92 protein-coding genes, 4 tRNA genes and 1 pseudogene are annotated in these 115,343 nt (G+C 42.4%); 53 read left to right on the forward strand and 44 right to left on the reverse strand.

Going from position 1 to position 115,343, the window contains the following annotated elements; translation table 11 throughout:
• The first annotated feature begins 287 nt into the window (after nucleotides 1-287).
• Complete coding sequence (locus V7K49_RS15850) at nucleotides 288-773, forward strand: allophycocyanin subunit alpha-B (protein WP_335206368.1); 486 nt, start codon at nucleotides 288-290, stop codon at nucleotides 771-773.
• Nucleotides 774-1,746: 973 nt separating this feature from the next.
• On the opposite strand, the gene V7K49_RS15855 is transcribed toward V7K49_RS15850, so the two are convergent.
• Nucleotides 1,747-2,028 carry a hypothetical protein gene (locus tag V7K49_RS15855; protein WP_335206369.1) on the reverse strand — a complete coding sequence of 94 codons (282 nt, stop codon included), beginning with the start codon at nucleotides 2,026-2,028 and terminating at the stop codon, nucleotides 1,747-1,749.
• 636 nt (nucleotides 2,029-2,664) lie between these two features.
• Here V7K49_RS15855 and purL point away from each other — a divergent pair.
• The 3 genes from purL to V7K49_RS15870 all read left to right on the forward strand — a co-directional run bounded on the left by purL (nucleotide 2,665) and on the right by V7K49_RS15870 (nucleotide 7,636).
• A complete protein-coding gene (purL, locus tag V7K49_RS15860; protein WP_335206370.1) occupies nucleotides 2,665-5,085 on the forward strand; it encodes a phosphoribosylformylglycinamidine synthase subunit PurL in 2,421 nt (806 codons plus the stop codon).
• 371 nt (nucleotides 5,086-5,456) lie between these two features.
• Nucleotides 5,457-6,956: an amidophosphoribosyltransferase gene (gene purF / locus V7K49_RS15865; RefSeq protein WP_335206372.1), complete on the forward strand. Its 1,500-nt coding sequence runs from the start codon at nucleotides 5,457-5,459 to the stop codon at nucleotides 6,954-6,956.
• A gap of 113 nt (nucleotides 6,957-7,069) precedes the next feature.
• The gene (locus V7K49_RS15870; protein ID WP_335206373.1) at nucleotides 7,070-7,636 is read left to right on the forward strand and encodes a Uma2 family endonuclease; all 567 of its coding nucleotides are present in this window, start codon (nucleotides 7,070-7,072) and stop codon (nucleotides 7,634-7,636) included.
• Nucleotides 7,637-7,696: 60 nt separating this feature from the next.
• On the opposite strand, the gene V7K49_RS15875 is transcribed toward V7K49_RS15870, so the two are convergent.
• From V7K49_RS15875 to V7K49_RS15885, 3 genes are read right to left on the reverse strand one after another with little or no spacing between them, the layout of a single operon-like run.
• On the reverse strand, nucleotides 7,697-7,978 hold the full coding sequence (locus tag V7K49_RS15875; protein ID WP_273767322.1) for a hypothetical protein: 282 nt from the start codon (nucleotides 7,976-7,978) through the stop codon (nucleotides 7,697-7,699).
• A gap of 29 nt (nucleotides 7,979-8,007) precedes the next feature.
• On the reverse strand, nucleotides 8,008-9,054 hold the full coding sequence (locus V7K49_RS15880; protein ID WP_273767324.1) for an ABC transporter permease: 1,047 nt from the start codon (nucleotides 9,052-9,054) through the stop codon (nucleotides 8,008-8,010).
• 32 nt (nucleotides 9,055-9,086) lie between these two features.
• Nucleotides 9,087-9,605 carry an adenine phosphoribosyltransferase gene (locus V7K49_RS15885; protein ID WP_334870220.1) on the reverse strand — a complete coding sequence of 173 codons (519 nt, stop codon included), beginning with the start codon at nucleotides 9,603-9,605 and terminating at the stop codon, nucleotides 9,087-9,089.
• 541 nt (nucleotides 9,606-10,146) lie between these two features.
• Here V7K49_RS15885 and V7K49_RS15890 point away from each other — a divergent pair.
• On the forward strand, nucleotides 10,147-10,773 hold the full coding sequence (locus V7K49_RS15890) for a DUF3038 domain-containing protein (RefSeq protein ID WP_335116193.1): 627 nt from the start codon (nucleotides 10,147-10,149) through the stop codon (nucleotides 10,771-10,773).
• Complete coding sequence (locus tag V7K49_RS15895) at nucleotides 10,770-12,203, forward strand: DUF4335 domain-containing protein (protein WP_335206376.1); 1,434 nt, start codon at nucleotides 10,770-10,772, stop codon at nucleotides 12,201-12,203. Before V7K49_RS15890 ends, V7K49_RS15895 begins: the two co-directional genes overlap by 4 nt.
• Nucleotides 12,204-12,521: 318 nt before the next feature.
• Here the strand turns inward: V7K49_RS15895 and V7K49_RS15900 are convergent, their stop codons facing one another.
• The gene (locus V7K49_RS15900) at nucleotides 12,522-14,792 is read right to left on the reverse strand and encodes a transglycosylase domain-containing protein (RefSeq protein ID WP_335206377.1); all 2,271 of its coding nucleotides are present in this window, start codon (nucleotides 14,790-14,792) and stop codon (nucleotides 12,522-12,524) included.
• Between the two features lie 428 nt (nucleotides 14,793-15,220).
• Between V7K49_RS15900 and V7K49_RS15905 the strand changes: the two genes are divergently transcribed.
• Entirely contained in the window at nucleotides 15,221-15,955 is a 735-nt protein-coding gene (locus V7K49_RS15905; protein WP_334870212.1) for a hypothetical protein, read from the forward strand.
• A 202-nt stretch (nucleotides 15,956-16,157) separates the two neighbouring features.
• On the opposite strand, the gene lspA is transcribed toward V7K49_RS15905, so the two are convergent.
• Together lspA and V7K49_RS15915 are read right to left on the reverse strand one after the other, a co-directional pair.
• Nucleotides 16,158-16,634: a signal peptidase II gene (lspA, locus tag V7K49_RS15910; RefSeq protein WP_334870210.1), complete on the reverse strand. Its 477-nt coding sequence runs from the start codon at nucleotides 16,632-16,634 to the stop codon at nucleotides 16,158-16,160.
• Nucleotides 16,635-16,720: 86 nt separating this feature from the next.
• The gene (locus tag V7K49_RS15915; RefSeq protein ID WP_334870208.1) at nucleotides 16,721-17,308 is read right to left on the reverse strand and encodes a biotin transporter BioY; all 588 of its coding nucleotides are present in this window, start codon (nucleotides 17,306-17,308) and stop codon (nucleotides 16,721-16,723) included.
• 945 nt (nucleotides 17,309-18,253) lie between these two features.
• Between V7K49_RS15915 and pstS the strand changes: the two genes are divergently transcribed.
• The 4 genes from pstS (at nucleotide 18,254) to pstB (ending at nucleotide 22,335) form a co-directional block, all read left to right on the forward strand.
• Entirely contained in the window at nucleotides 18,254-19,435 is a 1,182-nt protein-coding gene (pstS, locus tag V7K49_RS15920; RefSeq protein WP_335206378.1) for a phosphate ABC transporter substrate-binding protein PstS, read from the forward strand.
• Between the two features lie 184 nt (nucleotides 19,436-19,619).
• Nucleotides 19,620-20,570: a phosphate ABC transporter permease subunit PstC gene (pstC, locus tag V7K49_RS15925; RefSeq protein WP_335206379.1), complete on the forward strand. Its 951-nt coding sequence runs from the start codon at nucleotides 19,620-19,622 to the stop codon at nucleotides 20,568-20,570.
• Between the two features lie 19 nt (nucleotides 20,571-20,589).
• Nucleotides 20,590-21,471 (forward strand): phosphate ABC transporter permease PstA, encoded by an 882-nt coding sequence (gene pstA / locus V7K49_RS15930; RefSeq protein WP_334870203.1) that lies wholly within the window; start codon nucleotides 20,590-20,592, stop codon nucleotides 21,469-21,471.
• 57 nt (nucleotides 21,472-21,528) lie between these two features.
• The gene (pstB, locus tag V7K49_RS15935; RefSeq protein ID WP_335206380.1) at nucleotides 21,529-22,335 is read left to right on the forward strand and encodes a phosphate ABC transporter ATP-binding protein PstB; all 807 of its coding nucleotides are present in this window, start codon (nucleotides 21,529-21,531) and stop codon (nucleotides 22,333-22,335) included.
• A 563-nt stretch (nucleotides 22,336-22,898) separates the two neighbouring features.
• Here pstB and V7K49_RS15940 read toward each other — a convergent pair.
• From V7K49_RS15940 to V7K49_RS15950, 3 genes are all read right to left on the reverse strand, one after another.
• A tRNA-Gly gene (locus tag V7K49_RS15940) sits at nucleotides 22,899-22,969 on the reverse strand.
• A 50-nt stretch (nucleotides 22,970-23,019) separates the two neighbouring features.
• Nucleotides 23,020-24,429 carry a hypothetical protein gene (locus V7K49_RS15945; RefSeq protein WP_335206381.1) on the reverse strand — a complete coding sequence of 470 codons (1,410 nt, stop codon included), beginning with the start codon at nucleotides 24,427-24,429 and terminating at the stop codon, nucleotides 23,020-23,022.
• Between the two features lie 68 nt (nucleotides 24,430-24,497).
• Nucleotides 24,498-28,106 carry a response regulator gene (locus tag V7K49_RS15950; RefSeq protein ID WP_335206383.1) on the reverse strand — a complete coding sequence of 1,203 codons (3,609 nt, stop codon included), beginning with the start codon at nucleotides 28,104-28,106 and terminating at the stop codon, nucleotides 24,498-24,500.
• A 1,041-nt stretch (nucleotides 28,107-29,147) separates the two neighbouring features.
• Here V7K49_RS15950 and V7K49_RS15955 point away from each other — a divergent pair.
• Together V7K49_RS15955 and V7K49_RS15960 are read left to right on the forward strand one after the other, a co-directional pair.
• The gene (locus tag V7K49_RS15955; protein WP_335206384.1) at nucleotides 29,148-29,780 is read left to right on the forward strand and encodes a GNAT family N-acetyltransferase; all 633 of its coding nucleotides are present in this window, start codon (nucleotides 29,148-29,150) and stop codon (nucleotides 29,778-29,780) included.
• Nucleotides 29,781-30,413: 633 nt separating this feature from the next.
• Entirely contained in the window at nucleotides 30,414-30,968 is a 555-nt protein-coding gene (locus V7K49_RS15960) for a hypothetical protein (RefSeq protein WP_273767350.1), read from the forward strand.
• An 8-nt stretch (nucleotides 30,969-30,976) separates the two neighbouring features.
• On the opposite strand, the gene V7K49_RS15965 is transcribed toward V7K49_RS15960, so the two are convergent.
• From V7K49_RS15965 to V7K49_RS15980, 4 genes and pseudogenes are all read right to left on the reverse strand, one after another.
• A complete protein-coding gene (locus V7K49_RS15965) occupies nucleotides 30,977-32,122 on the reverse strand; it encodes a histidinol-phosphate transaminase (protein ID WP_335206385.1) in 1,146 nt (381 codons plus the stop codon).
• A 176-nt stretch (nucleotides 32,123-32,298) separates the two neighbouring features.
• Nucleotides 32,299-32,933 (reverse strand): annotated as a pseudogene (locus V7K49_RS15970) (YqiA/YcfP family alpha/beta fold hydrolase).
• A gap of 90 nt (nucleotides 32,934-33,023) precedes the next feature.
• A complete protein-coding gene (gor, locus tag V7K49_RS15975; protein WP_334870190.1) occupies nucleotides 33,024-34,400 on the reverse strand; it encodes a glutathione-disulfide reductase in 1,377 nt (458 codons plus the stop codon).
• 324 nt (nucleotides 34,401-34,724) lie between these two features.
• Nucleotides 34,725-36,029 (reverse strand): FecR family protein, encoded by a 1,305-nt coding sequence (locus V7K49_RS15980; RefSeq protein WP_335206386.1) that lies wholly within the window; start codon nucleotides 36,027-36,029, stop codon nucleotides 34,725-34,727.
• A 734-nt stretch (nucleotides 36,030-36,763) separates the two neighbouring features.
• Here V7K49_RS15980 and V7K49_RS15985 point away from each other — a divergent pair.
• Nucleotides 36,764-38,062, forward strand: a complete 1,299-nt coding sequence (locus tag V7K49_RS15985) for a hypothetical protein (protein WP_335206387.1) — start codon at nucleotides 36,764-36,766, stop codon at nucleotides 38,060-38,062.
• A 289-nt stretch (nucleotides 38,063-38,351) separates the two neighbouring features.
• Here the strand turns inward: V7K49_RS15985 and V7K49_RS15990 are convergent, their stop codons facing one another.
• Nucleotides 38,352-39,173 (reverse strand): sulfurtransferase, encoded by an 822-nt coding sequence (locus tag V7K49_RS15990; RefSeq protein WP_335206563.1) that lies wholly within the window; start codon nucleotides 39,171-39,173, stop codon nucleotides 38,352-38,354.
• A gap of 177 nt (nucleotides 39,174-39,350) precedes the next feature.
• On the opposite strand from V7K49_RS15990, the gene V7K49_RS15995 reads away from it, so the two are divergent.
• The 4 genes from V7K49_RS15995 to V7K49_RS16010 all read left to right on the forward strand — a co-directional run bounded on the left by V7K49_RS15995 (nucleotide 39,351) and on the right by V7K49_RS16010 (nucleotide 45,084).
• A complete protein-coding gene (locus V7K49_RS15995; RefSeq protein ID WP_335206388.1) occupies nucleotides 39,351-40,319 on the forward strand; it encodes a tRNA (5-methylaminomethyl-2-thiouridine)(34)-methyltransferase MnmD in 969 nt (322 codons plus the stop codon).
• Between the two features lie 573 nt (nucleotides 40,320-40,892).
• A complete protein-coding gene (locus tag V7K49_RS16000; RefSeq protein WP_335206389.1) occupies nucleotides 40,893-42,128 on the forward strand; it encodes a two-component system response regulator in 1,236 nt (411 codons plus the stop codon).
• A 165-nt stretch (nucleotides 42,129-42,293) separates the two neighbouring features.
• Complete coding sequence (gene glmU / locus V7K49_RS16005) at nucleotides 42,294-43,646, forward strand: bifunctional UDP-N-acetylglucosamine diphosphorylase/glucosamine-1-phosphate N-acetyltransferase GlmU (RefSeq protein WP_335206390.1); 1,353 nt, start codon at nucleotides 42,294-42,296, stop codon at nucleotides 43,644-43,646.
• Nucleotides 43,647-44,121: 475 nt separating this feature from the next.
• Complete coding sequence (locus tag V7K49_RS16010) at nucleotides 44,122-45,084, forward strand: ABC transporter permease (protein WP_335206391.1); 963 nt, start codon at nucleotides 44,122-44,124, stop codon at nucleotides 45,082-45,084.
• Nucleotides 45,085-45,175: 91 nt separating this feature from the next.
• Here the strand turns inward: V7K49_RS16010 and V7K49_RS16015 are convergent, their stop codons facing one another.
• Together V7K49_RS16015 and V7K49_RS16020 are read right to left on the reverse strand one after the other, a co-directional pair.
• Nucleotides 45,176-45,934: an ABC transporter substrate-binding protein gene (locus V7K49_RS16015; protein WP_335206392.1), complete on the reverse strand. Its 759-nt coding sequence runs from the start codon at nucleotides 45,932-45,934 to the stop codon at nucleotides 45,176-45,178.
• Between the two features lie 94 nt (nucleotides 45,935-46,028).
• Entirely contained in the window at nucleotides 46,029-46,634 is a 606-nt protein-coding gene (locus tag V7K49_RS16020; protein ID WP_335206393.1) for a nitroreductase family protein, read from the reverse strand.
• A 167-nt stretch (nucleotides 46,635-46,801) separates the two neighbouring features.
• Between V7K49_RS16020 and V7K49_RS16025 the strand changes: the two genes are divergently transcribed.
• Nucleotides 46,802-47,068, forward strand: a complete 267-nt coding sequence (locus V7K49_RS16025; protein ID WP_335206394.1) for a hypothetical protein — start codon at nucleotides 46,802-46,804, stop codon at nucleotides 47,066-47,068.
• On the opposite strand, the gene V7K49_RS16030 is transcribed toward V7K49_RS16025, so the two are convergent.
• Together V7K49_RS16030 and V7K49_RS16035 are read right to left on the reverse strand one after the other, a co-directional pair.
• Nucleotides 47,030-47,983 carry an isoaspartyl peptidase/L-asparaginase gene (locus V7K49_RS16030; protein WP_334723157.1) on the reverse strand — a complete coding sequence of 318 codons (954 nt, stop codon included), beginning with the start codon at nucleotides 47,981-47,983 and terminating at the stop codon, nucleotides 47,030-47,032. The genes V7K49_RS16025 and V7K49_RS16030 overlap by 39 nt on opposite strands.
• Complete coding sequence (locus V7K49_RS16035) at nucleotides 47,983-48,177, reverse strand: DUF2256 domain-containing protein (protein WP_094350216.1); 195 nt, start codon at nucleotides 48,175-48,177, stop codon at nucleotides 47,983-47,985. Before V7K49_RS16035 ends, V7K49_RS16030 begins: the two co-directional genes overlap by 1 nt.
• A 1,045-nt stretch (nucleotides 48,178-49,222) precedes the next feature.
• Here V7K49_RS16035 and V7K49_RS16040 point away from each other — a divergent pair.
• The 3 genes from V7K49_RS16040 to V7K49_RS16050 are packed head-to-tail and all read left to right on the forward strand — an operon-like array spanning nucleotide 49,223 to nucleotide 53,415.
• Nucleotides 49,223-50,503 carry a DUF4331 domain-containing protein gene (locus V7K49_RS16040; protein WP_335206395.1) on the forward strand — a complete coding sequence of 427 codons (1,281 nt, stop codon included), beginning with the start codon at nucleotides 49,223-49,225 and terminating at the stop codon, nucleotides 50,501-50,503.
• Between the two features lie 5 nt (nucleotides 50,504-50,508).
• The gene (locus tag V7K49_RS16045; RefSeq protein WP_335206396.1) at nucleotides 50,509-51,909 is read left to right on the forward strand and encodes a tetratricopeptide repeat protein; all 1,401 of its coding nucleotides are present in this window, start codon (nucleotides 50,509-50,511) and stop codon (nucleotides 51,907-51,909) included.
• An 18-nt stretch (nucleotides 51,910-51,927) separates the two neighbouring features.
• Nucleotides 51,928-53,415 carry a nickel/cobalt transporter gene (locus V7K49_RS16050; RefSeq protein ID WP_335206397.1) on the forward strand — a complete coding sequence of 496 codons (1,488 nt, stop codon included), beginning with the start codon at nucleotides 51,928-51,930 and terminating at the stop codon, nucleotides 53,413-53,415.
• 523 nt (nucleotides 53,416-53,938) lie between these two features.
• On the opposite strand, the gene V7K49_RS16055 is transcribed toward V7K49_RS16050, so the two are convergent.
• The 5 genes from V7K49_RS16055 to V7K49_RS16075 all read right to left on the reverse strand — a co-directional run bounded on the left by V7K49_RS16055 (nucleotide 53,939) and on the right by V7K49_RS16075 (nucleotide 65,511).
• The gene (locus V7K49_RS16055) at nucleotides 53,939-56,995 is read right to left on the reverse strand and encodes a hypothetical protein (RefSeq protein WP_335206398.1); all 3,057 of its coding nucleotides are present in this window, start codon (nucleotides 56,993-56,995) and stop codon (nucleotides 53,939-53,941) included.
• A gap of 30 nt (nucleotides 56,996-57,025) precedes the next feature.
• Nucleotides 57,026-59,773 carry a tubulin-like doman-containing protein gene (locus V7K49_RS16060; RefSeq protein ID WP_335206399.1) on the reverse strand — a complete coding sequence of 916 codons (2,748 nt, stop codon included), beginning with the start codon at nucleotides 59,771-59,773 and terminating at the stop codon, nucleotides 57,026-57,028.
• 20 nt (nucleotides 59,774-59,793) lie between these two features.
• A complete protein-coding gene (locus V7K49_RS16065; protein ID WP_335206400.1) occupies nucleotides 59,794-61,626 on the reverse strand; it encodes a vWA domain-containing protein in 1,833 nt (610 codons plus the stop codon).
• A 260-nt stretch (nucleotides 61,627-61,886) separates the two neighbouring features.
• On the reverse strand, nucleotides 61,887-62,024 hold the full coding sequence (locus V7K49_RS16070) for a hypothetical protein (protein WP_335206402.1): 138 nt from the start codon (nucleotides 62,022-62,024) through the stop codon (nucleotides 61,887-61,889).
• A gap of 565 nt (nucleotides 62,025-62,589) precedes the next feature.
• The gene (locus V7K49_RS16075) at nucleotides 62,590-65,511 is read right to left on the reverse strand and encodes a sensor histidine kinase (RefSeq protein WP_335206403.1); all 2,922 of its coding nucleotides are present in this window, start codon (nucleotides 65,509-65,511) and stop codon (nucleotides 62,590-62,592) included.
• A gap of 133 nt (nucleotides 65,512-65,644) precedes the next feature.
• Here V7K49_RS16075 and V7K49_RS16080 point away from each other — a divergent pair, with 133 nt between their 5' ends.
• Both V7K49_RS16080 and V7K49_RS16085 read left to right on the forward strand, forming a co-directional pair.
• Nucleotides 65,645-66,040, forward strand: coding sequence for a hypothetical protein (locus tag V7K49_RS16080; protein ID WP_334870151.1), 396 nt, complete (start codon nucleotides 65,645-65,647; stop codon nucleotides 66,038-66,040).
• A 14-nt stretch (nucleotides 66,041-66,054) separates the two neighbouring features.
• Nucleotides 66,055-67,197, forward strand: a complete 1,143-nt coding sequence (locus V7K49_RS16085; RefSeq protein ID WP_335206404.1) for a quinone-dependent dihydroorotate dehydrogenase — start codon at nucleotides 66,055-66,057, stop codon at nucleotides 67,195-67,197.
• Nucleotides 67,198-67,221: 24 nt separating this feature from the next.
• Here the strand turns inward: V7K49_RS16085 and V7K49_RS16090 are convergent, their stop codons facing one another.
• The gene (locus tag V7K49_RS16090; protein WP_335206405.1) at nucleotides 67,222-67,947 is read right to left on the reverse strand and encodes a hypothetical protein; all 726 of its coding nucleotides are present in this window, start codon (nucleotides 67,945-67,947) and stop codon (nucleotides 67,222-67,224) included.
• A gap of 399 nt (nucleotides 67,948-68,346) precedes the next feature.
• On the opposite strand from V7K49_RS16090, the gene V7K49_RS16095 reads away from it, so the two are divergent.
• From V7K49_RS16095 to V7K49_RS16110, 4 genes are all read left to right on the forward strand, one after another.
• A tRNA-OTHER gene (locus tag V7K49_RS16095) sits at nucleotides 68,347-68,480 on the forward strand.
• 127 nt (nucleotides 68,481-68,607) lie between these two features.
• Nucleotides 68,608-68,734 (forward strand) — tRNA-OTHER (locus tag V7K49_RS16100).
• A 335-nt stretch (nucleotides 68,735-69,069) separates the two neighbouring features.
• A tRNA-OTHER gene (locus V7K49_RS16105) sits at nucleotides 69,070-69,195 on the forward strand.
• Between the two features lie 37 nt (nucleotides 69,196-69,232).
• Entirely contained in the window at nucleotides 69,233-70,834 is a 1,602-nt protein-coding gene (locus V7K49_RS16110) for a TROVE domain-containing protein (protein ID WP_335206407.1), read from the forward strand.
• A gap of 223 nt (nucleotides 70,835-71,057) precedes the next feature.
• Here the strand turns inward: V7K49_RS16110 and V7K49_RS16115 are convergent, their stop codons facing one another.
• Together V7K49_RS16115 and V7K49_RS16120 are read right to left on the reverse strand one after the other, a co-directional pair.
• Entirely contained in the window at nucleotides 71,058-71,900 is an 843-nt protein-coding gene (locus V7K49_RS16115) for an NACHT C-terminal helical domain 2-containing protein (protein ID WP_335206408.1), read from the reverse strand.
• A 31-nt stretch (nucleotides 71,901-71,931) separates the two neighbouring features.
• A complete protein-coding gene (locus tag V7K49_RS16120; protein ID WP_335206410.1) occupies nucleotides 71,932-72,477 on the reverse strand; it encodes a LuxR C-terminal-related transcriptional regulator in 546 nt (181 codons plus the stop codon).
• A 130-nt stretch (nucleotides 72,478-72,607) separates the two neighbouring features.
• On the opposite strand from V7K49_RS16120, the gene V7K49_RS16125 reads away from it, so the two are divergent.
• A complete protein-coding gene (locus tag V7K49_RS16125) occupies nucleotides 72,608-73,267 on the forward strand; it encodes an exonuclease (protein WP_335206412.1) in 660 nt (219 codons plus the stop codon).
• A gap of 282 nt (nucleotides 73,268-73,549) precedes the next feature.
• Nucleotides 73,550-74,896, forward strand: a complete 1,347-nt coding sequence (gene gorA / locus V7K49_RS16130) for a glutathione-disulfide reductase (protein WP_335206413.1) — start codon at nucleotides 73,550-73,552, stop codon at nucleotides 74,894-74,896.
• Nucleotides 74,897-75,105: 209 nt separating this feature from the next.
• Here gorA and V7K49_RS16135 read toward each other — a convergent pair whose 3' ends face one another.
• Nucleotides 75,106-77,457, reverse strand: coding sequence for a CHASE2 domain-containing serine/threonine-protein kinase (locus V7K49_RS16135; RefSeq protein ID WP_335206414.1), 2,352 nt, complete (start codon nucleotides 77,455-77,457; stop codon nucleotides 75,106-75,108).
• Between the two features lie 738 nt (nucleotides 77,458-78,195).
• Here V7K49_RS16135 and V7K49_RS16140 point away from each other — a divergent pair.
• The 7 genes from V7K49_RS16140 (at nucleotide 78,196) to V7K49_RS16170 (ending at nucleotide 85,036) form a co-directional block, all read left to right on the forward strand.
• Nucleotides 78,196-78,717, forward strand: a complete 522-nt coding sequence (locus V7K49_RS16140) for a LabA-like NYN domain-containing protein (RefSeq protein WP_273766051.1) — start codon at nucleotides 78,196-78,198, stop codon at nucleotides 78,715-78,717.
• Between the two features lie 95 nt (nucleotides 78,718-78,812).
• Entirely contained in the window at nucleotides 78,813-80,417 is a 1,605-nt protein-coding gene (locus V7K49_RS16145) for a 2-isopropylmalate synthase (protein WP_335206416.1), read from the forward strand.
• Nucleotides 80,418-81,081: 664 nt separating this feature from the next.
• Nucleotides 81,082-81,978 (forward strand): hypothetical protein, encoded by an 897-nt coding sequence (locus V7K49_RS16150; protein ID WP_335206417.1) that lies wholly within the window; start codon nucleotides 81,082-81,084, stop codon nucleotides 81,976-81,978.
• A 14-nt stretch (nucleotides 81,979-81,992) separates the two neighbouring features.
• On the forward strand, nucleotides 81,993-82,328 hold the full coding sequence (locus V7K49_RS16155) for a hypothetical protein (RefSeq protein ID WP_335206419.1): 336 nt from the start codon (nucleotides 81,993-81,995) through the stop codon (nucleotides 82,326-82,328).
• 289 nt (nucleotides 82,329-82,617) lie between these two features.
• A complete protein-coding gene (locus V7K49_RS16160; protein WP_335206420.1) occupies nucleotides 82,618-84,060 on the forward strand; it encodes a RecQ family ATP-dependent DNA helicase in 1,443 nt (480 codons plus the stop codon).
• A gap of 503 nt (nucleotides 84,061-84,563) precedes the next feature.
• Entirely contained in the window at nucleotides 84,564-84,761 is a 198-nt protein-coding gene (locus V7K49_RS16165) for an alpha/beta hydrolase family protein (RefSeq protein WP_335206422.1), read from the forward strand.
• Between the two features lie 125 nt (nucleotides 84,762-84,886).
• Nucleotides 84,887-85,036: a hypothetical protein gene (locus V7K49_RS16170; protein WP_335206423.1), complete on the forward strand. Its 150-nt coding sequence runs from the start codon at nucleotides 84,887-84,889 to the stop codon at nucleotides 85,034-85,036.
• A 119-nt stretch (nucleotides 85,037-85,155) separates the two neighbouring features.
• Here the strand turns inward: V7K49_RS16170 and V7K49_RS16175 are convergent, their stop codons facing one another.
• Complete coding sequence (locus tag V7K49_RS16175; protein WP_335206424.1) at nucleotides 85,156-86,556, reverse strand: GIY-YIG nuclease family protein; 1,401 nt, start codon at nucleotides 86,554-86,556, stop codon at nucleotides 85,156-85,158.
• Nucleotides 86,557-87,074: 518 nt separating this feature from the next.
• Nucleotides 87,075-88,067, reverse strand: a complete 993-nt coding sequence (pheS, locus tag V7K49_RS16180; protein ID WP_335206426.1) for a phenylalanine--tRNA ligase subunit alpha — start codon at nucleotides 88,065-88,067, stop codon at nucleotides 87,075-87,077.
• Between the two features lie 77 nt (nucleotides 88,068-88,144).
• Here pheS and V7K49_RS16185 point away from each other — a divergent pair, with 77 nt between their 5' ends.
• The 7 genes from V7K49_RS16185 (at nucleotide 88,145) to V7K49_RS16215 (ending at nucleotide 93,528) form a co-directional block, all read left to right on the forward strand.
• Nucleotides 88,145-88,324 (forward strand): hypothetical protein, encoded by a 180-nt coding sequence (locus V7K49_RS16185; RefSeq protein WP_334870113.1) that lies wholly within the window; start codon nucleotides 88,145-88,147, stop codon nucleotides 88,322-88,324.
• Between the two features lie 193 nt (nucleotides 88,325-88,517).
• Entirely contained in the window at nucleotides 88,518-89,315 is a 798-nt protein-coding gene (gene surE, locus V7K49_RS16190; RefSeq protein ID WP_334796928.1) for a 5'/3'-nucleotidase SurE, read from the forward strand.
• A gap of 287 nt (nucleotides 89,316-89,602) precedes the next feature.
• Complete coding sequence (locus tag V7K49_RS16195; RefSeq protein ID WP_335206428.1) at nucleotides 89,603-90,499, forward strand: MBL fold metallo-hydrolase; 897 nt, start codon at nucleotides 89,603-89,605, stop codon at nucleotides 90,497-90,499.
• Nucleotides 90,500-90,907: 408 nt separating this feature from the next.
• On the forward strand, nucleotides 90,908-91,126 hold the full coding sequence (locus V7K49_RS16200; protein WP_334870110.1) for a hypothetical protein: 219 nt from the start codon (nucleotides 90,908-90,910) through the stop codon (nucleotides 91,124-91,126).
• Nucleotides 91,127-91,179: 53 nt separating this feature from the next.
• Nucleotides 91,180-91,323 carry a hypothetical protein gene (locus V7K49_RS16205; protein WP_334870108.1) on the forward strand — a complete coding sequence of 48 codons (144 nt, stop codon included), beginning with the start codon at nucleotides 91,180-91,182 and terminating at the stop codon, nucleotides 91,321-91,323.
• A gap of 49 nt (nucleotides 91,324-91,372) precedes the next feature.
• Entirely contained in the window at nucleotides 91,373-92,473 is a 1,101-nt protein-coding gene (locus V7K49_RS16210; protein ID WP_273766026.1) for a bifunctional riboflavin kinase/FAD synthetase, read from the forward strand.
• A gap of 146 nt (nucleotides 92,474-92,619) precedes the next feature.
• Nucleotides 92,620-93,528, forward strand: coding sequence for an AAA family ATPase (locus V7K49_RS16215; protein ID WP_334870104.1), 909 nt, complete (start codon nucleotides 92,620-92,622; stop codon nucleotides 93,526-93,528).
• Nucleotides 93,529-93,778: 250 nt separating this feature from the next.
• Here the strand turns inward: V7K49_RS16215 and V7K49_RS16220 are convergent, their stop codons facing one another.
• The gene (locus V7K49_RS16220; protein WP_334870102.1) at nucleotides 93,779-93,943 is read right to left on the reverse strand and encodes a hypothetical protein; all 165 of its coding nucleotides are present in this window, start codon (nucleotides 93,941-93,943) and stop codon (nucleotides 93,779-93,781) included.
• Between the two features lie 129 nt (nucleotides 93,944-94,072).
• Here V7K49_RS16220 and V7K49_RS16225 point away from each other — a divergent pair, with 129 nt between their 5' ends.
• Both V7K49_RS16225 and V7K49_RS16230 read left to right on the forward strand, forming a co-directional pair.
• Nucleotides 94,073-94,729 carry a DUF2301 domain-containing membrane protein gene (locus V7K49_RS16225; protein WP_334870099.1) on the forward strand — a complete coding sequence of 219 codons (657 nt, stop codon included), beginning with the start codon at nucleotides 94,073-94,075 and terminating at the stop codon, nucleotides 94,727-94,729.
• Complete coding sequence (locus V7K49_RS16230) at nucleotides 94,729-95,418, forward strand: ElyC/SanA/YdcF family protein (RefSeq protein ID WP_335206429.1); 690 nt, start codon at nucleotides 94,729-94,731, stop codon at nucleotides 95,416-95,418. Before V7K49_RS16225 ends, V7K49_RS16230 begins: the two co-directional genes overlap by 1 nt.
• 345 nt (nucleotides 95,419-95,763) lie before the next feature.
• Here the strand turns inward: V7K49_RS16230 and V7K49_RS16235 are convergent, their stop codons facing one another.
• Nucleotides 95,764-96,948, reverse strand: coding sequence for an alpha/beta hydrolase (locus V7K49_RS16235; RefSeq protein WP_335206430.1), 1,185 nt, complete (start codon nucleotides 96,946-96,948; stop codon nucleotides 95,764-95,766).
• 342 nt (nucleotides 96,949-97,290) lie between these two features.
• On the opposite strand from V7K49_RS16235, the gene dprA reads away from it, so the two are divergent.
• Nucleotides 97,291-98,406, forward strand: a complete 1,116-nt coding sequence (dprA, locus tag V7K49_RS16240; RefSeq protein WP_335206431.1) for a DNA-processing protein DprA — start codon at nucleotides 97,291-97,293, stop codon at nucleotides 98,404-98,406.
• 257 nt (nucleotides 98,407-98,663) lie between these two features.
• Here dprA and V7K49_RS16245 read toward each other — a convergent pair whose 3' ends face one another.
• Both V7K49_RS16245 and V7K49_RS16250 read right to left on the reverse strand, forming a co-directional pair.
• Entirely contained in the window at nucleotides 98,664-100,232 is a 1,569-nt protein-coding gene (locus tag V7K49_RS16245; protein ID WP_335206433.1) for a serine hydrolase, read from the reverse strand.
• 172 nt (nucleotides 100,233-100,404) lie between these two features.
• Nucleotides 100,405-101,145: an RNA methyltransferase gene (locus V7K49_RS16250; RefSeq protein ID WP_335206435.1), complete on the reverse strand. Its 741-nt coding sequence runs from the start codon at nucleotides 101,143-101,145 to the stop codon at nucleotides 100,405-100,407.
• A gap of 155 nt (nucleotides 101,146-101,300) precedes the next feature.
• Here V7K49_RS16250 and V7K49_RS16255 point away from each other — a divergent pair, with 155 nt between their 5' ends.
• Complete coding sequence (locus V7K49_RS16255; RefSeq protein ID WP_335206437.1) at nucleotides 101,301-101,426, forward strand: hypothetical protein; 126 nt, start codon at nucleotides 101,301-101,303, stop codon at nucleotides 101,424-101,426.
• A 38-nt stretch (nucleotides 101,427-101,464) separates the two neighbouring features.
• Here V7K49_RS16255 and V7K49_RS16260 read toward each other — a convergent pair whose 3' ends face one another.
• A complete protein-coding gene (locus V7K49_RS16260) occupies nucleotides 101,465-102,397 on the reverse strand; it encodes an alpha/beta fold hydrolase (protein WP_335206438.1) in 933 nt (310 codons plus the stop codon).
• 83 nt (nucleotides 102,398-102,480) lie between these two features.
• Between V7K49_RS16260 and V7K49_RS16265 the strand changes: the two genes are divergently transcribed.
• Both V7K49_RS16265 and V7K49_RS16270 read left to right on the forward strand, forming a co-directional pair.
• On the forward strand, nucleotides 102,481-103,368 hold the full coding sequence (locus V7K49_RS16265; protein ID WP_335206439.1) for a shikimate dehydrogenase: 888 nt from the start codon (nucleotides 102,481-102,483) through the stop codon (nucleotides 103,366-103,368).
• 264 nt (nucleotides 103,369-103,632) lie between these two features.
• On the forward strand, nucleotides 103,633-104,835 hold the full coding sequence (locus V7K49_RS16270) for an alpha/beta hydrolase (RefSeq protein ID WP_335206440.1): 1,203 nt from the start codon (nucleotides 103,633-103,635) through the stop codon (nucleotides 104,833-104,835).
• A gap of 306 nt (nucleotides 104,836-105,141) precedes the next feature.
• Here V7K49_RS16270 and V7K49_RS16275 read toward each other — a convergent pair whose 3' ends face one another.
• Entirely contained in the window at nucleotides 105,142-105,750 is a 609-nt protein-coding gene (locus V7K49_RS16275; RefSeq protein WP_335206441.1) for a hypothetical protein, read from the reverse strand.
• A gap of 136 nt (nucleotides 105,751-105,886) precedes the next feature.
• On the opposite strand from V7K49_RS16275, the gene V7K49_RS16280 reads away from it, so the two are divergent.
• Nucleotides 105,887-106,318 (forward strand): biotin carboxylase, encoded by a 432-nt coding sequence (locus V7K49_RS16280; protein WP_334870077.1) that lies wholly within the window; start codon nucleotides 105,887-105,889, stop codon nucleotides 106,316-106,318.
• Nucleotides 106,319-106,400: 82 nt separating this feature from the next.
• On the opposite strand, the gene V7K49_RS16285 is transcribed toward V7K49_RS16280, so the two are convergent.
• The 3 genes from V7K49_RS16285 to upp form a co-directional block, all read right to left on the reverse strand.
• Entirely contained in the window at nucleotides 106,401-106,664 is a 264-nt protein-coding gene (locus V7K49_RS16285; RefSeq protein ID WP_334870075.1) for a YggT family protein, read from the reverse strand.
• A 127-nt stretch (nucleotides 106,665-106,791) separates the two neighbouring features.
• On the reverse strand, nucleotides 106,792-107,145 hold the full coding sequence (locus V7K49_RS16290) for a hypothetical protein (RefSeq protein WP_334870432.1): 354 nt from the start codon (nucleotides 107,143-107,145) through the stop codon (nucleotides 106,792-106,794).
• Between the two features lie 75 nt (nucleotides 107,146-107,220).
• A complete protein-coding gene (upp, locus tag V7K49_RS16295; RefSeq protein ID WP_334870073.1) occupies nucleotides 107,221-107,871 on the reverse strand; it encodes a uracil phosphoribosyltransferase in 651 nt (216 codons plus the stop codon).
• 277 nt (nucleotides 107,872-108,148) lie between these two features.
• On the opposite strand from upp, the gene crtH reads away from it, so the two are divergent.
• Nucleotides 108,149-109,642: a carotenoid isomerase gene (crtH, locus tag V7K49_RS16300; protein ID WP_335206442.1), complete on the forward strand. Its 1,494-nt coding sequence runs from the start codon at nucleotides 108,149-108,151 to the stop codon at nucleotides 109,640-109,642.
• A gap of 481 nt (nucleotides 109,643-110,123) precedes the next feature.
• On the opposite strand, the gene V7K49_RS16305 is transcribed toward crtH, so the two are convergent.
• Genes V7K49_RS16305 through V7K49_RS16315 form a run of 3 tightly spaced genes read right to left on the reverse strand, consistent with a single transcriptional unit; the run spans nucleotide 110,124 to nucleotide 111,563 of the window.
• A complete protein-coding gene (locus V7K49_RS16305) occupies nucleotides 110,124-110,513 on the reverse strand; it encodes a hypothetical protein (protein WP_335206443.1) in 390 nt (129 codons plus the stop codon).
• A 56-nt stretch (nucleotides 110,514-110,569) separates the two neighbouring features.
• Entirely contained in the window at nucleotides 110,570-111,412 is an 843-nt protein-coding gene (locus tag V7K49_RS16310) for a hypothetical protein (protein ID WP_335206444.1), read from the reverse strand.
• Nucleotides 111,369-111,563, reverse strand: a complete 195-nt coding sequence (locus V7K49_RS16315; protein WP_334870063.1) for a hypothetical protein — start codon at nucleotides 111,561-111,563, stop codon at nucleotides 111,369-111,371. Before V7K49_RS16315 ends, V7K49_RS16310 begins: the two co-directional genes overlap by 44 nt.
• A gap of 258 nt (nucleotides 111,564-111,821) precedes the next feature.
• On the opposite strand from V7K49_RS16315, the gene V7K49_RS16320 reads away from it, so the two are divergent.
• Complete coding sequence (locus V7K49_RS16320; RefSeq protein WP_335206446.1) at nucleotides 111,822-113,165, forward strand: serine hydrolase; 1,344 nt, start codon at nucleotides 111,822-111,824, stop codon at nucleotides 113,163-113,165.
• A gap of 357 nt (nucleotides 113,166-113,522) precedes the next feature.
• On the opposite strand, the gene purT is transcribed toward V7K49_RS16320, so the two are convergent.
• Together purT and V7K49_RS16330 are read right to left on the reverse strand one after the other, a co-directional pair.
• Nucleotides 113,523-114,686 (reverse strand): formate-dependent phosphoribosylglycinamide formyltransferase, encoded by a 1,164-nt coding sequence (gene purT / locus V7K49_RS16325; RefSeq protein WP_335206448.1) that lies wholly within the window; start codon nucleotides 114,684-114,686, stop codon nucleotides 113,523-113,525.
• 65 nt (nucleotides 114,687-114,751) lie between these two features.
• Nucleotides 114,752-115,234: a pentapeptide repeat-containing protein gene (locus V7K49_RS16330; protein ID WP_335206449.1), complete on the reverse strand. Its 483-nt coding sequence runs from the start codon at nucleotides 115,232-115,234 to the stop codon at nucleotides 114,752-114,754.
• Nucleotides 115,235-115,343 lie beyond the last annotated feature (109 nt).

Raw genomic sequence — 115,343 nt, forward strand, 5'->3', positions numbered from 1 at the left:
GGGGTATGGGGTATGGGGTATGGGGTATGGGGTATGGGGTATGGGGTATGGGGTATGGGGTATGGGGTATGGGGTATGGGGTATGGGGTATGGGGTATGGGGCAAAACAGTTTTGAGTTCAGAGTTATGAGTAAAGAAGTGAGATTCCCCACTCAGCACTGGGCACTTCATTTCTCTTTTATCTTCCCAAACAGATAAATTCAATACATAAGTAGCTCCTATCCCTTCACTTGTGTACCTCCGACTCGCTAAACTAACAGATAATATTTCAGGTGATTTCAATAATCATGACTGTAATTAGCCAAGTTATTCTCAAAGCCGACGACGAACTGCGTTATCCCAGCAGTGGCGAACTTAAAAATATCAAAGACTTTTTGCAAACCGGCATACAACGGACGCGGATTGCGGCTACCTTAGCCGAAAACGAAAAAAAGATAGTTCAGGAAGCAACCAAACAACTTTGGCAGAAGCGTCCTGACTTTATCTCCCCCGGAGGTAATGCTTACGGAGAACGCCAGCGTTCTCTATGTATCCGTGATTTTGGTTGGTACTTGCGTCTAATTACTTATGGTGTGCTTGCCGGCGACAAAGAGCCAATTGAAAAAATTGGTTTGATTGGGGTGCGGGAAATGTACAATTCATTGGGCGTTCCCGTGCCTGGAATGGTAGAAGCGATCAATTCTCTCAAAACAGCCTCCCTTAGCTTACTGAGTGCGGAAGACACTGCCCAAGCAGCACCATACTTTGATTACATCATTCAAGCGATGTCTTAATACAAAGTGTGTGCTGGTTCTAGGAGTATACTTCTGGTCTACTAAAGTGAGTGCAAAATATTAGCACTCGATAGGCATAAGATCCCCAATTTGATCATACCCTCCCCACATTTGGTAGTGGCTCTGGCAAAATATTTGTCAAGTTACCAACCAGTTGTGGGGAAATTTTATTAAGAAAGAATTCAGCAGTCAGAATAAAGCTATGAATTCTGACCGAAAAAGCGGATAGCGCAGCGGTAGCAAGTCCCTTGGCGGATGAATAAATGGGGTTTGAGACCCCCACTAAATCTATGATTTGGTGGTCAACTTTTCTAGTAGTGGGTCTGAATTTCCCACTGATAGCGACACGAAAAAGCGAGTCCCTTGGCGTTTTGATTCTGACCGCAGCTTTCGGAATTTCCGGCTTTACTCCTGTATTCAGAATAGGTGAATTCTTGTTCAATAGGTATATTTATGGGGCATTTATCAAAGGATGAAGGATATACGGACATAAAAAACCGACAGTCTTTGATTAAGGCTGTCGGCAATTAAGTGTGTTCCCTATTAATGACTCGGCTAGAGTTCAGTTGTCATTAATTATGCCTACTTCACGAGCGCAGGGAGACGATCCTAATCATAGATACGTGTGATTTTCGTCACTTTATTGTTACAGCTAAACTGCATATAGCCGAATAATTCCTGAGTTACAGTAAATCTATGCAAGTTTAGAGCTAAGAATATATACGCTGGTAGATGCTTTTTCAGATTAAGAACGCGATGTACAACTTTTTCTTAAAACCCCGCTTCCATTCCTCTTCCCCACAGCGTGAGAGGCTCTGATTCTTGCTCCCCTTCCCTTGCAGGGAAGGGGTTGGGGGTTAGGTTTGAGTAAAAGTTTCACACAGCGTGATTAAGAGCAAACAACACCAATTAGACACTCAGGGGTTAAAACACCAAATACAGGAAGGGATATAAGGACAGATAGTTAACAAACCTATACCTCGTTTGCCAAAGTACTGTAGCAGAAAGAGCTATCTGCAAAGATAAATTTTTCAACCCCAGTGGTAGTAAAGCTAATGGGGTTTCCATTATTGTTGAAACCTGTCCCAGTTCCAGCGTTGCTGATAATACCGCCGCCGCCGTTGCCGCCGTTCCCTGTGCCAGCGATCGCGTCTTCTCCGTTCTCTGTATTCAGACTGCCACTGTTAGCGATGCCAGTCCCATTTCCGCCCTGATTCAAGTTGTCGATGCTGAAGGCGGTTCGCTTCCCGACCATCGCATCCTCTGATTTTTCTGCTTTCTAATGGGTCATTTGACAGACTGATAGCCATTTTCATTATCTGGAAATCACCTATGCACGTTACAAGGAAAGAAAATTTTATTACTTGGTAATTAACAGTACAATTACCAGTATTTTAGGATTTAATACAATCTATCTTTAAACGTATTACAATATTTATCTTTAGGGACTTCCAATTAAAAAAAGACCCAAATTGTAGGGGTATGGCATCCACCATTGGTGTCAACTTAAGCTAAAACTCTTTTAAAACCTCGTTTCCAGCCTCTGGCTGGAAATGCTCTTCAATTGCTGCTCTGCCGCTAGTCTTGAGGCAAAGCCTCTCATTAGGCATTCCCAGTCGGAGACTTCTTTTCGAGGCACCTCTAAAAGCTTGTTCGCTTACTGGCTTTTGCCTTAAGTTGACACGAATGGGCATCCACAGACTTTTGGTGAAACAGATATTTGATCGGTGCTGTACCCTTACTTGTTCGATAAATTATTCTTTGGAAGTCCCTAAGTAGATTTATTTAATCAGCCGATCTGTAGCATCTAGCGATGAACAATCCTATATCTGCATTTAGAGGTCAAGTAAATCGATAGAATAATGCTCTGTACAATTGGTGCATTATTTCCATGACCGCCACATCTCCTGCTCCCTTTTCCCCCCAAGAAATCGCTGCTGAAGGTATAAAACCAGAAGAATACGCAGAAATTGTCCGTCGCTTAGGGCGTCATCCCAACAAAGCTGAACTGGGAATGTTTGGCGTAATGTGGTCAGAGCATTGCTGTTACAAAAATTCTCGACCTTTACTCAAACAGTTTCCTACCGAAGGGTCCCGCATCCTCGTAGGGCCTGGTGAAAATGCTGGGGTTGTAGATTTGGGTGACGGACTGCAACTAGCCTTTAAGATTGAATCCCACAATCACCCTTCAGCTGTCGAACCCTTTCAGGGAGCGGCAACAGGAGTAGGAGGCATTCTCAGAGATATTTTTACAATGGGTGCGCGTCCCATTGCGATATTGAACTCGCTGCGCTTTGGTTCCCTCGAAGATGCCAAAACCCAAAGGTTATTTACTGGTGTAGTCGCAGGAATTGCCCATTATGGTAACTGTGTGGGAGTGCCCACCGTTGGTGGCGAAGTTTACTTTGATCCTGCTTATTCTGGTAATCCTCTGGTGAACGTTATGGCGCTAGGGTTGATGGAAACGCTAGAAATTGTCAAATCTGGGGCATCTGGCTTAGGTAACCCTGTGTTGTATGTCGGTTCCACCACAGGACGCGATGGCATGGGAGGCGCAAGTTTTGCCAGTGCAGAATTGAGCGAACAGTCAATGGATGACCGTCCTGCTGTACAAGTAGGCGACCCCTTTTTGGAAAAGTCGTTAATTGAAGCTTGTCTGGAGGCATTTAAAACAGGTGCAGTTGTCGCCGCCCAGGATATGGGAGCAGCCGGGATCACCTGTTCTACCTCAGAGATGGCGGCAAAAGGCGGTGTGGGAATTGAACTAGATTTAGATAAGATTCCCGCAAGAGAAACGGGGATGGTTCCCTATGAATATCTGCTTTCGGAATCTCAAGAACGGATGCTGTTCGTTGCCCATAAAGGTCGTGAGCAAGAATTAATCGACATTTTCCACCGTTGGGGACTTCATGCTGTTGTTGCAGGTACAGTAATTGCTGAACCCATCGTGCGGATTCTCTTCCAGGGTAAAGTAGCAGCAGAAATTCCTGCTGAAGCTTTGGCAGAAAATACCCCACTTTATCACCGGGATTTGTTGACAGAACCTCCAGAATATGCACGTCAAGCTTGGGCATGGACTCCTGATTCCTTACCTCCTTGCACAACTGCTGGAATAGAACTCCAAGGACGCCTGCAAACTTGGAATGATATTCTTTTAACTTTGCTCGATACACCCACGATCGCTTCTAAAAGCTGGGTATATCGTCAGTATGACCATCAAGTACAAAATAATACAGTAATCCTGCCAGGTGGTGCAGATGCCGCTGTTATCCGTTTGCGCCCCCTAGAAAAAATCCCCAATCTCAAATCTAAAATCGTTCGACTGAGCGTTCGCGCAGCGTCTCGTAGAGAAGCCGAAGTCCCAAATCTAAAATTAGGGGTGGCGGCAACAGTAGATTGCAATCCTCGTTATGTTTATCTTGATCCTTATGAGGGAGCTAAGGCGGTGGTAGCAGAAGCTGCACGCAATCTTAGCTGTGTGGGTGCAGAACCTCTGGCGGTAACGGATAACCTGAATTTTGGCTCTCCAGAAAAACCGATTGGTTACTGGCAATTGGCAGAAGCATGTCGCGGTTTGGCAGAAGCTTGTCGAGAATTGGCAACACCCGTCACAGGCGGAAATGTATCTTTGTACAATGAAACTTTTGATTCTCAAGGCATCCCACAACCCATTTATCCCACCCCAGTAGTGGGTATGGTAGGCTTGATTCCCGATATAACTAAAATTTGTGGTCAAGGCTGGCAAGCATCCGGCGATGTGATTTATCTTCTCGGATTACCTCTGGCATCCAAAATTAGTTTAGGAGCATCCGAGTATTTAGCCACTATCCACAGTACTGTTGCCGGAAAACCGCCACGAGTAGATTTTGACTTGGAACGCCGCGTTCAGAAAGTTTGTCGTGAAGCAATTCGTAATGGTTGGGTCCGTTCAGCCCATGATTCTGCTGAGGGAGGATTGGCGATCGCTCTAGCAGAATGTTGTATTGCTGGCAACCTTGGTGCCGAAATCAATTTAGAAATAGCATCAACCCAGTCACTACCTCGCCTTGATGAGGTGCTGTTTGCCGAAGGCGGTGCCAGGATTTTAGTTTCTGTAGCATCAGAACAACAAAAAATTTGGGAATCATACTTACAGGAACATCTGGGTCAAGAATGGCAAAAACTGGGTATAGTTGGCAATTTTGAGACGGGTTTGGGGGTTTTCACTACTGATAACCAAGCCTTAATCAAAGTTAGGATCGAAGATATGAACGATCGCTATTCCCATGCGATCGCCAGACGTCTCGCCATCCACACTACTACCCACAGTTAAAGATGTTAGGAGTTGAAAGTGAGCAGTTAGGAATAAAAAGCATAACTCCTCACTCCTCACTCCTAACTCTTTTATTAGCATCCGTGAGCATAATTACGGTACTGTTTTAATGGATGGTTAAAGATTTGTTAAGAACTTCGCTACCATCTATATAATCCCAGTGACTTAACTACCGATTTTAGATTTTGAATTTTAGATTTTGGATTGGGGGTGTTTCTTCTGGTTCATGTCTTGCTCCTAGTGAGCGAAACAAATTTAAAAATAGCCACTCTCAAATCCCAAGCCGCATTCCTACTAGGGTGCGGTCAATCCAAAATTGTAAATCTCAAATTCAAAATTGATTGACCCCCCCCACCAGGAGCAAAGCTAGCATGATTTCTATTCATTCTGTCACTTCGGATGAATACCCCGATCAGACCAACAACCCAATCAATAGTCATGAAAATCAGCCTGACAAGCCAGAAGAAGCTTGTGGTGTTTTTGGCATCTACGCACCAGCAGAAGACGTTGCTAAACTGACCTACTTTGGATTGTATGCCCTCCAGCATCGGGGTCAAGAATCAGCCGGTATTGCCACCTTTGAAGGTACACAAGTACATCTTTACAAAGATATGGGCTTGGTGTCTCAAGTTTTCAATGAATCCATCTTGGAGCAATTGCCTGGTAGCCTTGCTGTTGGTCACACGCGTTATTCCACAACAGGTTCTAGCCGCAAAGTTAATGCCCAACCCGCAGTGCTGGAAACCCGTTTAGGGTCATTAGCTTTGGCGCATAACGGTAATTTAGTCAATACAGTGCAATTACGTCAAGAGTTGCTTGAGAAAAAATACAACTTAGTCACAACAACAGACTCAGAAATGATCGCTTTTGCGATCGCCGAAGCGATCAATGCTGGTGCAGATTGGCTAGAAGGTGCAATTCAGGCATTTCACCGTTGCAAAGGAGCCTTTAGTTTAGTCATTGGCACTTCCAGTGGCGTTATGGGTGTCCGTGACCCCAATGGCATTCGCCCCCTAGTAATTGGGACTTTGGCAGGTAATCCAGTCCGTTACGTTTTGGCTTCGGAGACTTGTGGTTTAGACATCATTGGAGCCGAATACCTGCGAGATGTAGAACCAGGTGAATTAGTTTGGATTACTGAAGAAGGTTTGGCTTCCTATCATTGGAGTCAACAGTCCGAGCGGAAATTGTGTATCTTTGAGATGATTTACTTTGCCCGCCCTGATAGCGTCATGCACAACGAGAGTTTGTACAGCTACCGAATGCGGTTAGGACATCAACTAGCTAAAGAATCCTTTGTAGATGCCGATATTGTCTTTGGTGTTCCTGATTCTGGTATCCCTGCTGCTATTGGATTTTCCCAAGCTTCTGGTGTAGCTTACGCTGAAGGACTGATTAAAAATCGCTATGTTGGGCGAACCTTTATTCAGCCAACACAGGCGATGCGCGAATCAGGTATCCGCATGAAACTCAACCCCCTCAAAGATGTGCTGGCGGGTAAACGAGTGATCATCGTAGACGACTCGATTGTCCGGGGTACTACCAGCCGTAAACTAGTCAAAACCTTGCGTGATGCAGGTGCAATAGAGGTACATATGCGAATCTCCTCCCCACCTGTAACTCATCCCTGCTTCTATGGCATCGATACCGATTCTCAGGATCAGCTGATTGCTGCTACCAAGTCAGTAGCAGAAATTGCCAAGCAACTGGAAGTAGACAGCCTCGCCTATCTTAGTTGGAAGGGAATGCTAGAAGCGACACGAGAAGACACCAATAGTTTTTGTTCTGCCTGCTTCACCGGAGATTATCCTGTGGCGATTCCTGAGCAAGTCAAGCGTTCTAAATTGAGTTTAGAAAAGGTAGTGGTGTAAAGGCTCCGACAGACTGAAGTCTGCGGCTAGACAAACCAAGCCCGCCTGTGCGGGCTAAATAAATGCTGTCAATCTCAGGTTAAAATTGGTAAATCCTTCAATAGTCGTGGTTTATGAACCAGCCGATATCTGAGAGAGTGCGCTGGACTACCGCCGATTTAGAGTTGTTTCCAGATAACGGGAACCGCTATGAAATTATTGACGGAGAATTGTTTGTGACCAGAGTGCCCCATTGGAATCATCAAAAAACTTGTGTCAGAATTATTGCTCCATTGGATACCTGGTCACAAGCTACTTCTTTGGGAGAGGTCGTACCTGCTCCAGGCATAATTTTTGGCGATAATGATAATGTGATTCCTGATGTGGTTTGGGCTAGCAATGAGAGATTGCCCCTACTTTTAGATGAAGCGGGGCATTTGACTGGTGCGCCAGAACTGGTATTAGAGGTGCTATCTGCTGGTATTGAGAATGAAAAGCGAGATAGGGAACTTAAACTAAAACTTTACTCAGCAAGAGGTGTCAGAGAATATTGGATTGTCGATTGGCGCAAGCAACAGGTGGAAGTATATCAACGTGAACAAGCGAGTTTAAAGTTAGTTGCTACGTTGTTCAATGGTGATCAATTGAATTCACCTATATTGCCTGATTTTACTTGTGCGATCGCATCCTTATTTACTTAAACAAATTAGCAAGCGATGTCTGACAACAAGCCGAAGAAGCGTCTATGCTAATCCATAAATTTAACTGTGCTGCAAAAACTCAACTTTGGGCAATAACGGGTCAGTCACAATACCCACACCGCTAAAACCCCAGCGTTTGAGCAAGTTTCCCAACTGTGTACGCGCAATAGATTCCACAGCAAAGCGATTTGCCACTTCTGCCGCATGGGTGTTGAGATAGCTAAGGGCATCAAAATTTTCCTGAAACAGCAATAAATAACCTGATGTTTCGGTGTCAGGACGAGCTATGAGATAATTACCGTCAGTTTTTGAGCGCACCAAGTAATAGACTTCGGACAGCATGGAGATGAGATGGGGAGAAATGGGGATGACTAATTGAGATTTTCTAAGCGAATGCGAGGATCGGCGGCTTTTAACATTAAATCGGCGATTAAATTACCAGCAATCAGCAACACTGCGCCCATGACCAAGCTTGCCATTAACAAATATAAATCTTGAGCTTGTAAAGCCTGTAGAGACAATCTCCCTAAACCGGGCCAGTTGAAGAAATATTCAGCAATGAAGGCACCGCTTAATAAATTAGCTAATTCAAAACCCAATAAGGTAATCAAGGGATTTATCGCATTCCGGAGGGCATGAACGTAGATCACACGGTTTTCTGGCAGTCCTTTGGCACGAGCCGTTTGGATATAATCTTGACGCAGAACATCCAATAATTCGCCGCGAGTGATGCGTTGTAAACCAGCAAAACTAGTAATTGAGAGGGCGATCGTAGGTAAAATCATGTGCCAGCCGACATCTAAGATTCTGCCAAACCACGTCAGTTCTGAGTGATTAATGCTAGTCATACTACCCACTGGGAATAAAGGCGAGGTGAGTTGGGCTAAAACCAGTAGCGCTAAGACAGTGATGAAACTGGGAAAGCCTTGTCCAGCGTAGCTAATCACCTGTAAAATTCGGTCTGAGAGCTTATTTTGATTAACAGCAGCAAAAATCCCTAGAGGGATGGCGATCGCCCATGTGACAATTAAAGATGCGATCGCTAATAGCAAAGTTGCTGGTACCCGTTCCCACAACAGCGATGCCACTGAACGTTGATAAATAAAACTCGTGCCAAAGTCCCCTTTTGTCAAGATTCGCCATAGCCATAGCCAAAATTGCTCTGGCCAAGACTTATCCAGACCAAACTGCCGCTTTATTTCCTCAATTCTTTCTGGAGATATCTTCGGGTTTTGCCGCAGCGTATCTACATAATCCCCTGGAGCGAGTTGAATAATGAAAAACGACAACGCTGACGCCAAAAACAAGGTCAGTAGTGCTTGCAATACCCGCTTTGCCACATAAATAAAAGTTTCGCTCGTGACTAGCCTGATTAGCCAATCCCGACCTGTCTCCAAGGAAATTCTCGTAGATGTCATTTGTCCTTTGTCCTTTATCTAATGACCAATGACTAATATTCAATTAGAGAGATAATCGGTACGTCCGGCAAATATTTACGCCCTTCTAAATCCCGTAGCTCGATAATAAACCCAAACCCTACTAGTTCGCAGCCAATCTTCTGCACTAACTTTGCTGTTGCACTCGCAGTTCCACCCGTGGCAATCAAATCGTCCACAATCAAAACTCGGCTACCTTGGTGTAAAGCGTCTTGATGCACTTCCAGGCAGTCTGTACCATACTCTAGTTGATATTCAATTGAGTGAACTGCTGCTGGTAACTTCCCTCTTTTGCGGACAGGAATAAAACCAACTCCTAATTTATAAGCCAAAGGTGAGCCAAAAATGAATCCCCTCGACTCCATACCAATGACATAATCCGTCTTGATCCCAGCTTCATTGCATTTTTGTGTTAAAAAGTCAATAGTATAGCGCAGTCCCTCTGGATCGCGCAGTAGCGTAGTAATATCCCGAAATAAAATTCCGGGCTTGGGGAAATCTGGAATGTCACGAACGAGAGACTTCAAATCCATAAAATAGGGATTGGGGAATGGGACATGGGGGAGCCACTTGCTTTAAGTAAGTGGCGTCATGGGGCATAGGGCATGGAGAGTGGAGGAGTGAGGGAGTTGGCCTTGCAGGGGAAGAAAGAACTATTGATTATTGACAAATATCCAATGACGCCACTTGCTTTTCCTGTCAGAGACGCTCTTGCTAGCAAGCAACCGGGGGAACCCCGGCAACACAGTGGCTTCTCAATGCCCAATTTCAGATACCTGAAAAATCGTACACTATAATGTCATACGCTGGGGGTCGAGGCTGAAGCTTCGCCCTTGATTGACGATAATTAGAATCTGAACCAAGCTAGAAAAGGTATTGCCCTAATAAATGAGGTGAATTAACTTATTTTTTAAAACTTTGATTTCAATATAGGGAAAACTTTGAGTAGAAAGAGTTAAGTAATGTATATATCAGGTAGTCATGCTAGTACTACAAGTCTAATGTTCAAGTCTTGGCTACCGATTTTAAATTTGTTTTATCTAGTCTGTTGGAACCGCACAAGGTATTTATAGAATGAATGTCTCAGCAAGTTTAACGCCGTTCAACAGTTCAACCCAAGAATCACTGCCGATGATTCTGGACACTTTACCAGATCCTGCGATCGCTTCCAAGACGTGTCCTCGGAGAACGCGGTTGCAAATTGACCTAATTCTATTGGCAATTGAAGCTTTAGAGCTTGGTGGTTCTGAAGCAATCCTAACTTTTGCTCAAGAGTTGGATCTTAAAGGAATTGTTAAAGATAGGGTGAATTTATGGCGGATGCGTAGCTCTAACCCGCTACGAAGAGCGCATATGCGCCGTCCTTTAACTATCATGGAAGCAAAAGCTCTGGTGGTTATTGCTTGCTACATAGCGCGGCGTTTAACTGTTGTCATCCGCCAGTTACTAATGATATGTCAACAAATGGAAGAAAAGCAGATTCCATTAGAACAGAATTTGCGCCTATCTAATTACTTAGAACGGTTTAGAACGCATTTTAAGAGCCGGATGAATGCTCGACGTTCTGGTGTACTGGCATTAAGTTCTGATGAAAAATTAGATGAGCTAGCAATAAATTTGTTAGGACAATTACTATTTTGTACTGGTACAGCTGGAATGCAGCGGTTCTGGATTAGTCTTTTTGACGGTGAAGTGGAATGAATATTCAACGTAAGTACAGTCTACCTAATTGTACACTGCTTTTAGAAGGGTTAAGTGATGTCAGTAGGGTTGCACACTTCCAGGAAATGCGCCCGGAATTATCAATATTGGTAAATGCAGAATGCTATTTATCTGGTTATAATCAACCTTTAACGGGAGGGCGGGAATTTTTTGAAAGTTTGGTGAGGGCTGTTAGTGGCTATGCCCAAGAATTTTTAAGTAGTGTACCTAATCCGCAAGCACATAACCAGGAATCGGAGCTAGTTGAGTTTCAGAAAGTTGACAGCAACCGACACAGGTTAATTATACATTCAGAAGGTGCTCTAGAGGGGTTTGAGTCTCACTCTAACAATTCCAAACGTCCGCCTATTGAAATAGATTTGAATACAGTGCAGTTGTTTGATTTAGTGGAAGCAGTGGATCAGTTTTTTGCTGATACTCAAACTTTACCTGAGCTTTCCCTAGAACTACAACCAGTTACCAGACGTTATGGCGGTGCTAGTCAAGCTTTAATCAGGCAGGCTGTTCCTGCTGCTGTGGGTGTGTCAAGTTTAGCAGTAGCAGCGATCGCCTTTAACTTGATTCCACCTCCCCAAATGCGTCCACCGCAGCCTAAACCAAATGAGCAAACTAGCTCTACAATAAACAATATCACTCCTCCAGCATCAGCTGCTGTAACTCCCATAGCTGCTGCAACGCCCACATCAAAGCCTACAGCTAATGCAAAGCCAGCAGTTAAAGATTTAGAAGCACTTTTAAATACAGTTCCAGAAATTACCGATCCATCCCAACTGCGTGCATTGAATCGTCAAGTGTACAACCAAATTCATCCAGCTTGGACTAATCGCTCAGGATTGCAACAGGATTTGATCTATCGTCTGGGTGTAGCCGCAGATGGAGCGATCATTGGTTATAAAGCAGTGAATAAAGAGGCGAATCTAGGAGTAGGTCAAACTCCTCTGCCGAACATACTTTACAATCCAGCTAACCGTGCTCCTATTTCCAATGAACTAATCGCCCAATTCCGAGTAGTATTTAATACACAAGGTGTGCTAGAAGTTAGCCCTTGGCGAGGATATGCGAGGACGCCAGAGGTAGTGGGTGCAAAAATTACTGACTCTAATATAGTCAAAGGTTTAAACCAAAAGCTTTATAGTACAGTTCGCCAAACCTGGAGTGGTACCCCCACCTTTACGCGAGATTTGAAATACCGGGTAGCAGTCAACAAAGATGGTGTAATTGCTGACTATGAACCACTCAACCAAGTCGCCTTTGACTATTTTCGAGAAACACCCCTTCCGAAGATGTTCAACGCTATTTACGGTTCCAATGTAGCAGCTCCCAACAATAAAGAACCTCTCGCCCACTTCCAAGTGATATTCAAGCCTAGCGGCAAACTAGAAGTTATGCCTTGGCAGGGATATCAGTAATTGGGCATAGGGCAATACAGTTCAGTTAAGCATTTATTCCTTCTCTTTCTTCTCTTCCTTTGCGTTCAACTCTTGGAGACGCCACGCGAATGCGCCCTTCTCTGCGAGACGCTGCGCGATGGCGGTACCCTGCGGGAAGCCGCTGTGCGTCTACGTTAAAAAATTGACTTTGAATAAAGAGTTAAGCCTTAACTGAACTGTATTGGGGCATAGGGCACTTGTACTGAGCTTGTCCTGAGCGTAGCCGTTGGCGCAGCCTCTCGTAGATAAGGGCAGCGTCGAAGTACAAGTGCCCAATGTCCAATGACCCATACCCGTTTACCGAGTAATTCTCCGCATATAATTTCCCCACAACTGAGCTGCTTGAGCACTGCTACCAGATGTAGGGGAATTATTGTCGTTTCCCAGCCAAACACCAGTTACAAGCCGCCGACTGGGGATAAAACCTATGAACCATAAGTCAACGTTTTTATCAGTCGTGCCTGTTTTCCCAGCTTCCCCCAGTCCAATGGCAGCACTACGACCAGTACCTCTTGTGATGACACCGCGCATCAAACTAGTCATTTCATCGGCTACACCATTTGGCAGGACTCGTTTGTTGGCATCCGTATTTTGGTCGAAGGAATAGATGACACGGCAGGTTTTGATATCCTTGCGATCGCGGCAATCGCCACTATCTAAAATTCGGTTAATCGCATGGGGAGGATTTGACACACCACGATTGCCAATAGCACCAAAAGCACCAGTCATTTCCAAAACATTGACTACACTTTGACCTAGTACCAAGCCAGGAACCGGATCTAGGGTTGACTTTATTCCCAAACGCTGCGCCATTGCCACCACTCTATCCAGCCCGATTTCTCTGGCAACTCGTAGGGCGATGGGATTTTCTGAAAGAGCCAGCCCCGTGGCAATATCTAAACTAGTGTCAGCACCAGCACGACAGGGTTTGTAAGTAAAGCCTTGCCAAGTTAAAGGGGCGCAAGAATAACTTTTTGATTCTGGAATCCCCTGTTGAATAGCGGCAGTATAAGTAAAGATTTTAAAGGTAGAACCTGGCTGTCTTTTGGCTTGAACAGCGCGATTGAACTGACTTTTTTTGTAATCAGTCCCGCCCACCATTGCCAAAATGCTGCCAGTACTGGAGTCAAGGGTGACCATCGCCCCTTGAGAAAAATTAAAACTTCTACCACCATTGTTGACTGAATTTCGCAATGCTGCTTCTGCTTTGCTCTGGATTGCTGGATCAAGCTGGGTTTCAATGATATAATTCCCTTCCTTTGCGGCTCCCTCCCCCAAGATTGATTCAAGTTCAGAGAAGACGTAGCTGTAAAAATAAGGAGCGATCGTCTTAGCTTGCTGTTCACAAACTTTAGGACTAACTTGAACAGTGGAGCGTCTAGCTCGGTTCGCATCTTCAGGTTTAATTTTGCCCATCTCCAGCAACCGCTTAATCACGCGATTCCGGTATTCAGATGCTTGTAGCTTATTTGGCCCATCCCCACAAAAATCGAAAGCGTTGGGAGCTGGTAAAATTCCTACCAATGTTGCTGCTTCTGCCAAAGTTAATTCTTTAGCCGACTTCTCAAAGTAATACCGGGATGCATCTTCAAAGCCAGAGGTATCTCCCCCCAAAAAAACCCGATTTAAGTACATCAGCAAAATTTCATCTTTGCTGTAAAAGGTTTCTAACTTCAGGGCGACAACTGCTTCCCGCAATTTGCGTCCAAGGGTATCCTGTCTGCCTACATACTCGCGGAACAAACTGCGGGCAACTTGCTGGGTAACAGTGCTGGCTCCTTGTTGCACATCTCCGCTACGGCTATTGATCAACACAGCTCGTAAAATCCCCAGAGGGTCAACACCAAAGTGCCAGTAATAACGACTATCCTCTGAAGCCACCACCGCAGCAGGCAAATAAGGGCCAAATTCTTCTAATCGCTTTATATCTACGTGAGAGATAGTTCGAGGCTCTCTTAGCGGGGTGGCTCCATCACGAGCGTAAACAACTACTGGGGCGCGTGTAGCTGTAGGTAGAGGTTTAACTGAAAATTTCAGCCATTCAACGCCAATCACTAACGCTAACAGGGCACTGACACCACCGACACCATAAGCTGTCCAACTTGCAGCTTTGACATACCAGGCTGGTGGATCGACATATTGCAACCGCACAGAAGCGGCAAGTTCTGGGGGACCCAGCGTGAAAATATCGCCGTGACGCAGTTCCAGAGAATTAACACGACGCTTGCCACGATAAATCCCATTGGTGGAGTTTTCGTCTTTGATAATGAAAACTGGTGTGCGCTGAGTAGAATTCCGCGATAGCGATAGGTGAATTTGGCTGACAACAGGGTTACGGATGACGATATCGCTGCATTTAGAGCTACGACCTAGAATATAGCGATCGCCCAACAGTGGATATACCTCTGCCTTATCCGCCCCCGCATCCTGCACCCAAAGTTCCGGTACCTTGGCATTAGGCTTGAGCGCCAATTTGGAAAAATCGACCCTAGCTTGAATCGTATGTACTGCTTGAGTCAGTTGACCTAGTAACGTTTGTGGCTTGTGAGGGGGTTGGGGAGAACTCATCGGCTATTCACATCACACTTTTTAGTGAAGAATCGGGCGAATTACAATTTAGATGTTAGTCTTTCATCATTTTACTCATAAGCCAAAGCAGAAATTAGCTATACGGGACTTTTTGCTCTATTTTATACTTGTTTTTACTTTGTACTTTTAATTTGTTTGTTATTTTTATCACTTATTTCCAGAGGCATAAATTTTTTATCTATTCTCAAAGACTTGTTTTATCTACTCTTACTAGTTAATAACTACAATAATATTTTTTATTATTGTATTTTAAAACACTAGTTATTCAAAAACAACAGATTTAATTTTTACCAATTTTACAGAGCCACATATTCTGAAACCAAGCTAAATATCCTCATTTAGGAAGATTTTCTAAATCTTATAGTCTGTTTTAATGGGCCGAGTGTTCCGTTGAGGTTAATTTTAGAATGATGGGAAAATCTCTGACCCTGATTGGTACAGCTCTATCTTTGGCTTTCACCACTAATATTGCCGTAGCCGAATCCAGTAAATCCCCCATAGCCCAATCCAGTAGCGAATCTACTAGTGCACCAACGGAAATCAAGATGTCGCCAGAAGGGATGAAAATTCTGTGCGAGTATTTTCCGCTCAACTCCCGCTGTCCCGGCGGCACAGCAGTTGTGCCTGGTGGCGCTCCTAGTAGCACTACAACTCCATCAGAAACGACGCCCAGTAGCACCACCACTACTCCAGATAGTACAACTGCACCAGGAACCAGACCAGGAACCAAAACACCACCTGGATCTAGCACTCCCGAAACCACTCCAGGATCAGGAACCCTTACCCCATCTGAACCTGGCGCTCCTAGCAACTTAACTCCAGGATCAAGAACCCTTACCCCATCTGAACCTGGCGCTCCTGGCAGTCCTACCGAACCAGGAACCGTTACCCCAGCTCAACCTGGCGCTCCTAGCAATTTAACTCCAGCACCAGGAAGCGTTACCCCACCTGAACCTAGCACTCCTGGCAGCAGTACCGTACCAGGAAACCCAACTTCACCTGAGTCTGGTACTACTGAAATCAATCCCGAACCAGGAAGCTCAACAACTCCACCTGAGTCTGGTACTCCTGGCAGCACTACCGAACCAGGAAACTCTCCCAGTACTCCAAGTTCGCCAAAAACTCCTACCACAGGCAATTAAATTAAAATCTGGGGCATAATCTGAATACTAGTTTTTCATTAGCGATCGCCGCTGCATCTTAACCTCTTGCACCAGTTATGCAAACTGGTGTAAGATAACAAATTACAATTGCTGGAACCTATAGATAAAGTCTTGGCATATAAGACTGAGCAACGATTTCTGTAATCAATAGCCTGGGATTAATCATCCCAGGCTTAATAGTTTAATGCGGCCTGCCGGTTGAAGTCGGTGTTTTTTGCAAGGAAGCAATTAACAGGCAAACAATACCTATACTAATAAATGAATCTGCCACATTAAATACAGCAAAGTTAATCAGGCGAAAATCAAGAAAATCAACGACATAGCCTAAAACAAAGCGATCAATACCGTTGCCCATAGCTCCACCTAAAATCAAGCCATAGCCTAACTGATCCCACAAATTTAACATTGGACTAAATAAGGCCAAGGCTATCAATACTAAACTTACTCCTAAAGATAGCCAGCGCAACCACTCTACTTTCCCACTTAACAGACTAAAAGCGGCACCAGTGTTAGTGACATAGGTGAAGTGAAATATCCCAGGTAAAAGTGGCAGTGTCTGCCCCAAGCGAAAGGTTTGCACCACCCAGTATTTTGTTATTTGGTCTAAGAAAAAAGCTATGAAGGCAGCTATCCAGAAAAGGCGATTTTTTAAACGCATGAAACTAGGGGCTAGGGACTAGGATTAGGGACTAAGCAGTAGGGTATAGGGATTAGAAGAATTTTAAATTTCTAGCCCCTCCATAACTAATAAAACATTAAGTGACGCAATACATATGCTATTACGGTAACGGCACAAACTACACTTAATTGCCCTGGTAGTGCAAACCAGGAGTATTTGAGGATTGCTTGCATTAATGGTAGATTTTCTGTACCTTTCCACTGAAAAATATAGCTAATAATTAAATAAGTAATACCCCATAGGTGGAGAGTTAATAAGCCACAGATGCAACTAAAGGCGAGAGTTTCTAGTCGAGGTCTAGCTTTAAAGGCGAAGAAACCACAAATCCAAGCTCCAGGAATAAAACCTAGTAGATAACCAAACTGAGATAGCTTAACATAACCAAGACCACCACCATCGGCAAATACAGGTAATAAGGTTAACCCCATTACTAAATAGGCAATTTGCGAGAGCGCACCGGCATTTTTGCCCCCTAAACAACCCACCAACAGTACTGCGCCAATTTGAAAAGTGACACCTAAAGAAAAAGTCTGAATTCCGTGCTTACTCCAATTCCAAGGTAAGGTTATGCCATAAGCTTCTAGGAAGGTGCTACCCATTGTCAGGAGTAAGCCAATCATGGACCATAGTAATTGATTGGAAGCAGCAAACATTTATCAGGCAACCGGGGAAAGGCAAAAGAGAAAACCAACAGCAACTAATATGTTCATTAGGATTGAAATGAAATTTGTACTGACACCTCTAAGAGGATATTTGAAAAGTATTGTTGCTAACATCAAAACTTCAGAAACCTAACCCCGCGAGCAAGCCTTCCCTACAAGGGAATGGGGGTTTAAAAGCCTCTCTCCACTTCTGTTAGAGGAAGGGAAGTGGGGTTTTTGGTATACTCTACGACTTTTCAAACATCCTCTAAGAATTAGCATATTTTTTTTTGCCTTTTTGGTATGTAACTTTTCAGTTCTGCGAATTATGGCTTAGGTGTCTATAGCTGTAATTTTATTGACTGAAGCGTAGTCTGATGATGATATTTGACTTAATAGGTGTTAAGATTAGCAAAATTTAGGATTTAAACTAAGTTTTTAGATTCAGCGCCAAATTATTGCTACAAAGTGTTAAAGATAATTCCTTAATTCACTATTTTTTAGCGATCGCCCCGCCTCCTCTCTATAAAAATAGGCAATTTATTATTTTTTTCTACTTTCTCTAAACAATAAGTTCACTGGCTAAACTTAGATTGTTTAGTTATGACTTTAAGTCTACTTAGGCTGATAAGCAGAAACAAATTTCATAAATTCCCAAATTTATTAAGTTTGAAATAATACCACATTTACATATTTTCTTTATGACTTGACCAATAAATTTACACTATTAATAGAGTTTTGTAAATATCTGTAACCAAATTACTCTGGTACTCTTTGTAACGGGTGACTAAAGCAGCAGTATTAATTTTATCAAGCAAAAGTAGAAACGAGTGTTTGTTCTTCATCAAAAAAAACAAGCATTTTTTTGCTTTATTAACCTAACCTTTACCTTAACCATTAGTCTTTAGGGGTATCCTTAGAAGCGCTCACCTGCAAAGTTACTCAAAATTGATAGCGATGCCCTCACGTCTTAGTGTAATGAAAATTCATCGCCTCACAGGTTCAATTTCAGTGTTAGCACTGACAATCAGCCTAGCTGCATGTGGCGGACAGCAAAACTCGGATAATACAGCCACCAAGGATACACCTTCTGGTACTGCTACAGATACTACTGCCTCCAGTACAACCAAATTAGATTTGGGTGGAAATATAAAATTAAGCGGGGCTGGTGCGTCTTTCCCAGCACCACTGTATGATACATGGTTTACGGATCTAAACAAAAAATATCCAAATCTGCAAGTTGACTATGCCTCAGTTGGTAGCGGTGCTGGAGTTGAGCAATTTATCAAAGGGACTGTAGACTTTGGTGCCAGCGACGTTGCCATGAAGGATGAAGAAATCCAGAAGGTGCCACCGGATAAGGGCGTTATTTTACTGCCCGTAACTGCTGGTAGCATCGTGCTAGCTTACAACTTGCCAGATGTTGCAGAACTAAAGCTACCACGAGCCGTTTACGCTGATATTCTACTAGGCAAAATCAAGTCTTGGGATGATCCCCAAATTGCCAAGGCTAATCCAGGTGTAAAGCTTCCTAAACTGTCAATCACAGTTGTTTATCGTTCAGATGGTAGCGGAACAACAGGTGTGTTTACAAAACACCTCAGCGCTATTAGCCCGGAGTGGAAGACTAAAGTTGGTGAAGGCAAAACTGTCAACTGGCCTACGGGAGTTGGTGCTAAGGGGAATGAGGGTATTACCGCCCAAATTCAACAAACACAAGGTTCTATTGGTTATGTCGAGTACGGCTATGCCAAACAAAATAGTCTCAAGTTTGCTGCTTTGGAAAATAAAGGCGGTAAGTTTATTGTAGCTAGTGAGGAGTCAGCCTCTAAAACTCTGGCATCAGTAACTCTACCGCCTGATCTCCGCGTCTTCATTTCCGATCCAGAAGGGGCTGATTCTTATCCCATCGTCACTTATACCTGGATTTTGGCTTACAAGAAATATCCCAATGCGGCAAAAGCTAAGGCAGTTGAAGCTGCGATCGAATACGCCTTAACTGAGGGTCAAAAGCAGGCTACTACACTAGGATATGTTCCCCTACCCCAAAACGTGATCACAAAGGTGGCTGCTGCTGCCGATCAAATTAGTCCAGAGTATAAAATTTCTGTTGGTAGTGGTACTAGCGCTAGCAAGTAGCTACAGTTAAGACATGAGGTATTCCTAGACAATAATTTGTCAGTTGCTTACTAGACTATAGGCATTCGTAACTTGAAACTCTGTGTTACCAATGTCTCAGTTTCAAAAGACGATGAGGCAACAATTTTGTTGAGATGTTTGCCTTCAATATTCTTCTCTGATTTAATTGTGAAAGTCGGTAGTCATGACTACAAATTCTCAAAACCTTTCATCAGCGACCAAAAATCGCTCTGATGTAGAAAAGTCCCTAGATCGGGGTTTTATTTGGCTGACTAAAATTTTCGCCTTTGGGGTTGCTGCCACTTTATTATGGATCGGCTTACAGGTCGCAATTGCTTCTTGGCCTGCCATCCAAAAGTTTGGGGCTAGCTTTTTAGCTAACACAACTTGGAACCCAGTTAATGATAGCTATGGGGTGCTACCTCAAATTTATGGAACTCTCTTGAGTTCTTTTATTGGTCTGTTGATAGCTGTACCGATTGGAGTTGGTACTGCTATTATACTAAGTGAGGATTTTTTACCCGCAAAAGTGAAGTTGGTACTGGTTTTTGCAGTAGAACTGCTCGCAGCTATTCCCAGCGTTGTCTACGGCGTCTGGGGTATTTTTGTATTAGTGCCTATCTTAACTAACTTGGGAAAATGGCTCAATAGTTACTTTGGCTGGATAGCATTTTTTAGCACCTCCCCTACAGGGCCAGGAATGTTGCCGGCGGGAGTCATATTAGCAATTATGACTTTGCCCATCATCACAGCCCTATCGCGCGATGCCTTGATTTCTATACCTCCCAGTTTGCGTCAAGCCGCCGTAGGACTAGGAGCAACCCGCTGGGAAACGATTTTGCAAATTCTGATTCCAGCAGCCTTTTCGGGGATAGTTAGTGCTGTGATGTTGGCACTCGGTCGGGCAATGGGAGAAACAATGGCTGTAACAATGTTGATTGGTAATTCTAACAACATTAGTATCTCACTGTTAGCACCAGGCAATACGATTTCTTCTCTACTGGCAAATCAATTTTCAGAAGCTAGTGGTTTGCAAGTTTCGGCTTTAATGTACGCTGCTTTAGTTCTATTCTTCTTGACCCTGGTAGTCAATATCATGGCCGAGTTTATCGTTCTGAGAGTCAAGCGACTGTAGCTTAGTTTTGGGTTGAATTATGACTTCTAGTTTTCCAGAGCGCAGTCTAACTCGCGCTCCCATGTCTCAAAGAACACTGTTTAATACAGTAATGACCGTAATTGCATTTATCTGTGGGGTATTGGCACTTGTGCCTTTGCTAGCAGTGCTTTCTTACGTCATTATTCAAGGCTTTAGCAGTTTGAGTCCCAGTGTATTTTTTGAACTGCCACCCAAAGCTTTACAAAAGGGAGGAGGCTTTGGTAATGCAGTTTTAGGCACGCTGCTGATGGTAGGAATTGCGGCGGTGATTAGTATCCCGTTTGGTGTTTTAGCGGCGATTTACATCACAGAATTTAGCTCCGCCCAAGTAGCAAGATGGGTACGTTTTGCGGCTAACGTGCTGAGTGGAGTCCCGTCAATTATTGCTGGGGTATTTGCCTATGGCATTGTAGTTTTGACACTGGTAAAGTTAAACTTAGGATCATATTCTGCTCTAGGTGGAGGGTTTGCACTGGCAATTTTGATGTTGCCAATTATTGTCCGAACCACTGATGAAGCCTTGCAGTTAGTATCGCAAGATTTGCGACAAGCATCTGTAGGGTTAGGAGCAACTAACTTTCAAACAGTAACACAAGTAGTTTTGCCAGCCGCTCTACCAGCAATTGTAACTGGGGCAACGCTAGCGATCGCCAGAGCATCTGGAGAAACTGCACCTTTACTATTTACCGCCCTTTTTTCCAATTTTTGGCCCGATAGCTTATTCCAACCAACAGCTTCCCTTGCTGTTTTGGTTTACAAATACGCTATTTCTCCGTTTAAAAATTGGCAATCACTAGCTTGGGCAGCATCTTTGATTTTGGTATTGATGGTTCTAATCACAAGTATCATCGCTCGCTGGGCAACTCGCAAGAAAGCTTAGTGAAATAGCATCTACATGGCGGATTTGTATCGCTAAAACTAATACTGCACTTAATTTATGGCTATCAATGTTAGCACAGTGAATGATACTCAAACCGTTTTACGCACCGAAAACCTCAACGTTTACTACGGCAAATTTTTAGCCTTGCAGAATATTTGGCTAGATATACCAAAAAATCAGGTGACAGCCTTTATCGGCCCTTCTGGTTGTGGTAAAAGTACGTTGTTGCGATGCTATAACCGCCTCAATGACCTGATTGAGTCATTTCGGGCAGAAGGTAAAATACTTTTTTACGATAAAAACTTGTATGCATCCGACATTGATCCTGTAGAAGTGCGTCGGAGAATTGGGATGGTGTTTCAAAGACCAAACCCGTTTCCAAAATCCATTTATGACAATATTGCTTTTGGAGCCAAAATCAACGGCTACAAAGGTAATATGGATGAATTAGTAGAACGGAGTTTACGGCAAGCGGCTTTGTGGGACGAAGTAAAAGATAAACTGCGACAAAGTGGCTCGTCTTTATCCGGTGGACAACAACAGAGGTTATGTATTGCTAGAGCGATCGCAGTCCAACCTGAAATTATATTAATGGATGAACCTTGCTCCGCTCTCGACCCTATTTCCACGTTGCGGGTTGAAGAACTTATTCACCAACTTAAAGAGCAATATACGATCGTTATCGTCACCCATAATATGCAGCAAGCAGCGCGAGTTTCTGATAAGACAGCCTTTTTTAATGTTAAAACTACAGAAACTGGAGGTCGTAACGGCTACATGGTAGAGTACGACGCAACAGAACTAATTTTCAACAATCCTCAGCAGCAAGATACCAGAGATTACGTTAGCGGCAGATTTGGATAAATAGATAAATATTTCTATTGTTGATGTGAGAGCAATGAGGGATACTCGGAAATTAAAGGTGTGCGATATTCCTCTATCTTTTTATTTGTTCGCCAAGGTTAGCGTAGGCGTAGCCCGCCGCAGGCATCGCTTAATCAATTATGGCTATTTCTTAGTAAAGAAAAGCAATAATTAAGCTATTTAACATCAGACTTCCATTGACTGGCTGGGCAAGATACCTACTCCAAAATACCCTCACACATAGCGTAGTACTAATGTTAGCTTGCCTTGCTATTTATTATCTACCTGTAGGTATTGTGATAACTACATAAGTGGCTAGGCGAAATTAAATATAAAATTTTTGCCCCTTGTCTAATTAAAATCTCATGTGGATTTGCACTGTGCTGAACTATAGCGGTTCCCAATTGCATGGAATACAGACCTAACAAGAACAGCCCCTTCCCTACTAGTGTTGGGGAGTAATACTCAAAGCCTCTCTCCTTGTAGGAGAGAGCTTTGGAGAGAGGTCAAAACCGTACCGCACCCAAACGAGAACCGCTATAGTGCACTTCAGAGTTTTTCTAAGCGGGCGGCGGGAATCGAACCCGCATTAATAGCTTGGAAGGCTATAGTTTTACCACTAAACTACGCCCGCAAAATTCCAACTTTATAAATATAACACAGTTTTTGCAAAAATTGAAGCATTTAATTGGAATTGGCAGGTTGGATTTTGATCCATACATACAGATTGCTCAAATCTGGTTTTGTGCCATCGTTGTTGTGAGCGGCAAAAAAGTTTTCTGTTTTGAAAACCTCGTTGAGAATTCGCTCATATGTGCTTTTTTCACTTTGTGATGTTGCTGGTTCTATTTCTATGACTAAAGCCTGTTGAAAGTTGCCCTTGTTATCAATTACTAAGCTAGCAAGGATCTGTGCAGGCTTAACTTCGGAATCACCAGGGAGAAAACTTGAGTCCAATTGTTTTGTGTTGCTTCCCCTGTATAAAGCGATAACGTCGGGTAAAGCATCTTGTCGTAATCTTCCTGATTGTATTAAGTTACTGACTTTATCTCTAAGCAAAGGAGCTACTATGGCTACCGATGCTCCCCCAGTCGGAGTTGCTGGAGTTTCTCTAGTCGGAGTTGCTGGAGTTTCTCTAGTTCGAGTTGATGGAGTTTCTCTAGTCGGAGTTGCTGGAGTTTCTCTAGTTCGAGTTGATGGAGTTTCTCTAGTCGGAGTTGCTGGAGTTTCTCTAGTTCGATTTGCTGGAGTTTCCCTAGTTCGATTTGCTGGAGTTTCTCTAGTCGGAGTTGATGGAGTTTCTCTAGTCGGAGTTGGTGGAGTTTCCCTAGTTCGAGTTGATGGAGTTTCCCTAGTTCGAGTTGATGGAGTTTCCCTAGTTCGAGTTGATGGAGTTTCTCTAGTTCGAGTTGATGGAGTTTCTCTAGTTCGAGTTGATGGAGTTTCTCTAGTTCGAGTTGCTGGAGTTTCCTGAGTGGGGGTGCGTGGCGGAGTTTCTCTGTTTTCAGCTTCCGAAACTGGTGGATTTGATGGAATACCTGTTGATAATGGTGTTCCCTTTCCCAGTTTGATTTCTTGACGGCGGTTCCAAGGTAGACTACCGACTGGAACTGTGGGTTTGGGTGTGGCTGTAGGTGTAGGTTTCGGTGTGGCTATAAGAACTCTCTGCTGCCTAAAGGGTCGGCTATTAGATTGAGAGGCGTAAGTTCGGCTCTTTTGCTGGAGATTCTCAGCAGAATTTATTACGCCAAAATCTTGATTTCTGGGCGTAGTTCGTGCTGTTTGTATTGAACGTGCTGGTACAGACTTTTGAGTTGAGGATAGTGGCTTTGGCGAAACTGTTTTTGCTGTTGATTTTGATTTGGTTATTGATTTTGTTTTGGGAGCAATGTCTATCAATTCAATGGGAACAACAGATTGACTTTGCTGGGGAAACCAGAAACTAAATGCATTAGATGAGCGCATCAGCCAGAACGCCAGCAAGTGCAGAGAGACTGAACCTATAACGACAGAAATCCACAAACCTGGTGGGTCAGTGTGTCGCCTCCAGACCTTGGCTGGAATTGGAGTTTTGTCTGCAACTGATGGTATCATATTATACAAACTGGATATGATTAGGCACTCTTACTCATTGCTAATGCTTTAAAATACCAGTCTAAATTTTAGCGATTAACCATTATCTCTGGTGTAACAGCGAAAGTCAAAACTGTTTCATCTACTCCTTTAAGTTCTAGCGGACTACCTTTAGTAATTTCTTCTTCCTGCAAATAATCTGCCACGGCAGCAGAAACCAGGATCGTACCGGGAAGGGCAGCAGCTTGTAACCTTGCAGCAATATTCACACTTGGACCAATGGCAGTATAATCAGCGCGTTCAGCACTACCAAACATTCCCACAACAGCTGTACCTTGGTGGATACCGCACCGGAACTGGACGCTAGTAAGTTTATCGCCATCGAATACACCTTGGTCTCGCCAGCGCTGGTTCAAGTCAGCCAGTGAGCGGTGCATTGCTCTTGCTGTATTGATAGCACGACGCACCTGTTCATTAGGAGTTAGTTCTTCCGGCGCTCCGTATAAAGCTAAGATAGCATCTCCCATAAATTTATCTACAGTACCGCCATTGCCAAAGACAACCTTAGTCATGGCTTCTAAATATTCATTTAGCAACTCTGCTACTCGCCGGGATCTGAGGGTATTTGCTAGCTGTGTAAAACCCACAATGTCACTAAACAAAACTGTAATTAAGCGTGGTTCTGGGCGCAAATCTAACGTTAAATCTCCGGTTGCGGCTTTTTGCACCAATACAGCCGGCAAAAAGCGCTTTAGCACCGATTCTGTTAGATAAGTATTTAACTCCACGATTCGTCGTTCATTTTCTTTCAATCCTAAAAGATTCCGAACTTCCGCCAAAAGTTCCCGATCATTAAATGGTTTTGCTAAATAAGCATCCGCCCCATGTTCTGTACCTTCGATGCGGGTTTGCTCATCAACTTTCGCTGTTAGCAGAATGATTGGTGTTCCTTTCAGCTTCTCCTCATTGCGGATCATCTGAATCATCTCAAGTCCGCTCACCAAGGGCATCATTAAGTCAGTCACAATCAAGCTGGGTATAATTTCCTTAGCTATCCCATACCCTTCATAACCATTACGAGCTGTCTGTACATGATAGCCATTGCGGCGGAAAATTTCAGATACATAGGTTCGCAAATCCGGGTTATCATCTACAACTAAAATTGAGGAGCCAGCCGTGTGCAGGGGTTCCCCCTGTTGAGCGGTCTGACGTTGCTGAGTCTTAAGTGCTGAGTCTTGAGTATCAATACTGGGCGAGAAGTTTCTTGTAATATCTTCAATATTGTCTGTTGTTGGGTTTACCAGTTCTAAATCAGCCAATTCTACGCTAGCGCGGCTCGTGTTCAGTTCGGTAGGCGTTTCTAGTACTTGCAGTGCGGGTAAATGAGCGTTTCCAGTAACAAGCCATAAACTAAAGGTAGTGCCTTCGCCATAAACTGATTCCACAGTGACTTGACCACCATGTAATTCTACCAATTCTTTAACTAAAGCTAAACCCAAACCACTGCCTTCATAGGAGCGGTTTGCTGAACCTTCAGCTTGGCGGAAGCGCTCAAATAGGTGAGGAATTTGTTCTTTAACAATGCCAATACCAGTGTCTTGTACTTGCAGTATGCAACGGTCATTTTCAGATTTTAGGCTGATGCTGATCGTGCCACCTTCAGGAGTAAACTTCATGGCATTTGACAGGAGGTTGTAAACCACCTTGTCAAATTTTTCCATATCTAAGTACACCGTAGAACATTCATCTAACTGAGTGACTAGATGCAGTCCCTTTTTCTCACAGTAGGGACGAAAAGATTCAACAATTTGGCTGACAAATTCGACTATATCGCAAGGGCGGAAACTAGGCTGCATTCTCCCCGCATCCAGGCGTTGTAAATCCAGCAATTGATTTACCAGTCGCAGCAGGCGACGGGAGTTACGCAGGGCGATCGCACATTGGGAGTAAGATAATCCCTCACCAGCCGTCACTGCCGATTCTAAAGGTCCTTGAATCAAGGTGATAGGTGTGCGAAACTCATGGGAGATATTTTGGAAAAATTCGGTTTTTTGTTTGTCTAATTCCAGTAAGCGTTCAGCTTGTTGGCGAGTTTTCTGATATAAATGTGACTGCTGCACAGCGATCGCTGCTTGGGCTGCTACTGCTTTAGCCAAATCGATATCAGATGAGAGCCATCGGCGGACTTTTTTACCTTCATGTAAAGTAATACTACCGATACATTTCCCATCAGCCAATAATGGCACAAACATTAGCGATCGCGCTGGCATTTTTAAAGGCAAATCAAAACCGTTCACTTGTGAGGGAGAATGACCCACATTACCAATTACCACTGGTTCATGTGTCTGTAGCATTTGTTGGAGGATTGGATTCTCCTGTATAGATGCATGAGAGTAGGGTAATCTCTGAGTTAATAGGTTATTATTATTTAAATTTTTGTCTGGGGCTAGCAATGCCTGCGGCGAACTGTGCCTAAGCAAATTTTCCGGCTGTTGAAAACTGTCATACAAGCCCACACACTGGACAAATTCATCTTCCTCTGTCCACAAAGACAGGACACAGCCATCGACTTGTAAGGCTTGCCCCAATTGCTGGGTAATAGCCGCAAAAATATCTTGGGGGTCTAAGCTAGAGCGAATCGCGCTAGTAATGGTATTAATTAGGGCTTCTCGCTTGGCAAGAGCACGTACTTGTTCGTAAGCATAAGCTTGAGACAAAGCTAAAGCTGCCTGATCCGCTACCATCAACACTAGCTGCACCTCATCATCCCCCCAAAAGCGAGGCATAGAACACTGGTGCAGTGCCAGCACTGCCATCAGTTCTTGTTGGCAGATCAATGGCACAACTAAACTAGAACAAATGTTAGCAGCAGCAAAAGCTGCCCCACGTTCGCGCAGCTCGGGAGTTTTACCGTGAATACGCTCATCATCGATCACATCGTGAATTACCTGGACTTCGCGGGTTTCCCACACCGTTTGAGCCAGCAGGGAGGAGGGAGGGATGGGAGGAGAGGGAGATAGGGGGACAAGAGGAAAATTGATTTGCTGATCTCCGTGTCCCCATATCCCCGTGTCCCCGTGTTCTTTTTCTTCCAGAGCCTTCTGATAAATGAATCCTTTATCCGCCAACTGCTCATCTTGGAAGGGACGCAACAGACAGACATCCACCTCCAACATATGGCCCACTGTATCTACAATTGCCTGTAAAATTTGGCGATAGTCTAAAGCACTGCGAATCGTATTTGTGACGGTATTTAGCAGCGATTCTTGCCGGAGTGTGCGGGTAAGTTCGCGGGTGCGGGCTTTGAGGACATTGTGGGTATCCAAAGCTTGGCGTACCACTGCTTTGAGTTCCTCGGCTTCCCACGGTTTAGTGACATATTTAAATACCTTACCAGCGTTGATTGCTTCCACCAGGTCTTCGACATCGGTGTAGCCAGTTAAGATAATCCGGATAATATCTGGATATTGAGTTGCTGTTAGGCTCAAAAATTCTGTACCGCTCATCATCGGCATCCGCTGATCGGAGATGATCACTGCGACTTCTCCCTCTTGAGCCAGCAGATCGAGTGCCGCAGGGCCAGAGGCTGCCCTGAGCACCTTATAGTCGCGATAGAAAGTGCGGTAAAGCAAATCAAGGTTGTCTGGTTCATCATCGACAACCAAAATTTTAGGCTTACTGTTTGCTTGGGATTTCATGCACCGCTTTCCTGCTGCAACGGCAGTCGGATAAAGAATAATCTGATCAGGTAAGGATTTTTCTGAGTCAGGTAAGAGCAGAGCATTTCGACCAATAAGGCTCTTTGGCTACATGACTGCTGAGTGTAGGAGCGTTTACTCACAGTAATTTGTCTCAATGGCTTATGCCGATTACCGTTTGCTTTGGTGCAATGTAATTGCTTTCATAGTCAGTTTTAGGGTTACAGAGTCGATGCTTGCTTGCCAAATCTTCCTTTTCCTCCTGTGAGCAATCTCTGATACTACATACAGCACTCATAGCTAGCTGAAAAATCCAGATGAAGCTGCATATTAAGTTTTCCCTTCCCAGGAGTTGTACTAACACTTGCAGGTAAATTTTATTTATGGTAGTCATGGTACAATCAGCAAAATTAAAACAATAAGATTTAAAGCTAAAGTATACTATTAGACAAATGTCTCTTTCCAATTTAGCAATCAGAACTATCATTAAGACATTAAGACAAGTGATAGTGGTTGAAAAGTTGGATATTAGAAATTAGGGAACCTTGCAGATTCTAACCCCAATAGCTGTACAGCCTGTTCCTATGACCCAGTAGCAAAGTCGTGTTAGTGTAGCGGCAATTGTAAAAATGAGTTCAGTACTGCAACCAAGGGTGGTTTTAAACCAGAGTTTGCCGTTGGTGTACTTACCTAACAATTTTGTAGATGCTGCCTACCGACAGGTTATGCTATTTCTCTGCCCATTCACCTGAACCTGTACCACTTTACAGATGTTTTTGTAGTAAGCAGGCTGATATCCTCCCTACCTAGAGTAAGGGATGCACTTGAACCGACTGAACTTAAGATTGTAGATTTATGAAGCTGTAACTTCTAAGACTCTTTCAAAAATACAGGCTATAAAGCCTTAAACTAAAGTGTAAAACTTTGTCGGCTCCACAAGCAAAAGCGAATTAGCAATCTTAGGTCAGTTCAATCTCCTGGGCAGATATAAAGTTTTTATTCAGTTTAAATGGTGTTTGAGGATATTTGAGAAAATTTTCGTTGAATAAAATCAATCCTAAACTAGCCTTGAAATATCGGTTTTTTCATCCATACCAGCAACAGCCAATCGATCCAGCTTGCTGCCAATTTCAAATTTGTACAGCTACACCTGCTGATTTGATCGGTGTTGCCCAAATTATTGCTGAAAGCTTTCACTCCCAACAGGGTATGTGGGGATGGGCTTTCCCATTGCTACGTCTGGGTATTTACGAAGACTTAAGGCATCGCATGGCATCACCTTTGCCGCGTCATATTTGTTTAGTCGCCTTTGAAACTACTACTGGTGCGGCTAATAACTTAGTGGGAAGTGTGGAACTAGGTGTACGTTACAGTGATTCGTGGAGCCAGGTTGGCATGGGTTTTCCTTACTTATCTAATTTAGCGGTTCACCCAAAATTCCGTAGACATGGTGTAGCTTCAGGCTTACTGAGTAGCTGTGAAAAAGTCTCTCGCGAGTGGGGATTTCAAGACTTATATCTCCACGTTTTGCAAAATAACCATCAAGCAAGGCAACTTTATTTCAAGCTGGGATATCGGGTGCATAAAGTAGAATCGAATTGGAATACATTTTTCCTAAGACATTCAAGCCAGATGTTATTGCACAAGCATCTGAGTGATGATTCCACTATCTAAATTTTATTTTGCTATAAATTTTGATGTTGTAATTACTTTGGATAAAATATATCACCAATATCGACGCTCAAAGTACAAAATAACTTAATTCAAAACTCAGCCATATTAGCTAAATAGCTAGATGTGTATAGCTTTGGATAATTGTTTCTCAGGATATTTTATGTAGACTTTTTACGGATCTTCCCATTCGTCATTTTAATAAAAGTATAACTTTGGAAAACTCCACTTAAATGATTAAATGTTAAATTTTGACCTTTTTGATTTGTCATTAAACAAAAAAGAAAATATTTTTGACTATTTTATATAGATATATATATAAATAAATAAATTATAATAGAAATAGCGGTAAAATTACCCTTAGGAAATCAGCAATACCTCATAATAACTTTGTAATTAAGATATTCATCTTTATAAAAACTTTAAGAAAACACTTGTAGAGTTTACAGACAAATATAGTTATATCTCATAAAATATAATCACTCAATTACTAAACAATGCCTATTTATTAGTATTTTAGTTAAGTTGACCGAAAGATTCTTGATAATAAAAGAATTCAAAAACCTGATTTGACATAACAGCTAGTTCCCTTTTGAAGTGCATAGTACTACCAAATTCGTTGAAAGTTTAAAAAACATGGATAGCGAACAGCATCGACGCTATCAGACCTCTATGGTATCAACTTATTACCCTGAAACTAGTTTCCTTGACTCTGTTGTCATGCCAGATGGAACTGAGCAATCGCAAGGCTCGGATATCCTTACACGTTTACACAGTGGAGAAGTTTTCATTGTCAATAGTCGTAGACGAAATGGATTAATCCTCTTTAAAAGATACCATGCAGAGTTTGCTGGGCCTGGGGCTGCTGTAGGTGGGGATTACGATTGTGATTGCCAAAGAGCACTGCCCATAGGTAATCTGTCTTTATTAACTCCCGAATCTAATGAAGAGCGCCAGAAGGCTTACTTGATTAGGCGACAGTGGATTCGATTGATCAAACAAATTACAGAAAACCCAGTGCCTGGGCAGCGAGTTCAGAAAATTCTCGATCAATTTGAACAATACTTCCCACCAGAAATAGTGGCTCTTTTGCCAGATGTTGCTTTTGCTCTTTTAGTAGGTGTCCTGCCACAAACAGTGGGAATAGTACGCCGTTTGGGCAGTGAGATGGACAGCCGATTTAATTACTGAGTAAATTGCTAAAATTCCAAATTTGCCAAAGCAGCTTGGACTCGATTAACAGTGCGCGCGTTTTCCTCCATCGTTCCTACAGTAATTCGTAATCCTCCGCTAATGTGTCGCACAATAGTTCCGAGTGTTCTAAGTTTCCGATGGAAAGTTTTTAATGCAGCCTCTTGTGAATTAAAGCCATTTGCTTTAAGACGTAGGTAAATAAAGTTAGCAGCGCTTGTGGTAATTTGTAGTTCTGGTTGCTGGGATAAAATTTCGATGAGTTTGGCTCGTTCAGTCAGGGTTTGGCGAATTGACTCCAGCAAGAGTGTGCGGTTTTGTAAAGTAACTAATGCTGCTGCTATGGAAAAGCTGGGCAGATTGTAAGGTAAGCGAACTTTTTCTAAAATGGCGATCGCTTCCGGATGAGCGACACAATAGCCAACACGGAGAGCAGCCAATCGGAAGGCTTTAGAAAAAGTGCGTAATATTACCCAATTGGGATGCTGTGCTAATTCACCCACTAGTGTAGTTTGGCTGAATTCAAAGTAAGCTTCATCAATTACTACCAAAATATGCTCGCTCAGACTTTTTAACCATGCCAACTCTGCCGTAGTTAAACTATTGGCAGTCGGCGAATTGGGATGCACTACAAAAACTACGCGAATGGGGGGATTTTGAGTTTGTTCGATCGCAGACTGGGCGGCGCTTATGTCAATTTCAAAATTTGTTTCATTTCTACCGACCGCCACTACAGGAATACCCAAAGTTTGTGCCAAAATTCCGTACATAGAGAAAGTGGGATTGGCAACTAGAATTGAACCTTCTCCTCCTAGACAGGTGGCGATTAATAAAGAGCGGATTAGTTCATCTGAACCATTGCCCACAGAAATATTGGCAGCAGTATTGGATAGCGACAGACCGGCTGATTCATTAACGTATTCGGCGATCGCATCCTTGAGTGTTTCATGTCCACCATCAGGATAACGATTTGTTTCAATTACTTGCTGATACGTCCAGGCCAGCTTCTCTTTTAACTCCGGTGGTAAATCATCGGGGCTTTCATTTGTATCCAGTCGATCAAACTGGATGGGGACAGAATCGGCTGTATTGCTGCTTAGGTGGGGTTTATACGCGGTAAATTGGGCTAAATCTGACCGGATGAAGGGAAGCATATCAATTTTGGATTTTAGATTTTAGATTTTGGATTTTAAATCAATACTGTTTACAAAAGACTTATTTTCCCCTAACTATCCTTGATAGTGAGTGAATATAGCCTCCTTGGATCTACGAGTTAAGTTGTACTTACTGAAAAATATTAGGTTAGGTCTGAGTTTAATATTTTACAACTTCAAGGTAACTGGCAAAAGAGGCGAATTGCCTGCCAAATTTCTTCCATAACATCAGCCAAGGCGTGGTCACTGGCGAGTTCGACTAACTCCACCCAAGGACGCAAACGCGCAAAGTCACGACTAGCTTCGATGGGGATGACTTCATCCTTTTTTCCATGCAAAATTAGGGTGGGGATAGGACGTTTAAAAGCTCCTCTTGGTATTGGGCAGCATCTGTAACGAAATCGTAACTTAAGGGAAGCTTTCGCCCCTCCCCATAGTGGTAGACCATGATATATTTTTCTTGCTGCCAACGCTGTACTTCTTCATCGCCTAGCTTGGGCAACCAATGAGATAAAAACCCAAAAGCTGGTGCTAGCAGCACAAGACGTTCGACTTGTAAATATTGCTGTCCCAAGTGGGCAGCGGTCAAACCACCTAAACTTGAGCCAATCAGCGTTACTGGCGTAGAATCATTGCTAAATTCTGCGGCAACTTGACTGATCTGACGAGTGATTGTCAACTGCGAAAAATCGCCAGCATTCAAATCAGGAATTTTTAGCTTTGTGTGAATTTGGGCAAAGCGATCACCGATATCCCGCGCTTTGGCAGAATTAGGACTCGAAGCAAAGCCGTGAAGATATATGTATTGCAAGACTGTAGATAATTAGAAGTGAGAAAAAGTTAGTAATTTTAAGTTTTAAGTTATGAGTTTCTTTCTTCAACTCATAACTCCTAACTCTTATTACCGCATTGTGACAAATTCTTCCGCTGCGGAGGGATGGATACCAACAGTGGCGTCAAAGTCTTTTTTAGTTGCGCCCATCTTCACAGCGATCGCCACACCTTGAATGATTTCAGCAGCATTTTCACCCACCATGTGAGCGCCCAGCACTTTGTCGGTGTTGCTATCAACCACCAACTTCATCATTGTCTTCTCTTGCTTACCAGTTAAACTATGGTACATCGGGCGGAAGCGAGTGCGATAAATTGTTACAGCATCACCGAGTTTTTCCCGTGCTTCGGCTTCTGTCCAGCCGACGGTAGCTGCTTCTGGGTTAGAAAATATTGCTGTGGGTACAGTTTGGTGACTTAATTGGCGGCGGTTATTCCCAAATTCGCTATCTGCAAAGGCGCGACCTTCGCCAATGGCCACAGGAGTTAAATTAATTCGGTCGGTGACATCGCCAACGGCAAATATATTCGCTTGACTAGTTTGACTATATTCATTGACTGCGATCGCACTTGTGGTTGGATATCCAGGCCCTTCGATAGAACTAGCGACAACATCAACCCCAGCGTTTTTTAAACCTAGTCCATCTACATTAGGAATCCGACCGGTCGCCACTAAAAACACGTCGGCAATTAGTGGTTGTTGGTCGTCCCCTGATAAAGTCAGTTTTAACCCTTCTGGCACACCTTCAATTGTTTTTACCACATTATTCTTAATCAGCCGAATTCCGTGGTTTGTCATCCCCTCTTCGATTTCTATGCGGACATCCTCATCAAACCCGTTCAAAATCTTTTCACCTCTGGTAATTTGTGTCACATCAGAACCCAAACCGCGCATAATACAGGCAAATTCCGTGCCGATATAACCAGCACCAATAATAACTATGTGTTTTGGTTGTTCTTTGAGATGAAAGATTTCATTAGAAGTAATGCCGTATTCCATCCCTGATAAATCTGGCTTGACAGGACGCCCACCAACAGCAATTAAAATTTTGTCTGCTGTAACTTTGCGTCCATCAACTTCTACTGTGTGGGGGTCTACCAACGTGGCGCGACTAGGAATTAGTTGCACTCCCGCTTTTTCTAAAAAGCTTATATGTAGTTGCGACAGTCGCCGAACTTCCTTATCTATAGATGTAATGAAATATTCCCAGTCCAACTCCGCATTACCCACTTTCCAGCCATAGCCTGAAGCGTCACTGAATAGTGCGGGAAAGTGAGAGGCATAGACCATAAGTTTTTTGGGAACGCAACCGCGAATTACACAAGTCCCACCAACTAAATCATCTTCAGCGATCGCCACTTTTGCCCCAAAGCTAGCCGCCCGTTTGGAAGCCGCCAAACCTCCAGAACCCGCACCAATTACAAACAGGTCGTAATCAAAAGTCATAAATTTATGTTCTCTTTAGCAACAAGTTAGTTCCTGGGAACTTACACACAGAATCTGATTGAACTATATAAGGATATCTGGTGAATCCTGTGTAAGTCCTGTCCTTGATTTAATCTAGCGTTAGCAGATGCTCTCTAGTCGTAGGGAATATCACTTTTTGCTTTGGTTGCTGTAGAGGTAGTAGTTAACAGTTGTTATAGTTCTTTCGGCAGTATTCAGTATAAATCAATACTGCTAATTTAAATATTTCTTTTTTTTCTTTCTTCTCTCTGTGTCTTCTACGCTTGGAGCGGTAGCCTACGGCAAGCCGCTACGCGTGTAGTTTCAGGTAGTTTCTGGAGGTTTTACTGGCGGATTTACTGGCGGATTTACTGGAGGTTGAACTGGCGGATTTACTGGAGGTTGAACTGGCGGATTTACTGGCTGATTTACTGGCGGATTTACTGGCTGATTTACTGGCTGATTTACTGGCGGATTTACTGGCGGATTTACTGGCGGATTTACTGGAGGCTCGACTGGCTGATTTACTGGCGGATTTACTGGAGGCTCGACTGGCTGATTTACTGGCGGATTTACTGGAGGCTCGACTGGTGGATTTACTGGTAGATTTACTGGAGGTTGAACTGGCGGATTTACTGGAGGTTGAACTGGCGGATTTACTGGAGGTTGAACTGGCGGATTTACTGGTAGATTTACTGGAGGTTGAACTGGCGGATTTACTGGTTGATTTACCGTCCTAATAGTGTTATTTTTTTCAGGACGCTGCTCAGTATTTGACAGAACTTGTCTTATGTCCTCAAAGGAATTTGATGGGGAATCATCTCCAAGGGAGTTTATTGGGGAATCATTGGTCGAGGAAGTTGAAGGACTAGTAGTTAGCTCTACAAAAGATGGGTTTTCAACTACTCCCTTACCTGTAATGGGCGATTGTGCTTTCAAAGCCGCAGCAGTTTCAGCTTGAACGCTAGCGATCGCCTGATCGGCCGTAGGCGTAGGATTTTGCCTAGTCAAATTAAGTCCTCGAACCAGATCGCTCGTTTGATAAAAATTTCTGAGATCAAAATCGTATAAGCCCTGAAATTCGCCTTTAACTATAACCATCATCTGTCCTGCTTGCAGCACCTGAGTTTGAGAAGCTTCCTGATTAGAAACTTCAATGCCGCTATTTGTCAGCGCACCCACAATCGTGGTATCTGTTTGTTTGTCGTAGCGGACAAATAATGCTGAACCACGAATTGCTGCTGCTGCACTTGGCGTTTGTATACGTGTTTGCCCCCTACCAGGTGGGATAAGCAGCAACGCAGTCCCGTTTGAGAGTCTAAAGCTGCGAGTCTTTGGTAAAAATTGAAATATAGCCTGTTCGCCAACTCGTGCTAAAGAACCGTCGTTAAAGCGCAAGTCTGCTAGGGAAGCTCGACCAGTTGACAACCCATCCCCAGGAGTCATTGCATCTAATTTGCGTGCAGGACGCTTCTTCAGTCGATCTTTGGGTATCAGTAGTACCAAGTTCCGGAGGTTCTGAATCTCTGCTCGCGTTAGAGGAGTTATGGCACTTACCCGATTTTGCAAAGGCAGTACTATAACTCCCCATAAACCAATCACTAACAATGGAAACGATTTATGAAACATAATTTGATATTTTATGAACTTCAACTAATAACAAAAAAGTTAAAGGTTTAAGAGGATGTTTGAAAAGTTACAAAGTATACTATAAACCCCACTTCCATTCCTCTCCCCCATAGCGAGAGAGGCTTTGAAACCCCCCTTACCGATGAGGAAATGAGGGCTAAGGGGTTAGGTTTGGGAGGGTTTGATGTTACCAAAAATACTTTTAAAACATCCTCTAGGCTGCTGCTAATTGTTATAAGTTTTCTTAGGTAAATTCATTTGCATTTTAGCCTACATTTAATACATACATCAAATCAATAGCAAATAAATTATGTGTTTAGTTTATTTAAGTTTTTCTTCTGAAACTGACATTTTATGCAATAAAATCTGTAGCATATTTCAAAGTTAGTATTTGATATCAACAATTAAATGAGGAGTACTTTACAGATAATCCTTTCTAATCAGATCAGCCACAGGATCATCAGTTATGTGGGAAAAGGAGTTGTTAGGGATATATTGTGAAATGACTCACTGACTGTATTTCACTAAAGTTGAGCAGAAATTGGATTGGAGCATCTCAGTTTTGCAAAAAAATCTGGGAGAAAATCCGAAAAGCAGTAATTTCAGTTTTTAGTTTCAGTATATACCTACGAAACTAAAAGAGATGCGCTTAATAGCTGTATCTTCTGAGTCGGAACTTCCGATACAGCTTATAGGTCTACATTCGCCAAACGCGATCAACGCGATCTAACCAGATGCGACTCAAGAACTGGAAGAATTTGTTTTTTTGTATTTTGTTAGCTTCCAGTGGTGGAAGCTGGTGTTGCATTAAAGTAGATGCGGCAGAATCTGCAAATACAGATATTTGGCATTCTAAAAATTTAGCAAACACACAGGTAACTTATCAGCTATGTCAGAAGTTAGAGCAAGAGGTAATTAACTTTTTGTGCAAGCAGTCCAGTGAGTCGCAAAGTTTAGACTCCCAGATGCCATTAAATGTGGCACAGCAAACACCAGCTACTACTCAAACCCCATCTGCAACCGAACAACCTGGAGATACTCAAAAGCAAAATGATCCGCCCCAGTTAGAATCACAGCCAAGTGTTTTGCCTACATCTCCTCTAGACTCAAAAGAGCAACTGTTGAATGCACCTCAAATAAATCAGTCCCAAAGGCTACAGAGGCTAATACAGCTGCTGCGATCGCCAAAACAGCCACCTGAGTCTGAGAGCGATCGCGAATTGGGGTTGTGGGTGCGGTTACGACCTCTAGAACAACAGCCACTCCCACCGACAGAACAATCCGTACCTAAGTTTAAACCCATAGGCTATCTACTAGGCCGTGTAGGTTACTTCCAGACGAGCAATATTTTTTCCTCAAATGATAGTCCCATAGAAGATGGTTTAATTATTTCTGGACTGACACTAGCCTCTGCATATTTCCCTTTGGGATCTAAGACTTATTTAAACGGCTCAATTGATGGCAATCTTATTCGTTATATCAATCAGTCAGAATACAATTACAATCAGGTGAGATTTAATCTCAGTATTTACCAGCAGTTCTCACAGCGAATGTACGGAGAAGTCAGTTACAGCAATCAACAGTTATTTTATGCCAGTAACAGTCATAGCCTTGATAGCTTCAAAGCAGGCGATCGCTTTTTAAATGAGAATTCCCTGCAACTGTCTTTGGGACGGCGAGATCCCTTAACTCCAAAATTAACGCTAGATAGCTTCTACGAGTTGAGTGTAAATTTTGCTGATCCCCTAAGTCGTGATCGGATAATCAATTCTTTTTGGATTTCTCTGAACTACTACTTGCAAAAGCCTCTCCAGGTTGGTATTGACTACCAAGCGAGCTTCTCGGACTTTACACAGCGCGATCGAGAAGACCAATTTCATCGGCTATTCGGGCACTTAAATTATCGAATATCTGATACCACTAATATGAATGTAGAAGCTGGAGTTAGTTTAGGTAGTTCAACCGCCGAAAACATTGATTTTGATGGCTGGTTCTTCAGTATTAATTACAATTTGCAATTAGGTCGATTTTGATAAGAGACGCGATTAATCGCGTCTGTACAGGAGGTAAGAGTTAGGAGTTTAAATTTTTTCTTCAGTCTAAGAGGATGTTTGTCAAGTCTAAACTCCAGTACTAACCCTGGCAACTTCTAGTCGCACGCCAGTTGCTCATGGGGAGCCAGTGCGCTGGCTTGGCGATACATACAAAACCCACTTGCGTGAGTTTGAAACCCTTGATTTTTTCTTAGTCCACAGAGGTGGACAATGCTAGTGTAGTAGCGACTTCTAGTCGCTTTTTAAACTTCTCACTCGTAACTCCTAACTATAAATAAGAAATCCAATCACTCCAGCTACCAGCATAAAGTTTACCCTTGCTAATGCCAGCTAATTCTAAAGAAAGTAAATTCACACAAGCAGTAACGCCAGAACCGCAATATACTAAGATTTCCTCGGCTGTTTCTAGCTTTTCCCACCGACGGCGTTGTTCCCCTTGAGGGATTAGGTAGCCGCAAGAGTCTGTAACTTCTTGCCAGGGATAGTTGACTGCACCAGGAATATGTCCGGCAATTTTATCAATAGGCTCTCGTTCACCTTGGTAGCGATCGCTTTCTCTTGAATCTACCAATACTACCTCGTGGCTGTCTTTGCGGTTTTTCACCGCTGTAATATCTACCACCTTTTCTGTTTGTACTTGAGCTACAAACGTACCCATCTGGGTGTGAGGAACGACATTTGTAACAGGATATCCAGCTTTTTGCCATCCAGCAAAGCCTCCATCCAGTACCGCGACTTGCTCATGTCCTAGATAGCGCAATAGCCACCATAGACGAGCCGCAAAGGCAAAGCGCGAATCATCATAAGCTACAACTAAACTTTTTTGGTAATTTATCCCAATCGCAGCAAATTTGTTAGCTATATCATTGGGGTTAGGTAAAGGATGTCTCCCGCCATGTTTACCCACTGGACTGGAAAGATCCTGATTCAAATCTAGGTAATATGACCCTTCTATATGACTTGTCTGGTACTGTTGTTGTCCTAGTTGTGGATCAGCTAGAGAAAAGCGACAATCCACAATAACGACTTGCGGATCTTCTAGATGTTGAAACAGCCAAACAGGTGAAACAATAAATTGAGGATTGGGCATAGGGCACTTGTACTGAGCATCTCGACTTCGCTCGATGGAGCCGGCGTCGTTGGCGTAGCCTCTCGTAGAGAAGTATGGGGCACTTGTACTGAGCATCTCGACTTCGCTCGATGGAGCCGGCGTCGTTGGCGCAGCCTTTCGTAGAGAAGCATTGGTCATTATTCAGTTTTTTATAAGATGTCAGACTTAGAGAATTTTACACTCAAGTTAACAGCAGATGGTTCTTTCACCTTTGTCTCTCAAGAGTTTGGTGAATCCTTTCACAGCCATTATGGAGCTAGGCAGGAAAGTTTTTTCAAGTTTGTAGAACCGACTCAACTGGCTATAGCCGCTCAAAAACCAGTCTTGCGACTATTGGATATTTGTTATGGTCTAGGATATAACACAGCTGCTGCTTTGCAGACAATTTGGGCAGTGAATCCCAGTTGTTGTGTTGAAGTAATCGGCTTAGAACTGAATCCAGCAGTGCCACAAGCTGCGATCGCTCATCACTTGTTCGACAATTGGAACTGTAACTATATTGAAATTTTGAAAGAACTTGCTTTTGAGCATCAAGTGCAAACACCTTGCCTGAAAGCGAAGCTACTAATTGGCGATGCTAGAACTACAATAACGCTAGTACGTCAGTCGGGTTTCTGGGCAGATGCAATTTTCCTTGATCCCTTTTCACCACCACAGTGTCCTCAATTATGGACTGTTGAATTTATTAAACAGCTGTCATTGTGTTTACATCTAGATGGTTTATTAGCCACCTATTCTTGTTCTCCTGCTGTACGCACAGCACTTTTATCTGCTGGCTTGGTGGTAGGTTCTACCCCACCCGTGGGAAGGCGATCGCCTGGTACTATGGCAGCTCATTCTGGGAGTGCTGAGTTTAAAGACCACTCAGTACTTAGCACTCAGCACGGACTAAACCATAGCTATCCGCTAACAGCACTTACTACCCTGTCACAAGCTGAAAAAGAACACTTGCTAACCCGTGCTGCCATTGCTTATCGTGATCCTCAATTGAGCGATCCAACCGAAGTCATAGTGAGACGGCGACAACAAGACCAACAAGCCTCTTCACTCGAACCTACCTCCCGTTGGCGAAAAAGGTGGCTATTGGGAACACAAAGCAGGGATTTTATGGGGACTAGTTTCTAGTTAGGAAGCAATATCTACGACGGGCGTAGCTGCGGCAACTACAGACCTCATCCTCAGTCCTTAATTCCAGACAAATTATCTATATTTTCCAATAATTCTGATTTATTTTCCAGATACTCACGCAACGAGTTTTTACGAGCCAAATAAATTAAATTTGTGATAGTATCTAATTTTACATGCTGCTTAAAAGTATTTGAGTGTTGCGAGAACTGAGTAACTAAAAACATATATACTTAATGTTACCATCAAGGCTTCCAACTCAAAACCCGATATCTTGATATAAAGCGAGCAATTACAGTGCTTTCTGGCGTTACCATGTTAAAAAATCTCCGTAAAAAACCTGATTTAAGATTTGTGCGAATTTATAATACTGGAATTAGAAGCAAAACAAAAAATTTGACAACAAGATCCCCCTTGTTCGTAACATAAAAGATACATACTACGAAAAACTCAGATAGGCAGCTTGATATAATCCATAATCTCTATGGAACCTCTGGCTCAGATCCAGTTGAATATTAAATTTGTTTTTTAAATGTGACACTGTTAACTTGTGCAAAAAACTGGAGTGCCTTTGTGATTCAATGGAAACCCAACCATACAGGCTTTACAGAACAAATTGTTAGTGGCTCAAACCCCATTAGCAGAGTGAAGAGTATCGGTTCAAATCATGCCGTAGGATCGCCAAATAATCTGGAGACTTATTCTTTAGGCTTATCTCAAGAAGACCTTATGCTTGAAGATAGCGGAGCAGTGTCTTCTTGGATGAAAGCTGATGTTAATTGTGATGATGATTCATTGGTCTCTAGAACACTACAAGCCAAAGGTTCTAAAGTGAGTGGGTTTGATTTAGATCCGCCGAAGGTTTTAGTAGTTGACGATCATGCCGCCAGTCGGATGACTGCTGTTGCCCTTTTGGGGATGGAAGGATACGAAGTAATTGAGGCAGACAGTGGTTACATGGTTGTAGGATTGGTAACTCAAAAACAACCAGATTTGATTTTGCTGGATGTGATGATGCCAGGAATGGATGGATTTGAAGTGTGCCAATTGCTCAAACAGGATGAGCAGACCAGGCTAATTCCAGTGATTTTTATTACAGCGTTAAATGACAGGCGATCGCGCATTCGGGGAATTGAAGTTGGGGCAGATGATTTTCTCACCAAACCCTTTGATCGTGTGGAACTAGCCGCGCGTGTAAAGTCTTTGATACGGCAGAAGCGTCTGAACGAAGATTTAGACCATGCCGAACAAGTACTATTTTCCATTGCCATGTCGATTGAAAGTCGCGATCCCAATACGGGCGACCATTGTGAACGCTTGGTAAAACTGGGACAAGTTTTTGGTGAATACCTCAACCTCTCACGCTACCAAATTCGAGATTTGATGTGGGCTGGTTATCTCCACGATATCGGCAAGGTGGGTATTCCCGATGCAGTGCTACTGAAAAAAGGCAAACTCACCCCTGAAGATTGGCAGATAATGCAGCAGCACGTTTTGATTGGGGAAAAAATCTGCCAGCCACTACGCAGTATGCGGGGTGTAATTCCGATTATTCGCCATCACCACGAACGCTGGGATGGCTCAGGCTACCCTGATGGACTCAAGGGAGATGATATTCCCTACCTGGCGCAAGTATTTCAGTTAATTGATATTTATGATGCTTTGACCAGCGAACGACCTTATAAAAGAGCTTTTACTTTAGCAGAAGCACTTTTAGTGATGCAAGAAGAAGCTGATTCCGGTTGGCGTAATCCCAAACTAATGCAGCAGTTTGCCGAGTTTATTAGCTCTGGTCATGAAAAAGAGTAGGGAGTAAGGAGTAGGGGATAATGATTTGTAGCTGCTGTAATCAGCGCGAATTGGTATTATAATCTCCGCCTTTTACTCTTCTATGATTTGCTGGTATGATTTGAGGCTAAATCTTAAAGTACCAACAGGATTAATCATAATTTCACTGATAGCTGATAGCTAATTATGGTAGTTGTAGCAATTCTAGCGGCGGGACGCGGCACACGGATGAAATCACGCTTACCCAAGGTTTTACATTCTTTGGGTGGGCGATCGCTAGTTGAAAGAGTTCTCGAAAGTGTAGAACCACTTTCGCCCTCACGGCGAATCGTGATTGTGGGGTATCAGTCCGAGGAAGTGCAAGCCGCCATGCATTCAATTCCCAGCTTGGAGTTTGTCGAACAGACTGTGCAACTGGGAACAGGTCATGCCATCCAGCAATTACTTCCTCACTTGAAAGACTACACTGGGGATTTGCTGATACTTAACGGCGATTTACCGTTGATACGCAGCGAAACCCTCAAGCAGATGTTACAAACTCACGCCCGAAATCAAAACGCCGCGACTATTCTCACCTCGCACCTACCCGACCCCACGGGCTACGGGCGAGTTTTTTGTAACGATGAAAATATTGTGCAGCAAATGGTCGAACACAAGGATTGTACTGCTGCTCAAAGACAAAATCAGCGGATTAACGCTGGAGTTTACTGCTTCGACTGGCAAGATTTGGCAAAGGTGCTGCCCCATCTACAGACAAACAATGCCCAAAAAGAATACTATCTCACTGATGCTGTGACTCAGGTCGGACAAGTGATGGCAGTGGATGTGGAAGATTACCAAGAAATTCTTGGCATTAATGATCGCCTGCAACTGGCAACAGCATCTGAAATTTTGCAAAAACGAGTCAAGGAAAAATGGATGCTGGCGGGTGTCACCCTCATCGACCCCACAAGCATCACCATTGATGAAACAGTAGAATTACAGGCAGATGTAATTATTGAACCTCAAACTCACCTGCGGGGAAATACGGTTATTCAAACAGGAAGTCACATTGGACCGGGAAGTTTAATTGAAAATAGTCACTTAGCTGAAAATGTCACGGTGCAGTATTCAGTAGTAACAGATAGCACCGTGCAGGCAGGAAGCCGAATTGGCCCCTATGCTCATTTGCGCGGTCAAGTACAAGTGGGTGCTAATTGCCGTGTGGGGAATTTTGTGGAATTGAAAAATACGCAATTAGGCGATCGCACGAATGCAGCGCATTTGTCATATATAGGTGATAGCGTAGTCGGCAATCAGGTTAATATTGGTGCCGGTACAATTACTGCCAATTATGACGGCGTGAAAAAACATCGTACCAAAATAGGCGATCGGACTAAGACTGGTGCCAATAGCGTTTTAGTGGCTCCACTCACCTTGGGTGATGATGTCTACATCGCAGCTGGTTCTACAGTCACAGAAGATGTGCCTGATGATTCTCTAGTGATTGCTCGTAGTCGTCAGGTTGTGAAACCTGCTTGGCGGAGGAAAAGCCAATAAAGCGATAATTAAATAGACCTCTTGCAAAAGTCCCTAACACCCCACCCCCAACCCCTAAGAGCAAGCTCTTAGGGGAGACATAGCGTGGCTTTGGCGGGGGTAGGGTTCTTATTTTTTGATTTATGCAAGAGGTCTAATCATCTAAGCGGCTATTTTTTGTTGTGATCACACAGCTATCCCAGCCTCGCAGTAGTCACATCCTGTTATCGACAGCTATTTATTGCTGTCGATAGCATTGAGGTTATGCGTACCAATAATACCCCGTGTGATGGGGCAAAGCACCTGAACATCAGTAACTGGATTAAAACTTGTTTTTTGTCTAAACCCCACTAATCTACCGTTGTTTTTAAAGATAAACCTTTTTGTATCCGTGATGCTATCTTGCAAGTTTCTGATCTACTAAACTGAAAAATAAACCTGTCTTTGCTCAGTTGCTTTCTGGTTTTTAAGAGTAAGACAGATTTTGTAATAGCTAATGAATAAATACTTAATTAATCGTCTACTAATTGCTATTCCCACGTTAATTGCCATCAGTGTTGTCATATTTACTATTCTGGCATTAGCACCCGGTGATCCAATGGGAGAATTTGCGCTCAATCCCTCTATCACAGCTGAAGTTCGGGAAAATATTAGAATATCTTTAGGTTTAGATCAACCGCTCCATATCCGCTATATCAAATGGGTTACAGCTTTTGTGAGTGGAGACATGGGCTATTCTTTTACTAGCCGCAGTCCAGTAATTGGTTTAATTCTCCAACGCCTACCAACAACGCTATGGGTAGTTGGTTCTGCCTACCTTTTTGGTGTACTGCTGGCTATTCCTTTGGGAGTAATTTCAGCTCTCAAACGTCATTCTCTTATTGATATGATTTTGACTACTTTAGTTTTTTTTGGGTTTTCTCTACCAACGTTTTTCACTGGCTTACTGTTTATTATTATCTTTAGCATCCAACTGAAATGGCTGCCTTTTATCTATAACAGCACATTACAAGTGACAGATTGGCAGAGTTTTATCAATCAAATTAAACAATCTATTATGCCTATTTCTGTATTAGGACTCTGGCAGACAGCAATGCTGATGCGCTTTGTGCGTTCAGAGATTTTAGAAAATATCAATCAAGACTATGTGCGTACTACTTATGCTAAGGGATTACCCAAATTTTTGGTTATTAATCGTCATGTTTTGCGGAATGCGTTAATTCCTGTAGTGACATTGGTAGCCTTGGATATTCCAAGTGTCTTTACAGGTGCTTTAGTTACAGAAAAAGTTTTTCGTGTTCCGGGTATTGGTGCTTTATTAATTGACTCTATCTATAAAAATGACACACCAGTTATCATGGCAATTACTTTTATATATGCAATTTTAATTGTGATTTTTAATCTCGTTGCAGATATTCTTTATGGTTTATTAGATCCTCGCGTTAAGTATACGAAGTAGCTAAAAAATTCAAAATTCAAAATTTAAAAGTATACAAATTAAATGTAGAACATCTGAGAAACTAGATATTTATGTTTAAACGATCGCCTAATCAAAGTTCAGAACTATCCAAATTTTCAGTTTCTCCATTGGCTTCTCGGAAAAAGGAATTAGCTTCATAGATAACAATGTCACCAGGCTTGAAGTCTACTACTTTATAAGGACCAGTACCAACAGGAATTAGATTAGCTGGAGCTTCCCTAGCTTTGCTACCGTTGTATGACTCAAAGATATGACGAGGTAGGATTGGCCCATTGGAACCAATAAACGGCAGCGACCAAGCTGGGTTAAGATTTTGGAAATTGATTTTAACGGTGTAGTCGTCAATAGCTTCGACGCTTTTGATAGCTTGATAATTAGCAGCAGTGGTCGCACCTACAGATGGATTACTAACAAATTGGTAGGTAAACACTACATCAGCAGCCGTAAAAGGTTTACCATCGGACCATTTGACTCCTTGTTTAAGTTTCCAAGTCACTGATTTACCATCTTTGGCGACTCCACCGTTCTCTAAGGATGGGATTTCTGCTGCTAAAAAAGCAACTAGTTTACCATCTTTATCAAAGCTGGCCAGGGGTTCATAAGTAATTCGACTAGCTTCAAAGTCTTTGTTACCTTGAGCTAAATGGGGATTGAGAATAGTTGGGGCTTGCCAATAGAGAAGCCGTAAGGTATCGCCAGCAGCACTACTCGTTGCTGCTGGAGTAGAGGTAGTTGGAGATTCAGCCTTTGGGGCAGAACAAGCACTTAGCAATAAGATACTAAGCAACGACCCAGCAAAAATCTGACCCCTACTGAATTTATTATTCATAATTTTAGAGAGCTAAAATAGTAGAACTCTTGCATAAATTTATCGTAGAGACGAGAAGTTTTCCCCAAAGAAATTTTGCATCTCTACAACCTAATTAATTGCTTAACAAAGGTGAACTATTTCCCCACTGTCCAGTAAAGACAAATTCCTTTAAAGGTTTGCGGACACGGGGTGAGAGTTCCCGTTCTCGTAGTCCCTCAGAAAGAGTTTGCGGCTCACCAGGATAGCCAACTGTGACGACAGTAGCAGCTTCATAGTCATCTGGAATTTGGTATAGTTCCCTGGCGCTGTCTGCATTAAATCCCGCTATTTGATGGGCAAACAAACCAAAAGAGGTTGCTTGAAAAATGAGGTTTTCTAGTGCTAGACCGACATCGTGAAATGCGTGTCGATTTGCTTTGCCATCCTCAGAGCGTACTTTAGCAACAGCCAAAATCAAGACGGGAGCATTTTTCGCCCACCCTTGATTAAACTCAACTAGAGTACTGAGTAAACGGTTATATTCCGTCGGGTCGTCTTTGGTAGCAACGATAAAACTCCAAGGCTGATAATTGTAGGAAGAGGGGGCCCAACGAGCTGCTTCTAGCAGAGATAGAAGCTTATCCTTCTCCACGAGACGGTCAGCAAAGGCTCTGGGACTCCAACAACTACGGATGAAGTCATGAACAGGATATTGCGTTTGTGCAAGTTTCTCAATCATGTTAATGGATTTCCTCGTTGTTACTCGTAATGAACTGCAATGCACTACTGATTGCTCATAAATAGCCTTCAACGGCTTGTAACCGTCAATAAAAGCTTTTTTTAGATAATGAAGTTTATACTACGATAAATCGATAGAAAAATAGTAGTTTTTTTATAGAAATTAGGGTGCGTGAAATCAACGAAATAAACAAGTGCCGCAAATCCAGTGGTTTTTACTTGAATCAAGCAGAATTAATCGATATTCTGCAACAAGGATATCAAGTCGCACTGAAAAGAGCGGCGCTAGAAGCCTTTGTTCGCGCAGCGTTCCGCAGGAAAGGGCGTTATGAAGCCCAAGAATTAGCCGCAATGGTTAGACTGGCAAGAAACTTTAGCCGAAGCACTAAAACTGATTCAGCAATAGCCGATCAGTTCGTTGTCAGTCCATTCTAAGGTGTCACCAATTTTTTCGCCGTCGTGGTAGGCGGCGAGTAAGATTTCGCAGGTTTTCCCCCAAGCGATCGCTCCACTGACATCTAAGGCGATCGCTCCCAAATCCCGCTTGTTCTGGTGGGCTTCCCCAAAGGATCGCTGCATGGCCTCCTTCAGGGACATACCATCAGTGACACGCACTACAATCCGTGGGGCTAAACACTCATCGATGATATCTTCGCCAATGCCAGTACAGCTAACACCAGCATTATTAGTAGCATAATTACCTGCTGGCATCGCAGAATCACTTACCCTGCCAATCCGCTCAAAGCCTTTACCACCTGTAGAAGTGCCAGCAGCTAGTCTACCATAGGCATCTAAAGCTACCACGCCAATGGTACCGCGTCCAGCATTGCTGGTTTCTAAGATTTCCGGTTCTGCTACCACGTTAGCCATTGTGCTTTTAAAATTATCCTGGCGCTCTTGTATCCACTCTTGTAACCGCAAATCAGTTAAAGCGTTATAGCTGGGAAGTTGCATTTCCCGCGCCAACTCAGCCGATCCGAAATCTGATAGCACTCGGTCTGGGGAGTTTTGTAAAAATTGTGCCAACTCAATCGGATTTTTCACCCGCGAGATATTAATTACACCACTAAATCGCCCTGATGCCCCATCCATCAGCGAAGCACTCATGCGGATTTGCCCATCAGATTGCAGAACTGAACCAGTACCAGCATTAAAGCGGGGGTTGTCTTCGAGAATTTGGCAACCCTGCACCACCGCCTCAGAGGCAGTTGCTCCGCATAATAGCAGAGAATAGACTTCTTCTATTACTGTATGGAGCGATCGGCGCACCGCCTCCAATGCGCCTTTTCCGTGGAGAGAACTACCAGCCCCGCCATGAATAATTAATTTAGGTTGCACCTGTGACTCCATTAATCCCTTGCGCTATTTGCGTCTGTGTTGCGGTTAGTTTCATTTTGAGCTTCAGAACGGCGACGACGACAACGTTCTGAGCAGTATTTCACATCGTCCCAGCAATCTTGCCACTTTTTACGCCATGTGAAAGGACGCTGACATACCGGACAGATTTTTGTAGGTAGGTCAGATTTAGAACGAACACGTCCCATATAAATACTGTGTAGATGAGAATTTGATTTCTGAGTGAGATGGAAAATAATTATAACCAGTTTGCTATGAAGGGAGGATACTTCCGGCGAACAAATGTGTTGTCAATCTATCTTTGGATTTATTTTTTAGCTACTTGTCTGGGAATACAAAACTATGGGCAGATAGTTCAACTCTTAAATAAGTCTGTAAATTTTTCCAGAGAGGGGTTTTGGTAGGATTGTCAAAGAAAAAGAGAAACACTGAAGCGGTCTGTCAATCGCTCCTGCCTCCTGCCTGCTTCAATACATATAAGATAAACATCAAGAAGTGAGATTGTCAGTAGGTAGGCACGAATAAACCTAACTATGCAACGAAATATAAACTCCCTGAAATCATTGCGATTGCAACTCTTAGAAACCAAAGTGTAGCTTGCTTCTCGGTAGGAATACGTTTCACTCGCAATCACATACTTGTAGGTAATAGAAAAGTACTATAGCAATCCTAAATGAGTCGTGAAAATCTCCGATTCCTCTCTCTGCGTTGCGCCAGTTGCTTCAAGTCGGGGAACCCGCCCAACGCACTGGCAACTCTATTGCCTCTGCGGTTAATTTATTTTTACAAATGATTTAGGACTGCTATATGCGGACTACTAAATAGCGATTAGTGGAGTAACATAGCTGAAATACCCAAATCCTATGTAGGATATATGTATTATATAAGTCTTAAAGCTTTAAGAAAAGTGAGCAAGTTTTGGTCTGTTAAGTGATTAGTAGCGCAACGCGGAAGTCAAAAGTCACTTGTACTAAGCGGCTTGTACCGAGCGGAGCCGAGGTAAGCCGAAGTAAAAGTCAAAAGTCAAAAGAAATACAGCGTCAACGTTTCGTTGATTTGAAATGGGTTGTTTATTTCTGCCGCGCTGTACTAGTAGGAGCCAATAAGCTGTGAGGCACTTCGGTAATAACCGCAGTCTTTTTTGAAATATGAATCAACTTGCTATCAACTTGCTATTTTCACGTACATATATACATACAATAGAAGATACAAAACACCTCAAGAAGGGCAATTATGAAAATAAATGCTGGGAGTATCACCTCTTTTATACCAACGAAAGACTGGGTACGCATAGAGAAACTAGTGCAAAATCTGGTATTTTTTCTGAACAAGCGATCGCTATATTGGACTAGAGCTACTCGTTTTTTTCGTACCCTAGTGGCAACTGTTGCTATTTTGCTCGTAGTCCTAATCTATGCAACCCCTAAAGCTTTGGCTTCAGACCACCAGGACACAACCTTTCTTGCCACTAAACTCACTGCTGCGGATCTCACAGATTTGTTTGTGTTTGAAAGTCCTACAAACCCCAACAATGTTGTCCTTGTAATGGATTTTGACCCTCTGATCGTTTCTGGTGAAATGAGGCCATTCGATCCAAATGTTCTTTATCAGTTCAATATTGATAACACTGGTGACAGTATTGAAGATATCGTACTTCAATTCAAAATAAATGGCACAGGCTCAAACCAAACTGTCACAGTCAGCCGCCCAACTTCTCCAATCCAAATAGGAACAACGTCAACTTTGCTTCCAGTAAGTACGACAGTGCAACTCAACCAAACATTCTCCATTAACGGCATTAACCCCACGCAGTTCTTTGTTGGCACACGGAAAGACCCGTTCTTTTTTGATTTGGAGCAGTTCTTCAAAATCATTCCGGATCGGAACTATAGCCTTCAGCCTAATCCCAGTCCTCCCTTCCAAGTTCTTTCCTTTAGACCACCTGGACAAGCACAAGACACCCTAGCCCCATTCAATGTCCACTCAATTATTGTCGAGCTACCCAGGCAAGAGCTTGGTAGTGGTAAGATTGGTGTTTGGATAACAACTAGTGTTGAAACTCCTAGATTCAGAAATCAGAATTTTGCTCAGATTGAGCGGTTAGCAGTTCCAGCCCTGAATGAACTTTTTATGGACTTTCAAGCTCATAATAATAGTAATATTCAGACACCAACCCAAGACGCTAGCAATCAATCCCAATTCATTCGAACCTTTGTCAATGCGATTGGTAGACCTCAAGGCATAGCTGATGCAGTGATCTCAGTGGCGATTCCTGATGTTATCCAAGCTGACCTTTCCAAATCTAGCGGTAGTTATTTTGGGACTCAGTTAGGCAACAATTTTGGTGGGAGAAGACCAAAAGATGACGTAATCGATGTCACAGCATCTGTTGTCTTTGGTGATGCAGTTACAGGGATTACTACAGGCCAAATTCCAGGGCTAACTAGCGATAATGTTGGGCCTAATGATGCCAACTTTCTTCCTACCTTCCCTTATTTAGGTAATCCTTTGTAAGGTTTATGCATCTACGAATACTATGGGTGTTAGCGCTAACTAGCCTACTGGTTTTACTAAGACCCTCTGATACACAAGCGCTAAGTTTAGGCTACACCAATGGTAAGTTAGTCACATACTCCTCTCTTGTGCAACTGCTGACTGTTAATTCCAGGCAGATATTACCAGTTCAGCAGTCAGATTTAGTCTTCCCCGATTATTTACAGCGATCGCATATTATCAGCGTTTATGAAGAGAAAGTTGCCCAATCTCCCAATTCCTCAATATTTTTACGTCTGTTGGCTGATCAATATTTGAGGCGCTTTCGAGAAATGGCAGATGTGGAAGATGTGTTACGAGCAGAACAAGCGGCACGTAGATCCCTGGCACTACAGCCGCGCCATAATCAGGTTTCCTCCATGCTCTTGGCATCAGCTTTACTATCTCAACATCAGTTTCGGTCAGCTTTAGATGTGTTAAATAATTCATCTGTTGATAATCCCAATATTGTCTCGCTGAGGGCATCGATTCAGATGGAGTTGGGTGACTATGAAGCAACTCATCAACTATTGCAGAACCTTGCACAGAAAGAACCGAACTCTGGTCAGAACGCAGTTGTCGCCCGTTACTTAGAGTTAACTGGCAATCTAGCCTTGGCACGGCAACTGCTAGATGAGGCTATGCAAGAGATGGACTCTTTCTACACGATGAGCGCAGAAACTCGTGCTTGGTTTCATGTGCGGACTGGGGATCTTGCTTTTGCAGCCGGAGATTTAGCCCTGTCTGAGCAGCGATATCGGGAAGCTCTTGACCTCTTCCCACGGCATATAGCTGCGTTTACAGGATTAGCCCGCCTCTTAGCGGCACAGCATCGCTGGCAGGATGCTCTGAATGCAGCAAACCAGGGTATAGAAATGATGCCACAGGTAGAAACACTGGGGTATAAGGCTGATGCTCAACTAGCTCTGGGAGACCAGGAAGGCGCAGCTGAAACCGAAGATTTGATCGGGGTGGTAGCTTACCTGAGCAAGGTTAAAGGAATCTACGATCGCGCAATGGCTGTCTACTACACCGAACACGGAATTCATTTAACAGAGGCGCTAGAGATTGCCCGTAGTGAAGTAGCAGTGCGAGACGATGTATATGCGGAGGATACTTTGGCTTGGGCAGCTGCGGCTAATGGGCAATGGCAAGAAGCTCAAAGGGCAGCACAACGGGCAACTCGCTTCGGGACAGAGGATGCCTTGCTGCAATTTCATGCTGGCATGATTGCGTTTCACTTAAATAACCGTGAGGAAGCAGTAAAGCGACTAACTCAAGCTGTTAGCCTCAATCCTCAATTTCATCACAAGTATGCTGATCAAGCTCGTCAAGTCTTGGCAAACCTAATGCATTCTGTCTCTCAAAATAACCTCTCCCACTCCTAACGCTATAGGGAGTTATTTATGAAAAAGCTGCTATATCGCTTCGCTTGGAGTACTGCAATCATCGCAATATGTTTTTTTTGGATGCCGAGGGCAAATGCCCATCCTTTAGGCAATTTCACCATCAATCACTACGCAGGAGTGCAGGTAGCAACCGATGGTGTAGGGATTGATTATGTTCTAGACATGGCAGAAATTCCTGCTTTTCAAGAAATTAATCAGTTAGATACTAATCACAACCGTAAAGCTGAACCTGTAGAGACTGTTCAATACCCTGATCAGAAATGTCAGGAAGTCAACTCACATCTGGAACTGTTGATCAATAAACATCTGCAAGCACTGTCTTTGATCAAATCAACAGTCGAATTTCCTCCAGGTGTAGGAGGATTATCTACACTGCGGCTGAGTTGTAATTTTCAGGGGACAACGGAGTTAGTAGGCGCGAATCAATTAATCGAGTTTGAAGATCAGTTTTATCCACAGCGTTTAGGCTGGCGTGAAATTACTGTTGCTGCAAATGGCGTTCCTATTCAAGGTGATTTCACCTCTAGTAGTATTACCAACCGCTTGAGAGATTATCCCACGGACTTACTCAGCAGTCCTCTTGACCAGCGTCAGATTGACTTTAAACTCAATCCGTCTCTAACATTGAGTGAACAAGCGCCTCCACCGTCTGTTAAATCATCCAGCCGCTTAGATAATGCTTTGACAGGAAGAAGCAACGATGTCTTTACTAGCCTGATTACCCAGGAAAATCATAATTTCTTGACTATTCTAATAGCTCTAGCGATCGCCTTTTTATGGGGTGGTTTACACGCTCTGTCCCCTGGTCATGGAAAAACGATAGTTGGTGCTTATTTAGTGGGTTCCCGTAGTAATGCCCAACATGCCCTATTCCTGGGGCTAATTGTAACGATTACCCATACAGCTGGCATATTTGCTCTCGGGCTGGTCACTCTTGGCACATCCCAGTTGATTTTGACAGAGCAATTGTACCCTTGGTTAAGTGTCCTCTCTGGGGTGCTGGTAACTGTAATTGGTCTGAATTTGTTTATCACTCGATTGCAAACGACTCAGGTATCTCATTCACACGACCATGTACATAGTCATCAACACAGCCATGACTTGGATCATCACCATCACCACAACCATGAGCATTCACATTTACCGCCTCACGGTGATGTAAGTTCCATGAAGTGGTCTAGCCTGCTAGCGCTGGGAATATCCGGCGGCTTGTTACCTTGTCCTTCAGCCTTAGTAGTGTTGTTGAGTGCGATCGCAATGGGACGAATTGGCTTTGGATTAGCGCTGGTATCTGCCTTTAGCTTAGGTCTAGCAGCAGTATTAACTGGAATCGGGTTAATGCTGGTCTACGCCAAGGATCGGTTTGAGGATTTACCATTCCAGATTCCAAAAATAAAAATGTTACCAGTCGCAAGCGCCTTATGTATCACCCTAATTGGCTTAGGCATTACTTCACAGGCTTTACTCGCTCATCCCTGGAACTAGATGAAAGTGCAGAAGACAAAAGAAAAGCACTCAGTGTACTAGTTGTAAGTGATGAGTTTGTCAAAAAATCTTATTTCGAGGAAAATATGAAACGATTTATCTTTCTCTTTTTAATAACTGCTTTGTGCATAATAGGCTACTTTGAAATTAGCTTGTCACAGGCTGAAAAACTTTTTTGGCTCAATTTGAGTCTTTGAAATCCTTCTCACAAAATCATTTTGCACTCTGCACTCGTAATTTTTGCTGCTTATTACATTTGTAGGGGCGTATTGCAATACGCCCCTACGATGGGATATTTTTTTAACGTAGACGCAAAGCGGCTTGCCGCAGGCTACCGCCATCGCGCAGCGTCTCGTAGAGAAGGACGCATAGACACGTTCGCGGAGCGTCTCGTAGAGAAGTGGCTTCCCGTAGGGTAGGACGCAAAGAGAAGGAATAAATGCTTAACTGAACTGTATTGAGTTATCCGAAGATATTCACATCTATTGCCCTAAAACGGCAAAACCATACGTGCGGACAATGCCTAATTCAGAGGGTTATACTCTGAGAGTAGATGATCTAAAAGCTTACCTTCGTAATGATTTAAATATGAAGCAGATGTTCCTAATTCCTGTAACTTATGGTAAATAAAATCACGTTCAAATGTTTCGATACGTTCTTCTAAATCTCTATAGAGTTCCTGAAAGGTGAACTCAGTTGCTAAAGCTAAGGTAATTTGTTCTCGGTCTTTACCAAGTGACCGACCGTTGAATTGATAATCACCTTGAGAATGCTGGGATAGTAGCCCAAGAGCGATCGCTAAAAGCAAGGTTTGATAAGCTAGTTTTAATTCCCTACCAGAACCAATTTCCTCTGGGATTAAATCAGGAATGTTTTCTTCTGGCTCGATTTGTTCGCTCTGAGTCCGTTCATAACAGTCTCGATAAAACTCAATTTGACTGAGAAAATAAGCCGGAAAGCCCAACGAACGGGTCAAAATAGACAACCGCCGATCATCTTCAGCTACCAACGCCGTTAAAGTGCGACTAAATCGACTGTAAAACGCAAACATTTGTTCTTTATCTTTTTCTCCCACCCAAAGGGTAATCTCTCGTTGAGAAGTTGGGTTTAAGTTAGTATCAATATCCTGAATTCGCAGCAACAAGTTAGCGTTATTATAAAGTTGATTCAAACGCAAATTGGCAGTGTTTGCAGCAATTAAATCTGATTGTTTTAATACTTCCCCAATAGACAAATTGCTCAATTGCTCGAACTGCTGGCGAGCAAAGGGGATAAGTTGGTTTTTAAATGCTTCAGCAGGAATTTTCCACGCCTGAGAGCGGCTAATTTGTTCCTGAGTGAATGTCTCAGTTGTTAGTGTGGTCAGGAAAGTTTGATAATAAGCATCAATATCCGCATCGGTAAGAACTGTGAGTCTAATTTCCGAGAACTTCGTCGTAGCTTGATCGCGTTGAACAACCAAATTATTGTATATGTCAGATAACTCAGTAAGAGTTTGCCGTAAAGTCTCAGCCCTTTGTTTAGCTGTTTTAATCAGATAATTCAATGCCTCGACGCGGAGATTTTGGGCGTATAAATCATACTCCAACTTTAATTGTTCATTATAGTTGCGGCGTAATTCTACGATGGTTGCTTTAACAGTGCTTTCTAGTCGTTTAATTTGTTTCTGAGCCTTTTGAATGCGATCGCGAATATTAGTGCTGTACTTGAGCCAAACGATACCCAAGTAAGTCAAAATTGTTACCGCACTCCAAAGCAGGTAGGTAACTAAGTTAGCCCAAAACTTTTGCAATAATAGCAATAGTGTTGACTGATTGAAAATTCCGATCAGAATCAGCAAGCCTAATAAAGCAGTAGCAACAAAAATAGGATAAATGACCAGATACTGAGAGCGAAATTTGTTTTCTTCTGCAAGCAGTTCATTTAGCTGATCTGTGGCTGTTTCAAGTTGATTTTCAGTGAGAGTTAGGTGATTTTGAGATGAAACGATCGCAGCTGCGGCTTGTTCACGAGCGCCAGCGATCGCTATAAAACGAATTTGTCGAGCTTGTTCGATTTCTGTATTTAATGCTTGGCGATAATCAGCAATTGTGGTTTCTAGCTGTTTCTGAGTTGTTTGTAGCTCTTGCAGTTGTTCTTCAGACTTTCTTTCAGCTAAAATATCTTGTAATTGTTGCTGCCGCAGTTTTAAGGACAGAACTTGGTTGAGCAGCTTTTGAGTGGCTTCTTTATCAATTGTTACCTGCAATCTTGAGTCAAGAAATGCTTCAGCGGCACGCAGTTCTGTAAACAGATTCTGGGATTGATCGCCAATGGCATCCGTTTGCAGTTCTAAATACAAAAAGGTTAATATATTTAATAGCCTAGCTCCTTCATGCAAGCCTCTAGGTGTAGCATCAGCATAGCGATTAATGGTGCGGTCTAAGAAGGCGGTTAGTGTTGCCTGTAATTGTTTGCAACAATTTTCCAGCGTGCGCTTATAGGAAAGTAGCTCTTTATTTTCAAATTGCCGATAAGCACGCTGCAATTCCATCCCATATTCCTGAGCCTGGCCAGCACGCATCTCAAGGCGCGGATTAAAATCTTGCCAAACTGGTTTGCCGTTGTCTCGTTCTAATCCGAGAAAAGCATTGCTGAAATCTTCGCTGAGGATAAATCCTTTGGCATCTAACAGGCATTTGCGAATTGCCTCTGGAGTGAATTCTGCCTTTGGTAAAAACTGCTCCATTACAATATCAGCAGCTAAGGCAGCACTCAAACGGTTAATAGTTGTTTCTCCTGGAAAAAATAGTTCTCCATAGCCAAATGCACTATAAGCGGGTATTTTTCCCCGGACTTTTTGTGTGCCAATTAATAAGCCATTGGTTTCTGGTTCGACGGTGAGAAAACCTGCCAAAGCATCAGTATAGCTAGGTAAATTATCCTTCAGTCCCCCAATTTGCTCGTCCATCAGCCAGCAGTTATCAAAAGGTGGTACTTTTTGGGCACCTGTAATCACAACTCCAGTGGTCATTTTGTAATCTAACTCTTTCAGGAGCGTGTAAGCAGCGCCGTAATCAGCAGTTGTGGCTTGGGTAAATAACCCTGGCAATAGCAATAACGCTTCTAAGCTGTAAGGAATATCTGTAAAGTACTTAGAAAATAGCCAACGAATCAAGCGTACTATGTCAAAAACTACTCCCCTAGCAAATTGATTGCTGACTGACAGCATGAGATATATTCGATGGGTGCTGCTGATTTCCACTCCTTGGCGTTTAGCAGCGATCGCTTCTTTTGATTGACTAGCCGTTTTCAATAATTCAATCAGTGCAGTTTGGATCTCGCCAGTCGCTTCGCTAAACTGAGTACGGATTTTGGAGACATAAGCTTGTTTACTATGAGTTTGAGCCAGATCAAAACTCGTGTCAGCAAACTGATCTAACTCGCTACTAAAGCTAAAAGTTTGACCGTCCCAAGTTAAGGTATAAGTTTGAATTAAACAGCTTTGGGCAGCCGGAAATTCTTGCAGTTGCCGTTTAATGGCTGCACAAAAAGCGGCACTGTGAGGATCGAGTGCAAGTAAAATAGTTGGTTTTGGCATGGGGACACTCTCAGAGTGCAAACTATGGGGCTAAATAATCACATCTAAATCTTCCAGGTAGGCTTCAATTTCCTGGATTTCCATTTCTACCTGTTCTTGAATCTGGGAATCAACCTTGCCTCCTTTTAAAACCTGATTGAGGTGATTGATGTAGTTTTGTAAAGTAAATTTGGCTTTGTCTTGGTCTTCGTGGGTAATAAGCTCAACTTTGTTTGCAATTTCCTTGACTAAAGGCAAGTTACTTTTAAAAGCTTTAAATGCTGACTTGCGATCGCCTCCCAAAGGCAAAACTCCGCCCTCTAATCTTTTCGCTTGTTCTGTAGAAACAAAATATTTCTTACTGTGATTGACAATCAATTTATATCGTTCCGGTGCCAGCGCTAAAGAAAACCAACGCAACGCCCCACCGTCGTCTTCTGGAGGAATTAAATTGGCTAAGTTTGTCCAATTGCGATGCAGGTGCTTGAAGACTTTATTCGGATCTAGGTAAGCTAGCTCCATATCCCTCATTCCGTTGAAGGCGAATAAGGGGACACCGACTTCCACTCGAAACAGCATCACCTTATGGGGTTCACCTGTCGGTACGAAAGAAGGATTATTATTTCCTTTAGGCAAGCGACTAGAAAGAGGCGGATTGCTAAAAACTGTGTTGTTACTTTCTACTCCGTAGTAATAAAATTCTGTGATTAGGTGCTGCTGTTGAATGGGAATTTCCGATTCTTCATACTGCCAGAGAGGAACTGCGAGTTTGCCAAGTTGTTGCAAATCTTGTCCCGCATCTTCTGGATTGCTATCTGCCAAAACCTGCTCAACAGTCATATTGGTGAGGGGATAGTAAGCTTCATCTATAAATTTCAGAATTTCATTTTTGACATCTTCAGCTTTTTTTTCAGACCAATTCGTTAAAGTTTGAGACTGTTCTCGATACCAACGGATAAAATCTTCACCAGTGACTTTGGGGCGTTTCGATTGCAGATTGATGCGCTGAATGGTATGAATAAAGGGATTATCGTTAGTGTTTTGACGGCTAACCTCGTGATAACTCTGTTCAAAATCTCGATAAACTTTATCTAAGTTGCTATGCAGACGTTGGCACTTTTCCTGAATTTCTTCCAGCCTAGTCCGTAGCACACCATAGAGTTCAGCCGCTTTATCACACCGCTTCCAATGTAAATAAGTCTTCCACTTTTGGTCAGCCCGTTCTTTGTATCTTTGGCAAGCAGCTTGAATAGTATTTTTATTTGAAAACCAAGTTTCTGCGGCTTCTTTAATCTTTTCTTCTTGTGGTTCTAATTTCAAAGTATTGAAACTGGATTTCGCTTCTTGCGACTTGTGCTGGACACTCTGCTGTAATTCATCCAGTTTTTGAGAAAGTTTGCTTAAAAATTGCAAGGCATAAGCTAGTCCATTGGGACGGTTGAGACTCCGCTCCCACCAAGTTGCGATCGCAGTAGTTGCAGTCTGCTCTAAGCGATGAAAATTCAATCCCAATTCTTGAGCCGTCCGTTGTTCAAATTGATCCAACTGCCGTTTGTAGAGTTCTTTGATCGTCGGCAAAGCTGTGCGATCGTGACGCATTTCGCCAATTCGGAATTCGGGTTTAATTTGTCCACCGCGATCGCTTTCAGTCAACGCATTTAGGACAGTAGTAGCATCTGCTAACTTGCAATCTTCTAAAAACCGGGCGATGTCGCTTTCTAAATCGATTATTGGGGTAGATGCGATTAACTCATTTTTCAGCAAGCTTTGAGCATCCTCTAATTTCATCCGCTCGTATTGCTGTACTGGCAGAGTCAGAGTAGCAAAGCCAAAACTACAGTAATTTATATTGCGTCCTCGAACCTTTTCACCAGTTGCCAGATAAGCGCGAATGTTATCAGCAACGTTAGCAGCGTCTAGACCGATTTGAGAGCCAATCTGGATGTACAAGCCATCTGCAACTAAATTTTGTAAATCGTCTGGACGGCTGACTACAGTTCCATTTTTGTTAACGCCATCAATTAAAAATACAGCATCAAAGGGAGGGCGATCGGCTTTGATTTTTGTGATCCCATAATCAATCTCAATGCTATTAGACGGTGACAATCCCCAAAAGTGTTCGATTTCCTTGAGAGCGCCATAGGCATTAGACTTCACCAAGTGAGTTTGAGGAATATTGGCAAACACTCTGGGTAAAACAAATACCCCCGTAATATTAGAAAAATTATTCAGATGTTCTCGTGTTAAAAATGCCACATCTAAGAATGTGCCACTGCCGGTCCCACCAGCCAAACTGCCAACAATAAAAACTTCGACACCATCCCGACTGGAAACTTGAAAATTATCTGAAAATGCTTGTTTACTGGTGCGAATTTCGCGGACAGCATTGATTGCTTGAGCAATTAAACCTTTAATATCGCCGACTCTAGCAAATAAGGCGAGGCGTCCCCGGGCCCGAATCTGTCCGGCACCACTGATCAGGCTGGCTGCTGAAATGTCCCTAGGCCACCATTCAGCGATGTGGTCGTTACGTGTTAGCGGTAGTGGATTTGCGACAGAGATTGCATAAAGTTCATTAGGTTCTAAGAAAACCTTAGTGCCATCAGGTGATTTTTCTCGTTCTTGGATGTTTTCGGTAGTATCAATTGAAATAAAACGAATAACTTCTGGTACTGAGCCGTAAACATCTATGAATCGCTTTTTAAGTTTGAGTACGACTTCATAACCCGTTCCTCCTAACCCGATAACAACGGTAGGACGAAATACAACCGTGGGACGCACAACCGTGGGACTTAACATTCACTTTCCTGTGATATTATTCAAAAGTTTGTCTGCCCACTGCTTGACTCAGAGGGTCTTTGGTGTTCAATCCAGTTAAATTGCAGCTTAACGTTGTCAATCTCGATGATGTCCTCGTCGTAAAGTTCATCTGTATTTATCTTTTTAGTATTGACAAAAATTACACCTTTCAAACACCGCAAATCTATATTTTTTTTGCCTGCCCGCCAAACTGTGACTAACTCAGCATCAGAATTTGTAGCAGCAATAGCTGGTATCAAATGACTCAGGCATACTCTCCCCTTCTGTAAGTGAGTGAGACTAATCTCTTCGTCTTGGGATGATTGTGGCAGTGGTTCTAGCACTACCAATGCTCCTTCTAAGCGTTTGCGGGTACGGAAATCTTCGGCTAATTCCAAGGGGGTTTTACGTTGAATCAAACAAACTACTATCAGGGTGATTAACAATATCAGCAGCCCTAAGAGCAACCAAATGACTATTTTTCGTCCCAATGGCATCAAAATATGCAGATGAGCTTCCGTACTAACAGGACTAGCAATTGAGTTATCTGGAGTCAGGACTAAGGTGAAGGTGCGATCGCCTGCAAAATTGCTATCAGTAACCTGCAACTGCACAGGAATTTTAGTTTCTCCTGGTTGTAAGGATATGGCTGCTGAAGGTTCTGCGATCGAAATATCTTTGGAATTGCCTTGTAGCTGTAAGCTGGCTATTCCAGATATATTGGTGCGAACTACTAAAGTTTGGGTTTCAGTGTTTTTGCCTACCTCTGTTGAGCCAAAATCTATCCGTGTAGGTTGTATTTGTAGTTTTGACTGAATGGTTACAGGTAAATCAATTGTAATTGGTGCGATCGCTTGATCTGCGATCGTCAACACCAAGCGCAAGCTACTAGCGCCCCCCTTTGCCTCTGCTGGTATCTGTAAACGTACAGGGATTACTGTTGCTTGATTCGCAACTAAGTTGATGGTGCGATCGGGCGGAATTAAGCGAATACCACTTTGCTGAGGGTCTTCCAGTTGCAAACTTACCTTAGCATTGACATTACTGATGCTATTAATATTGAGCGGTTCAGTAGTTGTTCCAGGTAATACTGGCTGCAAATTGGCCGTGGGTAAATTGACATCAAGCTTAGGTGTAATCAGTACTGGTCGGATATTTTGAGCCAGCTTGTTGAGCTGAACTCCTCCCGGATCTCGCAATACCTGCCCCTTCCCACAAAGCGCTGGATTACTAGCAAAGTCATTTAGTTGCTTTTCGTGTTCTTTTAATCCTAAAGACACAAAAAATATATAGGGTTTGCATTGTTGCTCACGTAAAAATTGGGTATTACTAGGAATGAGAACGGGATTAGGAATACCACGCACATCTTCCAATCCATCCGTCAGAAATACTATGCTGACAGTCCGACCAAGAGCATCAGCACGTTTGTTTAACAGGGCGGAATGTTGCAGCGCTTTTTGCACAGCCTTACCTGTATGAGTCCGCACACCCTCAGCCTGAAGTGAGCTAATTATTTGCTTGAGTTTACCTCTGTCTGGATTACTGGTAATCTTGATATCATCTGCATTTAAAGTTACATCTTTGTCAAAAGTATAGATAGTAACGGTATCGCCTAATCTGGCGGTGTTAACAAATTCAGTAATAGAATTCTTTACTGGTTCAAAAATATTTTTTGTTCCACCTACACCACGCATGGAAGCAGAAGTATCTACTACTAAAATCCAGTCAATTCCACCTTTAGGAGTAGTCTGAGCAGATGCACCAGACAAGTTATAAATTGATGCTAGAGCCAAAACAATAATGCTTTGGACTGAACTAAATCTCAACCAATGCTTGAAGTATCTAAAACTCATTGATAGATTTCTCCAGGCAGATAAATTTTATATTGGTCTTCCTCAAAGCTGTAGTTTAAGAGTTTAAATTTAATCCGCTTAATATATGTGCATATATTTTGATACCATCCATCTATTTCTATTTGTAGTAAATTTAGAATCGACAATCCGAGAGTTATGATTTGATGTCCTGATTTCATCTCATTACCTAAAAAAGAAAGTTTAAGCTGCTATACTAAAACTGATATAAGACTTTAATTAACTATGTAAATCTATAAATATCATATACAAGTAAATTTTTTTTGGTGAGCTTTAGCCCATATATCTTGATCTTTTTTACCAAGTTTTTCTACTAAAACTTCAATCTGCTGCACAACAAGCTTTAGAAAATTACTGTCTTTATTTTCCCAATTGTTCACTGTTGGTAAAGCAACGTTAAGGGAGAAATTACTAATTTTTCTTATATAAATCCTATTAATAGCCCTGCTTTTGGTTAGTTAATTATTTTTTCTGGATTGAAAACGTGAATTTATATTACATCCAAAAGGAATAATACTGATAAGTGTTTTATCAAGTTATATACTAACTATTCTAAAAAAGAATGTCACGTTTTTTGGAGATATTTGAGCCATTAAAAACTCAAAACTAGCTTCTTGATGAAGTCAGTAAATATATCCAAAATAGTTGAGATAATTGCCAAGATGATTTGATATTTCCGTTTAATTAACCTTGACAGTGACAAGGATAAATTGTTAATGCTTGTAGTCAATAAGTTAATCCGGTTCAATTAAGGCTTAACTCTTTCTCAAAGTCAATTTTTTTAATGTAGACGCAAAGCGGTGAGCCAGTCTGGTGGAAAGGTTCCCCGGCATAAAGGAACTGGCGTTAGCGTTAGCGAGTAATCGAGCGTCGGTACGAGCTTCACCCGTAAGGCTTGCCGTAGGCTACTGCAAAGGGCGCAAAGGAAGCGAAGGAAAAATGCTACTAAGAATCATCACCAACTAATGGCAACAGCAAGCGGCTAACTACTCGATTATCTGGTAATTGATAGAAATTCAACTGTCCTCCTAACTTCTGCATGAAATTTTGGCAGATTAGCAGATGTAAACCTGGTGGTTGGTCAAGGTTAGAGGCAGCAAGCACATCTTTGGGTGTATTATTATGTAGCTCTGTTAGTAGCTCTGGTTCGATCGCACCGTTATATGTAATCGACAGTTCTAGAGATGTCTGATGTTCAGCCACTGTACTTGCAGAAGAATAATTTGGATCTACAGTTTTAGATACATCTAAACAGCGACACCAAATGTCAATTCTGCTGCCGATTTGAGAACGGTTACAGGCAGTAACCAATAATTCATGGATAACTAATTCAATTTTGACAATATCACCAGCGATCGCCATTGAAGATTGAGTGTTTGAGGTAGGAACGCCTTTAGCTAATGAAGAGTTCTTTGGCGATTGCTCCTCAATCTGTTGTCCCAAACCATGTACACCAATCCACAGCTTTTGTTGTTTGACTAAATTTTCGATGCGTTCGAGCGATCGCTTCATTAAACTGGCTATGGTTATAGTTTCCCAACTTATGTTTAGTTGCCAGTGCTCAAGTTTTAGCATTCCACTCATGGAGGTGGCTGTGTGGTCTAACTGCCGCAGCAATAGCTGGTAGCGCATCTGAGTAAGTTCATTAGCAGGAATGCCCAAATCATGTATTTGTCTAAGGGAGTGCGCTGTTATTCTTTGGATTTCCTCTGAGCGACGATGTTTGTACCAGTTGAGTTGTCGTAATTCCTCTGTTGTGGATTCTAGAAGTCGGGTAATTTGCTTTTCACGACGCCACCAGGCTAATTGAGAAATCAGAGTTACTGTCGCACTGAGGTTTTGTTCTGACCAGCGACACTCTTGATAGTCTGCCAACAAGACTACACCTGTGGTTTCATAATCAGCATTGGTACGTAATGCCATCACCAAAATTTGACCTTTGTCTGGAGCATTCAACCATTTTCGAGTTTCTGGGGGTAAATCATCTACCTTCAAAATCAGGTAACTCTCCGTAGCAAGGGCCCACTGAATTAAGGCTTCAGCCTGGATAGGAATAGATGCATCGGAAAAAATCCCAAATTTACTATTTTCAATCACTCCAGGGATAATTTTTGCCCAACTTTCACCAGGTGACCAGGATAGCAGTATCGCTAGGGGACAGCCCAAAATTGATGCTATTTGTTCGAGTGCTGTCCGTTCTAAATGCTTTTTTTTGACCTCGATTTTGCTGTTCTGGGATTGTGTCAGGATGCGTAGGCATTCCTCAAATGCCTGGGAAGTTTTTTGCTGCTGGGTGGTGCGGTTGTGTAATTGCCACTGACGAAGAATGACACCAATCTGTTGACTAACGGTCCACAGTAATTCCTTTTCCAGAGTTGTCCAAGAACGATGGTTTTCGTGAGTGATCACCAAAAGCGCTACTGGTATATGCTCGTGAGTACATTTACAAACAAGTAGCGATCGCACACCATTTTCTAATAAAAAGGGACGCCAGTTAAAAAAGCGTAAATCTTCATCTAAGTTCTCAATTTCCACCGCTTGAGTTGAACGTTGCAAAAGCTGCCCATCTAATTCTTTGAGAGGATGAAGCGTAAATGTCAATGCTCGGCGATTATAGGGCTGACTTTGGTAAATAAATTGATAATTATTCTGCTCAGGGTCATACTGCAACAATAAAAAGCGGGTGGCTGCTAATCGAGCTAAAACTCTCTTAGCACAGCTGTGTAAAGTTTCCTGAAGGTCATGTTCGCTATAGATACCTTGGGCAACTTGGCTAGTCAGTTGAGCATCCTCTTGAATCTGTTTAACGGTGCTTTCCATGCTTTCAGCGGGTGCAACCAAGGAGATTAAACCAGCAACACCTTGGACGAAATTTTTGTCTGTCTCCGTCCAGATTCGAGGTTCATTGCTTTCCACCGCCAGAAAACCGAGCAAGTTCTTTTGCCAAATTATCGGAGCTGCCAAGAGCGATCGCACCTTCAAGCGTTGCAGCAATTTTGCCGTAAAATGGCTTTTTAAGGAACTACGGGCATCACCAATCGAGACAATTTGGTTAACTGCCAAAGCATAATAAAAGTCGCTCAACTCCTGTACAGTAATTCCTGCTGCTTGCTGATTGCTGGAATTACGATCGATTTTCACCAGCTGATTGCTCATCCGACACCAAAAGTAGCGCCCTTCTCGCTCAAACCAGTAAACATTTGTTCGACTGGGGGAGACAAATTTATGAGTTGCTTGCACCGCTGCTTCAAGTTTTTGATTAAGGTTAGTCAGGGTGCGTAAATTTTCCAGCAATTCTAATAATGGCTCGTCGGTTCTCTTGGTTTGCTTGTGCTGCAAATCAATCTCATTTTGATAAAGCACTGCCCCCAATTCACCTAAAACCATCATCAAACGTGCTTTTGCTTCCCCTGTGAGTAGGTAGCCCCAGCGTTCTGAACCCAGTAACAGCAAACCTAAGCAGCGGTCTTTATGGCGAATAGGTAAAATAATGGTTCCCTGGATGTGGAATTTTTCTGCAACTTTTCGCCAATCTGCGGCGCGGATTTCAGTTTGCAAATCCGCTATGCCCAAGGGATGCTGTTCAATCACCACTTGCTCTAATAAATCCCCAGGACTGAGAACAACCCTTTGTCGTAAAAAGCTCGTGTCACGATCAGGTGTGATGCCCCCTTTCCCGAATAAAATGTGATTCAGACGATCATAAAGAGCAATCCAAATCAGTCTGTAGTCAAACTGTTCCTTAAGATAAGAAATAGTAGTTTCAATCAGAACGTCAACATCTTCTTCTTCCCTAAGGCTCTGGAGGACGCGTCCCAAGGAGAGGATCTGCTGTTCGGCGGCTATAGGTTTTTGCGGCTGCCCCATCTGATTTATTGGTTTACATAACTTGTAATATATAAGATGCCCAGAAAAGCACCCTGAGTAATATTGCCACGGGTGTTTGCTGAAAGTTCTAAGTAACAGGTTCGTTGAAGTTAGATTAGGGAGTGCTAAAGAAATGGGCGTAACTTCGTCCGATGATCAAGAAGAGCAGAGACAAGTCTCAGAGGAAAAGCGTGAGTCTGCTGAAGATAGCAGGCTCTCACAAGAAAAGGAGCGTGAGTCTGCTGAAGATGTCAGGCTTTTACAAGAGGAGCAGCGACAGCTTGCTGAAGAAATGAGAAATTCTACTGAAGAAAGCCGGCAGCTTGCTGAAGAAATAAGAAATTCTGCCGAAGAAATGCGGCAGATTGCTGAAGAAGTGCGGCTAGTTAGAGAAGAACTCCGACAAGCTCAAGAGGAAGCACGGCAAGCTAAAGAGGAAGCACGGCAAGCTAAAGAGGAACTCCAAAAAGCCAGAGAGGAATTCCGACAAGCTATAAAGCAAGCGCGGCAGTCTACCGAATTCGGGTAGTATTAGAGATTAAAATGGATATTTATCAACTTGCCATTCGTCCGCTTTTGTTCAATCTGGTAAAAACCGATTCAGAGTGGTTACACCAGCAGACGATTCGCAGTTTTAATTGGCTATCCCAAACAGGCGTTCACCAAAGAGCTAGTTGGGTAAACCAACTCCTAAAGCAGTCCTTATGTCTATACGATTCACGCCTAGAACAAAATTTGTTTGGGCTAAACTTCCCAAATCCTGTAGGGTTAGCAGCTGGCTTTGACAAAGATGGAGTCGCTGCTGGCATTTGGTCTAACCTGGGTTTTGGCTTTGCAGAACTAGGAACTGTAACTTTTCACGCACAGCCAGGAAATCCGCGTCCGCGTTTGTTTCGCTTGCCGTTGGACAAAGCTGCTCTCAATCGCATGGGCTTTAATAATGGCGGTGCAGCAGCAATGGCGGCACGTTTGGGACAGGAAAAGCAGGATAACGTCCAGTTAATACCCATAGGGATCAATTTGGGTAAATCTAAGGTAACTCCCCTGGAAGCCGCCGCACAGGATTATCTCGATAGTTTTCGTTTACTCAAGGATTTGGGAGACTATTTTGTTGTTAATGTCTCTTCCCCGAATACACCAGGGTTGCGATCGCTCCAAGATGCTTCTATGCTCAGTACCATCTTGGAATTATTGCAACAAGAAAATCATCCACAAAAGCCAATTTTTGTCAAGATAGCGCCAGATTTGGATTGGGTTGCGATCGCTGACATTATTTCTTTGGCTAAAACCTACCAACTGGCGGGAATTATCGCCACCAACACCACCATCCGCCGTGATGGACTGAAAACCCAGATAATTGACCAAACTGGCAAATCACCCCAGTCAGAAGCTGGCGGAATTAGCGGTGAACCATTGCGCGATCGCTCCACTGAGGTAATTCGTTTTATTTGGCAGCAAACCCAAGGACAAATCCCGATTATTGGTGTTGGTGGCATTTTTTCCCCGGAAGATGCTTGGGAAAAAATTACTGCTGGTGCTAGCTTGATCCAGGTTTATACAGGCTGGATTTACGAAGGCCCATTGATGGTACGCCGAATTCTTTTAGGTTTGCTTGTCCTACTAGAACAGAGCGGATTAAATTCTATCAACGAAGCTGTGGGTTTAGAATTCAAAAATCAAAAGTAATTAATATTTTTGAATTTTGAATTGTTATCCTTCTTCCTCCACTGGGAAAAACTCCTTAGTTTTTTCCGAGTATGACCAGGCAATACCATCAGGGTCTTTGCTGCGACTCCACTCTGGAAACTCTGGATCATTTCGCCGTTTATAAACCGTGCTGGAATAGACATTTAGCCGTTTGGCAAGTTCAGATTGGATCAGAGAGCCAAAAACTAACTGTTTTTCCAGCGATCGTTTAGCTGGCTCATGGATTGGCTGTGGGAGTGATTCGGTTTCTAGTTCTTCCTCCTGTAGGGTTGGTGGTGGTGCTAGGAGCGATCGCGCAGTTTTAGTAACTGGTTGAGCAGGAAGTTCTTTAATAGGCTCACTACTATCAAGAATATTCCCAAGAATGCTGGCAGTTATAAAGTAATAAGACTGCCCCGCCTCTTCAGAGTTGAGTATACTCGCACCAAATTCCGAGGCTTTACCATCCAAGTAGCGTTTTGCCGTTGTTCCAGGAAAATTGCCCCTGATTGCCAAGTCCATTGGCGTAAGTCTGCCCTGATTTTCACGAACCAATTGATGAAAAATTGGGTTAACTCGTACAGTCCACTGTTGCCATTGATATTCCTGCCAAAGCTTGAAGCCAATTACCAGGAAAATTACCGCCAGTAAAATTCTCCAGGTAGCAACCAGGAAAATAATCAAAAACGAGATGGGCAAAAGTAGAACGAGAAAAGCCTTGCCGTTATCTTCTATGGGTTTTTCACTCATGCCGATTTTTGCCAAGTGAATTTTGGGAAATAATATTATTATCTTGGCAAAAATTGGCCCACTTTTTTGTATATTTTGGCCAAGTTGTGGCAAAATGTCGGCAAAACCTTTATTTAGTGGGTGTTATAACCTTCTAAACTTGCAACTTATCTAATATTGGTCTGCGATCGGGCAAAAGTTTTTTCAAGAGAGAAAATAAGAAAGTTTTGACCAGAGCGATCGCAATCCAGCGTGGATAATATTCCCCCGAAATTCTGAGTAGCAGCTCGCTTGTGCCACTCAGACTTCTCTTTCCAAAGCAATAATTCTAAATTAGCTTTCTAGCCCCTTGACAACAAATAATACGTATACTACATTAATAATACAAGTCAACTTTCATTAGAAAGTTAGCTTTCACCAGTAGCGGGTAGCTCAAATGACAGAGCGCCCACCTTGCCTGGAAAGGCCGACATATCGAGGGTTATCGCATATAACTAAAACACCCTTGATCAAACTTCTGGAGGTGCAGGTAAAAATCCTGTTCCGCTACACCAAACTAATCTCAGACTTCGGCAACTCTTAGAGACGCTGCGCGTAGCTTGCTTCCCCGCAGGGGTACGCTCAGTCGAACGATTTTGGATTGAATCTAAAATCTAAAATTTAAAATCTAAAATTTTTCATGTGGTGGGTAGCTCAGTGGTTAAAGCGCCTAAACCTTATTCACCCCTTGCCTGAAAAGGCCGACGAATTGAGGGTTATCGCCTGCCAAGCGGGAGGTCGCGGGTTCGATTCCCGCTCCACTACACCAATTAATTTTAGATTTTAGACTTCGGCTCCTTTCGGCAACTCTTGGAGACGCTGTGCGTGGCTTGCTTCCCCGTAGGGGTACGCTCAAGGCAAATCGCTCAGTCGAACGATTTTGGCTTTTGGATTTAATTTAAAATCTCAAATCAAAAATTTCATGTGGCGGGTAGCTCAGTGGTAGAGCGCTAAACATCCTTGTTCACCCCTTGCCTGAAAAGGCCGACGAATTAGGGTTATCGAATCGGGTTCGAGAGGTCGCGGGTTCAAATCTCGCTCCGCTACACCAAATAATTTTAGATTAAATTTAAAATCCAAAATCCAAAATCCAAAATTTTCATGTGGCAGGTAGCTCAGTTGGTAGAGCGCCGAAAAACATCCTTGTTCACACCTTGCCTGAAAAGGCCGACGAATTAGGATTATCGCCTCTTAAGCCGGATGTCGCAGGTTCAAATCCTGCTCTGCCACCTTTCCTTTTTGCCCGCAAGGGCCGGGAGATGAAACGATGAATTACAATTTTTTCACTAACAAAAAAACTACAACACCCCAAAATCAGCCTATCCCCGGACGGGAAGCAGAAATGGTTCAGGGACGTTCCGGCGGTTGGATGTTTAATGCTGGCATTTGGAAGATGCTACGCCGTTGTCTGTTGGTTGGCACAGCAAAAAGCACTTACTATGGCGGAAAGCAGGAATTAACTGAGGATTTTGTGACAGTTGTCAGACAAGCAGTTGCCGAAAATCCCAGCCGTGCGGCAGAAGAAATTCTCTATGCTAGCGATGGACGCGCCATCAATAACAGTGCGCCTATCTTAGCTTTGGTGCTGCTGTCGATGGGTGAAGCACCACAAGCAAAACAGGCTTTTGGTGAAATCTTCCCGCAAGTTGTCCGCACTGGTAGCCACTTCTACGAATGGTTGAATTACACCAAATCTCTGCGGGGATTTGGCAAAGTCGTGCGGGAAGCTGGTAAAACTTGGCTCTCACGGGAAGATGTCAAGGGTTTAGCTTATCAACTGTTGAAATATCAACAGCGTCAAGGCTTCTCCCACCGAGATGCATTGCGGTTGTTCCATGTCAAACCGCCTACAGAAAATCACCGTCAACTATTTGAGTGGGTAGTTAGAGGCTGGGAAGAATTGCCCGCAGACATTCCCTCAGAGGCGTTGGCGCAGATTTGGTGGTATGAATGGCTCAAGCGAAATCCCACCCAAACCCATGAAGCTATTTCCCAAGGACGCTTAACCCACGAAATGGCTGCACCTGTGGGCAAAATGGACAAGCTTGCTTGGCAGCTGCTATTTCAGGAAATGCCAATAGGTGCAATGCTGCGTAACTTGGGTTCTTTAACTGAACTGGGCGTGTTGCGAGCTGATGAAAGCGCCAATTTGCTGCAAGTGGAAACAGTTCTTAATCGCAGAGAACATCTGCGTAAAGGTCGCATCCATCCGATTGATGTTTTGAAAGCACTCAAAACTTATCAATCTGGTGGAACATTAGGACGCAGTAAGAAAACTTGGAACCCAGTTCCTCGGATTGTGGACATTTTAGAAAAGGCGGTTGAACTGTCTTTTGATGTTGTGCAACCCACACGTAAAGTGTTCATGCACGCCGTAGACGTTTCTGGTTCTATGGGTAGCTTGGTTGCAGATATGGGACTAAGTTGTTGTGAAATTGCCACTACAATGGCACTAGTAACAGCAAAAGCAGAGAAAAACTACATGATTCGCGGCTTTGCTACGGAATTCCGTGAATTAGGTATCACTGCCAAAGATAGTTTTAGTTCTGCGGTTCGCAAAGCTAGCAACCAAAACTTTGGTGGAACAGATGCATCTGTGGCTTACGACTGGATGATTAAGAATAAGTTCAAGGCGGATGTAGTCTGCTTTTGGACTGACTCAGAAAGCTGGGCTGGAAATAAGCATCCAAGTCAAGCGTTGAAGGAATACCGCAAAAAGGTGAATCCCAACGTCAAGGCGGTGTATGTCAGCTTGACACCTTACCAAATTACCTTGGTAGATCCTCAAGATTCGCTGTCTTGGGATTTGTCAGGGTTTGATCCGGGTACGCCTCGGATCATCCAAATGCTGGCTACGGATGAGTTGTAGATATTGCTGAAGGGTAAATGATAAACACTTTATCCTTCATGCTTCATGGCGGGTTATCCCTGTTCGCAACTTGCCTTTCGGGGCCGTTCGCGAAGCGTGGCGTTAGCCAAGAATTTAGGGTTATCGGTTATGTCTCCACCATTGTGGGGATTAGCGGGTTCAAACCCCGCACCCGCCTTTGTTTGATTCAGAACTTACACAAAGACACAAAGAAGAAGGCGATTTAATTTTTGAATGGTCGTTTTTCTATTTCAGCGATGGGTAAAAGTAGGGTGTCTTCGATGTGCGATCGGATTTTGGAACTAATAGTTTTAGCTTTATCAGCATTATTTAGGCAATTAACCAAAAGCTTATTAGCATAGTAATACTGCTTCAATAATTTATAATTTCGAGAATTAATAAATTCCCAATTATGTCCTATGTTGCGATGCTGAATTATTATATTTCTTAATTTTTCTACAAAATCTTCACCATTTTCTTTCCACCAGTTATCATACTCTGTTATTTCATCAATTTCACTATTATCACTTTCATAATTGTCTGTAATATCCCACTGAGGTAATCTATGTCCAAGTTGTATTAATTCTTTATTAAATTGGGAGTTAGAGGTGCAGATTTGAGAAATAGCAATAGTATCTATAGGAGCAGCAGCAGAGGTAACTCTAATTTTATTGATAAGATTCAAGTCAAGTGCAAATTCTGTAGCATTAGCAAGATTAAGAGAATCAACATAATTTGAAGCTCCTGTAATATCTATTAAAAATTCTTCATCTATGTCACAGACTAAAGTAAAGTCTATATTACTAGTTAAACTATTTTTAGAGTTATAAATCATATCTAAAGCAAGAGAAAAATAAAAACTTCGAGTAGTTACTAACTTATATTTTACTGTGACTGAATTTGATTTTTCCTCTAACCATAATAACAACTCTTGTAACTCATCTTCTACCTCACTGCTAATAAAATTATCAATTACAGTCTTTAAAAAAAGTATTTGTTCAGAATCCCAGGTCATATTAGTAGCTATTGAAAAGACTTCACGCCAGCGTTCATCTGAAATATTCAATAGTAAACTATGCACTTTAATATCACAATTATCAATGAAATTTTTGAGCTTTGTTGCTGTAAAATACTCTTGAAATGTTAAATGAGAGAAAGAATATAGCTCTTGCGCATGATGGAATCTTTTCAAGAGCATCTTCCAGTTGTTTGATACTTTCTGGAAACGGTGCAATCTGCAAGAATGTTGCCTGTTGCAATATAGCAAATACTTCATCTTGTAGCTTAACGCCTGCAATCGCATCCTCACGCCCAACAAAATCAGGATTTTCAGATATTGTTTTATCTTCACTAAAATTTTCAGTTTGTGGTAACTCTGAAGTATTTTGATTTAATAACTCAGGTTTGTACTTGGCAAATAAAGCAATCAATTGTGGAAGCTTTGAACGGCGTTCGTCTGAAAATTCATTATTTAAGCCAAATAACTTACAAATTTCCTCACGATGTTTTCTGACAGTTGGTTTCTGAATATGCAAAGAATTAGCGATCGCTTCATCTTTTTCATTAGCCAGTAGTTTCAGCAGTACCTCTCGCCGCCTTTCGGTTAAGCGATTAAACACTGCATTGAAATGTTGTTGATTCATAACTATCAGCCCATCACAACCACGGTACACATCTGTGTACTCGATCTAGTCACAAAGACTCACAGCATGTGTATTACTTGTGTACTAGGCTAACGCAAAAGTTGATGTAGTAATTCACTACTGGCAACTTATGAAATCTACCTACATCAACAGACGATGCTACTATCAAGGTAATGGTGGCGTTCTTCTTCCTGCTGTCACCACAGTTTTAAAAGCGACACAGCCACCAAAGTCTCTAGCCGCCCTTTCCTATTGGCGCAATAAAGTTGGCGATGCAGAGGCAAATCGAATCGCTGCTAACAGCCGTCGCCGAGGAAATGCCTTGCACCAGTTGATTAAAGAACACCTGCAAGGTTACTCACCCAAACCGGACAAAAGCCTGATTCAGCCTTATTGGGATAGCGTTCAATCTGTGCTAAACCAACTTAGCGATGTTCAACTTGTTGAGGAAATCGTGCCTAACTATAAGGAACTTTATGCCGGGAAAGTTGATTTAGTTACCCGTTATCAAGGTGTTCCGCATGTAATTGAATGGACTACAGCTGAGGAACCAAAACTGAGAATTGATAAGCTTTATGACAAGCCTTTACAACTAGCTGCTTATGGTGGTGCGATAAATCGGTATTATAGCGATCGCCTCTTTAACTCCAAAATTAACCATGCTCTCATTGTTGTAGCTTTGCCAGGTGAAGAAGCAGAGATTTTTGAATTTGATCGTGCAAGGCTAATTCATGTCTGGCATCAATGGCTTAATCGGCTGAATTTTTTCTTCAGTGCAGTTGCTGCCTAAAAGTGCGATCGCATACCTGCCCAAACTAGGCATCGCAAACATTTACCTCTGGTAGAATAGACAAGATGCTTTTTTGGCAAGATAATGTAATACAACTTAGCAATATTCGAGCGATCGCTGTTCCTTTTGGATGTAATTGCTATTAAGGCGGCAATCTGCTACATATCAGCCTGGTTTCATCCCAATTTGTCCACCTAAAGACAGTAGATGAAGTTTTGTCTGAGTAACTATAAGGGATGAAATAGCTCTGCTTTCCAAAAAGTGAAAAAGGAACAGATTTTTATGACATTTGATTACGACCTGTTTGTCGTTGGTGCTGGGCCTGGAGGATTGGCAGCAGCTAAAAAAGCAGCTAGTTACGGTGTCCGTGTAGCTGTTGCTGAACAAGAAGCCATCGGTGGAACCTGTGTAAATCGCGGTTGCGTTCCCAAAAAACTGATTGTTTACGCCGCTGACTTCGCTCTGCAAAATCAAATAGCGCAGAGTTATGGGTGGAGTGACTGTCAAACATACTTTGACTGGACATTATTTATTAAGTCAGTACACCAGCATATTGACAAGATTAACCAATCTTATTTTCAGCAATTACACAAAGCTGGAATTGAACTAATTCCTGAATATGCCACTTTCATCGATACCCATACTATCAATATTGATGGACGCAAAGTTACAGCAGACAAAATTTTAATTGCTGTGGGAGGACAACCCCTCAAGCCCCAAATCCCAGGTATAGAATACGCCATCACATCCCGTGAGATGTTTCAGCTGCCTTATCTGCCGAAACGTTTAGCAGTCATTGGTGGCGGCTACATTGGCGTAGAATTTTCCAGCATGATGCACGCTTTTGGCTGCGAGGTGACAGTAATTGAAAAAGACGAGATGATTTTATCGGGGTTTGATAATGACATTCGCTCTGCGGTACAACAAGGTTTGAGCAAACGGGGAATTAAGTTGTTCACCAACAGCATCGGTCAAGAAATCAAATTCTCCGAAGAAGGTTTGTTGTTAACTATTACTGGTGAGAACCAAGAAATAATTACAGCAGATACCATCTTAGTTGCGACAGGTTACGCTCCAAATACTAAGAATCTTGGTTTGGAAAATGCCCATGTTGAACTTGGTGAACATGGTGCAATTAAAGTAGATGAATACAGCCGTACCAGCCAAGAAAATATTTTTGCTGTAGGTGACTGCACCAGCCGCCTGCAATTGTCTCCAGTGGCTCGGGCAGAAGGTATTGCCTTTGCCGATACAGTTTTTGGGAACAAGCCGCAAAAACTGAATTATGATTATGTGCCCACTGCTGTTTTTTGCCGTCCAGAAGCGGCTAGTGTGGGGATGACGGAGGCGAAAGCACGGGAAAAATTTGGTGAATCTGTACAATGCTACTGCACCCAGTTCCAACCACTGTTGTATCAGTTAATCGAACAGGATGAGCCAACTACTATGAAGATAGTCTTAAATGGTGATTCTGGGCAAGTTTTGGGTGCTCATATGGTGGGTGAACACGCAGCAGATATCATTCAAAGTCTCGGCGTGGCAATTCGCAAGGGCATTACCAAAGAAGATTTGGATGAAACAATAGCCATTCATCCCACGACAGGAGAAGAATTCTTGTCCTTAACTTAAAATCATGTGCAGGATTGAGTGAAGAAGACACGAACAGAGAAGGGGCGGCGTGTATGGGAGAAAATCCTTCTTCTCTGCTCCCCGCCCTTATGCCTAATTATTCTTGGGGAACTCCAAAAATTAAATTATCCAAGTTCTTGTATGCAATACAACTATCAGATTCTGTTTCCCCTGCTCAAGAACAGCTTCCACAGCAATTAGATATTTTTTTATTTGTCAGTCTCTTGTCCTTCTGAGCAAGATTTTGTGGGAGTGCCTAAATCGTCTAAAGTATTCATTAATGAGTTATCCTGTGGCATGAGGTGTCTGTTTTGGAAATTTACAATATCGTCAAAAGCTTCAAGAGCTTCAAGATCCTTAAGAGCCTCTGATGCAGACTGATATCGCTGTTTAAAGTCATCCAGCACCATTTTACTGAGAATCTGAGCTAGGGAGTGGCTCACCTGGGAGCGATCGCTCCATTTTATCTCTCCATCAGCATCTCTATTTAGCTCACGGGGTGCTATACCAGTCAAGGCTTTAATTCCAACCATGCCGACTGCATAGATATCACTACTGTAGTGTGGTCGCCCAAAACATTGCTCGCTTGGTGCGTAACCTTGAGTACCAATACCAATGGTGAAGGGGGTTTGCTCTTGATGATCAAGCTGTTTTGTGCTGACTTCTTTGACAGCTCCAAAGTCAATCAATACTAGTTTACCGTCTGAATGTCGCCGGATGATATTGCCGGGTTTAATATCCCGGTGAATCACGTTGTTTTTATGGACAAATATTAATGTTTGCAATAAGTCCCTGACAATTTTGATAACTGCAACTTCTTCAATTGCTCTACCTGTTGGGAGTTCCTGATTTAAAGGATGACCAATTATCTGTTCTTGCACTAAATAAAATTCTTCATCTTCTTCAAAATACGCTAAAAGTTGAGGTATTTGACTGTGTGTTCCCAATTTTTCTAGTGTTTGCGCCTCTGAGTTAAATAAACGTCTGGCAAGTTGCAAGGCTTCTTGTTTGGTGCTGGCTGGTTTTAGTTGCTTGACAACACATCGCGGATTACCAGGACGTTGAGTATCTATGGCAATGTAGGTTTCGCTGAATCCACCGGAACCGAGAACTTTGACAATTTTGTAGCGTTGAGCCAAAACTTTCCCTGATAAGGCTAAATCTCGTTGCTGGATTAGGTCTTGTAAGTCATCCTGTTGGCTAATAATCTCTTGGACAACGGGGGAAGTTTTATACTTCTGAAAAATATCTAATAATTGGCGTTTTCTGATGCTTTCCCTTACCAATGAGGTTGTCAGATAGCAAAGTCCGGTCATCGTGATCGCGATCATTGGTAAAGTAGTAGGTAAAATTAACTGACCATAGACAAATAACCCATAACTAATTCCTACCCAAGTGCCAGAAAGGGCGAGGCTATATAGAAATCTATTGATACTACGTTTGCGTCTGCTAATCATCAAGGCTGTACTGCCAACTAGAATTAGCACAAACAAACCTCGCAATGGTGCACTGTTAATTCCTGGGGAGATCGCTTTATCTTTCATCAAAGTTGCGATCGCATTGGCGTGAATTTCTACGCCCGACATAGGTTGAGTGCTGTTGCTAGCAGCGACTGGATAATAATCATTGTTTAACTTATCTGTCGCACCAATCAGCACTATTTTGTCTTTGAAGACCTTTCCCTGCTGTAAATAGGTGTTCCAGTTTTCCGGGTCGAGGACATGCCAAAAGGGTATTTGCTCAAATGTACCCGCAGGTCCCCAAAAATAAATGCGATCGCCCTTTGGTTGAGGATAATTTACTTGTGCTGCCCTAAGCGCTGCTTCATCAAAAGAAGGTAGCTTCTCGATCAAATTATCTTCAGCTAACAACTTAGAAAACTCACTCGCCAATCGATCAACTTTACCATCTACCTCTACGGGGAAATTAACTGAGCCAATGGATACTGACCCTTTACGAAACATCTGTTGTGGGTCTATGAGTTGTATAAAAGACCCTTGGTGCGTCTGGGAATTTTCGTAGACGGCTGCTAAGGTAACTTTGCTGCCATATTTTTGTAATACTGCCTGGAGTTGGCGATCGTCAGTAACTCCATAACTACTTTGCGTGTCAAAAAGGACATCTACCGCTATAGAGCGCACATCGGCTTTGATTAACTTTGTGATTACCTGAGCATATGCAGCACGTTTATAAGGATAAGATTTCAGTGTTTCTAGGTAGGCATACTGTTTCGGATTTGTTTTATAGTACTGTTCGGGAACTGATATTGACTGATCGTCTATTGCTAAAATTACGATGTCTTCTGGAGGCACAATCGACCCACGCAGTTGAAAAAAGCCAGAAAGCGCCTTATTTTCCATTACTTGAACCAAGTCCCCACCAGAAGCACTCAACACTGCTGCACTGATTGTCCAAGCACCAGCGAGGAGATGACCTAAGCGAACCATCCACCTAGATTGGCGAGCCGATGCTGTTGACGTTACTTTTGTCGGTTTACTTGAGTGTCTATTGGCAGCAGAGACATGGTTTTTAGTTAAGGTAGATGTAGGTTCTTCTGCCATATCGTGTTACTGATTGATTTAAGTCCAACACTTTATTTATTCAGACCACGTTTTAGTACAAGCACATTGAAATAAGACTTAAATGACAATCTTATACATTTGTAAAGTATCTTCTATTCATCAACAAACTTTTATTGGCAGAGCTAGCCCCAAGAGATTCCTACTCAGGTAGTGCTTAAGTTATTCTTTTCCTGTTGAGTGAGTTACAAGTAGTAATTGTCTCACAGATCAGACCCGGATATACTTCGCCTCTGCACTTGGTTGCGGCAAGATTTTACCCTCGCCTAACCAACAACTACGCTCTTAACTGGGTGTTTTACCAGAAGCCGTCCCAAGTCCGTCTTCTGTCTTTAGCGCAATATTGGTACTTCCCACAAAGCGTGTCCTGATACTGACAGCAAAACTTATAGATAGGCATTAATTTATATCCTACCCTAAGCCTATGCTATACCTCTTTAGGGGTAAACTTTAATGTTATACAGCGATGAATGCTGTTACTGGTTCAATTTTATTGGTAGATTTTGATCACAGGGTGGCTCTTGCAGTGCTGGAGGTGAATAAGGTTTAGCACCCAGGATCTCAACTCCAATGTTGCATCCGTTTTGATGCCTTGAAAGAGGTAGGATAAAACCTATAGATGAAGAGCTACTTTATAGATATTAGCAAACTTGCTATTTGAAAATTGCTATAATCTATTGTTCCATCTAAATTCATTTATATTATTAGGTGTAAATTTGTATGGGTTCTCCAATGAATCGTCTGTCTATTTTTGTAGACGGAAACAATATGTTCTATGCTCAACAAAAAAATGGCTGGTTTTTTGACCCGCGGCGAGTCTTAGAATACTTAAAACATGAGCAATCAGAAACAACCTTAATTAATGCATTCTGGTACACTGGTTTAAAAGACCCACAAGATCAGCGAGGTTTTAGAGATGCTCTAATTAGTCTGGGATATACAGTCCGAACTAAAATTCTTAAAGAATACTATGATGATACTTCTGGTCGGTACTCGCAAAAAGCGAATTTAGATATTGAAATTGTTGTAGATATGTTTAATACAGTAGACCAGTATGACCGAGTAGTATTATTCAGTGGCGATGGAGATTTTGAAAGAGCAATCGAATTATTACGCTCAAAAAATACACATATTACGGTAGTATCAACAGAAGGAATGATAGCTAGAGAGCTACGCAATGCTACTGACAGATATATAGATTTAAATGATATCAGAGATCAAATAGAAAAAACCGAAGGTTAGTAGCCTTAGCAATTATTTACAAAGGTAAGAGTAAAAGAAAAACTAAGGTTGAAGATATTTTGAGCCACAAGTAACAACTAAACAAGAAACGGCAAATGACAAACAAAACTGATCGAATCATCATTTTTGATACTACACTGCGAGATGGAGAGCAATGTCCCGGAGCGACTCTGAATATAGACGAAAAGCTAGTTATTGCCAAGCAATTAGCGCGTCTGGGCGTGGATATAATTGAGGCAGGCTTTGCCTTTGCTAGTCCTGGAGATTTTGAAGCAGTTAAGAAAATTTCCCAAATTGTGGGGACAGGAAATGGCCCAGTAATTTGCAGTTTGGCAAGAGCAATTAAAGCAGATATTGAAGCAGCCGCAGAAGCGTTAAAACCAGCAGTTAACGCCAGAATTCACACATTTATTTCGACTTCTGATATTCATTTAGAGTATCAGTTACGGAAGTCACGGGCAGAAGTACTAGCGATCGCCGAGGAAATGGTAGCATACGCCAAGTCCTTCATGACAGATATAGAATTTTCACCAATGGATGCGGCCCGTACCGATCCAGAATTTCTTTACCAAGTGTTAGAGCGAGCGATCGCATCTGGTGCAACAACAGTTAACATTCCCGATACTGTGGGTTACACAACCCCTAGCGAATTTGGGGCAATGATTAAGGGCATTATCGAAAATGTCCCCAATATCGACCAAGCGATTATTTCTGTTCACGGTCATAATGATTTAGGCTTGGCAGTTGCTAACTTCTTAGAAGCCGTCAAAAATGGCGCACGGCAACTAGAATGTACGATCAATGGGATTGGTGAACGCGCCGGAAATGCGTCACTAGAAGAATTAGTCATGGCGCTGCATGTGCGGCGACAATATTTTAATCCCTATCTCGGAAGACCAGAAGAATCTCAAGAATCCCTGACAAATATCGACACCCGGCAAATTTACAAAACCTCACGCTTAGTTTCTAATTTGACGGGAATGCTAGTACAACCAAATAAAGCGATCGTCGGGGCGAATGCCTTTGCTCATGAGTCTGGGATTCACCAAGATGGTGTGTTAAAAAACAAACTCACCTATGAAATTATGGATGCCCAATTGATTGGCTTAACAGACAATCAAATAGTTTTGGGTAAACATTCAGGGAGAAATGCTTTTCGCACTCGGTTGAAAGAATTGGGCTTTGAACTGTCGGATACTGAGTTAAATAAAGCATTCGTCAGATTCAAAGAGGTAGCAGATAAAAAGAAAGAAATTTCTGATTGGGATTTAGAAGCGATCGTTAACGATGAAATCCAACAAGCACCTGATTTGTTCCGGGTAGAGTTGGTGCAAGTTTCCTGTGGTAGCAATGCCAAACCCACCGCTACAGTCACCCTCCGCACCCCAGAAGGTGAAGAATTAACCGATGCTGCGATCGGGACTGGCCCAGTGGATGCAGTTTACAAAGCCATCAACCGGGTGGTGAATGTGCCCAACGAGTTGATTGAGTTTTCTGTGCAGTCAGTAACAGCTGGTATTGATGCCATTGGAGAAGTGACGATTCGTTTACGTTATGAATCTAGAGTGTTTTCTGGTCATGCAGCGAATACGGATATTATCGTGGCATCTGCTCAAGCTTATGTAAATGCGCTGAACAGGCTGTATTATGCATTGCAAACTCAAGAAAAGCCAGAGAAAGTATCTGCACAGAAAGTGTAAAAATAATTGAGATTCTAACCCCTCTCTGCAATGCATAGAGGGTTATTTTTTTGTTGATAGCGGTAACTCATTAATTGCCACTACATGAAAATAAAGGTTTCGGTGATTTTTTGCATAAGTCCTGCTAATTACATATGTATAAATGTATAAGCATGTTTGAATTACATTAGCGCTGTTTTTTGTCAAAATACTATTGCAAAGTCAAGTAAACGTGTGATGATACTTAAATACACACAACTACATCAATGATCTGAGAGGATGTTTTAAAAGTCGCAAAAGGTATAATTTTGCCGTTCTGAGTTGGGTTAACTCCGACGAAAAATTAAGGTTTTAGCCATGTATCGAGATACTTGCCTGTGCTAATTATGAAAGCAAAAGACCCTTTTAAAACATCCTCTGAGACGCATTGAATTTTTCAAGTTTAAAACCTCACAACAAGGTTTTTAGGCTCCAAAAAGTAAAATTTAGATGCCGACAGTTTATTGCTTAATTGAGGTATAAATTATGCAATATCATGCTGTTCGTTTAATATTCCAGCAGGGTTAGCAACTGTTGCTTGAACTAATGTGAATTTGAGAAGCACAAAGAGAAATCATTTAAAGTGCTTCAACATCAACTTATTGATTTTCTAGGAAAAAGAGACATTCTACTATGGAGGTGCTACTTGAACCAAAAATCTCATTCTGTTTTGTTGCTAGGAGTTTTGATTGTATCTATTAGTGGTTGTAGATCCTCTACAGAACAGTATAAGCGCTTAACGCAGGCTGGCATAGCTTATTCAGATAGTGTTGAAAACCTCATCAGTTTTGCAGGTGATACTCAAATAAATTCTACTTCTGAAAAAATTCTTGTGCTCTGTAAACCACCGGTTAAACCACTAGCTGTTGAAACTTGTACTAGTTCTTATGACACTTTATCACAAGATGATGCGTCATATCTTGATGCTTTAGATTTGTTGAGTCGACAAACACACCTTTTAAGACGCTACTTCACTGTTCTGGGTACGTTAGCTTCTTTTGGTGATACTACTACAGTTCAAACTGCGAAAGATGATGCTGATAACATTGCAGAGAGTCTAAACACCTTGGGCACTGAAATTAAGGCTAATCATCTCGTTAAAAAAGGTTTATTAGGAGATGTTACTCAACTGTTGGTTTCTAACTCCGTTCGAGGTGCTCTTGGAGAGGAGTTACGGTTTAGAAAGTCAACTTTGACACAAGTATTAAATTATCAGGAGATACTCATAAAGATACTTGGTGATGGAATAAGAGCAGATTTGTTGTTTATCAGAAGTGCTCAAGAAAACCGTCTCAAAGATCAACTTATAGTGGAGCCTAATGAAGAATTTAATTCTGATGATTGGATAAAAAAACGCCAAGAGATTTTAAGTTTTACTCAGCAGAACAAGGAATTTGATGAAGCGAGTGCTAGAGAAATGGAGTTAAGAACTGCTTTCAAAGAAATAGTGGGTGGAAATATTGATCGTGAAAAAATCAACCGAGTTATCACTGAAATCAATTCTTCACCTGTTCTGCTCCCTAGACAAAATGCTGATAAATAATAGGAGATACTTTAATGTCACTAACAATAGATGATTTAGAGAAATTTGAGAATTACTTGTATAATTCCTCAGAGACAAAGAAATACATAAATACACTAAGCCAAGAAGAAATAAACAGTTTTAATAAGGGAATAACCGAGTTTTCACACTATGTTAATACATTAAGAGCACACCAGATAGAACTAGTCATAAAAAAACTAGAGCAAGCTTCTAAAGACCTTCTAGATGGTATAGATAAGATCAAAAAGCAAATTGCTTCTTTAAAGAGCCTTGCCACAACTATAAACATCTTTTCCGAATTATTTAGGGTTCTTGAAGGAGTCGTTTCATCTGTTTTGCCATTACCTTAATATGAAACTAAGCTAAATGGATGCTTAAGCCAAGGAGGTAACTCGCTGCCTACCTACAAAACCATAAATAACGTCATCAGGCGTTGTTTTTTTTATGATTGCGAGTTTTAATTCTTGGTTCATCTAGCTGAATCTTCTATTTAATAATATGTTGATGTGTAATAATTAATTCTAATTCATTCTTGTAGTCAGTGGATTGCAGCCTAAGATGATGAAATTACTGAACCATTAGCTAGATAGCAGAGGCTATATTTAGTGTTCAAAGATATGGGTGCATCTAGCATTGATTATGAATCAGCCGACAACAAAATCTTGGCAAGAAGTTCGCGCAGCTTTTCAAAAAATCTGGGGTTATGAGGATTTTCGTCCACCACAGGGAGAAATTGTCAGCAGTTTATTAGCACAAAAAGATGCACTGATAATTATGCCCACAGGTGGCGGTAAGTCGATTTGTTTTCAACTTCCCGCACTGCTACAAACAGGATTAACTTTGGTAGTTTCACCCTTAGTGGCGTTGATGGAAAATCAAGTACAGGAACTACGAGAAAGCCACCAAAAAGCTGCACTTTTACATAGTGAATTGTCTTCATCTCAACGTCGTGCAACTCTGCAAGCTTTAGAAAATCAACAGCTAAGATTACTTTATTTATCGCCAGAAACTTTGTTAAGTGCACCAGTCTGGGAAAGATTATGTCAGCCGCAGTTGCAAATTAATGGCTTAATTTTGGATGAAGCCCATTGTTTAGTGCAGTGGGGTGATACTTTTCGCCCAGCTTATCGTAGATTAGGGGCTGTGCGTCCTGCACTACTAAAATCAAAACCACCGGGAACAAAAATTAGCATTGCTGCTTTTACCGCTACTGCTGACCCCTCAGCCCAAAAAATTATTCAAACAGTTTTACAATTACAGCAACCAGAGATTTTTCGCTTGAATCCCTACCGTCCTAATTTGCATCCTAGCATCCGCATTGCTTGGACACCACGAGGTAGGAAACAACAATTATTAAAGTTTATTCAAAATAGACCGCAACAATCTGGATTAGTTTATGTTCGCACTAGGAAAGATAGCGAAGATTTAGCCCAATGGTTAGCAGAGATGGGTTATGCCACAGCTAGTTATCATGCGGGATTGGGTGCAACAGAACGCCGTGCAGTAGAAGCAAGCTGGTTAGGTGGTAAAATTCCCTTTGTTGTGTGTACCTGTGCCTTTGGTATGGGGATAAATAAATCTGATGTGCGCTGGGTGGTTCACTTTCACGCACCACATCTTCTATCTGAATATGTGCAAGAAATTGGCCGGGCTGGAAGAGATGGGAAACCGGCCCAAGCGTTGACATTGGTGAGTGAACCTACGGGGTGGTTAGATCCAGAGGATAAGCAAAGACAGGAGTTTTTTCAAGAACAAATGCGATCGCAACAGCAGATAGCGCAGCAACTTGTGAAAAAATTACCAAAACAGGGAGAAGTGAATGCAGTAACCCGACAATTTCCCGAAGGTGCGATCGCCTTAGCTTTACTCCATAGCAATGGTCAGCTAAACTGGCTTGATCCTTTCCATTACACCATTGGGCAAAAAGCGGCAACTCAGCCACCAACGCAATTACATGCCGCCAAACAAATGCATCAATATCTGACAACTAAGCAATGTCGTTGGCAGTTTTTATTAAATGCCTTTGGTTTTGATAAAGAAGCAGCTAATTGGCGTTGCGGACATTGCGACAATTGCTGCTAAACTGCGCTGTTCTCTGTCACCTGTCCCCTATCCAATAGACATCTCCGAAAAAGAATCTCAATCCCTTATGCTGTTTAGATGAAAACCTAATTTATAGAGATGTCTAATAGGTTTGGTTCAGGATTGTTACTGTAAATTTACAACAGTTTTCATTTAATTAAACCACACATGTTGTAAGGGCACAGCAATGCTCATGGGTATCAACTTAAGCCAAGACTCCTTTAAGACAAGACCTCGTTTCCAGCCTCTGGCTGGAGATTGCGGCTCTGCCGCGAGTAAGGGAGGCGGAGCCTCAAAATAGGCATTTCCAGTCAGAGACTGTAAACGAGGTAATAACTCTGTTTACGAGTATCAAACACTCATTCACGAGTATCAAAGACTCATCGGCGAGTATCAAACACTCATTCACGAGTATAGGCCAAGTAACCTGATTACCCTGATAGAAACTATACCGCCCTATTGGGAACCGATCAAGGCAATAGCTTTATCATCGCGTTGGCAACTTGGAGACAGAAGAGGAGTTTCTCAAATGGCGATCGCCTTTATTCTTCGTTGACCGAATTCAAAAACCTTTACTTATTGGTCAAGGTGCAAACGATCCACGGGTGAAACAATCAGAAAGTGATCAAATTGTCAACGCAATGCAGGAGGCTGGTTTGCCAGTGCAATATGCACTTTACACAGCAATACAGTTCAGTTAAGCCTAAAACTCAACTTCTGCGTAGGTTGGGTTAAGGAACGAAACCCAACACTTCCGTGACTTTGTTGGGTTTCACTTCGTTCTACCCAACCTACAATTTTCTACAATTTTCTTAAGTGAACCGTATTGCTTTACACAGATGAAGCACATGGTTTTGCTAGACCAGAAAATCGCTTACACTTTTTTGCGATCGCAGAGGAGTTTCTTGCCAAATATTTAGGCGGTAGATTTGAACCTTTGGGAGATATCCCAGGTCATTCAGGAATAGTTAAATAAAGTTTCAAAAAGGTGGTTGGTGTAATTCACCGACCACCTTAATATCTTTAATCCAGTAAACGTATAAACTAAGAGGTCAGTGTAGCAAAACACAAAAATATTACACCCTATTTTTTGGCTTATTCATACTCAACTTTCGCTTGAAGTGCTATATCGAAGGCTTCTAAGTGTGACAAATCTTCAGCCCCCCATAGTTCACCGTTATTAATACCCTCTGGCGGTAATACGTTACAAATAGGCGGATTTAAAAAGATAGGTTTTTTTAGAGCGATACCCCAGACATCATATCCCTCATAACCACAACTCTTTTTGTAGTCAACAAGACTTTCTCCTAACAAGTGCAAATCTTTATCGGCAGCAAAGCTTTTTTCATCATATTTAAAAATTTTTTCAACAGTCATCCATCCTACAATTGCGTAAGGAGGAAATGTTTTCTCGTCGAATTCATAAGAGGCTATATATTCTTTTCCTTGTTCTGGATTGTAAAAGTCCAATGTATGAATTAATAGTGTACTGCCTTTGTAGTTCAATTCATGATTCATTGGGTCAAATATTACTAATGTTGTATACTCACCCAGCAGCAATTCTAGAGCCTCTTCAATGGACAGAGAAACAGCTAAATGTCTGTAAAAACCTCGTTGGTGATAAGCAGAATATTCATTAGGATTGACACGAGTAACTTGAGTATAAAAATCTTTTATATACTGTAAAAAATTTAACTTTGAATTTTTCGGTTTATAATGTTCTGTTATATCTTTTAACGTAGTTAAATAAGTACGAGCTTCAGAGGATTCTTTGATACGCATAAAACCAAAGCCAAAATTTCCACAAAATCTTTTGAATTCATTAAACTGTTTTGAATTCAATAATTGAGGTGAATCTCTTAAATAACCAGTACCAAAAGCGTCATAAGAATGACTATTTTTATAATTATTTGTAACTATCTCCTCACAAATAAATTTAGACCAAATATAATATTGTTTTGGCTTGTTACCTATCCCTACTATCAAAAAAATTGTATCGCCTACAGTATTTAAAACGGCTCTTTTCTTAGTTGATATACCAGGCGAAACTTCCTCATAATAATATTTTTCAATTAGGGATTCATCAAGAATCATTTCAACAGGTACATAACCTAAAACATTATAATTATGGTATTGAACCCAAAATTTCGGTTCAAAATCAATTTCCTTTTTCTTTCGGGTAGGTGTCCAAATATTGCAGTTATATTCTGGGTCAATTGTATTTATCCAGAATCTTTCTCTTTCTAGCAGTTTATCTTCTGTGCATTCTTCAATAACTTTAAAATCAAATAAACCTGTTTTTCCGGGTGTAGTCACTACCTCTTTTAGATCATATTTTAAAAAGGCATATCTAAGTGGATAACTTCCCATTTCTAAGACATTCGGCTTATCCAACCCTCTTGTGTGTTGTTTCCATCTCCTGTATATGTTTCGTGATTGTCCAATATAAGACTTACCATTAACAGTATTTGAAATCTGATAAATACCACAAACCATGTTTATTCTCCTTTCTGAAAAGATTTAATTGCCGCCTTAGCTTCAGGCAGTCAAATTTTCCCCCATCAGAGTTTAGTATTCCCAAAGTTTTTAGATATTTATCACCAACATCAACCTCACGATCTAATCCCGTGAATTGGGGTATATCCATGCTGAGTTGGCTAGATGTTAGTATGCTAAGAATCACTTGTGCAACAAAAATTTTTGTCCGCGCTCGAAAATTTACGATCCACTCCCAGGCAAAAAACTGCGTGATCGCACCTCTCAAATCACTTCGTCTGTCTGCCTTTTAACCACATTGCTTTATCCAGCGTTGAGTACTTGCTCTGTGGTTAGCTGTAATTCTGGGAAGATAGTAGAAGCGATCACAGTACTGAATAGTTTACCAAATTCATCATCTTAACCTATTATTTAAAACCACAGATAATTCATGGGTATTTATCTGTGGTTATATTTTCATCAAATTGACTTTTGCAAGAGGTTTAGTAAGCGCTTGATTATTTAAAGCGATCGCTTCCCTAAAATTGCTGTAAAAACCGTAAATCACTAGCATACAAACGACGAATATCATCGATTTGATGTAACACCATTGCAAAGCGTTCTACACCAAAACCGGCAGCAAACCCAGTATAAATTTCTGGGTCGTAACCCACAGACTTAAGTACATTTGGATCGACCATACCGCAGCCCATCACCTCTAGCCAGCGCCCATTCCACTGCAAATCCACCTCAGCCGAGGGTTCAGTAAACGGGAAATAACTAGCGCGGAAGCGAATTGGTAACTCGCCAAATATTGCTTGTAAAAATACCTTAATTGTGCCTTTGAGGTCTGTAAAAGTGAGTCCCTCGTCAATCGCTAAAAGTTCTATTTGATGGAATACCGCCGAGTGAGTCGCGTCTACATTATCTCGCCGATAAACTCGCCCTGGAGCCACAACCCGAACCGGTGGTTCCTCTCTTTCCATGTAACGAATTTGCACTGATGAGGTATGAGTCCGTAATAAATTACCATCTGGTAGGTAGAATGTATCCTGCATATCACGAGCAGGGTGATCAGGCGGGGTATTCAGAGCCTCAAAATTATAGTAATCTGTTTCCATCTCTGGTCCTTGAGCCACGGTGTAGCCCATACCAACAAAGATATCCAGTGCCCGGTCGATAATGCCATTGAGGGGATGAATGCGACCTTGGGGGTTATAAATTCCCGGTATAGTTACATCCAGAGTTTCTGCCTCTAGCAAAGCTTGAATTTGTGCAGATTCCAGGGCGGCGCGTTGCTGGTCTAGACTAGTTTGCAGGGATTCTTTGACTGTATTGGCGATCGCTCCAATTTTCGGTCGTTCCTCTGCGCTCATCTGCCCCATACTTCGCAACAGTGCCCCCAGTTCCCCTTTCTTACCCAGATAGTTAACTCTGAGTTCTTCCAGACGTTCTAAGGTATCAGCGGCTGCGATCGCTTTTTCTCCTTCTTGCCGCAGTGCTAAAAGTTGAGCTTCTAAATTGCTAGTCATTAGTTATTAGTCATTGGTCATTAGTCATTAGTTTATAGTCAAAAGCTGTGAACTGCTCGATAAATAAACTTACAGCTATGCCATTAACATCAGCCAAAGGTGAGGGTCGAAACCAAACTTCTGTTTATCAGTTAGAGACAATTGGGCTAGTACCGCAAGGCGGAAATCAAAAGTCAAAAGTCAAAAGTCAAAATGAATACAGCGTAAGCGTTTCGTTGATTTGGAATGGGTTGTTTATTTCCGCCGCGCTGTACTAGTACAGCAGGCGCATAAATCCAGCTAACATCTCAATTAACCAGACAAATTGCTCTGAGCACCTTGTTAAAGGTAGGCAAACTGACGCCACAGTGTACTAGTGAGTATGGATGTTTTTTTGCTGGCTGTGACCTACGACATTGACAAATGGCTAATAACAAATAACTAATAATTAATGACCAATGACCAATGACTATGAAATTACTAATTAGCAACGATGACGGCATTTCTGCCTTGGGTATCCGTACCCTAGCCAACTATTTGGCAGAGGCAGGTCATGATGTTAGTGTAGTTTGCCCAGATCGAGAGCGATCGGCAACTGGACATGGGTTAACTTTACACCAACCAATTCGCGCCGAAATTGTTGAAGGGATTTTTCATCCCGCTGTCAAAGCTTGGGCTTGCGATGGTACGCCTTCAGATTGCGTCAAATTGGCGCTGTGGGCTTTGCTAGATACTCCCCCCGATTTGGTTCTCTCTGGCATTAATCAAGGTGCGAATTTGGGAACTGAAATCTTGTATTCCGGCACTGTTTCGGCGGCAATGGAAGGTCTAATTGAAGGTATTCCCAGTGTAGCCCTAAGTCTTATTAGTCACACATCTAAAGACTTTCAACCTGCTGCTAAGTTTGCCAAAATTCTCGTAGACCAGTTAGCCCAAAAACCGCTGCCAGATTTAATGTTGCTCAACGTCAATATTCCTGCTGTTCAGTGGGAAGAAATTGCCGGAGTTACTCTTACCCGTCAAGGAGTGCGGCGTTACATTGATGTGTTTGATAAACGAGTTGATCCTCGTGGAAAAACGTACTACTGGTTAACCGGAGAGGTAATTGAGGAAGTAGAACCTCCAACCGGATTAAATCTGCCTCAAAATGTACCTACAGACGTGTACGTTGTACGTAAAAACTATATCAGTATTACCCCGTTACAATATAATCTTACTTACGTAACCGGATTAGATAAATTGTCTGAGTTGGAATTCAAGTTTTCGTGAATCATTTGATTAATGAGGAGAAAACTGGGGTTATTCAAATGCATCACAGAAAAATGTAGGCTATAACGTAGGGGCGCTCTTGAAATAACTTATACACACCCACCCCAAAAAATTGAGAATTTTACTTGAGAGTATCTTATCCACATTTACACAATTAGCCAGAAACAGGGTATGCTGTTTTACCAAGAAATCCTTCCTCTACCAAAATCGGTGAGACAGCATAAACTTAGACAAAATAAGTAGCAATTTTTTCATTTATCGCCCGCTCAGTCCAGCAAGCAACACCCATGTCTAGGATAGAGAACCAGTTTACCGTACAATTTTGGGGCGTTCGCGGCAGCATCCCCAGTCCAGGTCCACACACCGTTCGTTACGGCGGTAATACCCCTTGCATATCAATGCAAGCGGGCGATAAACGCTTAATTTTCGATGCTGGCACGGGACTACATGTTTTGGGGCAATCTTTGTTGTGCCAAATGCCGTTAGAAGCTCATATATTTTTTACCCACTCTCACTGGGATCACATGCAGGGTTTTCCCTTCTTTACCCCAGGATTTGTAAAGGGGAATGACTTTCATATCTACGGCGCGATCGCTCCTGATGGCTCTACCATAGAACAGCGCCTCAATGACCAGATGTTGCATCCGAACTTTCCTGTACCCTTGCAGATTATGCAAGCCAATTTAAATTTCTACGACATTCGACCGGGGCAACCAATACACATCGATGACGTTACTGTAGAAACAGCACCTTTAAACCACCCAGGTGAAGCCGTAGGATACCGCGTCAACTGGCGTGGTGGTGCTGCTGCTTATATTACCGATACCGAACATTTTCCTGACCGACTCGATGACAATGTGCTGTGGCTAGCTCGTAATGCTGACATTCTGATTTACGATTCCACCTATACAGACGAAGAATACCATAGCCCAAAAACCCCAAAAGTTGGCTGGGGTCATTCTACCTGGCAAGAAGCAGTGAAAGTGGCACAAGCTGCTAACGTCAAAACTCTGGCGATTTACCACCATGATCCCGCGCACAATGACGACTTTTTAGATCATGTAGGGAAACAAGCATCTGCGGAATTTCCTGGGGCTATCATGGCACGGGAAGGAATGGTACTCCAGGTTCCTACTTCAGTTTCTTTATCAGAATCTTTTCCTGTTAGTAAGTTTTCTACCTAAAGATTGCGATCGGAGGAATTGGAGATTTTAGATTAGATTGGTGATCAGAAGCTTTCAGCGCAAGAGCGTACTTGTTGGCTGCACGGTGAGACAGCGCTGCCCAGAGTTGTCAGAGCGCCGACCACAGGATAAGAGCGACAACAGGAGGACACACTTTATAGATTCTACCAATACAGCCCAGATACCCACAGACGCCCTCTCTTGCGGCTGATCAAAGGGTAAAACCTTGTTGCAGTCTCAACACGAAACTAGAGCCTTTTTAGCTCTGGTATTTGAGGTTATCTGGACTTAGCAATTAGCTGTCAACCAATTTTGGATTTTGGATTTTGGATTTTGGATTTTGGTGAAGCAGCGTGGTGAGCCAGGCGCGAACAAGTCGGGAAACCGCAAGGGCGTACTGCCTCCTTTATGCCTCTTAACCCGTCCACCGCAGTGGCTCCTCATGAGCGACTGCACCAAGCCGAAGGGATTGAAAGAAACCACTATCTTCTCTGCGAGACGCTCCGCGAACGTAGCGGAACGAAGTCTGGGTACTGGGCTGCTGAAGATTTTAAATTGAGGATTTTGGATTTGTTTCGCCCTAACATGGCGGAGCATGAACCAAAAAATCTAAAATCTAAAATCTAAAATCTAAAATCTAAAATTCGTAGTTAAGCTAATCGCAGAAGAAACCATCTTGGGTGACTTTCCGTGGCTTAGGCTTTTGGCTGATAGTTAAAAGGGGTGGCATTAACACCCTGGCTGATAGCACAAGACCTCATGGGCAGTTGGTGGAAGTTCAGACCGTCTACAAAAGCTGTCCTCCTCAAGGCGGTTTACCATAAGGTAGCTTCCTGCTGATAGCTAAAATAAACCTAAAATCTCAGAATCCACGTGCTAAATTTGTCTAAAAATGGGTGTTCTATGTGGGTTGCTTCTTCGAGCGAAGGGCTGCTAATGCCTACTGCTGTTGCCCTTGGCAAGTTTGATGGTGTTCATCTTGGTCATCAAAGGGTAATTCAACCAGTCTTGCACGCTGGTGGTCACTTGTCAGTAGCCAGTAGTCCGCAGTCAAAGGAAAATCAACAACTAACAACTGACAACGGACAATTGACAAATAAAGAATATACTTACTCAACAGTTGTCACCTTTGACCCCCATCCACAGGAGTTTTTTACGGGGCAACCCCGGACTTTGTTAACACCACTGGATGAAAAAGTCCAACAATTGCGATCGCTTGGGGTAGAACAACTGGTACTACTACCCTTTGACAAAGAATTATCTGCCTTGACACCCGAAGAATTCGTACAAAGAATTCTCGTGCAACAACTGCGATGCCAGCAAATTAGTATAGGGGAAGATTTTTGTTTTGGCGAAAAGCGCAGTGGTACTGCTAAGGATTTGCAATTAATCGCCGCCAAGCACAATATCCCCGTTACCATTGTTCCCTTACAAACTTATACAGGTGACTCGCCCACCCAAAGCAATTGCGTCAGTACTACTCCGACTCAGGATGCCCGCATTAGCACTTCATTGATCCGCCAAACCCTTGAGCACGGCGACATCGAAAACGCAAATCTTCTACTAGGACGCCCCTACACTCTCATTGGTGTTGTCGTTCAAGGTCAACAATTAGGCAGAACCATTGGCTTTCCCACCGCCAACCTCGAACTACCAAAAGAAAAGTTCTTGCCCCACCAAGGAGTTTATGCTGTCCGCGTTTTCACTCTCAGTGAAACATCAGATGCTACTCCTAGTGAGAGCTTGGGCATAATGAATCTCGGTAACCGCCCAACTGTAAACGGTACTTATTCATCTGCAGAAGTACATTTATTCGATTGGTCTGGTGATTTATATGGTAAAAAACTGGCTGTGCAGCTAGTTAAATTTTTGCGCCCTGAACAAAAATTTTCTTCTCTAGAAGCTCTGAAAACACAAATTCAACTTGACTGCATTGTTGCTAAAGAAGTTTTGAGTGCTGGAGCGCAAAGTTAAAACTTAGGAGACGCGATTAATCGCGTACAGGAGTTAGGAGTTAGGAGTGGGAATAATGTATTTAGGGAAATTGGGCATTGGGAATAATCCAGTTCCCAGTCCCCAGTCCCCATTACCCATTCCCTATTCCCCACTCCCCGCACTGCATGAGAGAAAAAATTGACGTTTTAACACAAAATCTGGCTCTTACCATCGTTGGTAAAACTGAGGCAATACGCTTGGTGCTAGTCGCCCTGCTAGGTGGTGGTCATGCCCTCCTAGAAGATGTCCCTGGCGTTGGTAAAACCCTGCTCGCTAAATCCCTAGCTCGTTCTGTGGATGGCAAGTTTCAACGGCTACAATGTACCCCTGATTTACTGCCAACTGATATCACTGGCACCAACATCTGGAACCCAAAAAGCGGTGAATTTACTTTTCTTCCTGGGCCAGTCTTTGCGAATATCCTCCTAACTGACGAAATCAACCGTGCTACACCCCGCACTCAGTCAGCTTTACTGGAAGTCATGGAAGAGCATCAGGTAACAGTCGATGGTGTCTCTCGTGCAGTTCCCCAGCCCTTCTTTGTTATTGCCACTCAAAACCCTATCGAGTATCAAGGTACTTTTCCTCTGCCGGAAGCGCAAATGGATCGGTTTATGTTGTCGCTGAGTTTGGGCTATCCTTCCGAGGCAGAAGAACTCCAGATGCTGCAAAATCTCCAAAATGGTGTAAAAGTTGCTGATTTGCAGCCTTGTATTACCTTGGCCGAAGTACAGGAATTGCGTTACTTCTGCTCTCAAGTAAAAGTGGCAACCTCCTTGCAACAGTACATCCTCGAATTGGTACGGGCAACACGCCAAGATGAGGAGATAGCCCTTGGTGTCAGTCCGCGTGGCACATTAGCATTACAACGGGCTGCCCAAGCGCTAGCTTTTCTATTAGGGCGTGATTATGTCATTCCCGACGATGTGAAATTTCTCGTCCCTCACGTTCTTTGCCATCGCCTCATCCCTAGAGGAGGACGCAACGCGAGAACTGTTGTTGAGCGGTTATTGCGATCGGTTTCTATTCCTTAAGACCTGAGTTCGATGTGAGAAAAAGTCTCTTAAACAGGTAGAAACGGAAGTAATCCTCCAAAGTTAGATCGGGTTTTAATTCTCAGTTATATAGCTATATTATCAATAAAAATAGCTATTTGGCTGCGATGCCTACGGCGGGCTATTCGGCATCGCACTATTAAATAGGTGTATTTTAATACCCCTAATTATTTAGCACCTCACTTTGGGGCACTGCTCCCGGCAGAAACTGACTTTTATTCGGTGCGGGTTAGATGATAACGATCGCCGAGGTTTCATCTCTTAAGAAATGTGTCTCTTGTAGTGAGTCTAAAGCGTAGAGAGCGCCTGGGGTTCCCCCAACTAGAGCAACTGGCGTTGGGCACTGCACATAACCTAAAAATAAGGGTTTGAGCGCACGGTAGGCAGTGCCCACCCGACAATAATTGCTTAAGAGTTTAGGGATTGTGACACTAAGTTAGTTTTATTACCCATAATAAAAAGAGTAACCCTTGAGCAATTTCTTGGTGTACTCTACTAGAGAATCATAACTATATTCTTGAATATGACTACGCAAACACTATCTGTACCAAAAGTTTATCAAGGTCAGTTTGGGGAATTTACAATTACTCAGAGCGATCGCACTGGCGTAATTATCTATCGGGCTGGGTTATTAGTAGCTGCACTCAGCTTTGCCATCGGCAGCACTTTGCTTTTGTTCAACAATAACTCGACTGTTTTAACCCTACTGACGCCTCTATATGCTTGTTTTAGTCTCGCTCTCGGTGTAAGTTTATTTACCATTCATATTTACCTGGCATCACTGCACCGAATGTTGCAAATTTTTTGGGCTATCGGTAGTATAGCATCAGTGATTCTGGCAATCTCTAGTAGTGAACCTTTGGCTCTCACTATTTACAATCAGCCTGTTACCTTATTTGGAGTTGGTTTTATCTTCGTTGCTTTGACAGGTATTTATTTTAAAGAGGCTTTTTGCTTCAATCGCCTGGAAACCAAAGTATTAACCCTAACAGTACCGCTACTGTTGTTAGGACATTTGGTGGGAATTCTACCAACTCAGGGGGAAAATGTTTTATTAGGAATTTGGGCGGCGTTGTTTTTGGTGTTTGCGCTGCGAAAGACAGTGCAAGCAATTTCTGCTGATATTGGAGATAAGTCTGTATTTACTTACTTGAAAGAACAACGTTTAGCTAAGGTTTAATGCAGACAAAAAATCGTCGGCGTCAAAAATTTCCAAAAATCAAACTAATAAAACGCCAAGAAATGTGGATACTTACGGCTCAGGGGTGGGCGATTGCAATCGCTTTGATTGCTTATTTAATATTTTTCACTATTACTCATGTACACTCATTTCTCGCCGTGACTTCCCCTATGAAATCAGCAGAAGTATTAGTCGTTGAAGGATGGCTGCCTGATTACGCAATAGAAGAAGCTTTGACTGAATTTAAAACCGGTTCTTATCGTCTAGTAATTACCACAGGAGGCACAATAGAAAAAGGAAATTATCTTAGCGAATACAAGAACTTTGCAGAAATGTCAGCCGCCACCTTCAAGAAACTCGGTTTAGAATCAGACAAGGTGGTAGCTGTTCCAACACCTATGGTAATTAAGGATCGTAGTTATGCATCTGCTGCCGAATTTAAGCGCTGGCTATCTAATTCAAATTTACAGCTACAATCAATTAATATTTTTTCCTTAGACGTTCACACCCGTAGGAGTTGGTTGTTGTTCAAAAAACTACTTACCCCTAACATTAAAGTTGGTGCGATTGCTGCCAAAACACAAGATTATGATCCAAACGAATGGTGGGGTTATAGCCAAGGCGTACGGACAATTATTGATGAAGCGATCGCTTATATTTATGCGCGGTTTTTGAATTGGAAAGCCTAAAAGTGATAATTAGTAATTCGTAATACTCGCCTTCTCTACGAAACCAGAGGCGAATGGCGAGAAGCAAGCTATCGTAATTCATAATTTCGAGTCACAAACTACGAATTATGTTGGTTCCTAACTACTTGTAGCAGTTTTCACTTGCTTGAAGTACAGCAATTCGTAGGGGCACACAGATGTGCGCCCCTAGCTTGTACCTCATTCATAGACGCGTAGCGGCTTTTAATTAAACGCTTAATCTGCCTGCTTTCTAGCCACTCGTTCTCAAGGCTGCTTGTGATGCAACCTCAAATTAAAAGATGGGGGTTATATTCCATTGAGCAGGACTATCGCCTTGCGGACTATTTACTTACTGAGAATTTGTAATAATGCTTGTCGATAAATTTTTATACCCTCTGCATTTAAATGGTCACCATCGCTCGTCAAATTCTCTTTAAGAACATTATTTTCATACAATGGTGCCAGTCCTGCTGGTGCAACTGGCACTTTTTCTGTTTCAGAAATTTGATTAATCAGAACATTAATTTGTTCAACTCTAGGAAGTGGGGCTGCTACAGTTGGATCTAAGCTTGCTGCAACTGTTGAATAAAAAGCCGGAATGAGAAAAATCTCTTTAGTTCCCATTGTGCGGATCAGTGCGATCGCCTCTTGCAGATTTTTGCTAAATAACTGATCACTAATTCCATACCAAGCATCATTTCCACCTATGGCAATAATCGCTTTTTCGCATTTAAGTTTGGTAGGAATTAAACTTTTCAGTTGTTCCAGTAATGAAATTGTACTCAGACCATTTAACCCAAAATTAAAAGTACCATTCCCAAGGGTATTACCAAGTTCAGCCGAAATAGAATCACCAAATAAGCAACCTGAGAACTGTTTACCTTGGGCGGCGAGTATCTGATATTGCAGTGAAATTTGCCCTAAGGGTGAAGAACTTACATTGTCTTTTGGTGGTGCATCAGCAGAACCAGAAGATGCATTTGCCATGCTGAGTAGCTTGGAAATTTTTGACACGTCAATAACTAGTTGATTACTGGGATAGGCTTCTAGAAAGCTGGTTATTCCTAAACCTTCTGGTGATTTTGCTCCTAAGATAATAGCAGCTCGTAGGGCTTGTATACTGCCTTGATCACGACGGGCGATCGGGGAGCGTGTCGGAAAGACAGTCGCTTGGGAAGCAAAAGATAAAATTTGCTTGCCTATTCCTGTATTTATCAGCTTATCTAAAGCCGCAATATCAAGAGACATTTTCACCTGAAGAGCATCTTGGAACTTCTGTTTATCCTTAGCGCTGAGGTAACCTAAGAAAGATTGCAAATCGCCAGAAACCTTTTGCGTCTCGGCATACTTGCGTATATCTGCCACTGGGAGCGATTGCTCAAACAATCCGTACCTGGCAACAATCTTTTCCGCGGCCAAACTCGGCAACAAACCAAGACAACTATGCAGCAGTAAAAATATTAAGCACCCAGATAGGCATATTAAAAGACGATAGAAATATTGCATCGCAGAAGATAGTGGAATAGTCAACAGTTAATAGTCAATGGTCAAGAGTCAAGAGTCAAGAGCCAAGAGTCAATATTTAATAGTCAAAGGCTGAACTTCCACCCTCAAAGGCTCAACTTTCACCCTTAAGGGACTTCCTAGTTAAAAAAACATCCCATCGTAGGGGCGCAAGGCCAAGATCCCCTACAAATCTACAAATAATTTTGGATAATTTATTTTTTGTCAATCCCTAAAGGCTCAACTTCCACCCTCAAAGGTTCAACTTCCATGTTTTAAGAAACTTCCCCATCTCCTCCACTCCCTTTTTATATCAACAGCTAAACCTAATTTGGGAATACTCAATCCAGTAGGCGTGAGGATAGAACCGTGGTAGAGGAAGGTGCATATTGGCTAGCTTGGACGCAAATTTCTGGAATTGGCCCGGTATTACTGCGACGGCTGCAACAGCATTTTGGCACGTTGGCAACAGCTTGGAACGCTACCAAGGTCCAGTTAGGAGAGGTAGAGGGTTTTGGTTTTCAAACACTAGAAAAAGTAGTACAACAGCGATCGCGTTTGCACCCAGAACAATTATTCACCAAGCACCAGCAGGAAAATTCCCATTTCTGGACACCAGCAGATGCAGATTATCCCCGCTTACTGCTGGAAACTCCGAGTCCACCGCCCATTTTATACTATCGCGGTGAAGTCGAACTCCAAGAAAATCTTGGACAAAAACCGATGGTTGGGATTGTCGGAACACGCCAACCCTCAGAATACGGCATTCGTTGGACTCGCCAAATTAGTACAGCTTTGGCTAAAAATGGTTTTACAGTTGTTTCTGGGATGGCAGAGGGAATTGACACAGAAAGCCACATCGCCGCTATGAAAGCAGGTGGACGCACGATCGCAGTTTTGGGAACTGGTGTAGATGTCATCTATCCGCATAAAAATCGGGATTTGTACAAGCAAATTTTGACGGCTGGGTTAGTCATGAGTGAGTACCCCACGAAAACCCCACCCGATCGCACGCACTTTCCCCGCCGCAACCGAATTATTGCAGGTTTAAGCCGCGCTATCCTGGTAATGGAAGCGCCGTTAAAATCTGGTGCTTTAATAACAGCTACCTACGCAAATGAATTTGGCAGAGATGTCTATGCACTGCCTGGGAGACTAGACGATCATCCATCCCAAGGGTGTTTAAAGTTACTGAGTCAGGGAGCAACTTTCATTCTTAAGGAACTAGATGAACTGTTAACAATGCTAGGAGCAATACCACAAATTGATGGAATCGAGGCTTCCACAGCACCAGAACAGTTAATGCCAACTTTGTCGCCAGAATTGCAAACGGTAATGGATGCACTTGCTAGTGATGCTTTACCCTTCGATTTTATTATCCAACAAACCGGCATGGCTGCTGGCTCAGTTTCCGGTGCCTTATTACAGTTGGAACTTATGGGTTTAATTTCGCAACTGCCCGGAATGCGGTATCAAAAAAGTTAAGAGTTAAAAGAGAATAGCATTATTTAGCTTTTTAACTTTGTTTTTAGCAATTTAACCCTGAGATTTATGGGAATATAAAAATACAATTTTTATATAAAAACAAACTACTCAATTGTATAGTCGAATGGCAGAGTCGCGTTAGGATTAAAACCGTTACTCTCAATCGGGTGAGGTTGGCAGGCAATCAGCTCTAGTTCGCCGCTCATTTATGAGGGAGAGTGGATGTAATGAACAATGCAAAATTCCAAAATCCCAAATTATCTTTGGGGATAATACTGCGGATTCATAACTGGAGATTGATAACCATTTGCCGGCACAGTACCCCCCATACTGTTGGGTACAGGATTCACAACAGGAGGCTGATAAATACTCATGGGCACGGTGCCTGTCGTCCCGTTGGATAAAGCAGGACTCCCAACAGGGGGTTGATAACCATTTGCGGGTATAGTGCTTGTGGTACTGTTGGGTGTAACAGCATTCTGACTAAACTCTTGGTAGGCAGCACTAGAAATTGAGCTAATCAGTTTTTCGGCGCGAGGGTCGTTATTTGGGCGTTGGACCATGACCGCAGCTATGTAGCGCTTGCCAGTTGGCAAAGCAACTAAACCTGTATCTGCTAACATTGTGCCAATATCGCCAGTTTTGTGGTATATTCTCGCGCCTGTTCCCAAACCCGATGGTAGCAGAGTGTCTCTCTGAGTGCGACGCAAGATATCGAGCATGATATCGCGTGATGGCATACTCACTAAATTTCCCTGACTCACAATCGCCATTAAATTCCCTAATTCCCTCGGACTAGTGGTGTTTGTCCCTTCCAAATCTGGGAGTTGATTGCGAATTATTGTGTTTGTCAATCCCCAGTTCCGGAAACGCTGGTTTAAAGCTTCCATTCCTCCCAGTCGGGCAATCAGCATATTTGTCGCTGTGTTGTCGCTGATTGTAATCATTTTAGTGGCGACTTCCAGAGCGGCGGACTGGGTTCCGGCTGGTTTGTATTGCAGATTTCCAGAACCACCAGCTATCATATCCTGTTGCATGGTCAGCATTTCATCCAGGCGAATTTTCCCCGCGTCCACATCCTGGAAAAAGGCAATCAAAATCGGCAGTTTAATTGTGCTAGCTGCTGGAAAACTGGTGGAGCCATTGACATCTACATAATTACCAGTATCCAAATCTACTAAGAAAACTCCGGGTGTAAGATTTGGGTTGGTCGCCGCCAAATTTTGCACGGCATTTTTCAAAGGGATAATTTCTTGGGATAGGTATAGGCTCGAACCTGGGGCTGGGGGAGTTTGGGTAGGTTGTGGCTGCGATCGCGCCACATTACTATTAGATTGCGTCGCCGAATTTGTGCTGATGCGATTAGCCGGGTCTAATACTGACAACACTGTGCCAACAATTGCACCCATACCCACACCGACAATTAACAACCGCACAACATACAACATGGTTTTGGCCATTGGCTTTAATCGCGTCTTCCGTGATGATCGCCGACCTCTTTTTGGCTTTTCCATTTGCACTGTTTTCACCATCACAGCACCTGGTCGAAAAGGAGGAATTTTCCCCTTCACACTAGGTATTGGTTTTACTGCTGCTGGCATGACTAACCCCGATTTTACCCTGCGTGTAGCAGTAGGGATTGGGGGAGGACTGCTCTGATCTTTTGGGCGTGTTTGCGCCGCTTCTTTGCCAGTAGCACCTTGCTGCTTCTGGCTCTTAACTTTCACTTTCTTCTGTACCACTTTTTGAACCTTTTGTGGACGCTGGCGGCCATTTAAGGGTTGACGCCGCGAGAAAGCTGTTAATTCGTCACTTGAATCTGACACCGTTACTCCTTGTGACCCACTAGGCTTTTTTATTGCAGACTCCTGACCCAAAACTTAATCTTTAAGCAATATTAATACTCAAATTCAACTTTGCCACTATGTAGCATTTTTATGTTTATTAAGCCATCTTAATTATTTTGGGGGGATGATTGCGTACATATTAAACGAATAATTACAAGTTTTCACCATCCCTCTGGTTTTTAAGCGCCCATTCTACCTGCTGCAAAATCCCTCGCAGCATGGCTACTTCCCCTGTTTTCAGGTGAGCGCGATTATATAATTGGCGAAATTTTTCCATGCGACTAGCTGCCGTATGTGGATACACATAACCAATTTTCAATAATAATGATTCTAATTGCTGGTAGTATCCTTCCACAACTTCTATTGGTGCAAGTTCTGTTTGGGGTAAAGTCTGAGTATCCGGTTGTTCTCCACATTGTGACAATTCATAACAGCAGATTGCTACGGCGGTGGCTAAATTCAGGGCTACATAATTTGGACTCGTGGGAATGCCAACAAACCTTTGTGCATAATTTAATTCTTCATTGCTTAATCCCCGGTCTTCCCTGCCAAAAATCAGGGCTGCGGGTTTTTCTGGTTCCTCCAGTAACCAGGGTAGTGCAGTGCGGGGTTTTTCTAAGGGTGTTTCCCAACTCCGAACGCGACCAGTAGTAGCGATCGCCCGTACACATCCATGCAATGCTTCTGGTAATGTCGCCACTAATACCGCAGATTCTAAAATTTCCTTAGCATGAACAGCCATCTTCAAAGCTTCCACTGATAGCGGATCGCATTGGGGATTTACTAATACTAAATGATGTATTCCGAAATTTTTCATAACTCTGGCGATCGCCCCGACATTTATCGGCCCAGCTGGCTCTACCAACACAATTCTTAATCCAGCCAAGCCCATTTTTTGCCTCCTGCGATCGCACCAGATAATACTTACAGGCTAATTCTCAGCATTGGATGTTCTGCTGAAGAGTTTCCTTTAAATCATTTTAGCTGTGTATCTGATCCATGAAATCGACTAAGGTTATAAAGTTGTCATCTACAAAAGATTAAAGTGTGAACTCAATCCTCATGGATTACCCTGTAGAAGCCAATCGTCCGCCGATTGCTCGGTTTCGACTGAACGAATCGCACTTTATTTGCGGCGTTGCCATCTCCGGGCAACTCGCATCCTATACTTAATATTTGTGGATGCGAGTTGAAAGAGATTTTTTAGCAATTTAGATAGACAAAACCCAATCGCCTAAAAGTTGGTTTACTCTATCGGGTACTTCATCATGGGGGCAATGACCGGCTGTTAGGAAATGTTCTGTGAGTTTAGGATAATATTGACGAAACTTTTGGGAACGTTCTCTAGCATTCATCCAAGGGTCAGCTTCTCCCCACAACATCAACAGAGGACAAGTTAATTGCTTTAGTAGCACATCAACTTTTTCTCCTTGAGGAGTGCTAAAGACTGACACAAATACTTCCATTGCACCCGAATCATAAGCAGGGCGAGAAATTTCTTCTACCAATTGGTCTGTAATCGCACTCTTGTCAAGATAAACTTTTTCTAGAGTTTGTCGAATTACCCAACGTTGTCGCACGTATTGAAATAACAGAGATTGGGCTAAAGGTTGTTGAAAAATCCACTTAGTACTGTCACCGAGAAGTTTCTGCAAAGTAGTGGGTTGTTTAGGTGGCTGAATTTCTGATTGTAAAGCTTCAGGCTCAGATGTAGGCTGGCTTTCGCTAAAAGGTCCGGCACTATTGAGTAACACTAAACCAGCCGCACTGTCGGGACATTGTGCTGCAACACACAAGCCAGCATAGCCACCAAGGGAATTACCCGCTAATACTGCTTTTTGACCAATTACTTCCCTGATAAAATCATGGAGTTGATCGCGCCACAAGTCACCGCTGTACTGTAATTTTGGTTTTGCCGATCGCCCGAATCCCAAAAGGTCGATCGCAAATACTTCAAAATTTTGACACAATCCTGTGATATTCTTGCGCCAGTGGTCTGTGGAAGCACCAAATCCATGTACCAAAAGCAAGGGCGGACGTTGCGATTGTTTTTCTCCCGCACGCACATAGTAAACGTTGTGCCCGCGCCACTGCCAATATTTACCAGGAATTGGGGTTGTAGAGGGGGCTGTAGTTGCCTGCATAATCATAAGAAATGTTAAGTAGCTTTTAATAATTGTAGGCTAGTGCAAGAAGAGAGTCGGGGGAGATGAGGCAGAAATAACTAATGACTAAAGAAAGATTAATTACAGGTAAAACTCAACTGCTGGGTGTAATTGGACATCCGGTGGAACATTCGCTATCGCCAGTCATGCATAATGCAGCGATCGCTCATTTAGGATTAGATTACGTTTATCTCCCCTTTCCTATAGCACCAGAGAATTTAGAGGTAGCGATCGCAGGTTTCGCCGCTATTGGGGTTGTTGGCTTTAATGTGACAATCCCTCATAAACAGGCAATCATACCCCTCCTCTCAGAAATTACACCACTCGCTCAAACTATCGGCGCAGTGAATACTGTTAGTCGCCAAAATAATCAATGGGTGGGGACAAATACAGATATAAAAGGATTTATCGCTCCTTTGCAGACAACGTATAAGCAGGATTGGAGTCAGAAAGTGGCGGTAATTTTAGGCAATGGTGGCGCAGCTAGGGCAGTTGTAGCAGGTTGTCACCAGCTAGGTTTTGCCAAAATTCATGTTGTTGGGCGGAATGTGCAGAGATTAGAAGAATTTGGCAATAGTTGGAGCAATTCACCCATAAGTGAGAATTTACAAGTTTATGAATGGGAGGAACTTTCAAAGCTAATTCCCGAAGCTAATCTGCTGGTAAATACAACCCCCATTGGTATGTATCCTAAGGTTGATGAGTCGCCTTTGAGTGCAGAAGAAATAGCGAATTTGCCAACTGGTGCGATCGCTTACGATTTAATATATATCCCTAAACCGACGCAATTTCTAGAGCAAGCAGAAAAACAAGGTGCAATTGCGATCGATGGATTGGAAATGTTAGTCCAACAAGGGGTAGCAGCATTAAAAATTTGGTTGCAGCCGGAAACTGTGCCTGTAGAAGTGATGCGCCAAGCATTACTAAATCACCTGGGCTTAGGGAAATAAGGTATTCCAAAACTAATGCACCAATTCTCTAGGATTTCTGGCTTTCAAGGCAAAGTATTCTCGCGCACAGGTTTCATCGTCTTGTACTCATTCCCACAGGGCATTGAAAACTTGAATGCGATCGCCTAATCTCAGCTTTAGTGCATCCTCAAAGTAAGAATACTTATTAAAGTAATATGACTCGACATGATTTAACTATTGCCAACCGGAGCATTGGCAGATAAATTGTATTTCTTTGGAGTCCTTATTACCGCACTTTAATTTATGTTTGCTAAACCCAAAATACTTTTATCATGGCTTGCATTATTACTAAGCTTTGCAAGTCTGTTTCTCAGTTCTTGGATTCTTCTTCCGGCTCCAAATATGTTTTTACTGACGCTAGCAGTGGGAGCGCCAGAAATCAGTCCTTGGTTATTATTATTAAATTTTCTCTCTTTATCACTTGTTTTATTCTACATCCGTCGCCGTAAACTACAGCGTTTAGCTTGTATTTTCAGTTTGATAGGATTGCTAATTTGTGGATGGGTGCTAGTGAATATCCCACTAACTGAAATGCAGATGGCTAAAGCGATGAAACAAGGATTGGGAGCAAATTATCTAGAGCAAATTCCAGTCCAAGTAAGGGCTAAGATGCAAACCCATCCCTTTAATTTAGTTAATTCCTTCCGGGGTATTGCATTAGGTAAAACGCGTCATCAAAAAAATATTCTTTTTGCTTCTCCTGCGGGAGTGCCTTTAAAAATGGAAGTTTACCAACCCCCAGAGGTTGGGAAATATCCAGCAGTCGTAGTAATTTATGGTGGAGCTTGGCAATATGGCAATCCTCATGCCAATTCCGAGTTTAATCAATATATTGCAAATCGTGGATATACAGTATTTGCGATCGACTATCGACACGCACCTAAATATCGCTTTCCAACTCAGTTAGATGACGTGCGTACAGCCCTAAATTTTATTCGCAAACATGCAGCGGAATATGAAGCCGATCCAGAACACATGGTACTTTTAGGACGTTCTGCGGGAGCGCACCTAGCAATGCTAGCGGCTTATCAACCAGATGCACCACCTATTCGTGGTGTGGTGGACTATTATGGGCCTGTTAACTTAACTGAAGGATACAAAACACCGCCAGTTCCCGATCCTATCAATACCCGCGCTGTTTTAAAAGCATTTCTCGGTGGTTCTTTAGAAGAATTGCCTAATCAGTATCAAATTGCTTCACCGATAAATTATCTAACGCACCCTTTACCACCAACTTTATTAATTTACGGCAGTCGTGACCATTTGGTAGAAGCGCGATTTGGTAGACAGATGTATGAACGTTTACATGACTCTGGTAATACTGCGGTTTTTTTAGAAATTCCTTGGGCAGAACATGCTTTTGATGCCGTTTTCAACGGTGTGAGCAATCAATTAGCGTTGTATTATACCGAGAGGTTTTTGGCTTGGGCGTTGTTCAAGCAATAATTTCATCAACATACAGCAGCAGTCAGAGCATAAAGACTCATTCACGAGTATCAAAGACTTATCAACGGAGTTCAAAGGTGGATGAATGAGTATCAAAGGTGGATGAACGAGTATCAAAGACTTATCAACGGAGTTCAAAGGTGGATGAATGAGTATCAAAGGTGGATGAACGAGTATTAAAGACTCATCAACGGAGTTCAAGGGTGGATGAACGAGTATCAAAGGTGGATGAACGAGTATCAAAGGTGGATGAACGAGTATTAAAAACTCAGCACGGGCTAAACGCCCCGCTATCCATGTACAGCACTACTTCTGAGGCCAGCGCCAATTGTAGCGATTCCATTCGTACATTCCTTGAATTTCATACTCAGCGCCGTTGAAGAAGCGGACGACGCAGTTAGTAGAGGAATCATCGCCGTTGCTAATCTCCTCGACCTGAATCACCATACAGGGAAACCATTCGCGCTTACAAGGGCCATCTTGTTGCACCCATTCCCATAGTGCATTGGAAACTTCAATGCGATCGCCTACTCTTAACTTTAGTGCATCCTCAAAATAAGAATACTTATCAAAATGGTATGACTCAACACGATTCAGCCACTGTAAACCATAGCGTTGCCGGATAAATTGTACTGTTCCAGAGTCGTTTTCCAGTAACCAGTCGTTGAGTAATTGCACTTTCCAAGTGCGGTTAAGTTGTTCTTCATCCTTAACAAACTGTAAAAATACTTCCAACTCCTCTGGATTTAGTTCGTCTAAGGGATTAGGAATACCTGACGCCCCAGAGGTATTTCCCGGAATTTGCTCGACCACTTGCAGTAATATCTGTTTCTGCGTGTCAGTGAGAGGACAGCTTGCTGCATCACAATCATTAAAGGCTGCGAGCATAGCTGCTTCAATCTCATCTGGAGTCATAAGTTAATAGCAATGGAGGGTTTATTTCCCTAATTATTACAAAGGTTAAATTAAAGTCTTCAATCCTGTTGTACTTAAAATCAGGTAAGCTGAGGCTAGAAGTTAGATATTGTTGGATTAAGTCACGGGGTGTTGTATGCGGTTGCGGTCACTCACGGTCATTTTTATTTCCTGTCTCATCATTTTTCTATCGTGGGTGATCACTCCCCCAGCTGTAGCGTTGACACAGATTAAATTATTTGATGTTTCTTATAAAGATTGTCCACCAGAACTAGCAGAAGGGGCTGTGAGCAGTAGTGGTAGCGCGGCTGCCAATTGCTTTATTGTCATTGGCAAAGCAGAAAATGCTACTAATAAAACAGCTTACGACGCAGATATTTTTGGACGCATCTATGATGCCAACAATGACTCGGTAATGCAAAACCGCACTCGCTTAGGTTCTATTACCGAAGTTCCACCAGGTATTAGCGATTTTGAATTGAGAATTTCTGTGCCTGCGAATCAGCCTACTCCATTGAAGCTGAAGCAGTTTAAAGCAGCGGGATTTAGCGGTCAAGTCCGGCGTTAAGAGATAAGTTAAATCAGTCTAGGCTAACCAGCCCAGACTGAAAATCTTTTAATTGAACGTTGAGCAAACTGCAAATTCTGCTTTATGCGTAGGCTTGTAGACCACCTATCAAACCACTTACAACTTGAAGCAGTATAATCGCTAACATTGGAGAAAAATCCATACCACCCAATGGGGGAATAACTCGGCGGAACAAATCCAGATAAGGGTCAGTTATCTGGCTCAAAGCAGAAAATGGCTGGTTATACCAGTTAATTGTCGGGAACCAGGTCAATAAAACCCGAATAATTAGCAAAGCAGTATAAATCTGGATGAAAGTAGCCAGAGTGGTAATCAGAAGGTACATGGATTTGTTGGTTTCCTACTAAGTGTCAAACGCGGTCTTATCTTTTAATTTTAATTTAGTCCATGTCATGGTGTTTGCCGATTCCACATTTACCACAGGAGACATTTTCACCACGCCTGAAAGAATTTCAGGACTCCTTAGTGAGGGAGCGGTCATTGGTTGCTTCCGGTGAACCACCATTCACATTACCTAGTTGCTTTCGGACTTCATCAATTGTGGCATTTAGCTGGGCAATTTTATCTTCTAGCGATCGCCGGGCCGTTTCTATGCCGATGTTCTCACTTTCGGAAGCTTTCATCTGACGCCGCTTGGCTGCTATTTTTCTAGCTTCGGCTTGGCTATCTGTCAGTTCTGTCTCCTCCTGTGCTATCAATTGGGGATCGCGTCGAGAAGCAATCAGTGCCCCGATGACACCGCCAAATACGCCACCGACAAACGCCCCTGCTACAAAACCACTGCCAAAACCATCTCGCTGACTCATATCTTTACCGCCTTCAACAAAGCTTGCAACTTTTACAGTAGTTATGCTATTTTCCTGCCCTAGCTGCATACTAGCTTAAGTCCCAAAGATGCGATCGCCTGCATCTCCCAATCCTGGTACAATATACCCCTTACTATTAACTGTTTCGTCAATAGTCGCCGTGTAAACTATTAAACCTGGATAAGCTGCACTCAGTTTTTGCAAAGCTGGTGGAGCCGCCACTACACAAACAATCCGTATCAGGGCTGGATCAGCACCTCGTTGTGTCAATTCTGCCATTGCAGTCATTATCGACCCTCCTGTTGCCAACATTGGATCGGTAATTAACACTAGTGTTTCCGGGTCAAATTTTTCTGGTAACTTGTTCAGATAACAATGAGGTTGCAGTGTCTCTTCATTTCGTGCCAAGCCAAGATGGTAAATCGATGCCAAAGGTAGTAAAGTCTGCGCTCCCTCAAGTAATCCTAGTCCAGCCCGCAGAATTGGCACTACCGCCATAGGCACTTGTGGATCAATCACAGTTGCTGGACAGGTATCCAAGGGACTCTGCACCGTTGTTTCTTGGGTCGGCAACCAGTCTCGCACAGCTTCATAAGTCAGCCATCTTCCCAACTCAGTCATGGCACTGCGAAATAATACTGAAGGCGTGCCAGCATCACGGGCAACTGCTAGCCAGTGTTTGATCAGGGGATGGGGTGGAACATAAACACGCAATTGTAGCGTCATAGTCAGAATTTGGCGCTTTTTTATTGTATTAGAACTGAAACACCATAATACTCTTTCCTGTATCCGGCTGACACCTAAAATTAATACTCTCAAATTTATTGATAAAAGTTTTCATTACTAGTTGACATACATTCTCAATCAAGGCTATATTGTTCTACAGTGTTCTCCTCTCTTTTAAGGATCGGCAGACGGGATTAGCCAGCAGCAGCAGGCTCGTCCCTCTTTTTTGTCATTGGGTATTGGAAAATAAACAAAGGACTAATGACAAAAGACAAAAATGCAAGATATTGATGCGATCGTGATTGGGTCTGGTATTGGCGGATTAGTAACAGCGACCCAGTTAGCGGCGAAGGGAGCAAAAGTGCTGGTACTGGAACGTTATTTGATTCCAGGTGGGAGCGCCGGTTATTTTGAACGCCAAGGCTATCGATTCGATGTTGGTGCATCGATGATTTTTGGATTGGGACAGAACGGTACTACTAACTTGCTCACCCGGGCATTATCAGCTGTAAATGTCAGCCAAGAAGCGATCGCAGATCCGGTGCAAATTCACTACCATCTACCCCAAGGTTTAAACCTGAAGGTTGACCGGGTTTATGAAAAATTTTTGCAAAATCTTACTGCTCATTTTCGCCATGAAGAACAGGGGATTCGTCGCTTTTATGACGAATGCCAAAAAGTATTCAAGTGCCTCAACAGCATGGATTTGCTGTCGCTGGAAGAACCTCGGTATCTACTGCGGGTATTTTTTCAACATCCTTTGGCGTGTCTCGGTTTAGTTAAGTATCTGCCTCAAAATGCTGGGGATTTTGCCAGACGCTACATCAAAGATCCCCAATTATTGAAATTTATCGATATGGAATGTTATTGCTGGTCAGTGGTTCCATCGGACATGACACCAATGATTAATGCTGGAATGGTCTTTTCTGACAGGCATTATGGCGGAGTGAACTATCCTAAAGGTGGAGTGGGACAAATTGCCCAAAAACTGGTAGAAGGTCTAGAGAAGGCTGGAGGTAAGATTCAGTACCAAGCTAGAGTCACGAAAATTCTCACAGAACAGGGAAAAGCGGTAGGTGTGCAACTGGCTAATGGTAAACTATATCGGGGTAAACGCATAGTTTCTAATGCTACACGCTGGGATACATTTGAACAATTACTACCAGCAGAAGAAATGCCATATAATGAGAAAAAATGGCAACAAAATTATCAAAAATCTCCAAGCTTCTTGAGTTTGCACATCGGGGTAAAAGAGTCAGTTTTGCCTGCGGGGTCAGAGTGCCACCATATTTTGCTAGAAGATTGGGAAAAGATGACAGCAGCAGAAGGCACACTTTTTGTTTCGATTCCCACATTACTTGACCCAGATTTAGCACCAAGTGGATATCATATCATTCATGCCTTCACGCCTCACTGGATTGATGATTGGCAAGAACTTTCTGTGAGTGAGTACGAAGCGAAGAAAGAAGAGGCGGCTTGGCGAATTATTGACCGTCTAGAGAAGATTTTTCCAGGCTTAGATGCTGGATTGGATTATCTAGAGGTAGGCACACCCCGCACCCATCGCCGCTTTTTGGGTCGTGAGGATGGCACATATGGGCCAATTCCCCGGCGCAAGTTGTGGGGGTTATTGAAGATGCCCTTTAATCGCACAGCTATTCCAGGACTTTATTGTGTAGGGGATAGTACCTTTCCGGGTCAAGGATTGAATGCAGTCGCTTTTTCTGGGTTTGCTTGCGCCCACCGCATTGCTGTGGATTTAGGATTTTAATACTTACGCACTTTACAAATTAATCATGGTACGCATTTACCAAAATAAGTCGTTTCAGGCTTTTATCAATCATTGTTTGATGGTAAATAGACCCGCGCTGTAGGGGCACAGTAATGCTCACTAGTGTCAACTTAAGCCGAAAGACCTTTTAAATCTCGTTTCTAGCCTCTGGCTGGAAATGCTTTTCAAAGTGGCTCTGCCGCGAGTAAAAGAGGCGACAGCCCCAAAATATGCATTCCCAGTCAGAGACTCTTAACAAGGGACTTCCAAATAAAAAAATATCCCAAAACTGACGCAAAAATCCTCTTTATTTCTCCTCTCTGTGTTCTCTGCATCTGGAGTGGTAGCCTGTGGCAAGCCGCTCCGCGTCTACGTTTATTTGGATAATTTATTTATTGGAAATCTCCAATGTAAACGAGGTAATTTTGAATCTTCAATATCATTATCCAAAATCCAAAATTTAAAATCTAAAATTCGGTGATTATAGGAATAGCCTCCGCAAAAAGCCTAATAAGCGGATAGCAAAATCTATGTTTACCTGAGTTTTACGTGCAGTGTTGATTTCTTGTAAAATTTTCTGCATCTGTGCTAGATTTTCTTGATTTATTCCGATGATACTAACATTTATAATCGCTGCTCTTACACTATTGAGAGTAAGTTTGCATTCGGTAAGCGCTAACTCTAACTTGTTTATTTGCTTCCAGTTTCTCTGATTTTGCGCGTTTAAAAGCTCAAATTGAAGCTGAGAGCGAATATCAAATAATTTTTCTTCTGTATTATTGAGTTGTTCTAAATTGATTTGATTGCCAGGGATTGCTTGAAAGTGAGAAATTATTTCTGCAAAAGTATCTAAAATATTATCGTTTGTCATGATTTATATATTCAGTTAAATTGTGAACATTTTTCATGACTAGTTGCACCCAAAACTTATTGGCATAATTGAGATGTTTGTGGTTGTATTTGTCTATTTCTAAGAGATATTTCTTTCATAAATTCTTTCAATACTTTATCTTCGTTTACTTCTTTTTCTAGAGTGTTAATCTTTATGAGTGTCAAGCTGTAGTCGTTACCACTGAAACTGGTAGCTACCCCAACAATCTGAGTAACTCTAGCAGCAAGAACTTCAAAGTTAAGATTAGGGTAATCATCAATAAGTTCTGATAGTTTTCTTCCAGTGTCAGCCGCTACCAAAAGTTTAAAGATAGATTCATTCAAACTTTGTTGTTCATAAAAATTAACTTTTCGCCACTCATCTATCTGTTTAGTAACTTGACGCTGAATTTCTTCTGCTTCTGGTTGTGAGGATATACTTAAATTTCTATACTGTTCACCAAGACGCTTTAGTTCAAAGCTAATGAGTACGCGTTCTGGATTGCTTGGTCTTGGCGGTCTTTCCTGAATTCTTTTGGCTAAAAGCAGCATCTTTACTGTTAAACATCGTGCCGGCTGGGCAGTTTTAGCAACTATCCTTGCACTTTCATAATCTATTGTTTCAAGCTTGTTAAATACCTCTGCCGCTGTGTCATATTCTGCTTTCAAATCATCGAGTACTTGATCAACATCTGATGGCTGGATACTTTGCTGACTTTCTCCTGTAATAATTCTATTTACTTCTCTAGGAATTTCAAATTGAATACTAGTATCATTTAGTAATCTTTCAATAACTAAATTATCATCTCTAGGTAGATCATCAAGTTGATAGATTTTCTTCACCGATGTAATAGCATCAGCCGCGCGATCGCGAAAATTCTCCGCAGTTACTTGCAGCATTGCTCTTTTTTGAGGCGTACAACCGCTGATCGTGAAACTGATAGTACAGGCTACTATCCAAAATTTCCATAAACTGAATTTCTGGATATGGGAAACTCTCATCGGCATACTTGACTAACTTTAGATATATTTGATACTTTTTAGCTACCATTAGATAATCCAGTATGGAAATAATTAAAAAGCTAACTGCGTCCGAATTAAATCTTTTTCTCAATTAGCTGCAATTTTCAGAGATACTATTCACTAACCTTGGAGGATCAGAGAATGCTCATATACTGGTTAAATTAAATACTTATAACAAATGCTTTTTCGTATAAACACATAAGTTACAAAACTTTTCATAATTGTGCTTTAATGGTGAGCGGTTTTTGTTTTCCAAGAATCTTCCTCACACACAAAGCGATTACCGATGCTCCTCACACACAAAGAAAACATTTTAAAATTTAGCTGGCTTCTACCCAGCTTCTTAAGCTTGTTTCTGTTTGGCTCCACTGTCAAAGCTACTGCGATCGCTAATTGGCATTTTGATAGCAATCGAAATCATCTGGATTTCACCACAGATGAAAATGTTCAACCCCAAGTACAATTATTTACCAACCCTACCCGTCTGGTAATTGATTTACCTGGAGTTACACTAGGATATCCACAGACTAGTCAAAGAGTGGGGTTAGTAATTAAAGACATTAGCATCGGGCAGTTAAACGCAGATACTACCCGCATGGTAGTTACCTTAACAGCCGATTACACTTTCGACCTAGCACAGGTGAAGCTGCAAGAGGAATCTGCAAATCATTGGTCTGTGCAGTTACCCAAACCAATACCACTGACTGCAACCCAGCCGAAATCTCTGGAAATAACTCCTAGTATTTTTCCAACAGTAAGTGATAACAGCACTCTGTTTGCTGGCGTGGTTCCCATGCATTTACCGATGAAAGTGCTGGAACCTCAAATTAAAGCCTTGATGAGTCGCTATAGTTTTCTCAAAACAGGAATGTTTTTCCTGGATTTGGGTACTGGGGATTATTTGGATATTGGAGGCGATCGCGTTTTCCCCGCTGCTAGTACGATTAAACTGCCAATTCTCATCGCCTTTTTCCAAGATTTAGATGCTGGTAAAGTCAGCCTAAATGAAATGCTCACCATGCGGCGTGACTTAGTAACTAATGGTTCTGGAACTATGCAGTATGAGCGAGTTGGCAAGAAATACACAGCTTTGGAAACCATCACTAAGATGATAACCATCAGTGACAATACCGCCACCAACATGATTATTGATCGCTTAGGTGGAGCGGCGCGACTAAATCAGCGCTTCCATAACTGGGGACTGAAAGACACAATAATTCGGCATCTTTTGGCTGACTTGAGAGGAACCAACACCACAAGTTCTCAAGATATGGCGCGAGTGCTGGCTTTAGTTGTGAATAACAAGCTAGTTTCTCCACAGAGTCGGGAGCAAGCCTTGGATATTCTGCGTCACACCACAATTCACACACTGCTTCCCGCAGGTTTAGGGAAAGGTGCAGTCATCGCTAACAAAACCGGAGATATCGGCTTTCTCATCGGCGATGCAGGATTTGTGACTATGCCAAATGGTAAGCGTTATCTGGCGGCTATCTTCGTGACACGTCCCTATAAGGACGCTAGAGGGAGAGACTTTATCCGTCAGGTTTCCCAGCTTGTTTATGATTACCTGAATCAACTGAATCCAGTTGCTGCGGTTGATTCGCCTAACGGTTTTATAACCACTCTTTAAACGTTAAGGTGATTTCTGATGAAAAAAATATCTATGTTGACGAGTTTCGACTTACCTCGGCTCCGCCCTTCTCTACGAGAGGCTGCGCCAACGACGTCGCTCAGGCTAAACTCGGCACGAGTCGCTCAACTCTCGATTACTCAGTTGGTTGAGCGTTCGCGTAGCGTCTCGCAGAGAAGTCGAAACCAACGGCTATGGTAATTTTATTACTAGAATTCACCTAAGTAACTGATGCAGGTGTAGGGTGTATTACGGCTTCCGTAACGCACCGAAAGCCTGAAATGATGCCGTACTCTCAGCGAGAACATACCCTACAACTACAGTGGTTTTATATTTGATTCAACCCACCTACTTGGATTAGATAATTGTAATTTTACTTGCTGCTTTCGTAGCTTTTTCCCTAGCCTCTTGGACATTTACACCTTTCGCTAAAGCTACTCCCATTCGCCGATATGGATGAGCATTAGGTTTACCAAATAATCTAATATCTACATCTTTTTCTGACAAAGCATCGGCTACACCACCAAAAGCAATAGAATCAGATTTTTCGGAAGCTAAAATTACTGCACTGGCTGATGCTCCTAGCTGTTCTATATGAGGAATTGGCAAGTCTAAAATAGCTCTTAAATGTAGTTCAAATTCATTGAGATTTTGTGATATTAATGTCACCATACCCGTATCGTGAGGTCTGGGAGAAAGTTCAGAAAAAATTACTTCATCTTTGGTAATGAAAAACTCAACACCAAAAATTCCGACTCCTCCTAAAGCATCAGTGACTTTTATGGCAATTTCTTGAGCTTTTAATATCTTGTCTTCAAAAATTAGTGCGGGTTGCCACGATTCTTGATAATCGCCTCGTTCTTGGCGATGACCAATAGGAGAACAGAAAATAGTGGGTGCATTCCGCTGTTTAATTGTCAGTAAAGTTATCTCAATTTCAAAGTTAATGAATTCTTCTACGATTACCTTTTGACTGTCTCCTCTAGAATTAGCGATCGCATAATTCCAAGCTTTCTCAACTTCACTTTTTTCTTGCACCACAGACTGACCTTTACCAGAGGATGACATCACAGGTTTAACAACATTACTAAACCCAATTTCATCTGAAACTGCAATCAATTCTTCTAGAGTTGTTGCATAACCATATTTAGCCGTTCTGATGTCTAATCTTTGATGTACCAGTTCCCGAATTCTATCGCGATTCATTGTATAGTTAGTAGCAGCCGCAGTCGGGATAACTGTAATCCCTCGCTGTTCAAATTCGATCAGTTTTTCTGTTCTGATTGCTTCAATTTCTGGTATAATAATATTTGGCTGATGTTTTGTCACTACAGCTTCTAAATCATCAGCACTGAGCATAGAAATAACTTCATAAGCATCAGCAACTTGCATCGCTGGAGCATTAGCGTAGCGGTCAACGGCAATCACATAATTACCAAGACGTTGAGCAGCGATCGCAAATTCCTTACCTAGTTCTCCTGAACCCAGCAACATCAATTTTTGGGGCAACTTAATACTCATTAACTTATCCAGGTCAATCTCAATTTAATCATCTTATAATTTTGTGTGTTTTAATTACCATCTTCTCAAGAATTAAATATAGCTCCGCGCAGTTGTAAATCTTGATGTTGTAGCTGAGTTAAACCAGTACCTACGCCAAGCTGACACTTATCCACTAGAGTCTCTAACCAAATAGTTTCGTTGAGAGTTGCACCTCGTAAATTTGCGTTTCTCAAATCGGCTTTCGTAAAATTTGCAAATAAAAGGTCTGCATTTACTAAACTGCTACCTTGCAGATTTGCTCCTGATAAATTTCCTCGGATGAAGTTTACCCCATCTAAAATTAAACTAGATAAATCTGCTCCAATAAGATTAGGAAACTTTAGCTGACTTGGAAATTTAAAAAACCGCATTATACAGATAATGTTTGCTTCATTTAGGCGTATTTTGGTTAAAAATTCATAACGAGCTATACCCAGCTCATTAAGAATTTGTAGACGCTGTGGGGGACTTTGTTCTAAAAACTGAATAGCTGTGTAACGGAGGTCTTGAATCGGGAGATTTAGCATAATTTTTAGATAGTCGTCATATTTGTGCAGATTAAAAATTTAACCGACAATTTAGGCAAATAATAGATAATATAGCAGCCTGAAATCATTCATGAAAAACAAGATACCC

The organism is Nostoc sp., from assembly GCF_036919675.1.
Lineage (GTDB): Bacteria > Cyanobacteriota > Cyanobacteriia > Cyanobacteriales > Nostocaceae > Nostoc.

Coding starts and splice junctions, on each gene's coding strand:
- V7K49_RS15850 (WP_335206368.1), top strand. CDS start 288: ATGACTGTAATTAGCCAAGTTATTCTCAAAGCCGACGACGAACTGCGT.
- V7K49_RS15855 (WP_335206369.1), bottom strand. CDS start 2,028: ATGGTCGGGAAGCGAACCGCCTTCAGCATCGACAACTTGAATCAGGGC.
- purL (WP_335206370.1), top strand. CDS start 2,665: ATGACCGCCACATCTCCTGCTCCCTTTTCCCCCCAAGAAATCGCTGCT.
- purF (WP_335206372.1), top strand. CDS start 5,457: ATGATTTCTATTCATTCTGTCACTTCGGATGAATACCCCGATCAGACC.
- V7K49_RS15870 (WP_335206373.1), top strand. CDS start 7,070: ATGAACCAGCCGATATCTGAGAGAGTGCGCTGGACTACCGCCGATTTA.
- V7K49_RS15875 (WP_273767322.1), bottom strand. CDS start 7,978: ATGCTGTCCGAAGTCTATTACTTGGTGCGCTCAAAAACTGACGGTAAT.
- V7K49_RS15880 (WP_273767324.1), bottom strand. CDS start 9,054: ATGACATCTACGAGAATTTCCTTGGAGACAGGTCGGGATTGGCTAATC.
- V7K49_RS15885 (WP_334870220.1), bottom strand. CDS start 9,605: ATGGATTTGAAGTCTCTCGTTCGTGACATTCCAGATTTCCCCAAGCCC.
- V7K49_RS15890 (WP_335116193.1), top strand. CDS start 10,147: ATGAATGTCTCAGCAAGTTTAACGCCGTTCAACAGTTCAACCCAAGAA.
- V7K49_RS15895 (WP_335206376.1), top strand. CDS start 10,770: ATGAATATTCAACGTAAGTACAGTCTACCTAATTGTACACTGCTTTTA.
- V7K49_RS15900 (WP_335206377.1), bottom strand. CDS start 14,792: ATGAGTTCTCCCCAACCCCCTCACAAGCCACAAACGTTACTAGGTCAA.
- V7K49_RS15905 (WP_334870212.1), top strand. CDS start 15,221: ATGATGGGAAAATCTCTGACCCTGATTGGTACAGCTCTATCTTTGGCT.
- lspA (WP_334870210.1), bottom strand. CDS start 16,634: ATGCGTTTAAAAAATCGCCTTTTCTGGATAGCTGCCTTCATAGCTTTT.
- V7K49_RS15915 (WP_334870208.1), bottom strand. CDS start 17,308: ATGTTTGCTGCTTCCAATCAATTACTATGGTCCATGATTGGCTTACTC.
- pstS (WP_335206378.1), top strand. CDS start 18,254: ATGCCCTCACGTCTTAGTGTAATGAAAATTCATCGCCTCACAGGTTCA.
- pstC (WP_335206379.1), top strand. CDS start 19,620: ATGACTACAAATTCTCAAAACCTTTCATCAGCGACCAAAAATCGCTCT.
- pstA (WP_334870203.1), top strand. CDS start 20,590: ATGACTTCTAGTTTTCCAGAGCGCAGTCTAACTCGCGCTCCCATGTCT.
- pstB (WP_335206380.1), top strand. CDS start 21,529: ATGGCTATCAATGTTAGCACAGTGAATGATACTCAAACCGTTTTACGC.
- V7K49_RS15945 (WP_335206381.1), bottom strand. CDS start 24,429: ATGATACCATCAGTTGCAGACAAAACTCCAATTCCAGCCAAGGTCTGG.
- V7K49_RS15950 (WP_335206383.1), bottom strand. CDS start 28,106: ATGAAATCCCAAGCAAACAGTAAGCCTAAAATTTTGGTTGTCGATGAT.
- V7K49_RS15960 (WP_273767350.1), top strand. CDS start 30,414: ATGGATAGCGAACAGCATCGACGCTATCAGACCTCTATGGTATCAACT.
- V7K49_RS15965 (WP_335206385.1), bottom strand. CDS start 32,122: ATGCTTCCCTTCATCCGGTCAGATTTAGCCCAATTTACCGCGTATAAA.
- gor (WP_334870190.1), bottom strand. CDS start 34,400: ATGACTTTTGATTACGACCTGTTTGTAATTGGTGCGGGTTCTGGAGGT.
- V7K49_RS15980 (WP_335206386.1), bottom strand. CDS start 36,029: ATGTTTCATAAATCGTTTCCATTGTTAGTGATTGGTTTATGGGGAGTT.
- V7K49_RS15985 (WP_335206387.1), top strand. CDS start 36,764: ATGCGACTCAAGAACTGGAAGAATTTGTTTTTTTGTATTTTGTTAGCT.
- V7K49_RS15990 (WP_335206563.1), bottom strand. CDS start 39,173: ATGCCCAATCCTCAATTTATTGTTTCACCTGTTTGGCTGTTTCAACAT.
- V7K49_RS15995 (WP_335206388.1), top strand. CDS start 39,351: ATGTCAGACTTAGAGAATTTTACACTCAAGTTAACAGCAGATGGTTCT.
- glmU (WP_335206390.1), top strand. CDS start 42,294: ATGGTAGTTGTAGCAATTCTAGCGGCGGGACGCGGCACACGGATGAAA.
- V7K49_RS16010 (WP_335206391.1), top strand. CDS start 44,122: ATGAATAAATACTTAATTAATCGTCTACTAATTGCTATTCCCACGTTA.
- V7K49_RS16015 (WP_335206392.1), bottom strand. CDS start 45,934: ATGAATAATAAATTCAGTAGGGGTCAGATTTTTGCTGGGTCGTTGCTT.
- V7K49_RS16020 (WP_335206393.1), bottom strand. CDS start 46,634: ATGATTGAGAAACTTGCACAAACGCAATATCCTGTTCATGACTTCATC.
- V7K49_RS16030 (WP_334723157.1), bottom strand. CDS start 47,983: ATGGAGTCACAGGTGCAACCTAAATTAATTATTCATGGCGGGGCTGGT.
- V7K49_RS16035 (WP_094350216.1), bottom strand. CDS start 48,177: ATGGGACGTGTTCGTTCTAAATCTGACCTACCTACAAAAATCTGTCCG.
- V7K49_RS16040 (WP_335206395.1), top strand. CDS start 49,223: ATGAAAATAAATGCTGGGAGTATCACCTCTTTTATACCAACGAAAGAC.
- V7K49_RS16045 (WP_335206396.1), top strand. CDS start 50,509: ATGCATCTACGAATACTATGGGTGTTAGCGCTAACTAGCCTACTGGTT.
- V7K49_RS16050 (WP_335206397.1), top strand. CDS start 51,928: ATGAAAAAGCTGCTATATCGCTTCGCTTGGAGTACTGCAATCATCGCA.
- V7K49_RS16055 (WP_335206398.1), bottom strand. CDS start 56,995: ATGCCAAAACCAACTATTTTACTTGCACTCGATCCTCACAGTGCCGCT.
- V7K49_RS16060 (WP_335206399.1), bottom strand. CDS start 59,773: ATGTTAAGTCCCACGGTTGTGCGTCCCACGGTTGTATTTCGTCCTACC.
- V7K49_RS16065 (WP_335206400.1), bottom strand. CDS start 61,626: ATGAGTTTTAGATACTTCAAGCATTGGTTGAGATTTAGTTCAGTCCAA.
- V7K49_RS16075 (WP_335206403.1), bottom strand. CDS start 65,511: ATGGGGCAGCCGCAAAAACCTATAGCCGCCGAACAGCAGATCCTCTCC.
- V7K49_RS16080 (WP_334870151.1), top strand. CDS start 65,645: ATGGGCGTAACTTCGTCCGATGATCAAGAAGAGCAGAGACAAGTCTCA.
- V7K49_RS16085 (WP_335206404.1), top strand. CDS start 66,055: ATGGATATTTATCAACTTGCCATTCGTCCGCTTTTGTTCAATCTGGTA.
- V7K49_RS16090 (WP_335206405.1), bottom strand. CDS start 67,947: ATGAGTGAAAAACCCATAGAAGATAACGGCAAGGCTTTTCTCGTTCTA.
- V7K49_RS16110 (WP_335206407.1), top strand. CDS start 69,233: ATGAATTACAATTTTTTCACTAACAAAAAAACTACAACACCCCAAAAT.
- V7K49_RS16120 (WP_335206410.1), bottom strand. CDS start 72,477: ATGAATCAACAACATTTCAATGCAGTGTTTAATCGCTTAACCGAAAGG.
- V7K49_RS16125 (WP_335206412.1), top strand. CDS start 72,608: ATGAAATCTACCTACATCAACAGACGATGCTACTATCAAGGTAATGGT.
- gorA (WP_335206413.1), top strand. CDS start 73,550: ATGACATTTGATTACGACCTGTTTGTCGTTGGTGCTGGGCCTGGAGGA.
- V7K49_RS16135 (WP_335206414.1), bottom strand. CDS start 77,457: ATGGCAGAAGAACCTACATCTACCTTAACTAAAAACCATGTCTCTGCT.
- V7K49_RS16140 (WP_273766051.1), top strand. CDS start 78,196: ATGGGTTCTCCAATGAATCGTCTGTCTATTTTTGTAGACGGAAACAAT.
- V7K49_RS16145 (WP_335206416.1), top strand. CDS start 78,813: ATGACAAACAAAACTGATCGAATCATCATTTTTGATACTACACTGCGA.
- V7K49_RS16155 (WP_335206419.1), top strand. CDS start 81,993: ATGTCACTAACAATAGATGATTTAGAGAAATTTGAGAATTACTTGTAT.
- V7K49_RS16160 (WP_335206420.1), top strand. CDS start 82,618: ATGAATCAGCCGACAACAAAATCTTGGCAAGAAGTTCGCGCAGCTTTT.
- V7K49_RS16175 (WP_335206424.1), bottom strand. CDS start 86,556: ATGGTTTGTGGTATTTATCAGATTTCAAATACTGTTAATGGTAAGTCT.
- pheS (WP_335206426.1), bottom strand. CDS start 88,067: ATGACTAGCAATTTAGAAGCTCAACTTTTAGCACTGCGGCAAGAAGGA.
- V7K49_RS16185 (WP_334870113.1), top strand. CDS start 88,145: ATGCCATTAACATCAGCCAAAGGTGAGGGTCGAAACCAAACTTCTGTT.
- surE (WP_334796928.1), top strand. CDS start 88,518: ATGAAATTACTAATTAGCAACGATGACGGCATTTCTGCCTTGGGTATC.
- V7K49_RS16195 (WP_335206428.1), top strand. CDS start 89,603: ATGTCTAGGATAGAGAACCAGTTTACCGTACAATTTTGGGGCGTTCGC.
- V7K49_RS16200 (WP_334870110.1), top strand. CDS start 90,908: ATGCCTCTTAACCCGTCCACCGCAGTGGCTCCTCATGAGCGACTGCAC.
- V7K49_RS16215 (WP_334870104.1), top strand. CDS start 92,620: ATGAGAGAAAAAATTGACGTTTTAACACAAAATCTGGCTCTTACCATC.
- V7K49_RS16225 (WP_334870099.1), top strand. CDS start 94,073: ATGACTACGCAAACACTATCTGTACCAAAAGTTTATCAAGGTCAGTTT.
- V7K49_RS16230 (WP_335206429.1), top strand. CDS start 94,729: ATGCAGACAAAAAATCGTCGGCGTCAAAAATTTCCAAAAATCAAACTA.
- V7K49_RS16250 (WP_335206435.1), bottom strand. CDS start 101,145: ATGGGCTTGGCTGGATTAAGAATTGTGTTGGTAGAGCCAGCTGGGCCG.
- V7K49_RS16260 (WP_335206438.1), bottom strand. CDS start 102,397: ATGCAGGCAACTACAGCCCCCTCTACAACCCCAATTCCTGGTAAATAT.
- V7K49_RS16265 (WP_335206439.1), top strand. CDS start 102,481: ATGACTAAAGAAAGATTAATTACAGGTAAAACTCAACTGCTGGGTGTA.
- V7K49_RS16270 (WP_335206440.1), top strand. CDS start 103,633: ATGTTTGCTAAACCCAAAATACTTTTATCATGGCTTGCATTATTACTA.
- V7K49_RS16275 (WP_335206441.1), bottom strand. CDS start 105,750: ATGACTCCAGATGAGATTGAAGCAGCTATGCTCGCAGCCTTTAATGAT.
- V7K49_RS16280 (WP_334870077.1), top strand. CDS start 105,887: ATGCGGTTGCGGTCACTCACGGTCATTTTTATTTCCTGTCTCATCATT.
- V7K49_RS16285 (WP_334870075.1), bottom strand. CDS start 106,664: ATGTACCTTCTGATTACCACTCTGGCTACTTTCATCCAGATTTATACT.
- V7K49_RS16290 (WP_334870432.1), bottom strand. CDS start 107,145: ATGAGTCAGCGAGATGGTTTTGGCAGTGGTTTTGTAGCAGGGGCGTTT.
- upp (WP_334870073.1), bottom strand. CDS start 107,871: ATGACGCTACAATTGCGTGTTTATGTTCCACCCCATCCCCTGATCAAA.
- crtH (WP_335206442.1), top strand. CDS start 108,149: ATGCAAGATATTGATGCGATCGTGATTGGGTCTGGTATTGGCGGATTA.
- V7K49_RS16305 (WP_335206443.1), bottom strand. CDS start 110,513: ATGACAAACGATAATATTTTAGATACTTTTGCAGAAATAATTTCTCAC.
- V7K49_RS16310 (WP_335206444.1), bottom strand. CDS start 111,412: ATGCTGCAAGTAACTGCGGAGAATTTTCGCGATCGCGCGGCTGATGCT.
- V7K49_RS16315 (WP_334870063.1), bottom strand. CDS start 111,563: ATGGTAGCTAAAAAGTATCAAATATATCTAAAGTTAGTCAAGTATGCC.
- V7K49_RS16320 (WP_335206446.1), top strand. CDS start 111,822: ATGCTCCTCACACACAAAGAAAACATTTTAAAATTTAGCTGGCTTCTA.
- purT (WP_335206448.1), bottom strand. CDS start 114,686: ATGAGTATTAAGTTGCCCCAAAAATTGATGTTGCTGGGTTCAGGAGAA.
- V7K49_RS16330 (WP_335206449.1), bottom strand. CDS start 115,234: ATGCTAAATCTCCCGATTCAAGACCTCCGTTACACAGCTATTCAGTTT.